This is a genomic window from Micromonospora sp. SCSIO 07396 (genome assembly GCF_053667945.1).
Genome location: NZ_CM132210.1, coordinates 1,804,160 through 1,919,502, shown reverse-complemented (window position 1 = coordinate 1,919,502; position 115,343 = coordinate 1,804,160). Strand labels below are relative to the sequence as shown.

Sequence of the window (115,343 nt, the reverse complement as noted above, 5' to 3'; positions counted from 1 at the left end):
GCGCGGACGTCCCGGCGTCGACCAGCGCCGCCGGATCGACGGTGCCCTCGGGATCCACCAGGACCGCACGGGCGGCGACCTCGGGGCCGAGGGCGTTGAGCCGGGGCAGCCGGTTGTCCGCCGCGGCCCCGGGCAGCAGCACCGCGCCCCGGTCACCGCCGAACTGCACCCACCGCACCGGATCGGTCTCCCGGTCCAACCGGTACCCCGCGAAGGCGTGTCCGGGGGCGCTGCCCGGACGCTCCAGCAGGACGAAGACGGCGGTCCCGGGCACGGCGGCGACGAGCGCCCGCTCGACCTGCGTCCAGGAATCCACCACCGCCCAGTCGGACCGGTCACCGGCGAAGTCGCCGGCCCACCGGGTGCCGATCGCGGCGTCGTCCCGGGTCCGACCGACCCGCAGGCCCGGCCGCACGAACCCGTCGATGCCCGGATGCAGGACGGCCGCGAACCGACGGGCCAGAGCCAGGCACGACAACGGATCCTCGGGTGTACGCCAATCCGTCACCGAGCCGGCCGGACGGACGGCAGCCTGCACGTCCTGGGTCTCCTGCACGGCCGTCTCCAACCCCGCCAGCGTCAACGGGTGCCGTCCCCGGCCGGTCGGCCGGGGCACGCCGGGATGGCCGAGGACGGCACCGTCGGACCCGGCACCGCTCTCGGCGTCACTGAGCACGGAGTCACTGTCCGTGTCACTGAGCACGGCGTCGCTCAGCACGGCGTCGCTGTCCGCAGCGTCGTACCCGGGATCGCTCCCGGTCGTCGTGGGTCGGAGGGTCGCCGGATCGGTGCTCTCGCGCCAGCGGCCGGCCGTCGGGCGGGGCAGGTCGAGCGCCTCCTCCCGGGTGCGGGCCAGATCGAGCACGTCCGGTTCCGGGAGCCACGCCCGGTAGTGGCCGTTCGCCAGGTAGAGCAGCACCGGTCCCTCGCTGATCCGGGCCTCGGCACCGTCGAAGCGCGGGTTGTAGACCGTCCGGATCGACCAGCTGCCGACGTTCGCCTGCGCGTCGTCGGCGGTCTGATCACCGACCGCCGCCGGTGCGTCGTCGGCGGACCGGGAGCCGGCGGTAGGGTCGCCCGGACGGGCCGACGGAACGGGGGTGGCCAGCACCACCGGCCGGCGCAGCGCCGCTCCGACCAACAGGACGAGGTAGTCGCCGGTGTCGGCCGCCCAGTCCGCCTGCCACCTGTTGACGGTCCGCGCGAGTTGGACGCGTACCCGCCGCTGTCCCCTGACACCCCGGCCCAGCAGTCCGCCGTCGGCGATCACCTGTTCCACCTCGGCGAGCCGGCCGTCGACGAGCAGGGTATGGATCTGGGCGCGCAGGCCGTCGGCGACCCGCAGGACCAGGGGGCGCAGGCGGGAGGGCAGGGTCACGTCGAGCGGCCCTCGGGCGTCCCGCCAGGCCTGGATCTCGTCGAGCTGCCCGTGGTACCCGTCGGGCAGCAGGCCGCGCACCTCGGGCAACGCGCTGACGACCACGGATTCGAGCAGGCAGAGGCCGTTGCGGTTGACGTCGACGACCTCCCCGACGGCGGGGGGAGGAAGGGCGGTGAACTGGTTGTCGACGGCCTCACGGACCATCGACGGTGACGGTGACGGTGACGGTGACGGCCCGGCCGGGGCGACGGCTGCGACCGAGGTGGCCGACGCACGGTCGTCGACGACCGGGTCGACGGGGGCAGCCGGCTCGACCGGGTCAACCGGCTCGACCGGGTCAACCGGGTCACGCCGCTCGGCCGCCGACGGGGCGGGTCGTCCACCGGGCGGCGTCGGATCGGTGCCGTCGGTCGGGGGAAGCAGGACCGGGTCGGCTGCGGAACCCCGGCCGAGGTGGCCGGCGGCCAGCGCCACCAGCCGTTCGACCTCGGCCCGGGCCTCCCACCAGCGGCGACGGGCGGACGCCTCCGCCTCGGCCCGCTCCGCCGCGTTCGCGGCGGCAGCCCTGGCGACCGTGTCGGCGGCGGTGCCGGCGGCACCCGGGAACTCGGCGACCAGGGCGATCCGTTCCAGCTCCCGCCAGGACTTCAGCGCCTTCTGCGCCTGCTTCGCGGCGTGGACCGCCTGCTCCAGGAGCCCGGCCACGACCACCCGGTCGACGGGCGCGCTCCCGGGTGCGTCACCGGCCAGCAGGTGGTCCAGGGCTTCGGCCTGGTCGACCAGCACCGGTTGCGAGTCGGGCAGGGTCACCTGTAGGGCGGTACGGCGGGTGCCGGTGAGGTCGGTGTGCTCGGCGACGACGATCGTCTCGGTGGTCCACCACACCTTCGCCCGCGCACCCTCGTCGTCCAGCCCCAGCCGCAGCACGTCGGTCCGGTGCCCGGCGGCCTCCTGGTGGCTGGAGTTGCCCGGCACGGAGACCCCGAGCGCCGGCACGACCCCGACCGAGGTGCCGAGGGTGTCCGGCAGGGCGGCGTCGGCGCGGGCCACCAGGCGGGCGTCGCCGTGCCGGCCGGCCCCGCCGACACCGGAGCTTCCCTCGGCGGGCACGAGCACGGTGTCCAGCCGTACCGCGGTGACCCGGGTGTGCAGGACGAGCCGGTACCCGTCGGCGAGGGTGATCTCGTAGGGGCCGGCCATCCGGTGTGGGGTGGCGGCCCACAGGTGGGTCCGCCCCAGCAGGGTCATCAGCTGGTAGTTGAGTGTCGTTCCGGGCATCCCGATCGTCGCTGCGGTGCCGACGATCCGCAGCGCCCGCAGCGCGGTGGCCTGGAGGGCGGCGGCTCCGTTGAAGCCGAGCGCCGCATACCCGGCGGGCACCGGCACGGCGTCGCCCCGCCAGGCCAGCCAGTTGTCGGCCGGAATCGGCACCAACCGCAGCGGCCCGTCCGTTCCCCCCAGGGTCAACGGGGCCGCAGTCACCGCGGCCGGGTCGGGCAGCACGGTGGCCGGGCCGTTCGGTCGGTAGGTGAGGTTGAGGTGCTCAGCGGCGGTCTCGGTGCGCAGCGGCACGGTGATCTCGTGCCGGCCGATCTCCTGCCGGCGACGGTGGGCGGTGAAGACCAGCCGTTGTGGCCCGTAGTCGACAGACAGCCAGGGGCCGGGGGTCTCGACGGCGGTGACCGCCCGGCCGAGGGTGACGTCGCCGGAGCGGCCGGCGGCGGTACGCCCCAGCGCCCCGAGCGCGTTGAGCGCCGCCCGCTCTCCGACGTGCGCCACCGGGACCACCTCGTCGGTGACGGCCTCGCCGGACTGGCGTCCGCCGCCGACCTCGCTGACGGTGCTCAACTCCAGGTTGCTGGCGCCCGCCCGCAGCTCACCCACCTGTGGCGGGTCGGTGGCAGGTACCGCCCGGACGATGATCTGCACGGCCGGACGGCTGAGCAGCCCCGGGTAGCGCAGCACGAAGCTCAGGCCACCGTCGAAGAGGTCGCCCAGGTGCGCGGCCACGGTGACCGGGTCGGTGTGGTGCAGGACGGTGCTGATGTTCATGCCGGTGTTCCGGTCGTGGCCGACCAGTTCCATTCCCTCGTCGCCGCCGAGGCGCAGCGAACGCAGCCAGCCCAGCATCGCCTGACCGATGGCCGGGACGTCCACCAGCCGGCTGGTCTGGTGCATCACCTGTGCCGGCGGCGGGGTGACCTCGCGCGGCAGCCGCCAGCCACCGGAGGTCAGGCCGAGGGCCCGCCGGTACTCGTCGGCCGACATCTGACCCAGCAGGGACACGTCACCCACCTGCCGGTAGCGGGTGAATGACCGGTCGGGCAGCACCCACTTCGGTTCGGTGAGCACCACGGCGAGGTGGACCCGCAGTCGACCGTGCACACCCAGCAGGACGGTCCGGGACTCGGAGTGCTTGATGGTCCGTTCGACCTCGGCGACGGCGAGAACCGTCTCGCCGTTGGTCCACTCGATCTGCCGCCGGCCGAACAGCCGCAGCGCCAGGGTCGCGGGCGGCTGGGTGGGGGTGCGGGCGGCCGGCTGGGTGGGGTTCGGGGCGGGTGCCTGACCGCCAGGCGTTCCCCCACCCGCGTCACCGGGCTGGGCGGGGGCGCCGGGCTCGTCCGCCCGCCACGCCGCGCCGCCCCCGCCGACCTCCAGCCGGAACTGTCCACCCCGGTCCGTGGCCGAGCGGCGGACCGCGTACCCGGCGACCGCGCTCTCGTACCCGTCGCCGGTGACCGCGCCGGACGGTGTCTGGTCGTGCCCGGTCACCTCGGCGAAGACGAACACCGTGACCGGCACGTCGTCGCCGACGACCACGCTGGGGGCGTGCACCGGCTGGGGTTGCTGGGTCGCCGGGGCCAGCAGCGCCGCCAGCTGGCCCTGGTCGACGAAGGCGTTGAGCCACTGGTGCAGGGGGGTGCCGGGGATGTCGCCGCTGAACGCCGTGCCCCGCCGACGACCGCCGGTGCCGGACGGCAGGTGCCCGGCGTCCATGTAGTCCGCGGTGGCGCCCCGCAACGCGTCCAGCAGTTGCTCACGCAGCTCGGGCAGGCCGTGGACGTGGTGGGTGACGGTGTGCTGGGCCAGTGCCGCGCCGAAGCTGCGTAGCCGCTGCCGCGGCGGGGTCATGGTCGCGGGCAGCAGTTCACCGAGCGCCTCACGCAGCACGATGCCCGCACCCGGTGCGCCGACCGGCGTGGGCAGCACGACCGGCTGCGGCTGCCCGACCGCGATGGTCTGAGTGAACGGCACCGAGAAGCCGAGTTCGAGGTCGATGGTGGCGTCGCCGGCGAAGCGTAGTGGCTGCGCCTGCACGGGGTGGTCGGCCAGCCACCGCCAGGCGTCGACGAGGAACCCGCGGTACTCGACGATGACCGACGCCGACAGTTCCAACCGGACGTCGTCGGCGAACACGGCGACCGCGCCGCCGCCGATGCCGACGACGCCGGCCTGGCTGCCCTGGGTCACCTCGATGACGTCCCGCCAGATGCCCTGGAGCCGCAACCCGATCCCGGCGGCGCCGCCGATCGCGTCGCTGCCCACCGACGCGCCTGCCTGTACGCCCGACGCGACGCTGCGGACCGCCCGGTTCGTCGCCGCCTGCGCCCGACCCTGGCTGGTACGCAGTTTCACCGTCGGCTCGTCGTCCTCCGACTCGCTCGTCTCGCTGTCGCTGTCGCTGGATTCGGGGAGGTCGGCGGTGACCGGGTCCGGGTGGGTGCCCCGCCGGCCGAGGTACCGGGGTGCGGTGTCCGGGTGGCGACGCCGGACCCCGATCCGCACCTCCAGCGTACGGCCGGAGAAGATGTCCCGTACCCGCAGTTCGATCAGCAGTTCCCCGTCGGCGGCGGCCAGCAGGCGTGCCGAGTAACGGCTCGGGCCGTTCTGCGCCGCGAGGCGTTCCTCGTTGCCGAGCCGGTCCAGGGCCCGCCGGATCCGGTCGGTCTGCACCCGCGGGTTGTCCCAGTCGGGCAGGTACTGCCGGTACACCGCGTTGCGGTCGTCGTCGAGCAGTCGCCGCAAGCGGTCGGCGACCAGGCCGGCGACCAGGTCCCCGCCGTGCAGGAAGCCGCGTCCGATCCGCAGCCGGTCGCCCTGCCACAGGTAGTCGGGCAGCGTACGCGGGTCGTCCGGGTCGTTCTCGACGGTGCCGGCGAGCAGGGCCACCAGGTCGCGGTCGGGCCGCGCCGACGGGGTCACCCCGGCGAGCGCCGCCACGTGCTGTTGCGGCACGACCAGCAGCGTCCGCACCGACACCTGCTGCGACCCGCGCCGCAGCCCCCGGTACGCCAGCGACCTGGTGACCGACCGGTGCATGCTCCACTGCACCGTGCCGGTGTACTCGGCCAGGTAGAGCCTCAGGACGTGGTCGCCGGTCTCCTGCCCGGCGGTGGTCTCGACCTGCGGTGCGACGGCTTGCGCCCGGCGGTCGACGACCGAGACGGTCGGTCCGGCGGAGAGCCGGAGCAGGCCGAAGGCTCGACCGATCAGCACCGCGAGGAAGCCGCCCCGGTCCGAGGCGGACTGCACCGACTGGCCGGTGGTGACCGCCGCCGCCGCGCGCAGCAGCGCCGATTCGGGCAGCTCACCGATCGGGGTCAGCCGGGTGAGCCGCAGGGCGGGCCGGACCCCCTGGGCGTAGGCGGGCCGGCGCAGCCACGACGAGCTGGTCGCGGTCAGGGCGGTCGCGCCGGGCTGTACCGCGTCGAGTGCCCGCTGGCCGCCCCAGAGCCGCCAGACCCTGAGGTTGCTCCCCCGGCGGACCACGTCGGGGATGCCGGACTGCACGGCGGTCGGCAGGGCGCCGTCGTCGACGACCTCCACCGGGTAGCTCGCGTCCCGCAGGAACGCCGCCCCGGCGCGAGTCACCGTCAGCGCGGTGCCGTCGCTGATCGGCCGCATCGTGGCCAGCACCTCGGGGGTACGGAACCAGAGGCGGTCGCCGTCGCCGGGCACCCAGGTGGCCGGGACCTCGGCCCAGGCCGGCGGGGCGGGCCGCTCGGTGATCTCGACCTGGACGAACACCGCGCTGCGGGTGAGGAACGAGTCGGGCACCCCGATCACCATGCCGTTGTCACCTGTGGTCAGGGACTGCCCGATCGTACGGACGGCCCGGCTGCTCAGCACGCCACCCAGGACGGTCACCCCGACACCTCCGGCGGGGACCGGCACCACGACCCGGGCGGTGGTGGCCTGTGGCTGCGCCCACGTCGACGCCGACACACCTGCGGTCCGCCGGTCCTCGATACCACCCAGGCCGGGGGCGAGCCGCACCTCGTCGGTGTCGCTCGGCCGGGGTACGAGGCGCACCCAGGCGAACCGCTTGTCCCGGCCCACCCGGACCGGGTGGCCGGTGCCGTGGTGCAGGAACCCGGTGGGGTCGGTGGCCAGCGCGTGCAGCAGGGGCCGGGCGCTGGCCATGGTCACGCCCAGTGTGCCCAGTCGCCGGGTCACCCGGGCGGTGAGCCTGTCGCTCCAGGCCGGGTGGCCGGTGTGCGGCACCCCGATCAGCAGCGGCTGGGCGGTGACCGCGGTCCGTACCGCGCTGACCTGCTCCGCCGTGGGTTCCCGACCCGGCACCTGGCGGGCCTCGCCGGTCGCGTCGAGCAGCAGCACCTGGGCCCGCCCGGTGGACAGCGCCCGGGTCAGGTCGGCGTCGCTGAGCCCGACGGCGTCGACCCCGACGACCATGAGCTGGGCCGGCACCGTCGCCAACCCGGGCTCGACGACGAACATGAGCAGATGTCCGGGTGCCTCAGCCCGGGGCAGGTACGCCAGCGCCACCGAGCCCGGGGCGGCACGCAGCGCGGTGACGGTGGCCTCGACGTCGTGCAGCGGTTCGAACTGCCCGCCCAGCGCGGCGGCCAGGGTGCCGGGGATGGCCTCCGGGGTCACCGTGAGTTGCCCGCCGAGAGTGCGGGGTGTCCGCCCGAAGTACCCGTCGACCAGCCGCACCATGGCCTGGACCAGGTCGGTGGCGTCGGCCACGACCAGCGCCGGGTCACCGGTGGCCCGGGTGAGGCCGGCCGGCGACGGGGTGAGGAAGTCGGCCAGATCCATCGCGTCGCCGTTGGCGTCCACCGCCAGCACGGTGGTGCCGGCGCGGGTCAGCGCCGCGGCGGTGACCGGGTCGTCGGTGGCGGACCGGGCGAACACCCCCGGCCGGGCGGGGTCGACCACCCGGGGCACCACGGCACCGTCCCGGTCGTCGGCGACCAGCCAGAACACCCGGCCGGGCGCGCCCGGCGGCTGCTCGTGGACCAGGAGCATCGCCCCCGGCCGGCGGGTCAACGCCTGGACGAGCGAACCGGGACGGCCGGCGTCGGTTGCCACCGGCCGCCCACCCAGTGCCCGGTGGAACCCGTCCAGGCTGAGCGTGGTCACCGCCGGTTCGGTCACCGGGAGGTCGCCGATCCGCCCGTGCAGGACGAGGTGGGCACCGACCGCCCGGACCCGGGAGCTGTCCTCGGTGGCACCGGCCTCGTCGGTCTGCACCGCGTCGACCCACCCGGCGAGCCGGGGCAGGGACGGTCTGCCCCGGCGGACCTGCCGACCGGCCGCGAGGCGGGCCGCCGGCAGCCGGCGCAGCGCCTCCCCCACGGCGTGCAGCGCCGCCGGGGACGGGCCGGCCGCGGCAGATGTGGTCCCTTCCGTCGAGCCGGTCGACACCGACGCGGTGTCGACCGAGCCGGACTCCGTCCCCGCCGCGCCGGTCGATGCGGAATCCGAGTCCCGGTCCGACGACGAGGCGTCCTGCTCCGGCTCCGACGGCGGGTCCTGGTCGGGCTCCGACGACCGGTCCTGGTCGGGCTCCGACGACGCATCCTGGTCAGCATCCGACGGCGGATCCTGGTCGGAGTCCGACGACGGGTCCGGGTCGGAGTCCGACGGCGGATCCTGGTCGGAGTCCGGGGGCAGGTCCGGGTCGGAGTCCGCCGGCAGCTCCCGGGCGGGATACGAGGGCGGATCGGACACGACGTCGCCGCCGAGCACCCGATGGCCGCTCGCGACACGCACCGCCACCAGCCGTCCCCGCGCCAGCAGCATCCACGGCGGTTCGGTCAGCCCGTCGGGGTCGAGCGCGGTCAGCCGGTCGGCCGACTCGGCCTGCGGCCGCACGAGCGTCAGTGTGCCGTCGGGGGCGCGATGGACGAGGACCACGGCGTCACCCAGCCAGACCAGGGCGACCGCGTTGTCCGGCAGCAGCCCCAGGGCGGTGACCGGCACCGGGGCGAACTGCAGCGCGTGCAGCCGTCGGGCCAGCAATGCCGGGTGCTGCCCCGCCGCGCCGGGCAGACCGAGGTGGGTGAGCACGCGGCCCACCGACTGTTCGCCGGAGGGGCCGTCGACAGCGGCCCGCAGCCGGTCCATCCCGAACAGGGCCGAGGCGAGCCGGGCGGCCCGGTCCGCCAGGGTGCCGGTGGGCAGCCCGGACAGCCGGCCCCACAGGTTGACCCCGTCGGGCGGGACGGTCCCGCCCCACTCCTGGCCCAGGTCGTTGACCGCACCCGCCAGCTCGGCCAGGTCGGCGGCGACCGCCGCGACCGCCCGGTGGAACAGCGGGTAAGCCTGAGGTCCCGTCATGACGTCGGGAACGCCGGTGCCCGGCCGGGGACGGTGGGCCTGCCACTGTTCGTCCCCGGTGCGGACCAGCACCACGGCCGACCGCGCGGCGAGCGCCCCGGCGAACTCCTGGGCCGCCGAACCGGTGTCGAGCAGCACGACGACGGGGAGGCCGGCGGCGGTGTCCGGCAGAATCGCCCGGTAGACATCGGCGGGCAGCGCGCCGCGCCTGTCGGGACGTCCGGTGGTCACCCCGTCGTCGCTCACCACGCCGGGTTCGACGAGGACGCCCCGTTCGCCCAGCAGCGGGCCCAGCCCCCACGCCCAGACCTGGTCGGGCATGACTCCCAGCAGCGGTCCGTCCCGGTAGGGGACCGCCACCAGCTGCGGCGGTGGCACGTCGTCGGACGGTTGCCCGCTGTCGGGGGGTGTCACCTCCCACGCCAGCACCCGCCGGGCGGGGAGCCGGCCGGTGGGGGTCGACGTGATCTCGATGACCGACACGTCCGCGCCGACCCACCAGGCAGGTCCGACCGGCGGACCGACCGGCACCGTCCAATCGGGCACGAAGGTCCGGTCGGCCAGGCGGATCCCGTGCTGACGCAGCGGATTCTCGGTCACGGGCTGGCCGACCCCGACGAGACGGGCCAGTTCGAGCAGCGCGAGCCGTCGGTCGTAGGACAGGTCTCCGGTGAGTTGGGTCGGCAGGGCCGTCGCCAGCGTTCCGTCCTCCTCGCCCAGGATGTCGTGCCCTGTTTCGGCCAGTTGATCCCCGTCGATGAACCAGCCGTGCAGGACGTGCTCCCCGTCCGGACCCGGTGCCATGACGCGCATCACCGAACCCTCCGGCAGGGTGTACACGTGGTCGTCGGCGCTGATCTCCTCGACGGCGACGAAGGCTACGTCGGTGACGGCGGAGCCGTCAGGCTGCTCGACGTCCCGGGCGGCCACCGTGTCGGCCAGGAACCGCACGGCGGCCCGGGGCAGCGCCAGCATCGTCGGGGCCGGCACGATCTGCTCCCGGAGCATCGGGTCCGTGGCGGCCAACCCGGCGATGACGTAGGACAGGTCCGCGCCGGTCAGCACACCGATCCGTCGTTCCTCGTCGGACCACGCATACGCCGTCCACGTTCCGGGGTCGCCGATGGTGGAGCGGGTCACCACCGCGAACACCACGTCGAAGATCTCGGGGATCTCCGCGATCGACTCGACCTCGCCGGGCACCACGATGATCCGGGTCCCCTCGGGTAGCCGCTCCTTCAGGACCGCGACCGCGTCGACCGCGGGGAAACCCGCCCGTACACCGTCGACGATGTCGTCCAGCTCGGACAGTGGCACCACTGCCACCCGGGACGCGGCACGCAGGGAGTCCGGCAGGCCGGAGCGACCGGCCGACCAGAGCACCACGCCGTTGCCGTACCGGTCGGCGGCGGGCACGGCCGACGCCGGCATGCCCACGGCGAGCAGGGATTCACCGGCGTCGACCGGGAACTCCACGGCGGCCATCTCCGGGCCCAGCCACACCAGGGCATCGTCGTCCGCGTCCGGGTCCACCGCCCAGCCCAGGCCGCGCCATGACGGGTTGTCGCGGATCGTCCGGATCAGGTCGTCGACGTGGGCGGCCGGGATCGGCAGCCCGCCCCGCGTGACGTGGTCCGCATAGGGCTGGCCCACGTCCGCCGCCCGCGCCGCCCGGCCCAGGTCGGGCGTCCAGCGGACGACGGGACCGGTCGCGGTCCGGTCGCGGAGGAAGTCGCTGACGGGCGCGATCGTGGCCTGGTCCACCGTGACCAGGTGAAGCTCTTCGCCGGACCAGCGTTGGAACACCCGGACCTGATCGACGGGGACCCGCAGGGTCAGGTCGTGCCGGTGCTGGTCGGAGCCGCCGACGAGGACCAGCCCGTCGTGGCCGGCCTCGGCCGCGAACGCCTCGGCCGAGGCCCACCGGTCCAGGTGGAGGTGGAGGTGACCGTCGACGATCTCCTGCCCGTACGGCCGACCGAGCAGGTCGAAGACCGCGCGGACCAGCGCGGTCTGGGTCGGGGTCCGGCGGCGGGCCTCGGCCGCGCTGAGCACCACCGCGTCGAACTCGTGCCGGAGTTCGCGCAGCAGGTCCGCGCTGTCCGGGCCGGTCAACTCCAACTGCCAGCCGGGAAGCTGGTAGACGGCGGTCCAGCCGGCCAGGTCGGCGTCGGGCGCGAGCACGCCGACGCCCCGCTCCAGCAGCCGCTCGACGAACGGGCTTCCCTCCGGAGGCGACCGGTCGAGCAGGACGACCCGGGGATGCGCCCGTAACGCCTCGCTCGCGATCACCTCGTCGGCGGTCACCTCCCAGCCGTCGCCGATCAGCCGGTCGCCGTCGAGCTGCCCGGCGGCGACGACCAACCCCCGGCCGCTCAGGTCCTCGCGCTGCGGGATGGTGACCACCGCCCGGGCCTCCGGCGGCTGCGGGACGAAGTAGACCATCGGATGATCGACGATTCTCCGGGCGGCCGCGTCGACCAGCAACAACGTCGGGCTCGACGACTCGGCGGACTCGGTCCAGATCACCCCCTCCCGGGTGGACCGACCGGCGAACATTTCCTGCACCTGCGCCAGTGCGGCGGGCGACACCCGGGCGAAGCGGTGACCGGTTCCCGGCCAGGCACCGGGGGTCTCACCGATGCGCCGGGCGACCCGGTCCCGGTGCGCGAGGGCCAGCAGGAACTGGTCCCAGGGATAGGTCCGGCCCGGGTCGATCACCGCCAGCCAGGAGTGGATGCTCACCCAGGGCTCGTTCATCACCCGCCAGGTGTCGGGATGATCAGCGGCGTACCTGCCGTCGAGGAGGAACTGCGCCCGGCGCGTCCCACCACTGGTGGTCTGGAAGGACTGCACCAGCTCCGGACGGGGATCGGTGATCTCGATCAGCACGCGGTGCCTCGGCAGCGCGGCCGGGTCGACCAGCAGGACTCCTGCCTCCCGCAGTTCCCCCCGGATGCTCTCGGTGTCGCTGCTGTCCGCCCGAGCGAGCAGCAGCCGCACGGGTTCGGTGGGCGTGGCCAGCAGCTCGCTGTCGAAGATCTCGGCGAGCCAGTCGTCGTCCTCATAGATCCGCAGGGCGGGGTCGGCGAGCAGCGCCTGGGCCAGCTCACGGCCCTCGACCAGGTCCGCGGCGTGCAGGGTGGCCCGGGCGAGCGCGTCGTCGAGTTGGGTGACGAGCTGGCTCACCTCGGCGCCGGTGACGGCACTGGTGCCGAGCACGATCCAGTTCACGTCGGCGGGCAGCAGCGTCGGCAGGACGACGATGGCGGAGGCCCGTACCGCCTGGATGAAGCCGGAATCCACCACGGCGGCGTGGTCGAGGTCCGGGAAGAACAGCACCCGGGTGCCCCCGGTGGTCGGCAGCCGGGCCAGGTAGTCGGCCGCGGTGTAGCGGGTGCCGTCCGGGGTGACCAGCGCGTCGGTCGACTCCGCGTCCAGCCGGCCGGGCTGTACGACGATCCGGTGTGCGCCCCGCCAGCCGTACCGGTCCACGTAGGTCACCAGCACCCCGGCGAGTAGCTGCCATGGACGCCGCATGATCAGCTCTCGGACCGGTTCGTGCTGCCAGTAGTCGACGAGGGGGGTGTCCTCGGGCATCGCGAGGAACGCGGCCAGCCCGGCGGCGTACGCCGGGGTCTCCCCGAACGTCTCCCAGAAGGATTCCCGGACCACGGCGAGGACGCGGGCCTGCAGCATCCGGCGCTCGATCCCGTCGAGCGGGCTGTCGTCGTGCTGGTCGGGCCGCTCGGCCAGGATCCCGGCGGCCTCGGTCTGCTCCGTGTCCTCGATCAGGTACTGCCAGGCCCGGCGGATCATCTCGGGCGGGTCCGTGACCGGCTGGGCCACCGGGCCGTCGACGAAGTCGTTGCGCCACAGCGGGACTACGGTGATCAGGCGTGGGTCGACGTCGAGCGACGCCCCGGCCGGCGGTTCCACCAGCGCGTCCACCTCCAGCGCCGGTTGGTCCTCGATCGCGGGCAGCGACAGCCGGACCAACCGGGTGGTGTCGGCCGGGGCCGCCACGGTCAGCTCCACCGGAGCCGCCCCGGTGGTGTCGGTCACCGTCGACGGCCATCCGCCGCGCAGCAACCAGCCCCGGTGCCCGCCGAGACCGTCGGCCAGACCGGTGTCCGCGACGGTCACCCGCCGCACCGGGCCGGGCGGGGTGGACTCCACGCGCAGCGGCGTCGCCTGCTGTGCCACCGCCCCCGACTCCGCCGTACCCTCGTGCCGCCGATCCGGCGACGGCGGCTCGTACGCCGGGGACGGGTCACCGGCCGTGTAGTCGGGTGGCGCGACGTACGCCTGCCGGACCCGCTCGGGCAGGCCGGCGAGGTGGGCACGGGACAGCTGCCCGGCGGGGGGTACGGGGAGCCGGAAGCGGAGCCGGGGTAGCCGTACCGGCTCGACGGGCACCTGCGACTCCTGCATGACCACCACGCTCAGGTGGGCCGGTGCCGCCTGGCCCGCGTCCAGGCGGCGGCGTAGTTCCCGCTCGACGGAGCGACCGAACAACACTGCGTTCACGTCGTCGTCGCTGACCACGGTGAGCACCAGCGGCGCCCGCGGGTCGACGTCGAGGGGCGACGTCCACGGCCCGCCGGTCCGCCCGCCGGCGAAGAAGGCGTCCAGCATCGCCTCGGGCAGCACCCGCCCACCGAGCAGCAACGCGCGTTCGGCGTCGGCGAGCAGGACGAGCAGGTGCTGGCCGGGCAGGTCCACCGCGTCGACCTGCCGGATGAGCGTGGTCATCGTCGTGGCCAGGTCCTCGCCGTCCCAGGGCCACAGCACCCCCCGCCGCTTCGGGCTGCCGGCCACCCCTCGCCAGTCGGGCTCCTTGCCGCCGTCGCCGGTGTCGACGGTCCGGCCGGTGTCGTCGGGGATGCCGACCGGGGCGGCCGGGGTGACCAGGGCGTCGGGGACCCAGGCGTCGTAGTGGTCGCGCCCGTTGTAGAGCAGCCGCACCGGCGTCCCGTCGCCGTCCGGCCAGAGCACCGTCACCGACGGCGGGTCGAGCCGCCCCTGCCACACCGGCCGGCCGAGCGCCGCACCAATCACCAGGGGCAGCACGTCACCGACCCGGCCGCCCTCGTCCGGATCGTCCTGGCCGGGCAGCAGCCGCTGCCAGTCCCAGGTGTCGATCGCGTCGAGCAGGGTGGTCTGCACGTCGTACCCCACCGGGAACAGCCAGGTCGCGGCCACCTGGTCGAACAGCTCGGCCATCGCCGGGGAGGGGTCGGCCACCCGTCGCCGGATCTCGTCCCGCAGCGCCGTGTCGATGTCGGTCAGGTCGGTGTCGTGGACGCCCGCGCGGCGTACCCGCAGCAGCCGGTCCACCGCGTCCGACGGCATGCCGGGGATGTCGGCCATCGCCTCGGGCGTCGCGACGGCGACCGCACTGAGCAGGCAGAGCCCGTCCCCGATGATGCGGAGCCTGTCCCACCCGGTCGGCGGCGGCGGGGTGTTGGTCAGCCGTACGCCGTCCGGGTCGGCGTCACCGGCCCGGCTGGCGTACCCGGCGAACGGCACGGCGAACGGCGTGTCCGACCGGTCGGGGTCGACGATCTCGTCGTTGACCACGTCCCACGCCCCGGTGCCCTCGGGCACGAACAGTGCCCACGGCCGACCGTCGACCGACACCGGCAGGTGCCCCGTCGGCCCGGTCACCACCAGGTCGCCCTCGGGCGCGTACACGTCGGTGTCGCGCAGGTCGGCCAGGCGCTGCACGGACCGCGCGCCGATCCGGCCCGCCGCGCAGGACAGCAGCGCCAGTCGCCGGCCGTCCCGCTCGGGCGACTCCAGCATCGTGTGCAGCTCGTCGACGGTCAGGGTCACCTCGCCGGTACGGCCGTCGGGGTGCCGCAGTGGCACCCGGAACCGGTCGCCGGCCCCGTGCACCAGCACCGTCACCCCGTCGGTCGCGGCGGGCAGCCGGGGGTCGCGGGCCATCCGCCGCCACTCCCGGTCCGACAGCAGAGCGATGCTCCCCGGTCGGCCGGGGAGGTCGTGGGTCACGACCTGGGCGCTACCGAACCACCAGGTCCCGTCCGGGTCCTTGCGCAGTTGTCCCGGAGCGGACCGGTCCACCCGACCGGCCGGGGTGGATCTGCGCAACCGTCGCCCATCCTGGCCGGTGCGGTCCTGGCCGGCACGGTCGGCCGGTGCGGGCCCCCGGCGGCGGATCCGGTTGGCGTGGGCGGCCCCCGGCTCGGTCCAGAGCACCGCCCGGCGGCGTTGCCCCGGTGTCGCCGGACGCTGCGGGCCGCCGGGTGCCTTCGACCGGCCGGCACCGCGGCTGCTCTGGTCGACCCGCACCATCCGTGGCGGAATCCCCTCGGCCCGCAGTCGCGCCGCCACCATCGTGCCGACCAACTCCGCCAGCGAGGCGGCCCGCCGCCGGCCGGTGCGGGCGGCCCCCCGCCGCAGCAGCCGGGCGCCGTTGCCGCCGCCCTCGATCCGGACCCGCACCACCCGGGGCCGGTCGGATTCCCACGCCCGACGGACCTGGGCGACGACCTGATCGACGAACAGGTCCAGCTCGGGCAACTGCCCGTCCTCGGCCGCCCGCTGGCCGGGGGTGAAGTCGACGGTGACGGTGGCCATCGGGTCGGCGTCGTCGGGGGTGTGCCGGACCGCCGTGACGTCCCGGTCGAACCGGTCGCCGAGCGCCGTCGCGACGGTGCCCAACCAGCCCTGCACCTCGTCGGGGCCCACCGCCGGGCGGGTCGTCCCCATGTACTGGGCCGACCGGTCGTCGACCTGCCAGCGCCGGGCCGACTCGTTCCAGGTCAGCTCGCCACCCACCCGGGCGTGCCGCTCGATCGCCCGGCCCCGCGCGTCGAAGCCCACCGCCAGCCCCACATGACCCTGCCCGCCGAGCTGTTCCCGCAACCGCTCGGCGGTCAGCTCCGGATCATGCTGCCGCATCCCCGCCAGCAGGGCGCGGAAGTCCCGGGGCCGCAGCGCCGTGGCGGCGTCGGCCGCACCGAGGTAGATCTCGCCGTCCTCGGCCACCACGTAACGCCAGGACCGCGCCCGCGCCGGGTCGAGCAGGTGGGCGGGGAAGTCGGCCAACCGGTACCAGAGCGGATTGAGGCGTACGTCCCCGGTGTCGTCGCGTTCCCCGGGCGTGATCCGGGCGGCCCGTACCGCCGGCCCGTAGGTCTCGTCGAGATCCGCGCCTACCGGCGACTCGTCCGCGACGTCGGCGACGGCCGGGGGGTCGTCAGTGACGTCGGCGACGGCCGGGGGGTTGTCAGTGACGTCGGCGACGGCCGGGGGGTTGTCAGTGGCCGGCGTCTCCCGGGCAGCCTGTTGGTCAGTAGTGGCGGTGGCGGGGGTGTCCGACCCGGCGGACGAGGCGTCGAAGTGGTCACGGTCGTTGTGGTAGACCGACACCGCTGCGGCGTCCGCCGGCCCGTACACCGCGCGCACCTGGCCGTCGGCGCGGCTGCGGACACTCAACGACACGTCGAGCGCGAAGGCCAGCAGCGGGAGCAGGGCCACGCCCACCGGTTCCGACCAGGATCGGGACCAGTCGCGCACGGCGGCCAGGAGCACGTCGAACTCCTGGTCGGTCAGCGGCCCGGCCTGGAAGGTGTACCAGTCGAGGTAGGTGGTGCGCAGGTCGTCGTCGGTCGACTCCGCCAGGTCGGTGAACCCGTTGCGCTCCAGCAGGGCGATCCGGTCGGCGCGGGAGACCAGGTCGGGTTCCACCCGTTCCCGGTCGGCCAGCGCCTGACGGAGTTCGGGGATCACCGACGGCAGGGCGTCGCGGTGCATGGTCAGATATCCGGCGACGAGATCGATCAGGGCGTCGGCGGTACGGTCCATCGGCGTGCCGTCGGGCACGGACGCCGCGCCGATGGAGAGCTGCTCGGCATGCCAAGTCACCGCCGCGCGGACGTCGTCGGGCTCCGCCAGCCAGCGCTCGACCTCCGGCGTCAGCGGACCGGCGTCGGCCAACCGGCGCGACACCAGCCCCGGCGCGGACGTCAGGACCGCGTAGGGCAGGCACCGTCCGTTGGCCGGCACCCGCACCAGGTCCGCCGGCAGCCCCTGCGCCGGCAGGGTGGACCGCCCGGCCGTCGGCACGGTCACCGGCTCGACGGGCCGGCTTGTCGTGACGGGGGCCGGGAGTGTCCGGTCCGGCCGGTACATGCCGTACCGGCTGGTGCTGGCGGGGTCCACCAGGGCGCGGACGGTCGCCGTGCCACCCGGCGGCACCGGCACCGGGTTGCCCTGCCCGTCGCGCATGATGACCCGCGCGCCCACCGGCAGCTCCGGCGGATCGCCGGCCGGCCGGACCCGTCGGCCCTCGGTCGCCTGCGTCTCCACCCAGTACAGCTCACCGCCGTCGTTGAGCAGGGCGAAGGCGTGCCGCGGGGCGTTCGGTGGCTCCACCAGCACCGCCGCGAACGCGTTCGGGCCGGCGGCACTGACCGGGCCGAGCACCTGCGTCCAGTCCGAGACCGGTTGCCACTCGGTGCCGAGTTGCGTGGCGAGGTCCCGCTCCGGACGCGTGGAGTCGACCGCAGCCTCGTCCCGGGTCACCCGGGGCATGGTCGAGAACTCGCCGACCACCGCCGTCAGCCGGATCACACAGTCCAGCGCCGTACCGTCGTACGGCGGCAGCACGGCGGCCAGGCGCTGTTCCAGCGCGGCCCGGCCTTCGACGGAGGTGCCGGTGACCTCACCCGGTGACACCGGGTCGACCACCGACGCCGCACCGGGCACGGCGGTGGTCACCGGTTGCCCTCCGGTGCCCGGCCCACCCGCCGGGGACGCGTCGACCGGCTGCGGTCCGCCCGCCCAGGAACCGGACACCGGCCGTCCGGGGGCGGGGCCGTTCGCCCGCCCGCCGTTCGCCGGCCCGGCGGCTTCGGGTTGTGCCACGGCGGCCGGGACCGGCCCGGACCCGGCGGACCGGACGCCGGAGGGCGCACCGCCCGCAGCCGCACCACCCGGCTGGCCGGCCGTCGACCCGGGCAGACCGGCCGTCGAGGTCGGGCCCGCCGGGGCAGCCGCGTCCGGTGCGGTGGACGGGTCCGGCCCGGTGGACGCATCCAGCCCGGTGGACAGGTTCGGCCCGGTGGACGCATCCGGACCGGTCAGCAGGTCCGACAGGCCCGCCAGGTCGGGGCGGTCGGTGGCGGTGAGGCTGTCCGGGTCCACCGGCCCCGGCCCGGCCAGCTCCCCCGGCGACGTCGACTCACCGTCGGCCGGCCGGGACCCGGCGACGCCGGAACCGCCACCGGCACCGGGACGGGGCGTCGGCCCGGTCCCGCCGGCCCCGGAGCCCGCACCACCCCGGCCCGCACCACCCGGGGTCGCACCACCGGTGCCGGCACCCGCGCCGGGCACGGCGGCCACCGCCTCGGTGTACGACGGTGGTCCGTCGTACGCCGGCAGGCGGACCGGATCGTACGCGGGCAGCGGCTCGTCGGGCAGCGCAGCGGGCAACCCCGACGGATCCTGCTCGGGCAGCTTCACCGACGTCGACTTCCGGTCCCGGTCACCGCCGGTGGCCTTGTTCAGCTGCTGGCCGATGGCGGTGCCGGCGACACTCGCCATCCCCGACGCCGCGCCCGCGATGACGGCCGCCCCGTCGGCGTCCCACTCGCCGGTGGTCATGCCGTTGTAGAGGAACTCGGTGAGCCACTCGCTGACGCCCTCGTTGGCGATCTCCTGGACCGCCTCGCCGGGCCGGAACCCGTGCGGTTCGGGGGTGTTCGACGCAGCAGTCAGCCCGACCCGCCGGCCGATGTTCGTCGACCTGACCAGCCGCTCCAGCCCCTGCATGAGCCCGCCGAGGCCGAGGCCGACCGCGCCGCCGAGCGAGCCGACCTCGGCGGCGGCCCGGGTCAGCTCGTTGTTCCAGCCGTCGCGGGTGTGGTTGCGGATCTGGTAGAGCTGCACCAGCCGGTCCATCACCGTCTGGAGGCCGATCCCGACGGCCTGTGCCATCGCCACCTGGAACAGGACCCGGGTGGTGACGTTCTGGAAGATGATCCGCATGATCACCCGGCCGACCGCGAGCCGGGCCAGCGCGGCGCCCGGGTTGATCCAGGCGATCGCCAGCGCGGCCAGCAGTTCCAGCATCAACGCCAGCAGCGACGCGATGATCATCAGCTTGGCGTACTGCACCTCGGTGGCGGTGCCCCGGTAGCTGTCCCCCATCCGGTTGGTGTACTTCGACACCAGGCCGAGGTAGCCGGGGCTGTGCAGGACGTAGCGCTCCATCGTGTCGACGAAGGAGTCCTCGGCCTGCCCGTTCACCCCGGCCCGGTACGCCCGTACCCCGTCGCCGAACGTCTCGCTCGACGCGACCACCTGCTCGGCGGCCCGCCGCAACGCCTCGGCGGTGGCGAAGAGGTTGGTCTCGTCGGCCTTCGGGAACTTCTCCCCGATCAGGAACCGCAGGAAGTTGGCCAGTTCGGCCGAAACCTCGATCGCCACCGGAGACCACCCCTCGTCGTCACGTCGTTGTCAGATGTCACGCACACCGCCGTCCGCCTGGCGGCGGAGCAGTACCGGCCGCCGCCCGCCTGCGGCGGAGCCACCGCCGGCCGCTAGGTGTGCCGCCCGGTGTTGACCCCGCCGGAGATGTCGGCGTTGGTCGCCTCCATGTCCGCCAGGAGTCGGCCCAGCTCCCGCAGGTCCTCCTGGTAGCCCTGGGGCACCGCGCCCAGCACCTTGATGAGGTCCGCGCCGACCGACGCCTTCGGCAGGTTCGCCACGATCTCGTCGATGTCCGCGTACGGTTCCCCGACGAGCCCGGGATGGTCGGTGTCGCTGCGGCGCAGCGCCTGTTGGACCCGGTCCAGTTCCGCGGTGAACGGGTCGAAGTTCGGGTTGGTCAGCCGGCCGGTGTCGGCACCGATCGGCCCCTCGGCCGGGGGCATCAGTGGGCCCCGGCCGGGGGTGCCGGCGTCGGGTCGTCGTCCGGCCCGGCCGTCCGGAGCATCTCGGCGAGCAGCTTGTCCATCGGCAGCGGGCCGTGTTCCGGGTCGGCCCCGCCGGTCAGCAGGTCCACCATGGGCAGGCCGGCGGGGAGCAGCGACTCGAACGCGGCGACGGTACGGGCCATCGCCTCGCCCCGGGCCGCCTCGATCGTGTCGACCAGCAGCTCCCCCAGCTCCGGGCCGGCCATCGTCCGGTACGCCGAGGTCGGAAACTTGATCGCGGTGACCGCACCCCGACTGTCGACGGTCACCGCCACCGCCCGGTTCTTCGCGGTCACCGTGCTGTAGACGGTGTGCAGGCCACCCTGGATCTCGTCGATCGCGGCCTTCTGCCGTTCGAGTTCGGCGAGCGCCTGCTCGACCTGGTTGGACAACGGACTCGACATCTGTCCTCACCTCCGGTTGTCGCTACGGTTCGTCTGCTGCCGGGCACCGCGACGGTCGACCCGTCGGGCGGCGTCGACGGCGGTCAACCCCGGCCGCGCGCCTGGTCCCGGCCGTGCACCACCGGGCCGGCGGTGGGGGTCTGCTCCACCTGCACCGGCGTCGCCGCCGGCCGCCGCCTCGGCGGATCGGTCCGGCCGACCACGGCCGCCGTACACGTCGGGTCGGCTCCCCAGGCCTGCTCGTCCTCGGTCAACCGGGTGGTGCGGCGGGTGTCGTCGCCCGCCCGGCCCGGTGCGCCGATCGACGGCAGGACCGGCGGCCCGAACGGCCGGCCGCCGAGCTGTCCGGGTGCCGGGGCACCGCTGCCCGCCGCGCCCGACAACCCCGGGCCGCCGGCCGCGCCTGACGCCCCGGCACCGCCGGGCAGCCCCGCGCCTGCGGGCAACCCCCCGCCACCGGCACCGCCGAGCGGGCCGGCGAGCAGGGCGGCGAGTTCCCGACCGACGGCGGAGCCGCCGACGGCCCCCCGCGACGGCGGGGCGACCGGCCCGTCCGCCAGGTCACCGATGTCGACGCCGCCGCCGGCCCAGTCGCCCAGCGCGCCGCCGGAGCGGCGGTCGCCGTCCGGGACGCCACCGCCGGCCCGTCCGCCGATCACCGGGCCGACGCCACCGGCCAGACCACCCACCCCGGCCAGCGCACCGCCGCCCCAGCCGCCCACGCCGCCACGCCCCAGGACACCGAGCGCGGCGACGCCGTCGCCGGCCGTCCCGGAGGTGCCGAGGACGCTGCGGTCCGCGGACCCGCCGGCCAGGCTCGTCGCGCCGAGCGCCGACAGACCTGCCCCGCCGAACCCGACGCCGCCCGAGGCGCCGATCGCGCCGATGGCCGCCGGGCCGCCGCCGAGCGCGGCACCCGTCCCGCCGGCCCCCGAGGAGGAAGACGACGAGAACGACAGGTCCGGCCCACCGCCGCCGGCCCCGTCGAAGCCGGCACCCCCGCCGCCGGTCCCGTCGAAGCCACCGCCGCCGGACTGGATGGTGGACCGCACCTCCTCGGGGGGTGGAGCGCCGGTGGGGCCGTCCGAGGTGCCAGGCGGTGGCGGCGGAAGGTCACCGCCGCCGGGCGGGCCGGCGAACCGGTTGACGATCCCGCTGGTCTCCCGCAACGCGGTGACGAGCTGCGCCAACGCGTCGCGCATCGCCAGGTCGAGCCGGACGAGCTGACGCAGCCAGGCGGTGCGCAGCAGCACGTCGAGGGCGGTCCAGCCGGCCGCGGTGGTCAGGTCGAAGGTGCCGCTGACCGGCCCGGTGCCGTAGGTGTCCGGGATGGTGACTCCGACCGCGTTCAGGCTGCCCTGGTCAACCTGCGCGAGGATGCTGCGGACCGCGCCGAACAGCGCGCTCGGGTGGTACGTGTTGAACCACTGGTGGGTGTGGTCGCTGAACTCCCGCCACGCGTCGTTGATCCGCTCGCGGAACATCAGCAGGTCGTTGGACTGCCGGAAGACCCGGTCCGACCAGGCGTTGGCCTCGTCGGTGGCGTTCATGTCGCGGGTGAGCCGGTCGATGTCGGCGTGCAGGGTGTTCAGGGCCGCCACGAAGACCGCCGACGCCGAGCCCTCGAACCCGGATCCGGCCCCGCTGATCCCGTCGCGCAGCACCCGCAGCTCGGCGGCGGTGGTGAGCAACGTCTGCTCGACCCGCCACAGCAGGTTGCCGGCGTCGGTGAAGCTACGTTCGCTGAACCAGCCGTTGGTGCCGGCGTACAGGCGGGTGAGGGCGTTGACGCTCGCCCGGTAGAAGCTGTCGAACGCGGTGGCCGGTGGGGGGCCGCCGCTGCCCTCCCAGAAGGTGACGTGGCCCCGCACGATCTCCCAGAGGTCCCGCTGCGGGTCGTCCACCCCGGGACCGACCCGACGGTAGCCCATCAGCTCCCGGTCACCCGGGTCGATGGTGGGACGGGTGCCCCGGTCCAGTTCCTGGGTGCGCCGTTCGACGAACCGGACCCAGGTGACCCCGTGGCCGGCGACCAGGTTGCGGTCGATCAGTGTGCCGCCGCCCTGGTCGGTGCCGTCGCGGCCCTCGTTGAGAACGTCCTGGAGCATTCGTTCCCAGGTCCAGCCGAGGTACTCCGGGTTCGGGGCGGTCACCGTGCGGCCCGCCCGGGTCGACGGTCAGCCACGGCGACGTCCCGTGGTGCGGGTGGGGCCTGGCGTCTGGCCGGGTCGGCGCGGCGCGACCGGCATCGTGGTGGCCGGTTCCTCGGCGTGCTCGGACCGGCCGATGACGGCCATCCCGCACTCGGGGTCGGTGCCCCAGACGTCCTCTTCCTCTTCCAGCCAGGTCTTGCGTTCACGGTCCTTCTCCCCCTGCTGGCCGCCCCCGCCCATGCCGCCCATGCCACCCATCGGCGGCATCATCGGGAACCCGCCGGCCGCCGAGGAGGCGGAGTCCGTGCTGCCTGCCCCGGTGCCGCCGGGGCCGAGACCGGCCGGTTCGCCGAGCAGCGCGGCCAGTTCACTGCCGAGCGCCACCCCGCTGGTCGAGGACTGGCCAGGCGAGCCGCCGCCCAGGTTGCCGACGTCGACCCCGTCCACGTCGGTCGGGAACTGCGCCGACGGGTTGGTCGTGTCGTCGCCGAGGCCAGCCGCCCCGCCGCCCCTAACTCCGCCCACGCCGCCCGCACCCAGGCTGCCCGACCCGCCCAGCACGGGGGGCAGGCCGGGTACGACGACACCGCCGCCCAGACCGGGGCCGCCGATCCCACCACCGAGCCCACCACCGCTGCCGCCACCTGCCGAGCCGGAGCCCGTGCCACCGCCGAGCAGGTCGTCCCAGTCGGTGCCGGGCCCGCCGGTCGACCCACCGGCACCGAGGTCACCGCCACCGAGCCCCAGTCCGCCCGTCCCGCCCCCGACGCCGGACCCACCGCCAAGGCCCAGATCGCCACCGAGACCCAGGCCGGACCCACCGCCGAGGTCGCCACCGCCACCCATGCCGAGGTCGCCGCCACCGCCTACGCCCAGGTCGCCGCCACCGCCCATACCCAGGTCACCGCCGCCACCCATACCGAGATCGCCGCCACCGCCTACGCCCAGGTCACCGCCACCGCCCATACCCAGGTCACCGCCGCCACCGATGCCCAGGTCACCGCCACCGCCGATGCCGGGGCCACCACCGCCGTTCAGGTCCGGACCGTTGAGGTCGGGGGTGCCGCCCGGCGGCGGGGTGGCGCCGGTGGTGGTCGGTGGGGGTGAGATGACGCTCACCAGGTGGGTGACGGAGCGCAGCCGGGTGGTCAGCCGCGCCAGCTCGGTACGCATCGTGGCGTCCAGCTCCCGCAGCTGACCCAGCCAGGCCCCCTTGATCATGTTGTCGACGCTCTGCCAGCCGGCCTCGGTCATCAGGTTGAAGGTGCCGCTGTTCACCGTGCCGTTGCCGTACGCGTCCGGCAGGGTGATCGTGACCTGGCTGAAGTTGCCCGTCCTGACCTCGGTGACGATCTTCTTCAACGAGTCGATCAGCGTGGTCGGGTTGTAGCCGTTGAACCACTGGAACGTGTGGTCGCTGAACTCCCGGAACGAGCTGGCGATCTTGTTGCGGAAGGTGGTCATGTCGTCGACCACGTCGTCGACCTGGTCGGACCAGGCCCGGTCGGTGCTGTTGGCGTTCATGTCGACCGCGAGCCGGTGGACGTCGCGCCGCAGGTTCGCCATCGTCCCGATGAACACCCCGGAGGCGTTGCCCTGGAACCCGGAGGCGTCGTCGCCGACCCGGTCCAGGATGGTCTTCAGCTCCCGCTCCGTGCTGACCAGGCTGGTCTCCACGTCGTGCAGCATCTTGGCGGCGTCGGTGAAGCTCTTCCAGCTGAACACCGGGTTGGCGCCGCTGGTCAGCCGCTGCAACGCCCCCTCGCTGGACTTGTAGAAGGTCTCGAACGCGCCGCGCGGCGAGGGCGCCCCCTCGGTCTGCGAGTCACTGAAGACGATCTTCACCTGGATGAACTGGGTCCGGGTGGTGTAGTGGGGTTTCCCGTCGCGCAGCGAGCCGACCGAGCTGATCCGGTAGAGGAAGAACTCGTTGCCGTCGAGCGAGTCGATCCGGTTGGTCACGTCACCGTCGCTGGGTGGGTCCGACGACTCGGTGACCGCATCGGTGTGGTCGACCAGGCGCAGCCACCGCACGTCCGGACCGGCCACCAGTTTGCGGTCCAGCACGGTGCCGCTGGTGCCGTCGGGACCGTCCCGGCCCTCCCCCAGCACGTTCTGGAGCATCGATTCCCAGGTCCACTGGGACATGTCCTGGTACGGAGCGGTCACCGGATCACGCCGTCGGGGTGGGGGTGGGGGTGGGGGTGCCGCCGGTGCCGGTGCCCGGCAGGAACTCCAGGAACCGTTCGGCGGTGACCGCGTTGAGCGACTCGATGTACTCCGAGTTCGCCAGCAGTTCGGTCAGCCCGACGGCGAGGCTGTTCATCGTGGTCCGGTGGCTGGTCATCCGGGCCAGCAGCGTGTCACCGGTCTTGTTGAGCTGGTCGCGGATGGTCTTGCCCGGCTCGAAGTTGCTCGTCCCGGCCGAGACGACCAGGTCGCGCAGCGTCTGCGAGACGTACTGGCCCTGCCCGGAGGTGGCGGTGTCGACCGCGTCCCGCAGGCTGTTGAGCTTCGCGATGAGCTGGTTGATGTACGGCTCGTCGATGACGATCGGCATCGGTTCCTCCGTTGGGTGAGGGTGGGGCGGGCGGCCCGGGACCGCCCGCCGCACCGGGGGTCAGACGTTGCCCTGGAACAGCGCGGCACCCCGCGCGTCGCCCAGCCGGTAGTTGTCGTGGATCTGGTCCAGCCGGGACGAGGCGTCGGCGATCGCCCGGCGCATCTCCTCGATCCCGGCGTTCCACTTGGCCTGCGCCGCCGTGAACGCCTCCCGGGTGTCACCGGAGTTGGCGTTGACGTACGTCTGGACGACGGTGTTGAGTTCGTCGATCGCGTTCTGGATGCTGGTGGTCACGCCCTGCAACTCGGCCGAGCTGTCCAGCAGACCGTTGGGGTTGAGTCCGTACGACGGCATGGGTCGTCCTTCGTGAGGGGTCGGTCGGTGGTCAGGTCCAGCTCGCGGAGAGGGCGTTGTCCTGCTCCACCTGCGCGCTGGTCTGGTAGTGCGAGGTCATCGCGGTGTTCAGGTCGAGCAGCCCCTGCTTGACCTTGCTCAGCCCCTCCAGCCACTGCTGGATGGAGGTGGTGAAGGCGGTCTTGGCCTCCCCGCGCCACTGGGTGTCCAGGAAGCTGGACGTGTTGTCGACGGCGCGCTGCGCCGCGTCGCACTGGGCGTCGGTCTGGTTCATCGCCGAGATGGTGCTGCGGATCGTCTGCTCGTCTACCTCGTTGCCGAGTGGCATCGGCGCTCCTTCCGGTTGGGGCGGCCGCGGCGGTTCCGCGTCGCCGGTTCCGCTGCCCGGCGGTCATCCGACGACCCGGGCGGGGTCGAGGGCGGGACCGGTCGGCAGCAGGTCGATCAGGTCCGGTGACACCACGGTCGCGGTCGCGGGGGCGTAACCCAGCCGCTCCGCCACCGCCGCACCGGCGAGCGGGTACTTCACCCCGGCGTCGGTCACCAGGTGGTAGGTGGTGCCGGGCTGCCCGGCGCGGCCGGCGACCACCAGCCCGCCGTATCCGGGCGCGACCGTCACCGCGTCGGCGGTGTGCGTCGTGCGGGTCACCCCGACACCGCCGCGCACGATGGCGGACGCCGGTGCCGGGCGGGCCGCGACGACCCGGGGCCGGCCGTCGGCCCCGAAGCGCAGGCACCAGGCGAGCCCGGGGCTCCGGATGGCCGCCGCCGGCGCCACCGCCGGCAGTTCCTCGGCCACGGGTGGCCGGGCCGCCAGGGGCAGCCGGGCCAGCGCCGCCGGGCTCAGCACGGTCGGCACCACCGCCCGGCCGCCGTAGCCGGCGACGGTCGCCGGGTCGGCGGCCAGCAGCGCGTACGCCAGCGGGGTCAGCCGGGCCAGCCCGTCGCGGCGCAGCAGGTAGTGACGTTGCTCGCCGTCGGCCGGTCGGGCGGTGAACAGTTGACCGATCCGGGTCGGCTGCCCGTCCACCGTCGGCCCGGCCTCACCGCGCCCGGGCACCGGCACCGGCCCCAGGTCCACCCCGGCGGGGACCAGGTCCAACCAGGCCGCCGGTACGGTGACCGGTGGCCCGTCGTGGCCCAGCACCGCCGGCAGCCACGGCGCGGTGAGCCGGAACCGGTGACCGTTCCAGATCAGATAGCCGGCGGTCGGGTCGCCGGTGGGCCGGACCAGCACCGCCCGGTCGGCGGCCAGCGGGGTCCCGTCGGCCGCCGGGGCGACCGACAGGGTCAGAGCCGTCGTCTCGGTGCCGGCCAGGTCCGTGACGCCGGGCGCGCACGCGGTCCACCCGACACCGGCCAGGCCACCGGCAGGCAGCACGTCGGGGGCGCCGACGATGCCCAGCGGCTGCCCGTGCGCCACCCCGCGCAGCGACTTCGCCGACACGGTGACCACGGCGAGTTCCTCGCCGAGCAGCAGCCGGGCCGAGGCGTAGTTGAGCACCGGACGCAGCCGCCCGTCCAGGTAGAGGTAGCGCGAGCCGGTCTCCTTCTCCACCACCAGCGCCCCGGCCCTGCGCCACGCGGTCGCCCCACCGGGGGCGAAGAAGCCGTACAGGGTGAAACCGCCGACCACCAGCGCGGCGACCAGGACCCCGGCGAGCAACCCCACCGTGGTACGCCGGTGCGGTGTCTCCAGGCCGTCCGGCTCGCCGGCCACCAGCGCGGCGCTCAACCGGCCCAGCAGGTGCGACTGCGCCTGCACCTGGTCACGTCGGGACTGCACGACCTCAGCCCCCGATCGCCCGGAAGTAGTCGTACACGTGCAGGACGGCGAGCCCGATCGGCAGCAGCGCCACCGCCGCCGCGGTCAGCGTGAGATCACCGACCCGCCCCCAGTACGGCGTCACCCGTCGCCCGGCGAGGCTGCGCCCGGCCAGCAGCAACGCCGGCACGGCGACCGGCAGCACCGCCAACGCCAGCACCCGCGCCAGCGGTCCCGCCCCGGCCAGGGCGTCCACGGCGACCGCGACGAGCCCGACCAGCGCCGGCACCGCCTGGGTCAGCCGGTGCCAGGCGCTGGTCATCGGTCGGGCGTTGAGCGACCAGACCAGTGCGGCCAGCAGCACCAGGGTCACCTCCGCCCACCCCGCCCGGTGGGCCACCGGCAGCAGCGCCACGGCGGTGGCCGCCGCCAGGCCGGCATACAGGGCGGTCATCAGCCGGTCGACGGCCCGCGCCCGGTCCATCAGCGGGCCGGCGGGTTCCGGGTCGATGTCCTCCTGGAGGTGCTCGGGTCGGGTCGGCAGCGGGGCGAGGCACATCCCGGCCAGCCGGAACGCGACCAGGGGCACGGTCAGCACCAGGGCGGTCGCGGCCAGCGCGACCACCGCCCCGGCCTGCGGCCCGGTCAGCCCGCCGAGAGTGGCGGCGGCCCCGCCGAGCACCCCCAGCAGCAGCGCGACGGAGCCGGCGACGAACAGCGGGGTGGCCGCGCCGAGCAGGCCGGCGGCGAGCACCGCCACCGCCGCCCCGGTGGCGGTCCCACCGAGCACCTGCGGCCCGGTCATCCCCGCGCCGAGCGCCCCGCCGTCGCCGGGCAGCACCAGCCCGGCCAGGCCGGCATAGCCGGTCGCGGCGACGGCCAGCAGCACGCCGGACGCCCGCTCGGCGGCGGCCCGGACCACGGCGGCCCCGCCGCCCAGCGCCACCGCCGCCACCGCCAGCGCCGCCACCGCCCGCAGCGGCACCGGGCCGGGCAGCGCCAGGGCCACCAGCCCGACGGCGAACAGCAGCCCGGCCAGCCCCAGCACCACCGGGCGGACCAGCTCGGGACGCCACCGGCCGGGGCGGTCCCGCACCCCGGTCGCCATCCCGTCGACGAGGTCGTCGAAGTCGACCTCGGGCAACTGGTCGGCGCGCGGACGCAGGTACACCAGGTCGCCGTCGTGCAGGTCGAGCGCTGCGACGCTGCTCTCCTCGTCCAGCGGGGCCGAACCGGCCCGTTGCAGGACCCAACCGCCGTGGCTCAGCCCGGTGTCGGCCAACCCGTCGCCGAGGTGGTGCAGCAGCGCCGGCAGCAGGTCGGCCACGACCACCCCGACCGGCACGGCGACTTCGATCTGCCGGCTCGGTCCGCGTACGACCAGCCGGCACATCTGCTCGGTCTCGGTGCCTGTCACGGCCCCTTCAACGGCAACCGGCCGAGAACGTTCAACGGCCCGGGGGAATTTTCTCCGCCCGCCGACGGACCCCGGCCGGAAACCGGGATCGACCCGGATCGGCCCGTGCTCCGTTGTGGAGGGGGGCCGACGGTCCTGGAGGGGGGCCGACGGCCCGGGTGGAGGGAGACGACCATGGGGACGGTGCTGTTCCGGCGGCCGGCACGGCGCAACGGGCCGGAGATGCCCACCGGGGAGCTGACCCTCCAGGAGCCGCCGGAGCTGAGCGAGCCGCAGCACAACGGCGCCCGGCAGGCGATGATGGTGCTGCCGATGGCGCTGATGACCGGCGTGATGATGCTGATGTTCATGGGCCCGTCGCGGGGCCCGTTGACCTGGGTGATGGCCGGCATGATGGCGGTGGCCATGGGCGGGGTGATGATCGGCTCGGTCATCGCCAGCAGCGGGGAACGCAAGCAGCGTCACGGCGGTGACCGCCGCGACTACCTGCGCTACCTCGCCCAGCACCGCCGTCGGGCCCGCCGGTTCGCCCAGGACCAGCGCGACTCCAGCCTGTGGCGGCACCCCGACCCGGCGTCGCTGTGGTCGCTGGCGATGACCACCCGTCGCTGGGAGCGCCGCCCCACCCACCCGGACTTCCTGGAGATCCGGGTCGGCACCGGCGAGCAGCGGTTGGCGGTCCGGATCGCGCCGATGCAGACCAAACCGGTGGAGGATCTCGAACCGGTCGCCGCGAAGGCACTGCGCCGGTTCATCCGGGCGTACAGCACCCTGCCGGACCAACCGGTGGCGCTGTTCCTGCCGGGCTTCGCCGAGATCCGGGTGACCGGGGACCGGACGGCGGCGCGGGCGCTGCTGCGGGCCCTGCTCACCCAGCTCGGCGCGTTGCACGCGCCGGAGGAGGTGCGGGTGGCGCTCTGTGTCGACCCGGCCGGGTCGGCGGCCTGGGAGTGGGTCAAGTGGCTGCCGCACGCCCAGCACCCCACCGAGCAGGACGCCGCCGGCGCGTCACGGCTGGCCGCCGACGGGATCGAACGCCTCGAACGGCTGCTCGGCGCGGAGTTCACCGGCCGTCCCCGCTATGAGCCGGGCGTCACCCCCGACCGGGAGGAGCCGTACGTGGTGGTGGTCCGCGACGGCGGCCGGGTGCCGGCCGGCCACCGGCTCACCGCCGGCGGCTACCGCAACGCGGTCTTCGTCGACCTGGACGACCCGCCGGTGGCCACCGGCAAGGGCATCCTCAACCTGGAGGTCGCCGACGGCACGCTGACCATGCTCGGGCGGGACCGGGTGGGCCAGGAGACCCGACAGGTGCTCGCCACCCCCGACCTGCTCGGCCCGGCGGCGGCCCGCACCGTCGCCCGGCTGCTGTCGCCCTACCGGCTGGCGGTCAGCACCGAACTGGCCCCCGAACCGATGAAGGCCGACTTCGACCTCGGCACCCTGCTGCGCATCCCCGACCTGGAACGGTTGGAGCTGGCCGCGTTGCGTGACCGGCGCGGGCCGGACGAGCGGCTGCGGGTGCCGATCGGGGTGGACGCCACCGGCGCCCCGGTCGAGCTGGACATCAAGGAGTCCGCGCTGGGCGGCATGGGCCCGCACGGGATGCTGATCGGCGCGACCGGCTCCGGCAAGAGCGAGCTGCTGCGGACGCTGGTGCTGGCGTTGGCCGTCACGCACTCCTCGGAGACGCTCAACCTGGTGCTCGTCGACTTCAAGGGCGGGGCGACCTTCCTCGGCCTGGACCGGCTGCCGCACACCTCGGCGGTGATCACCAACCTGGCCGACGAGGCGTCGCTGGTCGGCCGGATGCGCGACGCCCTGCACGGCGAGCTGGTCCGCCGGCAGGAGCTGCTGCGGGCCGCCGGTGGCTACAGCTCGGTGCTGGAGTACGAGAAGGCCCGGGCCGGCGGCGCCCCGCTCGACCCGCTGCCCACCCTCTTCGTGGTCGTCGACGAGTTCTCCGAGCTGCTCGCCGCACACCGGGACTTCATCGACCTGTTCGTCATGATCGGGCGGCTCGGCCGATCGCTGGCCGTGCACCTGCTGCTGGCCAGCCAACGCGTCGACGACGGCCGGATCGGGCAGTTGGAGTCGCACCTGTCGTACCGGATCGGGTTGCGGACCTTCTCGGCGATGGAGTCCCGCTCGGTGATCGGGGTGCCCGACGCCTACGAGTTGCCGGCCGCCCCGGGCAACGGCTACCTGCGGATGGACGTGTCGACGCTGCTGCGGTTCAAGGCCGCGTACGTCTCCGGGGAGTACCGTCCCCGCCGGGCCCGGGTCCGGCAGGACGTGGTCCAGCGGCAGGTGGTGCCCTACCGGCTGGACCCGGTGGCGGCGGAGCAGCCGACCCCGGCGGTACGGCCCGCCGACGGCCCACCCGCGACCGACCCGGCCGGAGCCGGTACACCGAGCGCCGCAGCGGACACCACGGCGGCCGGGGCCGACACGCCGCCGGTGGACGGGGCGGAGCCGGCCGCGCGCAGCGTGTTCGCGATCGTCGCCGACCAGCTCGTCGACTCCGGCCCGCCGGCCCACCAGGTCTGGCTGCCGCCGCTGGCCGAATCCCCCACCCTGGACAGTCTGCTGCCGGCGCTGACCCCCGACCCCGACCTCGGGCTGGTCGCCGCGGACTGGCCCGGCAACGGCCGGCTGGTCGTCCCGCTCGGGTTCATCGACAAGCCCTACGAGCAGCTGCGCGACCTGCTCACCGTGGACCTGTCCGGGGTGGGTGGGCACATCGGGGTCGCGGGCGGCACCCGCAGCGGCAAAAGCACCCTGATCCGCACCCTGATCTGCGCGCTGGCGCTCACCCACCGTCCCACCGAGGTGCAGTTCTACTGCCTGGACTTCGGCGGCGGCACCCTGGGCACCGTCGCCGGGCTGCCCCACGTGGGCAGCGTCGCCGGCCGGCTCGACACCGACCGGGTCGGCCGGACCGTCGCCGAGGTGACCGGCCTGATCAACCAGCGGGAGCGGCGCTTCACCGAGCAGGGCATCGACAGCATCCAGACCTACCGGCAGTTGCGGGCCGACGGTCGGGTCGCCGACGACCCGTACGGCGACGTGTTCCTGGTGGTCGACGGCTGGTTCACGCTGCGACAGGAGTTCGAGGCGCTGGAGGTGGCGCTGCGGCAGATCGCCGCCCGGGGGCTCAACTTCGGCGTCCACCTGATCGTCAGCGCGGCCCGCTGGTCGGAGGTGCACCACAGCATGCGCGACCAGCTCGGCATCAAACTGGAGCTGCGCCTCGGCGACGCCGTCGACTCCGCCATCGACCTGCGGTTGGCGGCGACCGTGCCACGTGCGCCGGGGCACGGCCTCACCCCGGAGAAGCTGCACTTCCTGGGGGCGCTGCCGCGCATCGACGGGGTGCCCGACCCGGCGAGCACCGCCGAGGGGGCGCGTGAGCTGGCCGGCACGGTCGCCGAGTTCTGGGCCGGGCCGGTGGCGACGCCGGTGCGTACCCTACCGGCGGTGCTGCCCGCCGCCGACCTGCCGCCGGCCGAGGGCGACCTGTGGGTGCCGCTCGGTCTGGACGAGACCGACCTGAAGCCGTACTGGCACGACTTCTCAGAGCTGCCGCACCTGACCGGGCTCGGCGACAGCCAGAGCGGCAAGACCAACCTGCTGCGCCACCTGGCCCGCCTGATCGTCGGCAGGTTCACCCCGGCCGAGGCGCGCATCCTGATCGTCGACTACCGGCGGCAGCTGTTCGACTCGGTGCCGGCCGAGTACCGCCTCGGCTACTCGGTCTCGACCGACTCCACCCGGGAGACGGTCGCCGACGCGGTGGTCGGCCTCAAGGGGCGGCTGCCGGGCAAGGAGATCAGCCCCGAGCAGTTGCGCCGTCGCGACTGGTGGACCGGGCCCCGGTTGTTCGTCCTGGTCGACGACTTCGAGATGCTCGCCGGGCAGGACAACCCCCTGCAACCCCTCATCCCGTACGTTCCGCACGGCGTCGACATCGGGCTGCACATGGTGGTCGTACGGGGCACCGCGAACCTGATGCGGATGTCGATGGATCCGCTGCTGCGTCGCCTTCAGGAGGCCAGCAGCCCGGATCTCGCCCTGTCCTGCCCGCCGACGGAGGGGCCGCTGCTGGGCGGGGTGAAGGGACGGCACCTGCCGCCCGGCCGGGCGATGGTGCTGACCCGGCGCGGACACCGGATGATCCAGACCGGGTACGTCGAGCCCGACCCCGTGCCCGTCGGCTGAGCGTCCGCCCGGCGGCGGGGACGGGCGGGACGGGTCAGCGCCGACGCCGACGCCGCAGGCCGACGGTGAGGGTGACCAGGGTGAGGATCGCCGCCAGCGCGGCGATCGCGCCGGCCGGGCTCCGCTGTTCCACGGTGGTGGCGACACCGGCCGGGGTGGCGTTCACCGCCGCCGCCGGATTGATCATGCCCCAGCCGTGCCACGGGTCGGGTCCGGCCGCCGGTGACGCCGCCCCGTCGGCCGTGGCCGTGATCCGGGCCGCCGCCTCGACCGCGTCCAACCGGGGTGTGCTGGAGCGGACCAGGGCGACCAGCCCGGCGACGAACGCCACGGCGTAGTCCGTGCCGGTGCCCTGCACCTCGCCCGAGCCGACCCCGAGGCCCACCACGTCCACGCCCGGCGCCACCACGTCGACCTCGCCGGGGCGGTGCACCTCGGCCAACCGGTCGTCCGGGCCCACCGCGCCGACCCGCAGCACCCCCGGCGGCAGGGCGGCACCCTGCGCGGCCGTCGCCGGGCGGGCCGCCACCACCACGGTGGTGCCCCGGGTCACCGCCGCGCGCAGCGCCGCGACCACCCGCTTGTCGGTGGTGTCCACCGAACCGCCGACCACGGCCACCCCGGCCCCGGCCGTGCTCGCCATCCGCAGCGCGGTCACCAGCTCGGTCGACTCCGCTGTGCCGGCGGCCATGCCGACGCGGACCGGCAGGACGGTGGCCTCGGGGGCGAGACCCACGAAGTCGGTGCCCCGCTGCCGGGCGGCGGCGGCGATCCCGGCCAGCGCGGTGCCGTGGCCGGTGCAGTCCCGGTCCCCCCGGGCGTCGCCGCCGGCCCCGGCGTCCGCACCGGGACGGACCCGGCCGGCGAGGGCCGGCACGGTGGCGTCCACCCCGGAGTCGATGACCGCGACCGTGACCCCCGCGCCCCGGCCCCGGGTCCAGGCCACCTCCGGGGTCAGCCGCAGCTGCGCCCACGGCACCCCGCCGATCCGCCGGTTCGGGGCCACCGTGCAGACCAGGGCGCTGGCCGGCGGGGTGCTCGGCCGGGGGCGGGGCGTCGCCGTCGGACGGGCCGGGGTGAACGCCGGCAACGGGCCGTAGCTGACGCCCACGCCGACGGCGTCCCAGGGCAGCACCAGGACCCAGCCCCGGCGCAGCACGGCGGGGTCGGTGACCGCGGTGCCGTCCGGTTGGACCCGGCCCTTGTTCAGGGCGAAGATCTCCGGGTACCGCTGCGCGTCGCCGAGGACCCGTAACGCGACCTCCCAGAGGTGGTCGACCCGGCCCTGTTCCGCGCCGACCACCAGGTACTTCACGAAGCCGTTCGGCGCGCTGCCCGGCCGGGCCGGCGCGCCGGTCGGGGGCGAGGGGGCGGGGGCGGCCGTCGCCGACGTCGCCACGGCCGTCGCCGACACCGGGACGGCGAGCCCACCGAGCAGCAGGGCGACCAGTGGACGGGACCAGCGGGTCCGGTGGCGTCCGGTCACCGGAAGCGGGCGGGACAGCGCTACCTCCCAGCGTCGTCGTGGCCCGCCCAGGCTACGGCCTCCTGCGTGGCGGGCCCGGGTCCGGTCGATTGCGATTCGGCCAACCGGACGGGCGGCCGGGCGGACGGCGAAGCCGTACTGAACAGATCGCCGGTCGCCGCCGTTGTAGGCAGCGGCCGGGGAAGGGCTACGCCCCGGTGGAGGATCAAGGAGGCTGACCGTGCGATTCCCGACCACCACCGGCGGGCGACAGGTGATCCGACGGGTCGCCCTCCGGTCCGGGCGGAGCGGCGTCGTCGTCACGACGGCGGCGGTCCTGGCCGCGCTTCTGCTCGCCGCCGCCCACGCCGCGGGTACGGTGCCCGCCGGGGCGACGCCAACCGGCCCGGGGTCCGTCCACCCGGCACCGTCACACGTGGGGTCGGTCGGGACGGGGTCCGCCACCGCGACGCCGCCCGCCACGCACTCCGCCGAGGCGACGCCGGCCGGACGGTACTACGTGGTGGGGCCGCCGGTGGGCGGGCAGCGGGAGTACCTCTACCAGATCGCGGCCACCACCCTCGGCGACGGCAACCGGTACCGGGAGGTCTTCGAGCTGAACCGGGGCCGCCGCCAGCCCGACGGCGGACGGTTGACCGACCCGGCCGAACTACGCCCCGGCTGGGTGCTGGCGCTGCCCCCGGACGCTCGGGGGCCGGGCGTGCGCATCGGGCCGCTGCCCCCGACCGGCGGGAACGACGCCCCACCGGCCACGGCCGACCCGGGGCACACAGGTCGACTGGTCGTCCTGGCCGGACTCGCCGCCGTCGCCCTGCTCGTCGCCACCCTGCTGCGCCGGACGCCCCGACGCCGGCGCACCCGGCGCGGCCGGCCCGCCCGCCCGGCAGACGACGCGGTGTCCCCCGCCCCGCACCAGGCCGCCGGGGCCGACCCGACAGCCGAGATCCCCCCGACGGCCGAGGCCGACCCGACAGCCGACGGGGCCTGCGCCGCCGTGCCGGCCGGCGTCCCGGACCCGGCACGACCCGACCCACCGCGCCGACCGTCCCCCGTGGACCGTCCCGCCCCGGCGGCAGAAGCCGGGGTACGCGCCGACGCGGCGGTACGGCCCGCTGCGGGCCGTACCGTGAATGGTCCCGACGCCGGCCCGGTGCCGCCGGGCGTCGACGGCGACCTCGACACCGAGGTGACCTCGCCGGCCGGCACCCTGGTGGTCCGGGTGCCGGGGGCGGCGGCCGGCGACGGGCCGCCGCACCACGCCTGGCAGATCCCGGCGCAACCCCGACCGTCGATGCGGCTCCCGGTCCGGCTCGGCCACCGGCGGGGCTGGGCGCTCTGGGTCGACCTGGCCGGCACCTCGGACGTGTTCACGGTCACCGGCCCGGTCGAGGCCGCCCGGCACCGGGCCCGGACGATCGCCGAGCAGGTGCACACCGCCGGGCACTCGGTCACCGTGATCGGTGACCTGTTCGGCCCCGACCTGCCCGACGGCTGGGTCCGCCGGGCGGCCTTCCCCACCGGGGAGGCGGACCTGCCCGACGGCACCGGGGTGCTGTGCAGCGCCGCCCTGACCGGCCCCGAGCTGGCCTTCGCCCGCCGGATAACCGCCCTCACCGGGCACCGGCTGGTGCCTGTCGTCGTCGGCCGGGCGTTGCGGGCCCGCTGGTCGGTGACGGTCCGGCCGGGCGTCCCCGCCCGACCCGACCCCGTCGCCGCCGTGGCCCCGACCGGCATGGGCTCGGGTGCCGTCGCACCGGGCGGTGTGGCCCACGGCGACGGGTCCCCTGCGGACAGTGGGACACCGTGACCGGCGGCCGGTTTCCCGACGGCCGGGGTGAACCGTGACCGGCGGCGCGCCGTTGTGGTCCCGGGGTGCCACGTCGGACGGCCCCGCCGGGCCGGGGCGTCCCACCGGCCGATGCCCGCAGGTGACGAGGAGACGGTGGATGAGCCGGTTGCTGGTGTCCTGGACCCGGTCGCTGGGTTGCCTCATGGCGACCTGCGCGCTGCTGCTCGCCCCGCCCGGTGTGGCCCGGGCGGCCCCGGCACCGCCCCCGACGTACGTGAAGTACTACACGGTCTCCGGCGGGTCCGAGGAGGCGGTGACGGACCTGACCGGGGTGGCCGCCCGGTTCCTGGCCGACCCCGACCGGGCCGACGAGGTCTACCGGCTCAACGAGGGACGCCGGCAGCCCGACGGCCGGGCCCTCACCGCCGTCGGGCAGCGGCTGTCCCCCGGTTGGCTGCTGGTGCTGCCCTGGGACGCGTCCGGCGACGAGGTCCGCTACGGTCTGCTGCCGGCGGACACCCCGACGGCGAAGCCCGGCCGGTCCCCCGCCGGTGCGCGCGTTGCGGGCTGTGTCGACGTCGCCTCCGGGGACAGCGCCGGGTCCCCGTGGGTCGACCCGGAGCTGTCCCCGGCGCGCGCCTGGCCGCACAGCACCGGTGCCGGCGCGCTGGTGGCGGTGGTCGACTCCGGCGTCGACGGGGAACTGGCCGCCCTCTCCGGGCGGGTCGCGCCGGGTTCGGACGTCATCACCGGCAAGGCCCGCGCCGACACCGACTGCCTGGGCACCGGCACCGCGATGGCGAGTGTGATCGCGGCGTCCGCCGGCACCGGCTCACCCGGGCCGTCGGTGGTCGGCGTCGCCCCCGAGGCGGCGGTCCTGCCGGTACGGGTCGTCGCCGACGCCACCGACGCCGATCCGCGGCGGACGGCCCTCGGCATCGAGGTCGCCGTGTCGGCGGGCGCGACGGTGGTGGCCCTGGGCGGGTACGCGAAACTCACCGATCCGGCCGTGAGCGAGGCGGTCCGGTCGGCCGTGGCGCATGACGTGGTGGTGGTCGCCCCCGCCACCACCGCCGACGGCACCCCGGCGGCGGCCCAGGAGGGGCTGCTCCGGGTCGCCGGGGTCGGCCCCGACCGTCGGCCCGTCCTGGCGTATCCGGCCGGCGGGGTCGACGTGACCGCGCCGGGCCTGGACGTGCCGACCCTCGGCGTCGGCGCGACCACGCCGCGGTCCCGCACCGGCACCGAGTACGCCGTCGCCTACGTCGCCGGGGTCGCCGCGCTGGTCCGCACGGCGCTGCCCGGGGCGGACGCCGTCCAGGTGGCCCGCCGGATCACCGCCACCGCCGACCCGGGCGTCCGGTCGAGCCCGAGCCCGGAGCACGGCTGGGGCATGGTCGACCCGCTGGCGGCGGTCAGCACCGGCCCGGACGCGGCGGCGGAGCCGGACCACGCCGGCTCCGGCACCTGGCCGGCGCTGCTGGCCGCCGGGCTGGGGCTCCTCCTGCTCACCGCAGTGGGGGTGTTCGTCCGCCGGGCCCGCCGGCTCACCCGCCGGGCGGCCGACGCCGCCGTCCTGCCGGAACCGGTGGAGCCGGCGGTGGCCCGGGGTGTGCTGCCGTGACGGGTGCGGCCGGTCGTCGGCGGGCCGGGGTCGTCGGGACGCTGGTCGCCGTCGCGGTGCTGGTGGGGTCGCCGGCCGGGGCCGCCGACGGGGAACCGCCACCGCTGCCGGCGACGGCGGGGAGCTGCGTCGGGCCGTCCCCGGTGACGGTCCGGGAGACGCCGTGGGCGCTGCGCCTGCTCGCCCCGCAGAGCAGCTGGCCGTTGACCCGGGGGGCCGGGGTGGTGGTCGCCGTCGTGGACAGCGGGGTGAGCGCCGCCGCGCCCGCCCTGGCCGGGGCGGTACGCGCGGGTGCCGACGTCACCGGCGGGCGGGCCGACAGCGACTGCGTCGGTCGGGGCACCGCCCTGGCCGGCATCGTCGCGGCCCGGCCTACCGCCGGCGGGGGCCCCGGCGGGATCGCCCCGGACGCCGAGATCCTGCCGGTGCGGATCACCGATGCGAATCGGCGGATCAGCCCGGCCCGGCTCGCCACCGGCATCCGGCTCGCCACCACCGCCGGGGCGGACGTCATCCTGGTCGCCACCGGGGTCACCACGGCGACCCCCGAGCTGGCCGACGCGGTACGGGCCGCGGTCGACCGGGACGTCCTGGTGGTCGCCGCCGTCACCGACCGGGGCGGGGACGGTGGCGGGGACCCGCCGGTGGGCTACCCGGCCGGGTTTCCGACCGTGCTGGCGGTCAACGCGGTGGGTGCCGACGGTACGGCCGGGCCGGTGGCCGCCGACGCGGGCACCGACCTGGCCGCCCCCGGGGCCGGGCTGGGGATCGCCCCGCGCGGGTCCGGCCACTACCGGGTGGGTGGCGCGGCGGTCGCCGCCGCGTACGTCGCCGGGGTCGCCGCGCTGGTCCGCGCGTACCACCCGGGGTTGTCCCAGGCCGAGGTGCGCGCCCGGCTGGAGCGCACCGCGGTCCCGGGCGGCGGGTCGACCCGGGAGGTCGGCGGCGGGATGCTCGACGCGTACGCGGCGGTCGCCGCGCTCGCGCCCCGGCAGGGCGACCCGCCGGTGCCGGTCGCGGCCGGACCGGTCGTCGTGCCGGTCGCGCCGGGCCCGTCGCGGGCCGTCCGGGTGGCCGGCCTGACCGTCCTCGGCGCGTTCGTGGTGACCCTGCTCGTCGCCGCCGCCACGCTCACCCGTCGGGGCTCCCGCCGGCCCGGGTGAGCTGACGGTGGGCGGGGATCAGTCGGTGCTCTCCGGGGACGCCTGCCGGGTGGCGAAGGCGGTGCGGTGCCAGGCCCGCAGCGCGTCGGCGAACTCGACAGGCGCGTCGGACTGGAGGAAGTGGCCGGCACCGGGAATCTCGACGACCGTCGCGTCGGGCAGTTCCTGCCGCCAGCGGTCCAGTTCCGTCCGCCGGAACGCGATGTCGCGGTCGGCCCAGAGCAGCAGTGCGGGCCGGTCCCGGAGCAGGTGCAGGCAGGACGCGACGTCGGCGAGGAAGGGAACACTGTGGACGATCTCCCGGGGCAGCACCGCTGATGCCTGCCGACGCTCGGGGGTCGCCAGCGCCGCCCGGTAGTGCCGCATCTCGGCGCTGCCGAGGGACCGTCGCCGGTGGCCGGCCGGGATCAGGACGTTGACGAAGAGGTTCGCGCGTCGGATCAACCACCCACCTACCGGTCCGCCCATCAGCGTCGAGAACCGTTCGAAGTGGCGGTCGCCGGTGACCGGCCAGGCCCAGGTGTTGCCGAGCACCGTGCCGGCGAAGCGTTCGGGCAGAAGTTCGCCGACCCGCAGCCCGATCGGGCCGCCCCAGTCCTGAGCGACGAGCACGACGTCGGTCAGGTCGAGGTCGACGACGAACCGCTCGATCACCGCCGCGAGGGATGCGGGACGGCCGTCGAAACCGGCGGGTGCCACGGAGAGCCCGAATCCGGGTAGGTCGGGGGCGACGCAGCGGAAGTCGGCGGCGAGCCGGGTGATGACGTCCCGCCAGACGAACGACCAGGTGGGGTTTCCGTGCAGGAACAGCAGGGTCGGGCCGCTGCCCTCGTCGACGTGGTGGAGGCGGTGGCCGGCGACTCATCGCCGACCGACATCACTACGAACTCCGGGCGGCCCTGCCGGGTATCGCCACGAACCTGCTCAGCACCCGGCTCCAGCACCTCGCCGCCGCCGGCATCGTGCAGCGCTGCGACGAGGCGGGCCGCAAGGCCGTCCGCTACCGGCTCACCGACCTCGGGCAGGGGCTCCGGGGGCCGGTGCACGAACTGGTGCGGTGGGGGGCGACCTTCATGGCGGCCGGCCCCCGGCCCGACGACGTCGTCCAGCCGCAGTGGCTGGGCCTGGCCGTCGAGGCGCTGCTCCCCGCAACCGGGCTGCCCACCGGGGGCGGCATCGGCGTGCACGCGGACGGGCTGGACCTCACCGTCCGGCTGACGCCGGACGGCGTCCACGTGACGCCGGGCCGCGACGACGGGGTCGACGCCACCGTCACCGGGCCCACCGCCGCCGTCCTCGGTCTCTTCGCCGGCGCGCTCCCCCCACGCTCATCCGCTGCCCGAATCGTCGAGATCCACGACCCGCACGGGCTGCTCGCCCGGGTGCTGACCGTCGCGGCGACCGGGACCGCCCGCCCGGGACGACCCGTGCAGACGGGCGCACCCGTCAGGCACGCTCCAGCGGGGTGAGGAACAGTCCCAGCTGGTGCGACGGCGGCTGCCCGTCCGTCGGCACCCGGGCCACCCACCGCGCCAGCACGGCCATCAGCTCACCCTGCAACCGCTTGGCGTCGGCGGCGGTCAGCGACAGCGGGACCCAGTTGAACATCACCGCCGGGTGGCCCGGCGTCAGCAACATCGACGGGTCCCAGTCACCGCCCTGCGCGGCAAGGTCGACCCGGACCCGGTCCTCGTCGTCGCGGTAGAGCCGGACCGCCCAGTCGCCGATGCCGGCCCGCCCGGCCAGCCGGGTCAGCGCCGTCAGGAACGTCTCCCGCATCGGCTCGTCGACCAGGCGGAAGAAGTCCCGCGCGTCACCGTCCGGCAGCACCATCAGCGGCGCCCGGATCTCTGCCGGCGCCCGGTAGACGGTCACCGCCCGGCCGGCGCGGGCCCGGGTGTCGACGGCCCGCAGCAGCCCGGCCCGCAGCATCGCCTGCACCCGGTACGCCGCCTGTTCCACCGGCAGCCCGATCTCCCGGGCGGCCTCGGCCACGCTGCGGCTGCGTCCCAGGAACGGTTCGAGGAACCGCCGCTTCGCCGGCTGGAGCACGATCCGCGCCGCCCGGACGTCAGCCACCGTGACCGTGTCGGGGCTACTCGAAAAAGGGCCTGTCATCTCGAGGAGGGTATACGCGAGCGTGACGGCCATGACCCCTTCCCTGTCCTGGCCCCGCGTCGTCGCCCTGCACCTGGTGCCGGGACTGGCCGGCCTGGCGGTCTTCGTCGCCGTCGCCCCGGTCCTGGCGGCGGCCGACCTGCCGCCGGTCTGGGCGATGTACGCGGCGGTGCTGCTGGTGCTCGCCCCGCTGGAGCTGTATCTCGTACACCGGTTGCGACGTGACCGTGACGAGCCCGACACCCGCTGGCCACGGCCGGGTCGGCTGGCCCGGCTGCTGGCCCCGACGCTCGCCGTCGCGGCGCTGGCACCGGGTCTGGTGCAGTGGCTGGAGCCGCAACTGCACGACCTGGTCCCCCTGCCGTCCTGGTGGCGACTGGACCCGGTGGTGGCCGGTGCCGGTCGCCCGGGTTGGCAGACCGCCGTCACGGTCACCGGCTGGCTGGTCTGCTTCGTCGTGGTCGGTCCGGTCGTCGAGGAGCTGTACTTCCGGGGCGTGCTCCTGCACCGCCTGCCCACCAGCCGGCCGGCGCTCGCCGGTGCGGTGCTGTTCGCGCTCTACCACCTGTGGCAGCCGTACGCCTGGCTGACGGTGGCGGTCTTCGCGCTGCCGCTCGCGGTCGTCGCCCGACGCCCGCGCGGCCTGGTCGTCGCGATGTCCACCCACGTGCTGGTCAACCTGGTGGCCTTCGTGGTGCTCGCCGTGGGGGCGCTGCACCGTTGACCGGCGGCCGGGGTCACGCCGGGCCGTGGGGTGGGGCGGTGGCCGGTAGGATCGGCCGGTGGACCTGGATGCCGTGGCCGCCCGGCTCGGGGTGCCCGTCGAGGAGGTCGAGCGGGTGCACCGGCTCGCCGGTGACCGGCCGTCGGCCCCGTTACCCACCCGCGCCGACGCACCCGCCCTCCTCGACCGGCTGGCGGTACCGCCGGACGACGCCGCCGAGATCATGGCCGGCTGGCCGGACCGCGACTCTCCCCTGTGGACGTCGGAGCTGCGCTGGCTGCTCGACCGCTCGACCGCCCTGGTCCGCGCCGACCTCGGCGGGCACGAGTGGCTGTCGCCCGGCCCGGAGCTGCCCCGCGACCGGGGTCCCGCCTGGCGTCACCTCTACGTGTGCGCCTACCTGGCCCTGGTCGACGTGGTCCGCGGATACCACCGCGAGCACGGCATCGCCGCCGGCGTCTCCTGGGCGACCCTCGCCGACCTGGGTCGTAACCTGGCGATCGACCGGCGGATGCGCGGCGAGGGCTGGCCGGTCATGCAGAGCTGGCTGACCCTGCACGTCCGGGGCGGCCTCTACGAGCTGGGCCGGCTCCAGCACGAGCGGTCCGGCACCGCCATCGGCCTGCACGTCCCCGACGCCGGGCCGCTGAGCCCGGAGGCGGTCGACGCGTCCCTCGACGAGGCCCGCGAGTTCTTCCCCCGGCACTTCCCCGACGAGCACCACACCGCGTTCTCCTGCGGCTCCTGGCTGCTCGACCCCCAGCTGCGCGAATATCTCCCCGAGGATTCCAACATCATCCGGTTCCAGCGCCGGTTCGAACTGCTCCCGTACGTGCCGGCCGACGGGCCCGACGCCGACGTCGAGGTGCGCCGGTTCGCCTTCCGTACACTCAGCACGCCGCTCGACCGGCTGCCCCGGCGGACCGTGCTGCAACGCGCGATCATCGACCACTTGGCGGCCGGCGGTCACTGGCACTGGCGACACGGGCGGTTCCCGCTCTAGGGTCGGCTCGCCCCTGCCGGCGGTGGCCCGTCGGGTTCGTCGTCGGGCCGGGGCCGCGCCAGCCGGCCGGCGATCCGTTCCAGGGCGGCGAGGTCCTGCGGGGCAAGCCGGTCGACGAGGTGCCGCCGTACCGACTCGACGTGCACCGGCGCGGCGTCGCGCAGGGCGGCCATCCCCGGCGCGGTCAGCACGAGCAGGCAGCCCCGCCCGTCGGCCGGGTCGGGGGAGCGGCGCAGCAGTCCGCGTGCCTCCATTCGGCTGGCGTGCCGGGACAGCCGGCTGCGGGACCAGCCCATCTTGTCGGCCTGCACGCCGAGGGTGCTGGTCTGCGCGGGCTGTTCCGACAGGGTGCTCAGCACCTCGTAGTCGGCCTCGGACAGGCCGATCGCCGCCAGGTCGTGCGCGGTGCCGGTCTGGACGGCGACCATCACGCGTCGCAGGGCCCGCCAGGCCCGTTCCTCGGCGGGCGTCAGCCACCGCACCGACCCCGACTTTGTTGACATGTAATCAATCTAGCACCTAGCCTTCGTTTCCATGTCAACGAAACCGCTCCGCGTCCTGGCACTGACCTGCGCCACCCGTCCCGGCGCGCTCGGTCCCGCCGTGAGCCGGTGGCTGCTCGACGCGGTCACCGGCCGGGCGGCGGCACTCGACGTCGAGGTGGTGCCGGTGGCGCTCGGCGACCTGGACCTGCCGTTCCTCGACGAGGAGGAGTCCCCGTCGTCGGGCGTCCACCGGCACGACCACACCCGCCGATGGAGCGCGACAGTCGACGCGGCCGACGGCTTCATCGCCGTCACCCCGGAGTACAACCACGGGATGCCGGCGACGCTGAAGAACGCGCTGGACTACCTCGGCGGCGAGTGGGCGTGGAAGCCGATCGGTTTCGTCAGCTACGGCCACACCTCGGCCGGCACCCGGGCCGTCGAGCACGCCAAGCAGGTGGTGACCGCCCTGCGCATGGTCCCGACGGGCAGCACGGTCGCCGTGCGCATCGGCGACGCCGTCCACGACGGCCGGCTGCGGCCCGACGCCGACCGCGACGCGGCCGGTGCCGCCCTGCTGGACGAGGTGGTCCGGCTCGCCCACGCCCTGCGGCCGATGCGCGAGCGCGACCGGGCCACCCCCGGCCCGCTGCCCGGGTCCTACGCCCGGCGGCTGACCGGCGACGACGCGCCCGAGGTGACCATGCTGCAACGGTGCTGCTGGACGGAGGAGGCGCTGGTCAACGAGACACTGGCCATCCCGCCGCTGCACGAGTCGGTGCAGGAGGTGGGCCAGTGGCTGGCGGACTGGCACACCACCGGCCTCTGGCGCGACGGACGGCTGCTGGGCATGGTGCGGACCCGCACCGACGGCACCGAATGCCACCTGGGACGGCTCGCCGTCGTACCCGACCTGCGCGGGCGGGGGGTGGGCCGGTGGCTGTTGCGGGCCGCCGAGGTCGCCGCCGGACCGGGGTGCCGCCGCATCGAACTGTTCACCGGGGCCAGGAGCCTGCGCAACATCGCGCTCTACCGGAGCGTCGGCTACCGGCCGTTGTCACCGGCCGGCCCGGATGGCACCATCCACCTGGCGAAGCACCTGCCCGACACCGCACGCTGACCGGCCCGCCGACCCACGCCGGGCTCAGGTCGGCGTGCCGGCCGGCTCGGAGACGTGCGCGGTGACGATCCGCCAGCCGACGGGCAGGCGTACCCAGGTCTGGGTCTGCCGACCGGTGGCGGCGGCGCCGGGGTAGCCGAACCGGGTGGTCACCACCGCGAGGTCCGGGCCGAACGTGGTGACCACCGGATCGACCAGCCGGCGGCCGGGCGGCAACGCCGGTTGGGCGGCCCGCCACGTGCGCTGTTCGTCCCAGCCGTACTGGTGGTCGGCGAGGCCGAACCGCACGGTCCGGTCGGACTGCCAGAAGTAGCCGCAGATCCGGTCCGCGTCGCCGTCGACCAGCGCCTGTTCGTAGCCGGCGAAGGCCGCCGTGACCTCGGCGACCACCTCCGCCCGGTCGATCTCCATGTGGTGCGTCCCTTTCCACCGTCGGATGGGCGGCCTGTTGACCCGGTCGGTGGTCGGGGTGGGGGGTCACCGACCACCGACCGGGCCGGTCGGTTCAGCCGTTGACCGCCGACGTCGGCCGGGTGCCGTCGGCCGGACCGCCCGGGGCGGGCGGGGCGGTGGCGGTGGCCGGGGCGGTGGAGACGGCCGGGGCGGGCGGCTCGTGCCGGCGGTCCAGTTCGGCCTCGTCCGGGTCGGGGACGCGGGGCGCGGGCCGACCCAACGCGAAGACCGCACAGATCGCCGCGACGAAGAGGTAGCCGAGCGCCACCGGGCCGTTGGCGTTCCACTCGATCTTCTCACCGTGGATCAGCCCGACGAACGACAGCAGCGCACCGACCCCGGCGAAGACCGCCGCCCGGACGAACCGTTTGTCGATGATGAAGACCACCACCGCGCCGAGCACCAGGCCGGCGAGGATCGCCCCCTGGCCGAGCACGAGCAACCCGTCGTAGACCACCCCGGCGCCGTTGAGCGCCTCGTCGCCCACCGTGGCGGCGGTGGTGCCGGCCGCCGCCAGGGTGTTGTCGATCTGGCTGGTGGCCCAGGCCGCGATGTTCGGGATGAGCGCGGCGACCACGGCGGCGGCGTGCGCCCTCGGCGTCGCCTGGAACGCCTGCGCGCCGATCAGCAGCCCGATGTAGAGCAGGATCGGCACGATGGCCGCCGTCGGGAAGATCGTCGCGAGCAGGCCGAACATGCCCAGGAAGCACAGCACCGCGATCACCACGCCGGTCGCCATCGAGTAGCCGGTGCGGCCACCGGCCGCCTTCCAGCCCGGGTGTCCGACGTAGACGGCGGGCGGGAACGGCGAACCGAGAGCCGCGCCGATCACCGCGCCCGCCCCGTCGGCGAGCAGGACGCTGCGCAGGTTGTAGTGGTCACCGGCGGTCGCCGCGCTCTCCACGTTGGACATGCCCTCGGTGAAGTTGTAGACCCCGAGCGGGATCGCCGTGGCCAGCAGCGGCGCCATGTCGCCCAGACCGGTGAGCAGCAGGTCCAGCTTGAACGAGGGTACGGCGACCGCGACATCCCGGGCGGCGGCGGTGACGTCCGGCACCGACATCGCCCCACCGGCCCAGCCGATCGCCGTGCCGACCAGCAGCGCGGCGAGCCCGATCGGAAACTGGAAGGGCAGCTTCACGTCGGTGAGCAGACCGATCAGCAGCAGCGCGAACACCGGCAACGCCACCCACGCCGTGCGCCACATCTGCCCAGCCGGATTCATCGAGATGAAGGTGACGGAGATCCCGGCCAGGGTGCCGAGCAGGGCGGCCCGGGGCGCGTACCGGCGGATGTACGGGCCGACGAACGCGCCGATCAGCACGATCACGCCGATGATGAAGGCCCACGCCAGGCCGGCCTCCCAGGCCCGCACCGGGTCCCTGGTACGCAGGTAGATCGGCAGCATGATGACGAAGATGACGATGAACATGTGCGGCACGCTCGGCCCGTACGGCAGGGCGGTCACGTCGGTGCGCTGTTCCCGGCGGGCCAGCCGCCGCGCCAGCAGGGTGTAGTAGACGTTCCCGGCCACCAGGGCGATGCCCAGCGCCGGCAGGATCGTGCCGAACACCTCCCCCTCGGGGAGGTTCACCACGGCGACGCAGAGCCCGGTCAGGGTGAGCACGTTGACCAGGACGTTGACGCCGAAACCGAAGAACGCGTTGGTATCGCCGCGGACCCAGAACGGCAGGGCGACGGCGGGGGGCTTGGTGGGGACCATGGCTGCTCCCGGTCAGGAGGAGGGGTGCGACACGGAGGTGGTGGCGAGCGCGGCGCGTACCTGTGGGGAGTCGGCGACCCACCCGAAGATCCCGCCCTGGGCGGCGATCATGTCGAGTCCGACCCGGTGGAACTCGGGGAAGTACGACCCGACGCAGTCGGCGAGCACGAGGCACTCGTACCCGCGGTCGTTGGCCTCCCGGACGGTGGTGTGCACGCACACCTCGGTGGTGACCCCGGTGACCAGGAGGCTGCGGATGCCCCGCGCGTGCAGCAGGGCGTCCAGGTCGGTGGCGTGGAAGGCACCCTTGCCGGGCTTGTCGACGACCGGCTCGCCGGGCAGCGGCGTCAGCTCGTCGATGATGTCGTGGCCGTACTCGCCCCGGACGAGGATGCGGCCGTTGGGGCCGGGGTCGCCGATGCGCCGGCTCGGCGCGCCCCGGTGCAGCTTGGCCGGCGGGCAGTCGGACAGGTCGGGCAGGTGCCCCTCACGGGTGTGCACGACGGTGAGGCCGGCGGCGCGGACGTCGGCCAGCAGCGCCGCGAGCGGCGCGATGGTCCGGCGGAGCTGACCGACGTCGTTGCCCAGGCTCTCCCCGAAGCCGCCGGGCTCCAGGAAGTCGCGCTGCATGTCGATGACCAGCAGCGCCGTGCTGGCCGGCTCGAAGGAGTACGGGGTGGGCCGCGCCGCGGCGACTGTCGACATGGGGATTCCTCACCTCACCGTGGCGGCGATGACGTCGTCGGCGGTGGCGACGCAGCCGAAGACGCCGCCCTGCATGGTCACCATGTGCAGGGCCGCCTCGTGGTTGCCCTTGTCGGTCGCGCCCGTGCAGTCGGACAGGATCAGGCACTCGAAGCCCCGGTCGTTGGCCTCCCGCATGGTGGTGTGCACGCAGACGTCGGTGGTGATGCCGGTGAGGATCAGGTGGGTGATGCCCCGGGTCCGCAGCACCAGGTCAAGGTTGGTGGCGTAGAACGCGCCCTTGCCCGGCTTGTCGACAATCACCTCGCCGGCCACCGGGGCGACCTCCGGGACGATCTCCCAGCCGGGTTCGCCCCGGACCAGGATCCGCCCGGCCGGTCCGGCGGCGCCGATCTCGGCACCGATGCGGGCCGAGCGCCAACGCTTGTTCGCCGGCAGGTCGGACAGGTCCGGTTGGTGGCCCTCCCGGGTATGCACGACCAGCATCCCCAGCGACCGGGCGTGCGCCAGCAGCCGGGCGGTGGCCGGCAGTCCGGCCCGGGTCAGTCCGATGTCGTAGCCCATCGCGTCGACGTAGCCGCCCGGCCCGCAGAAGTCGGTCTGCCAGTCGATGCAGAGCAACGCGGTCCGCGTGGTGTCCACCGTGCCGTCGTACGGCCACGGGTAGGGGTTGGCCGGTACCGGCCCGATGCTGCCCATCCTCGCTCCCTGTCGTCGTCGGAGGTGGTGTCCGGATCACCGTCGGGCGGCGGTCCGCCAGGCCCGCCAGCCACCGGTGGCGCTGATGTCCTCGACCTGCGGCCCCACCGCGTACGCCTCGCAGAGGAAACCGAGCACGTCCCGCCCGTCGTGCAGCCGGACCCAGCCGAGGGAGAGCGGTGCCGGCACCCCGGCCAGCAACGCGCCGACCGCGGACGTGGGCAGCCGCCACAGCTCGACGTCGATCGGTAGGCCCGGCGGGCCGGTCGGGGCGGCCCGGACCAGGCCGGGCAGTCCCTCGTCGTCGGGGGTGTCCATCCGGTAGAGCCGGTAGAGCGGCGCGGTCCGGTCCGCGCCGACCAGGGTGGCCCCGTGCCCGGTCAGCTCACCGTTGCGGGACTCGCCGGCCAGGTGCCGCCCCACCACGGCGATCAGCAGTTCCGCCGGGGCGGGAGCCGCCGCCACGCCATCGTGCGGCACCGTCGCCGCAGCGGTGCCCGTCCCGGCCGGGTGGGCGTCCACCGGGGTGGGCTCGGTGAGGGCGGCGGCGAGCCGGGCCAGGGTGAGGTCGCTGAACGCCGGGCCGAGCAGGGTCAGGCTGGCCGGCCGCCCGCCCTCGGTGAACCCGTTGGGCACGGTCACCGCGGCCAGGTCGAGCAGGTTGGCGAACTGGGTGTAGCGGCCGAGCACGGCGTTGCGGCCGATGGGGTCCTCGGCGATCTCGTCGAGGGTGAACGTGGTGCCGACGGTGGGCACCACCAGCACGTCGATCTCCTGCCACCGCCGGTCCACCCGGGCCCGCAGCTCGCGGAGCCGGTGTTGGCCCCGGAAGGCGTCGACCGCGTCGTAGCGTCGACCGGTCTCCAGCACGGCCTGGGTGACCGGGAGGACCGACCCGGGATGCGCCCGCAGGAAGTCGCCCAGCGCGACGAGCCGCTCGGCCACCCAGGGCCCCTGGTAGAGCAGGTCCCCCGCCGCGAGGTAGTCGTCCAGCGGCACCGGCAGCGCGTCGGCGACCAGCGCGCTCAACCGCCGTACGCCGACCGCGAACCGGTCGGCCTGCCCGTCGTCGCCGAAGAAGTCGAGGTCCTCCGGCCGGGGCACCCCGAGACGCAGCGTCGCCCGCACGTCCGCGCTCGCCCGTCGCGCCGGCAGGGCACGGCCCCACGGGTCGGCCGGCGAGACGCCCCGGGCGGCGTGCAGCACGTCGACCGCGCCCGCGACGTCGGTGGTGAACACCGACACGCAGTCCAGCGAGCGGCAGGCCGGCACCACCCCGGCGGTGCTGAGCAGACCCCGGGTGGGTTTGAGCCCGACGATGCCGTTCAGCGCCGCCGGGACCCGGCCGGAGCCGGCGGTGTCCGTACCCAGGGCGAAGCTGACCTGGCCGGCGGCGACCGCGACGGCCGATCCGGAGCTGGAGCCGCCGGAGACGAGCCCGCCGCCGAAGACGCTCTCACCGCTGCCGTACGGCGAGCGGGAGCCGGTCAGGCCGGTGGCGAACTGGTCGAGGTTGGTCTTGCCGACGAGCAGCGCGCCGGCGTCGCGCAACCGGCGCACCACGGGCGCGTCCTGCGCGGCCCGGTAACCGAAGTCGGGGCAGCCGGCCGTGGTGACCATCCCGGCGACGTCGATGTTGTCCTTGACCGCGAAGGGGATGCCGTACAGCGGCAGCGCGGCGGGGTCGTGGTGGCGGGTCAGTTCCTCGGCGCGGGCGCGCAGTTCGGCCGCCGGGACGGTGCTGATCCAGACCGGTCCGCCGTCCCGCCCGTCGAGCCCAGCCAGGACGCGTTCGACCTGGTCGACGGGGCTGGTCGCACCGTCTCGATAGGCCGACCGTAGTTCCGCGACGGTGCCGATGCGCTCTGACATACTGTCGATTGTCGACTGTCTTGTTACGAGCGACGGTCCGCCTCGTAACGACGCCATGACGGCCCGCAGGCCGGGCCGCCACCACCCCGGACCGGCCACGTGCCGTACCCGACCAATCAGGACGACGGAAACCTAGCCGAGGTACGAGCGCGCGCCGTGCGCGGAGAGCACGGCGCGCACCTCCTCCGGGTCTCCCCCGGCGACCGCCTCGAACAGCCGCTCGTGCCGGTGCACGCCGTCGAGCGGCTGAGCCAGCTCCGCCTCACGGCGCAGGTTGATCGCCATGTAGAGCTGCAACTTCACCAGGATCGAGTCGTACACGTCGGACAGCTTCCGGTTGCCGGCGAGCGCCACCAGCGCGACGTGGAACGCCCGGTGCGCCTGCGCGACCAGCATCCGGTCGCCGCGCCGCACCGCCTCGCGCATCTGCTCCAGCGCCGCCCGCAGGCCGGCCAGGTCGTCGTCGCGGGCCACCGGGATGCCGGCCCGCACCGCGAACCGCTCCAGCACGTCGCGCAGCTCGTAGAGTTCCCGCACGTCGCGGTCGGAGAGGGTGGCGACCCGGACGCCCCGCCGGGGCACGTGCTCGACCAGCCCCTGTTGGGCGAGCAACCGCAGCGCCTCCCGCAGCGGCGCCCGGCTGATCCCCAACCGCCTGGTCAGTTGCTCCTCCACCAGGCGTTCACCCGGGTCGCTCCGGCCGCTGAGGATCTCCTGGGTGAGCCGGGTGACGGCCAACTCCACCAGGCTGACACTCTCCAGCTCACCATCCATCGGCGATGCGGCCACGTCGTTCACTCCGCCGAGTCTGCCATCTGTCACCTGACGGGCGGCGCGGCGCATCCCCACCCGGGGGGACGCCGCGCCGCCCGCTCCGGCACCGCCGCCCGCGACCGGCGGGGGCACCGGCTCCGGCCCGCTCAGCGTCCCTGCCAGTCCCCGGCCGGGGTGAGCGGCACCGGCGCGGGTCGCCGCACCGTCGTGTCCAGTGCGATCCGCCGGCCCTCGGCCGCCGACCGCAGCAGCCCGGTCATCGTGTCGAGCACGTGCAGCGCCAGGTCACCGCCCGCCCGGGGGGCCCGGGTGTCGTCGGCCCGGACCGCGTCGACCAGCCCGAGACCCCGGGCGCCGTCCCGGTAGCCCGCCGTCGGCGCGAGCACCTGCCAGCCATCGCCGCCGAGCGGGCACAGCCGGACCTCGCCGGCGAAGTAGTTCGGGTCGGGCACGGCGAGGGTGCCGGTCTCGCCGTGCACCTCGATCGGCGCGGCCGTCGTGGTCACCCCGTCGAAACTGGTGGTGATGGTGGACAGCACCCCACTGTCGTGTTCGAGCACGCCCGACACGTGGGTGTCCACCAGGACGGGGACGCGCTGGCCGAGGCGCGGGCCGTTGCCGATCGTCCGTTCCGGGCGCAGCCGGCTGGCCGCCCCGGTCACCGCGCGTACCGGACCGAGCAGGTGGATCAGCGCCGACAGGTAGTAGGGGCCCATGTCCAGCAACGGGCCGCCGCCCGGGGCGTAGTAGAAGTCGGGGTGGGGATGCCAGCGCTCGTGCCCGGGGGTGACCATGACGGCCGAGGCGGCCAGCGGACGCCCGATCAGCCCGCCGTCGATCGCCGCGCGGGCCGTCTGGGTGCCGGTGCCCAGGACGGTGTCCGGCGCGCAACCCACCCGCACCCCGGCCGAGGCGGCCCGGTCGAGGACCGTGCGCCCCTGCGGCAGCTCCACGGCGAGCGGCTTCTCGACGTACACGTGCTTGCCGGCGTCGATCGCGGCGAGTGAGACCTCCACGTGGGCGGCGGGGATGGTGAGGTTGAGCACCGTCTGCACGTCGGGGTGGTCGAGCAGGCGGGCGACGCCCATCGCCTCGGCGTCGGGGAGGGTCGCGGCTGCGGCGGCCGACCGGTCGGCGTCGAGGTCGGCCACCGCGACGATACGCAGCTCGGGGTGGTCGGCAAGGGTGTCCAGGTAGGCGCGGGAGATGACCCCGAGCCCTACGATGCCGACGCGGTGCGGGTCGCCCACAGCATGCCCCTCTCGATGACGGTCCGCACGGACGGGTGCTCCAGCACGTCGAGGCTGTGCCCGGGGGTGGTCACCACGACCCGCCCGGCCCCCCACTGCCGGGTCCAGACCGCAGGCGAGGTGACCGGCCGGTGCCAGGGGTGCCAGTCGCGGGTGGGGTGGACGGTGGTGGCGAGGACGTCGACCAGGTCGTCGTGCAGCACCCAGTACTGCTCGGTGAGCAGGTCGAAGTCGGCGATCCCGGCGGTGATCGGATGCTGGCGGCCGAGGTCGGTGACCGTCACCGTGTGCGGCAGGAAATTGTCCTGCTCCCCGCCCTGCCGCTCGCAGGGTTCCCGGCCGGGGTGGGTCGCGAACTGGCCGCCCACCAGGTGCAGGTAGTCCGACGAGGCGCGGAACGCGTCCACGATGCCGCCGTGCCAGCCGGTCAGGCCCGTCCCGGCGACGACCGCCGCCCGCAGGCCGGCCACCTCGTCGGCGGTGATCTCGGCCATCGTCATGCACTGCACGACGAGGTCGGTGCCGGCCATCGCGTCGGCGTCGGCGTAGACCGCCGTGGACTCCTCGACCCGTACGGTGTAGCCGTTGTCCTCAAGGAACGGCAGGAACAGCTCGGTCGCCCGGACCGGCTGGTGCCCCTCCCATCCGCCCCGTACCACGAGTGCCGTACGCATCGTCATCCTCGCTCCCTCCACGGGCCGTCACCGCCGGGCCGGCCGCGTGCGCCGCGACGAGCCGACGAGGAGACCTGTTTCTTCACCTGTCGGGCACCAGAACCGTACTCGCGGTTGCCGTCGCGGGCCGCCCGGCACGGATCGCGACGGCACCGCAAGGGTCGACCTGGACCTGACGGGCGGGCCTGCCCCGTGCCGCTCCCCGGCCGACGGAAAACGCCACGATCAGCGAAAACAGGAAACGGTGGAAGATTCATCCGAGTGCATCCGCGCAGTCGCCGCGCCCGTGGGCGAAGCCCGCTTCACTTTGTTGATTTAGGCGGGCCGCACTGCTGTCGCGTGCCCGGCAGCCCGGTGTCCGGAAAGCAGCACGTATTGCTAAGCTCGCCACGGCCTGAACGATTCCACTGAGGCCCGAAAGTGCTTGGAGGACATGTGAGCAGGACATCGGTTCTCATGATCGGCGCCGACCCGTATGCACTGCGTGCGTGCGAGGTGCACGACATCGAACCGGTCCTGTTGTGCAACTCCGGCGCATACGACTCGGGGCGGATTCGCATGCCGGCCGGGGGCACGATGATTCGCGTCGACGACGTGACCAGCCCGGAGGATCTGCTGGGCGGGTTGTACCGGGCCGGCATGGGCGGTCGCACCTTCGACGCGATCCAGACCACCTGGGAGTTCTCGGTCGTCAACGCCGCCGTGCTGGCCCAGGCGCTCGGCGTTCGGGGCATCGCGCCCGAGGTCGCGCTGCACTTCCGCGACAAGTCACTGCAGAAGGCCCGGCTGGCCGAGGCCGGCGTCCCGGTGGCCCGTACGGAGGTCGTCCACGACCTGTACGACGTCAGCACCGTGAAGTTCGAGTTCGACAGCGCGGTGATCAAGCCGATCGCCGGCGGGGGCACCACCTCGACCAGCGTCGTGCACAGCCGCGCCGAGCTGGAGAAGCTCAGCCGCGAGTGCCGCGACAACAAGGAGACCAGCCGCACCTTCCTGTTGGAGGAGTTCGTCGAGGGGGACGAGTGGATGGCCGAGGGGGTCGTCTACAACGGCGAGATCCTCTTCTTCGGCCTGGGTGTCTACACCGAGCCGTGCCTGACGGCGATCACCGGGCAGAAGCCGTTGTCGCTGCGCCGGATCGACCCGACCGACGAGGCGGACGCGTACGCCGCCGCCGAGCCGATCGTGCGGAGCGCCATCGCCGCGCTGGGTCTGCGCGACAGCGTGTTCCACATGGAGCTGTTCCGTGAGCGGGCGACCGGCCGGATCGTGTTCAGCGAGTGCGCGGCCCGGCGAGGTGGGGCGCTCACCCAGGAGCAGGTCATGGCCAAGTTCAACGTCGACCTCGGCGAGGCCGCCCTGCTCTGCGCGGTCGGGCGTAAGCCCCAGCTCGACGTGAAGGTCAACCCCGGCGTGGTGGGCTGCGCAGGGCTGTACGGGCCGGCCGGCACCATCCTCGGCTATCCCGACGTCGATGCGCTGATGGCCCGGCCCGACGTCGCCTTCGTCCAGTTCTGGGTGCCGCCCGGTGCGACGCTGAACACCAAGTTCTCCGCCTCCGCCGACATGCTCGGCGCGGTCCTGCTGATCAGTGACTCCGTCGCCGGGTTCGACAAGCGGGTGGTCGAGACGCGGGAGTGGTTCGACAGCCGGCTGGCGGTCGCCGAGCCGGTGCTCACCGGCGGGCAGCGCTGGGAGTGGGTCCGTCGGCAGTGGCCGGACCGGAACTACTCCGACAGCCTGTTCGCGCTGGCATGACGGCTGCCTCGACGGCGGCCAGTTCGATGCGTGTCCTGGTCAGCCGCATGCTGCCGCCCACCGGGCCGCAGCGTGCGCTGGCCGGTTCCGTCTTCGCCGTGACCATCGGTGGCGGCATGATGTTCAGCAGTTCGCTGTACCTGACCCGGATCGTCGGCATGTCCGCCGGGACGGTGGGCGCGGGTCTGACGGTCGGTGCGGCGGTCGGGCTCGTCGCCGGCCCGCTGGCGGGGCATGCCGCCGACCGGCTGGGGCCACGGGCGGTGCACATCGCCACGTTGCTGCTCGGCGCCGTGGCCACCGCCGGGTTCGTGCTGGTTCGCTCGTTCTGGTCACTGGTCCTGGTCTCGCTGCTGGTCACGCTGGTCGGCACGGCCGCCGCCGCCAGCCGGGCCCCGATGGTCAGGGCGCTCGCCGGAGACCGGCTCACCTGGTTCCTGTCGTACCAACGGGCGATCACCAACGTCGGCGTGATGGCGGGCGTCCTCATCGCCAGCATCGCCATCCAACTCGACTCGGGCCCGGTGTACGTGGGGCTCATTCTGCTGGGGGCCTCGACGTTCCTGGTGGCGGCGGCCGTGTTGACCCGGGTGCCGTACGTGGCACCGCTGCCCCCGACGGACACGAAGCGCCGCTGGGTGGCCTTCGCCGACCGCCCGTACCTGGCGGTGACCCTGATCAACGGCGGGGTGTCGCTGCACCTGGCCATCCCCGCCTTCGCCCTGCCGCTGTGGATCGCCGACCACACCACCCTCCCGCGCGCGACGATCACCGGGTTCATGCTGCTCAACGGCATTCTCGTGGTCGCCCTACAGGTCCGGGTCAGCCGTGGCGTGGTGAACCCGCGGGCCGCGGCACAACGAATGGTCTGGGCGGGTGTGGCGCTGCTGGGGTCGTTGGCCATGATGGGGGCGATGCCGCAGGTGTCGCTGTGGCCGGCGCTCGCCCTGCTCGTCACCGCCACCGTCGTCTACACGTTCGGCGAGTTGTGGCACGCCGCGGCATCGTTCGAGCTGGCGTTCGGGTTGGCCCAGCCGTACGCCCAGGGGCAGTACGCCGGTGCCTTCGGTCTGGGGCAGGGCGCCGCCAACGCGGCGTCACCGGCGGTCCTCGCCGCCACCTGCCTGGCCCACGGGTTGGTGGGCTGGCTCGGGCTGGGTGTGGCGCTGCTGTTGTTGACGTTGCTGACCGGCCCGGCTGTCCGCTTCGCCGAGCGGGCCCGCCCGGTGGTCTCCTCGACGCCCGCACCGGTCGCCGCGCCCGGATGACCGGTGCGGGTGGGACGTCGGGTGTCCACGGCACCGGCCCGACAGTTCCCACCTGGACAATGTGCGTGAGTGCGGTTCGTCGCGCGGTCGACATCGCGATCATTCGGGGTCCGGCTGGACGTCAGGGTGAGTCTCTGGCGCATCGGGACGGCGTGGTGTGACATGATTTTCGGCTGAACGCGCCGACCGGAAGAATGGAGGAGCGATGGCAGACGACATTTACCAGAAACTTGTCAACCTGCTGGACGAACGTGGTGCGACCTATCGGGTGATCGAGCATGACCCGGAGGGTGAGACGGCCGCGGTGAGCGCGTTGCGGGGACACGATCCGGCACAGGCCGCCAAATGCATCATCGTCATGGTGAAAATCGGCAAGAAGGTCACCAGGTTCGTCGCCGCGGTGCTGCCCGGCGACAGGCGGGTGAGCTTCGACAAGCTCAAGGCACTTACCGGCGGCACGTTCGCGAGGTTCGCCGAGCGTGACGTCGCCGAGAAGCTCGCGGGGACCCCGGTGGGCACCATCCCGCCGTTCGCTTTCGACGAGCGGCTGGAGCTGATCTTCGACCCGGAGCTGTTGCAGTACGACGAGGTCTTCTTCAACGCGGGTCGGCTGGACCGCACCATCGGCGTGGCCACCAAGGACTACCTGGCCATCGCCGAACCCCGGATCGAGTCGATCATGGAGGCGTGAGCAGGGACCGGGTCAGCGTGTGCAGGGAGCGGTCGCCGGCCGCCAGTACCACACCCCGGCTGTCGAAGCCCAGGTCGGCGCCGGCCCAGTCGGTCATGAGGCCGCCGGCGCCACCGATCACCGCGGCGGGGGCGAAGACGTCGTACGGTTTGAGGCCACAGTCCACCGACAGATCGGTACGGCCACCGGCCAGCAGGCCGAAGGCGTAGGAGCTGGCACCGTAGAGGGTGTAACGGACCCGGCGGCGGACCCGGTCCAGGGCCTGCCGCTCGGCCGGGGGAAAGAAGTCCGGGTTCGAGCACGTCAGCAGTGCCTCCCCGGGATCGGGGCACCGGCGGGTGCGGACCGGGGAACCGTTGCGTGAGGCGAAACCGTCGACCACGCCCACCCACCGGTCGTCGGTGGCCGGATAGTCGAGGACGCCGATCCAGGGACGGCCACCCCGGGCGAGGGCGACCAGGGTGCCGTACACGGGAATCCCGGCGATGAAGGCGGCGGTGCCGTCCACCGGGTCGAGTACCCACACCAGGTCCGCGTCCAGATCGCAGGGGCCGTACTCCTCGCCCAGGACACCGTGTCCCGGGAACTCGTCGGCTATCAGCTCCCGCAGCCGGACCTCGATCGCCCGGTCGACCTCGGTGACGAGGCTGCGGTCGGCCTTCGCCTCCACCGCCGTGACCGTCAGCGCCGCTGCGGCCAGCATCCGCCGGCTCTCCGCAGCCAACCGCACCGCGAACGCCGTCAGGGTGTCCGTCCCGACCCTCATGAGCCCTCCGCGAGGGTCGCGGCGAACGCCCAGTCGAGCCAGGGCAGCAGCGCCTCGATGTCGTCGGCCTCGACGGTCGGGCCACCCCAGATCCGCAGCCCCGGCGGTGCCTCCCGGTGCCCGGCGAGGTCGTAGCCGGCCCCGTGCTCCTCGATCGACGCACACATCCGGTCCACGAACGCCCGCTGCGCCTGCGGGCTCAACGTGTCGAACGCGGGGTGTCGCAGCCGCAGGCAGATGCTCGTCGACGAGACCGTCGCCGGATCCGAGGCGAGGAACTCCACCCAGGAACGTCCGGCCACCCACCGGGACACCACGGCGAGGTTGCGCCGCGAGCGGGCGAGCAGTTCGGGCAGCCCGCCCGCCCGGACGCACCAGTCGAGAGCGACAAGCGCGTCCTCGACGGCCAGCATCGACGGCGAGTTGATGGTGAAGCCGTCGAACACCTCGTCGAGCAGCTGCCCGTCGCGGGTCAGCCGGAACACCTTCGGCAGCGGCCGGTCCGGCTGGTACGTCTGCAGCCGGTGCACGGCCGCCGGTGACAACGCGATCATCCCGTGCGCGCCCTCGCCGCCCAGCGACTTCTGCCACGACCAGGTCACCACGTCGAGCTTGGCGACGTCGACGTCGAGGCCGAACACGGCGGACGTCGCGTCGCAGATCGTGAGCCCCGACCGGTCGGCCGGGATCCAGTCCGAGCCCGGCACACACACCCCGGACGTGGTGCCGTTCCAGGTGAACACCACGTCCCGGCGGAAGTCCACCGCGGTGAGGTCGGGCAGCTCACCGTAGGCGTCCGCCCGGTGCACCCGTACCCCCGGCACGCGCAGCTGGGACACCACGTCCGCCAGCCAGGTGTAGCCGAAGTTCTCCCAACAGCACACCTCCGCCCCGAGCGGACCCAACAGGTTCCACATCGCCAGCTCGATCGCGCCGGTGTCGGAGCCGGGAACGATCGCCACCCGGTAGCCGTCCGGAACACCGAGCAACCGCGCCGAGGTGCGGATGACCTCGCGGAGCCGCTGCTGCCCGGCCGGGTGCCGGTGCGACCTGCCGACGAACGCCTCCGCGAGCACGCCGGGCGTCCAGCCGGGGATCTTCGCGCAGGGCCCCGACGAGAACCACGGCCGGGCCGGACGCCGCGCCGGACGTCCGAGCGGCGGCACCGGCAGGGGTGCGGGCTGCGGCCGGCCCGGCGCGGCGGAGGACCTGGTCACGAGGTCAGGCTGACGAAGTGCCGGCGGGTGCCCTCGTACGCGAACCGCCCGTGCTGCACCACCTGGTTGTTCAGGACCAGCACGTCACCCGCCCGCATCCGGACCGCGACGGTCGTCCGCCAGAGCATGCCGCGCAGGTACGACACCAGCTCCGGCGGGATCGGCCCGCCGTCGCCGTACGTGGTGGTCGCCGGATAGTCACCGTCCGGCAGGTCGGCGGGAAAACCTGGATGCGCCCGCCAGTACGAGCAGTGCAGCTCGGTCACCTGGTTGAACCACAGTTCGTGACCCGTCACCCGGTCGGTGACGAACGCGTCCCGCCGATAGTGGTAGCGCAACCGGCCGTCGGCGTCCCAGGTGCACTCGTAACCGCAGGCGCGCAGGTGTTCCTCGACCGTGCCCGGGTCGTCGGTGCCGAACGTGTCGACCCAGCCGGTCTCGCCCGCCGTCGAGGCACGCGGCAGGTTGCGGTGGTAGCGCACGCCCCGGGCGCGGAACTCGTCGAGGACGGCGGCGGGGATCAGCGCGGCGGTCTGCCGGATGTCGTTGACGGGCACCTCACCGCCGCGCTCGGCCGGCTTCTCGCAGAAAAAGAGGATCTTGCGGGGATACCCGGGCAGGTACGCCATCTCGTGGTGTGGCGACAGCGTCACCCGGGCATCCTCGTCGCTCGCGTGCAACGCCACGTCCGAGTCGTTGCGACGCACGGCGATGCCACCCCGGTAGCCGACGAGGTCGTAGCCGAGGCCCGCGACGAGCGCCTCGAAACCCCTACGGTCGGTCAGCGGCATCCCCCGCAGGAGCAGTCCGCCGTGCGTCGGCAGTTGCCGGTCGACGGCGTCCCGGACCGCCGCGTAGAGCTGCGGTCCCGGCGCGACGTCGGCGTCGAGGGCCAGGGTCGGGATCAGGTCACCGCTGTCCGGCACGCTCTCGGGGAAACTGTCGTGCGCCGAGCCGGCCAGATAGGCACGCCCGCGCACCGGCACGCGGAACGGGGCGTCGGGCGGTACCCGCCGGAACGTCGGTGTACAGGTCTCGGTCATCGCCGCCTACCTCTCGGGGTGTCCGCGCAGGACACAGATTTCGTGGTGGACCGGCTCGCCGGCGGCGAGCCGGTCCCTCGCCTCGTGCGCGGAGATCGGTTCGCGGCCCAGCGGGTCGCGGTAGAACTCGCAGACGAAGTCCCGCTCGAAGCCGGTGCCACCGATGGCGGCCTCCAGCGCGACGAAGAACGAGATGTCGGTGCCGGGGTGTTGACGCACGATCCGGGAGGCGAGTTCCTCGGGTCGGTAGCCGTTGGCGCGCAGCAACCGCAGCAGCACCTCCCGCCCGGTGCGGCAGCTGAGGTTGAGGACCACCTGGGCGTTCGGCACACCGGCCCGGACCTGCCGCAGCAGCGCCTCAATGAGGCCGAGCCCGACCGCGTTGTACGGGTACCCGTGGAAGACCGTCCACGGGTAGTAGTGGGCGAGGTGGTCGGCCGCCTCGGGCGCCTGCCCGGCCGGGGCCCGCAACGACGCGACGTGGAACCGCGCGCACATCGCGTCGTGGGGATCGGGAACCTGCGGCAGGCAGGCCACGACCACGTCGACCCCGGCCGCCCCGGCGGCCGGCAGGTCGATGAGGTTGACCGCCCCGTGGATCGGGCGGAACCGGTCGCGCAGTTCCGGCGCGGCCTCCCCGACGCAGCGCTCCGCGAGCTGTACCAGACGCGGATCCAGGTCACTCGCCAGCACCAGTTCGGCGTCGCAGTCCCGCAGCATGAACACCACGTTCGTGCCGCTGCCGACGCCGACCTCGTAGACGCGGCACCCGCGCAGACCCGCGCGGGCCAGACCGCTCTGCATCGTCGTCGTCCACGGATCGGACGGATCGAACGCGTAGCTCGGCACGGCTGGCCGTACCCCTGACGCGGCGTCAACCGACATGTCTCAGCCTCCTGTGACGGCGGGTGGCCGGCGGGATGCACCAACGGTTTCCTCGATCAGCAGCACCGAGCCGGCCTGACCCCGCAGGCAGTGGTCGGAACTCATCGACGCGGCGTACCCGCCGGAGTTGAGCAGCGCGACGGGGTCGCCGGCCCGCAGTTTCGGCATCCGGTGGCCGGTCGCCCACACGTCGAGCGCCTCGTTGATGTTGCCGACCACGGTGTACGTCTCGGTCCCCTCGTCCCAGCGCGGCGCGATCGCGGCCGGCTCGCAGGGCAGGCCGTAGAAGGCGGGTTCCATCGCGAGGTTGAAGCCCGCGTCGAGGCCCGCGAAGAGCACGTCACGGCGACGCTCCACGTACGTGACCGTGGTGAGCAGCACCCCGGCGTCCTTGACGAGGTAGTCACCAGGTTCCACGGCGACGGTCAGCCCACGGCCGCCGAAGTGCCGGGCCACGACGCCCGCCCAGCGGTCCAGGTCGAGCAGCCGGTCCTCGGCGGTGTGCGGCACACCCAGACCACCACCGAGGTTGACCTCGGTGACGTCGGGGAACAAGGGCAGGAACCCCGCCGCCGTGGCGAGCGCCCGGTCGAGCTGGTCGAGCTGTGCGTCGAGGTAGCCGCAGCCGACGTGCAGGTGCAGCCGGGTGACCCGCAGGTCCCGCCGGGCGGCCACCGCCAACGCCTCGGCGACGTGCTCGGCGTAGATGCCGAACTTGGTGGTCGCGGCGCCGGAGTACCGCAGCCGGTCGTCGTCCTGGTAGCCGACGCCGACCCCGGGGTTCACCCGCAGTCCGACGTCACGGCCCGGACCGGCCCGGCCGAGCGCGTCCAGCGACGCGACGGAGTCGAGGTTGACCCGCACCCGTGGGGACCTGGCGAGAACCTCGATGTCCCTCGTCGACAGCGAGGTGCCGGTGAACGAGACCGCCTCGGCCGGGAAGCCGCAGGCGAGGACGTGTGCCAACTCGCCCGTGGAACACACGTCGACCCCGGGCAGGCCGGCCGCGCGCAGGTACGTCAACAGGGCCGGCGTCCGGTTGGCCTTGACCGCGTAGTGGACCCGGTGGTCGATCCCCGCCCCGTCCAGTGCGGCGCTCACCCGGTCGAGGTTGTCCCGTACCCGGTCGGCCCGCAGGACGTAGCTCGGCGTGCCGACCTGCGCTGCCAACTCGACCAGGTCCGTGCCGCCGAGGTGCAGCCGACCGGCACGGTACCTGAGGTCGTCGCGCTGCCACCACGGCGCCGTGGTCAGGTACCGCACCCGCTCGGCGGCCCCGGCCAACGCACCGGTGATGTGTTCGCGGCTGCATCCGTCGCCGAGGATCACCTCCAGCGGCTCGGCCTCCCCGTGCCCGGCGGTGACCGCCTGCTTGATCCGCATGACCGTCAGGACCGGGCTCAGTCCACGGCAGTCGAGGACGGTCGGCTGTCCCTCCATGCTCACTCCCACCTCCACCGGTTCCGGACCTAACCGATCCGACCCGCGTCGAGATCGGCCTGCGCGGCCGCGAGCGCCCCGGCGACGATGTCCACCATGCGGTCGATCTCGGCGCGCGTCACGACCAGCGGCGGCGACATGATGCAGAGGTTCTCGTACGGACGGACCAGCAGGCCGGCCCGTTCGCAGTACGCGTCGACCCGCCCGGCGAGGGCCATGTTGCGCGGGGTCGGACCCGTCTCGCCGGGTACCTGGCACTCCACGCACGCCATCAGGTGGTCGCCGCGTACGGCGTAGACGATCGGCGAGGACCGCAACGCCCGTAACCGCTCGACGAAGTACGGTCCGACGTCGCGGACGTGGCCGCAGATGTCCTCCCGCCGCATCACCTCGATGTTGGCGATGGCAGCCGCACACGCCACCGGGTGCCCGGAGTAGGTGAACCCGTTGGAGAACACCGGCTTCGCCGGATCGGCCGTCTCGGCCAGGGTCTCGGCGATCGGGTCGGCGATCAGCACCGCGCCGAGCGGCTGGTAGCCCGAGGTCAACCCCTTCGCGGTGACGAGCAGGTCCGGCACGATCCCGAAGTGCGGCTCGGAGGCGAAGAAGTGGCCGAGCCGACCGAAACCGGTGACGGTCTCGTCGCTGACGTACAGGATGTCGTGACGGCGGCACAGTTCACGGGTGGCGGCGTGGTAGCCCGGTGGCGGGATGAGCACCCCGCCGGAGGCGAGGATCGGCTCGGCGACGAAGCAGGCGATGTTCTCCGGGCCGATCTCGTCGATCGCCGCCGTCATCCCGTCGAGGAGTTCGTCGAGCCGCCGGTCCGCCGGTACGTCCGAGGTGTCGGGGTCGTGACCCGGGCTGTCCAGATGGTGCACCCAGCCGGATTCGTAGTGGAAGCGGGTACGGTCGGCGGCCTTCCCGGACAACGACGCCGCCAGGTAGGTGCTGCCGTGGTAGGCGTCCACCCTGGACAGCACGTGGAACTTGTCCGGACGACCGACGCTGGCCCAGTAGAACTGCGCCGTCCGCACCGCCGACTCGACCGCGGTCGACCCACCCGTGGTGAAGTGCACCCGGTTCAGGTCCCCCGGCGCGAGTCCGGCCAGCAGCCCGGCCAGTCGCACGGCTGGCTCGTTGGCCACGTCCCCGAACGGGGTGAAGTACGGCATCCGCGCCGCCTGGTCACGCACCGCGTCGATGATCTCCTGCCGGCCGTAGCCGACCGTGACGCACCACATGCCGCCGATCGCGTCGAGATAGGACCTGCCGTGGCTGTCGACGATCTCCACCCCATGCGCCCGGCTGACGACGAGCGGCTGCTGCTTGCCCAGCACCGACAGGTCGGCCCACGGGTGCACGACGTGCCGCGCGTCCAACGCCTCAAGGTCGTTCATGCTCTCCCCCATCTCAGGCCGACCTCAGCACGGCGCGGTACTCCTCGTGTGCCCTGGTCAGCGGGGCGGACCGGTAGTCCTCGCGGTACCGCTCCAGGCTGGGGTAGTCCGCTGCGGCCTCCCGTTCGAGGGCCGTCAGGAAGCTCCCGTCGCGGATGCCGGCGAGAATCGCCCGCCCCCGCTCCCGGACGTCCTCACCGAGCAGCGTGCCGAGCTGACGCTGGACGCCGAACCGGCACGTCGGCGAGCCCTGCTGTTCGATGACCTCGTAGAGGCCGATCGTGGCCGCCTCGACCATCATCTCCGCCATCTCGCCCGAGGCGTGCATGTCCAGCAACGCCGCGACCGGGTCGCACCCCTGCTCGACCAGGACCTCGAACGCGACCCGGACGGAGTCGAGCAGCAACGGGGTGAGGAACTGCTCCTGGAACAGGTCGAGTTCGGTCTCGGTGGCGGTCGACACGGGTAGCACCCCGTAGCGGGTGAACCCGACCGCCGCCGCGACGCCGAGGGTACGGGCCAACGCCCGGCCGGTGGCGTCACGGACCACGTCGACGAACGCGAGCACGCCGCTGCCGTCGAGATAGCGCCGCCGGATCGGCCGACCGAACATCTTCGGGGCGAGCAGCGCGACGTCGAGGCCCGGCGCGGGATCGACCCGGTCGAACCGGAGCGAGAAGCCGTGCGCGAGCAGGAACAGGTCCCCGTCGCGCAGGTTCGGCGCGAGGTCGGCGGAGAACACCGCCGGGTGCGCCTCGTCGGGGATGAGCAGGATGACGATCGACGCGGCGGCGGCCGCCTCCGCGATCGACCTGGTGTCGAATCCGTCGGCGACGGCGTCCGGGCGGTACTCGTCGTCGCGGTTGCCGATGACGACAGGCACCCCGCTGTCGCGCAGGTTCGCCGCGAACGCCCTGCCCTGGATGCCGTAGCCGATGACGGCGACGGTCTCGCCCGCGATGTCGGTGACGCTCGCGTCCTTGTCGAAGTACATGGTGGGTCCCTTCGCCATCGGCCGGTACCGGGGTCGCCGGATGCCGGCCAGCTGGTCAGTCGACCCCGCCGGCCATCAGTCGATCGACCTTCACGGGTTCGTGGTCACGTACGCGCGCGCCGAGGTCGGCGTACGCCATGTTGCGGGTGTAGATCTCCTGGAACGCCGTCCACTCGGCACGCCGGCGTGCCTCGTCCCAGCCCAGCCGTTCGGCGAGTTCGGCGAGCACCAGGTCCAGGACGGACAGGTCGAGATCGGCCCTGCCGTCCGCGTCGAATACCACCGCGTCGCGGACCGCTCCCGTGTTGAGCAGGTAGTCCGAGTAGCTGCCGACCATCTGGTAGGTGACGTGATGGGCCGCCTTGGCCCGGATGAACTCGCGGTCGCCGCGGGTGGCGGGGTGGTCGGGGGCGTACCGTTGCTCGTCGACGACGGGCAGGAACGGCAGCCGCTTCGTCGTGGAGCGCCCGATCCGCCGGCCGTGCCGGTCGCGGAGTTCCCGGGCCAGTATCCCGGAGACCACCTGGCCGGCCCAGCGGATGTCGGTCAGCTTCACGTTGACCAGGTCGAGTAGCAGGCCGTCACCGACGACGCGCCGGTGGATCCGGAACATCCGCGAGATGTCCTTGACCGAGATCTCGCCGCCGTCGGTGGAGGCGAGCGGCCGGATGCCGCAGAAGACGTTGAAGATGTCCCGCCTGTCGATCTTCCAGCGGTCGTCCACCAGGTCGTTGTACGAGTGCAGCAGTTCCTCGTACTCGTCGGCCTCGGGCACCGTGCGGTAGGGATCCTGCTGGCCTCGGTCGGTGGTGGTGCACTGCACGTACCACAGGCCGTGCTGGTAGAACGGGCGCAGGTAGTGCTGCCGCTCGGCGTTGAGCGGCACCAGACCGACCTGTAGCCGGGGGTCGGCCGCGATCGTCTCGTGGATGAACCGGTTGGTGGCCTCCAGATGGGTGCCCCGGGAGTACGCCACCGACCTACGGCCGTCGGGCTCCGCGGTACGGTGCCGGGCCTCGTCGATCCACGGGCCGGCCGCGTTGGTGATGGTGCGCGCCCGCACCACCACCGTCTCGGGCAGGCTGTCGTCGGCGAACCGGCGGGCGAGGGTGACCCGGAAGTAGCCGGCCGGGTCCCACTCGTAGCCGTCGACCTCGACGTGGCACAGGGCGCGGATCGGGTGCTCCGGGCCACCGCGCAGGTACGCGTCCCGAATGGTCTTGACCACCAGGATCTTGTCGTTGTTGGCCTTGCCGTCCCAGTAGCGGATGCCGCCCACCACGTCGGACGCCGCGAGGTGGGGCAGTTCACGGTGCAGCGCCGCCCGGTCACGGAACACCTTGACCCGGCTGAACCGCGGCACCAGCCCGCACCAGGCCCACAGCGTGGTGAAGAGATCGTAGAGGGAGATCCCGAAGAAGACCGACCACTTCTTCTCCGGACTGTCGGGAAGGACGAACACGATGTTCGGGATCTCCTCGACGGTGCCGCCGGTGGTCTCCAACAGGATCTTGCGCTCGCGGGTGCCGTACCAGACCAGTTGCAGGTCGAGCCAGGCGCTGCGCAGGTGTTGCAGGCTGCTCTGCCTGATCTTCGGGTCGCGCCGCAGGTGGGCGGCGAGCAACATGCGGTGGAACGCCATCCGCAGGTAGCGGATGCCGGGGTGGATGGCCTTGCCGGTCTTGCTCGACGTCTCGCCGCCGAACGGCCCCCGGTCGACGAGCAACGCGCTGACGTCCCCCCGGGAGGCCAGGTCACGCAGCACCCCGGCGCCCGCCGCGCCGCCACCGACGATCAGCGTGTCGTGCACCCTCGCCGGGTCGGCGGCGTCTTCCTCGACCAGTTCGCGGTACTGCCGCACCACGTCCGTCATGGCGAACGTCCGGGTGACCGGCGGACGTAGGGACGACGACTTCACCATGCACGACCTCCTCGTTGAACAGCGATGATCCGGTGGTTCGCAGCGCGTTTCGCGTGGAAGGTGACGGCGTGGTCCGGAGGCACCGGGGACGTCGTCCGCCAGTCCCAGGTCCGTTCGATCATGTACGTCATGAACGCGCGGATCTGCTCGGGACTCATCCCCCGGGCGCCACGTCGACGCGCGACGAGCACCTCCTGTGCCTCCCGGTCGCTGACCATCTGCGCGAACGACGGCCATTCGAAGCTCCACAACGCGTCCATCCGGTCGAAGACCGGACGCCACCGGCGGAGTTGCTCGGCGACCCGGCGGCGCAGGCCGTCCGGCACCAGCGCGGGATCGACGTCGGTCTCGGCACCGGCGAACCACAGGTCGAACAGGAACACCCCGACCCGCCCCCGCACCTCGAAGTACCGGTCCGGGCCGGTGGGCTGGTCGTCGGCCTTCTTGTCGAAGTTGCCCATCCGGATGACGCTGCCCGCACGGCTGCTGTCCGCCAGCTCCGCCAGGTTGCGGCGCAACCAGGCCAGATCGTGGGTGCCGGGACCGGACCGGTTGGTGACGCCGGGGATACCGGGGTCGTAGCCCAGCGCCCGCAACGGCTCACGCTCGGCGCGCGACAGATACCAGTCGTCGCCGCTGCGGGCCACCGCCCGCCCCTCGGTCTCCGGGTCCAGCAACACGTCGAGCAGGACGGCCAGCGCGGTCGACAGGACCGTCTTGCCCGAACCCGGGCTGCCGTTGAACCCCATCACGAACAGCCCGTCGGGCCGGCGTCGCCGCTTCTCGGCCGCTATCCAGCAGGCGAGCGGCAGGTACAGCCGCCACAGGTCGGCAAGCGGCACCGGATCGTCGCCGTGACCGGCGAAGTACCCCCGCCACCAGTCGGCGAACGGCCCGTACGCCCGGCGCAGCACGTCGATCCGCTCGGCCACGGTGCCGGGGACGACGCCGGTCGGGGCGTCGACGGTGAACGGCTCGGTGAGCGGGTCGGGCGCGGTCAACGCGTCGAGGTCCGCGGCGTCGAGGTGCGCGCCCGCGATGACCCGGTCCAGCACCGGGGTGAGGTGCCGGTCCACCGTCGACCGCAGTAGCTGCGGCTCCGGTCCGCCGTCCACCGCCGACGCCTCGGCCGACAGCAGGAACCGCACCGCCGCCGCGTCCGGCGCGCTCCGGCTCCACCTGACGATCTGCTCGGCTGTCGCTGACCCGGGCATGGTCACCGGCCCGTCAGGAGTTCGTACAGTTCGCCCAGGCGCTGCCCCTGGCGTGCGATGTCGGCGAGGGGAACGTCCCGGCCGAACCGGCGGGCGAAGTCGCCGCGCAGCCGGGCGAAGTCGAGCGAGTCGAGGCCGAGATCGCTGAGCCGCTGCGACTCGTCCCAGCGGTGCACGTACGCACCGAGGAAGTCGCGGATGTGGTCGGCGGTCGGCAGTCCACCCGCCGCTGCGGCCCCTGGCCCGGCCCGGTCCGGGGGGCGGTCCTGCGGTGCCTGCTCCCCCAGGTCGTAGGCGGCCAGGTGCAGACCGGTGGCGGTGCCGGCCAGCAACCCGCCGACCACCTGACCGAACAGCCGCAGCGCGGCCCCGGTGGGCAGCGGTGTCTCGCCCGCCGACCGGGCCGCCGCGAGCGCCCGCGCGTGGCCCGCCGCCATTCCCACCTCACCCCAGGTGCCCCAGGCGACGGACGCCACGGCCGGTCCTGCGGCGGGCGTCGCCCACGTCACCGCCGCGTCGAGCCACCCGTTCGCCGCCGCGTAGTTCGCCTGGCCGGCCGCGCCGAACAGCGCGCTCGTGGACGAGAAGGCGACCATCCAGCGGGTGCCGGCCACCCGTGCCCACTCGACGAGGCGGTCCCAGGCGAGTTTGGGCGCGAGCACCGCCGGGAGTCGACCGGGGTCGAGATGGCGCACCAGGCCGTCGTCGAGCGCCCCGGCGAGGTGCACCACGCCGGCGAAGCCGCCGAGACGTCCGAGGTCGGCCAGGCCGTCACCGGTGGTGAGGTCCACCCGCGCGAACCGTACGCCGGGCCGCAGTGTGCCCGGGTCCGTCCGGCCGGTGACCACCACCCGGCCGGGGGTGACCCGCTGGTGGTGCAGCAGCCAGTCGGTGACGGCCCGGCCGATGCCACCGGTGCCGCCGACCAGCAGGACGTTGCCGCCCGTGGCGCCCAACGTGCCGGCCGGTAGGTCGGGCTGGTCGATCGGGATACGGCGCGGTGCGAGCAGAACGCCGTCGTGGGCACGCAGATCGGGCTCGGTGAGGCCGGCCGGCAGCTCGGGTGTCGCCTCGTCCGTGTGGTAGCGCAGCACGGTGAGCCCCGTCTCCTCGTGCGGAAGACAGCGGCTCATCGCCGCGGCCAACCCGCCGTACCGGTCGACGGGCAGCACCAGGACCAGCCGACCCCGGGCCTCGACGCCGGCGAGGTGACGCAGCACCGACAGCAGGGCGGCACCACCGTCGTGCGTCGTCGGGCAGTGCAGGACGGCGACAGCCTCCGGGCCGGTCAGCGCCGCCGTCAGCAGTGCGGCGGTCTCCGGCCTGCCGAGTTCAGCCCGCGGCAGGTCCGGGACGGTCGCCGGCCGGACGGCCCCGACCGGCAGCCAGCGGATGTCGTACAGCCGGCCGCCGCTGCTCGACGGTACGAGCCGGTCGAGGAACGCGACCAGGCCGGCGAGGACGTCGGCGCGGTGCCGCACCATGAAGTCGTGACCGCCCTCGTGCCCCCTGGTCTCGACGATCGGGCTCGTCGTGATGTCGGCCCAGCCGTCGGCCGCCCCGGCCGGGAACGACACGTCGGTGCTGCCGTGGTGCACCTGCACGGGGCAGTCGAGGCGTCGACCCCGGACGGCGACCCGGGCGGCGTGCCGGGCGTCGCGGGCCAGGTCCTCGTGCAGCCGGGGCAGCACCTCCGCCTGCCAGCGTGGATCGGCACGCAGCTCGTCCGGCGCCAGGAGGTAGCCCTCGACCGGCAATTCGTCACCGGGCTGCGGTGCGGTGAGCGGAGCCCGGCCGACCACACACACGGCGTCGACCCGGCCGTCCGCCGCCCAGTGGGCCAGGTCACCGGTGAGCAGGTCGACGACGTGGGAGGCGCCGGAGCTCAGGCCGCAGAACGCGACAGGCGCGTCCCCGGCGTCGGCTTCGATCCGCGCCGCCAGGTCGGCTGCGGTGGGGTCCACGGCGACGACGTCGAGCCAGTCGGGTGCCGTGTGGGCCCAGGAGCGGAACATGTCGGGGGTGCCACCGGCGTACGGGAAGCAGTACAGCCGCACCCGGCCGGCCGGCCGGTCGGCGAACCGGGTCAGCGGGCCCGCGCCGGCTCCGGTCGGGGTCGGCAGGGGGTCGACGTACACCGACGCCTCGGGCCGTGTCCAGTGACTCGTGGGCGCGAACCGGTACGTCGGCAGCGCCCGGCGCACCGCCGGCGGCACGGCGGGAGCGCCGTCGTGGAGCGCGGCGAAGTCGAGGTCGACGCCGTGACACCACAGCTGCCCGAGCGCGCTGAGCAGGCCCGTCTCGTCGTCGGCGGGGTCGGCGAGCGTCGCCAGCGTGCGGGCGGCGCTGTCGGGGTGGGCCGCCAGGCACTTGGCCGACAGCGTGGTCAGCACCGTGCCGGGCCCGATCTCGACGAGGATGTCGGGCTCCCAGCGCAGCAGCGTGTCGACGGACCCGCGCCACCGCACCGGCGCGAGGGCGTGCTCCGCCCAGTACTCGCCGGGCCGGTAGCCGGCGTCGAACCAGGCGCCGGTCACGTTGCTGACGACGGGGACGGCGGGAACCCGTGGTGCGAACCGGCCGGCGGCCTCGGCGAGGCGGTCGGCGACCGGTGCCATCAGCCCGCTGTGGAAGGCGTGCGAGACGGGCAGGGCCCGGCAGGAGAACCCGATGTCGGACAGTTCCGCCGCGGCGGCACGCAACACGGTGGACGGGCCGGAGAGCACCGTCCGGCCGGGGGCGTTCTCGGCGGCCAGCCAGAGGTCGGTACGGCCGGACAGCCAGTGGGCGAGCCGCTGCTCGTCGCCGTGCACACCGAGCATGCCGCCGGCCCCCTGCGGCCCCGGGGCCAGCCGCTCGGTCGCCGTTGCCCGCACCGCCACCAACTCGGCGGCCTCGTCGAGGTCGAGCAGCCCGGACACGGCCGCGGCGGCGTACTCGCCGATGCTGTGTCCGGCCACCGCGACCGGGACGACGCCGACGTCGACGAGGGTGCGCGCGAGGGCGTACCCGACGGCGAAGAGCCCGCACTGGGTCGTCAGCGGGCGGCGCACGGACCTCTCGTCGGCACCGAGGATCAGCTCGCCCGGGTCGACGTCCAGGTGCCCGGCGAGGTGCGCACACGCCTCGTCGAACAGGCGGCGGAACCGGCCGCCGTCGACCCGGCCCCGACCCAGCGAGCGCGCGGTGGCGGCCCGCTGGGATCCCTGTCCGGAGAAGCAGAACGCGACGGTGGCCGGCCGTCCACCGTGGCGCGGCACGGCGGTGCCGAGCGCGGCGGCGGCGGTGGGCCGGTCGATGACGACCGCGGCGCGCCACGGGTGGGACTCCCGGGTGAGGTGCAGCGCCCGGGTCGCGGCGGCGAGGTCACCGTCGGACACCTCGGCCAGGTGGGCGGCGACGGCCGCCGCCTGACGCGGAAACGACTCCTCGTCGCGCGCGGACACGGTCGCCAGCTGCGGTGCGTACCGGAGGACGTCGTCGCCGGACGCCCGCTCCGCGGTGGGGCCCACGGCGTCGGCACCGACGAACTCCTCCAGGATCACGTGGGCGTTCGTGCCGCCGATGCCGAAGCTGGAGACCCCGGCCCGGCGGGGCAGTTGCCGCTCCGGATCGACCACGGTCCAGGGCCCCAGTGTGGTCCGCACGGTGAACGGCGAACCGTGCGTGTCGACCAGGTCGACCAGCTTCGGATTGAGCGTGTCGTGGTGCACGGTGGGTACCAGGGTGCGGTGGTGCAGGCTGAGCACCGTCTTGATCAGGCCGGTGATGCCGGCGGCGCAGTTGGCGTGCCCGATGTTGCCCTTCACGCTGCCGATCGCGCAGCTCCCGGTGACCGGCTCCGCGCCGTCGCGGTGTTCCTCGAACGCGGCACGCAGCCCGGCGAGTTCGATCGCGTCACCGACGTGCGTGGCGGTGGCGTGGCACTCCACGTACGAGATCTGGTCGGAGGTGACGCCGGCCATGGCGATGGCGTCGGAGATGCACCGTGCCTGCGCCTGCGCGCTCGGCGCGGTGTAGCCGGCCTTCATCCGCCCGTCGTTGGAGACGCCGTATCCGGTGAGCACCGCCCACACCGGGTCGCCGTCGGCCAGCGCGACATCCAGCCGCTTCAGCACCACCGCACCGACCGCGTCGCCGAACAGGGTGCCGCTCGCCGCCGCGTCGAACGGGCGGACCACGCCGTCGACGCTGCCGACGAGACCTTCCTCGTAGCGGTAGCCGAAGTTCGGGAAGGTGAGCGCCGAGGCACCGGCCACCGCCATGTCGCACTGGCCGGTGGCGATGGACTGCGCGGCCTGGGCCACGGCGACCAGCGCGCTGCTGCACGCCGACGTCACGGTGACCGCGGGGCCACCGAGGTCGAGCAGGTACGCCACCCGGGTGGCGATGTAGTCCTTCTCGTTGCCGATCTCGGTGAGGAACACCCCGACCGGGTCCAACGGCTCGGTCAGGCCACCGCCACGCAGGTGGTGGATCAGGTAGCCGTCGATGCCGCAGGCCGCGAAGACACCTGTCCGTTCCCGGTAGGGGTTGTCCCGGCGGGCGTAGCCGGCCTGTTCGAGGGCGGTCCACGCGGTCTCGATGAAGACCCGGTGCTGCGGGTCCATCAGGACCGCTTCCCGCTGTCCGATGCCCCAGAACGCGGCGTCGAAGGTGTCCGCGCCGTCGACGAGCTGGGCGGCGGGCACCCATCCGGGGTGGCCCAGGACCTCCTCCGCGACGCCCTTGTGCCGCAGCTGTTGTGGGGTGAGCACGGTGAGCGAGTCGGTGGCGGCGCACAGGTTCGCCCAGAACGTGTCGATGTCGTCCGCCCCGGGGAACCGGCCGGCCATCCCGACGACGGCTATCCGGGTTTCCCCACTGCCCGTGGTCCGGGCCCGCCGGGTCCGCTCGGCGACGCCGGTCCCGCCCGCGCAGCGGGCGGCCATCATCCGCAGCGTCGGGGCCTGGAAGATGTCGACGACCGGGAGCGCGATCCCGAACCGGCTGGCGAGCACCCCCGAGAGGCGGGCGGCGCTGAGGGAGTCGCCGCCCACGGCGAAGAAGCTGTCGTCGATGCCGGGTGTGCTGCCGAGCACCTCCCGCCAGGCGGCGGCGATCCGCCGCTCGACGGAGTTGAGCGGGTCGGCGGCCGTCTCCTCGGGCACCGGCGCGGCGGGCGGGGGCGGCAGCGCGGTCAGGTCCAGCTTGCGGGCGTCGCCGCCGCTGACCGGCATCGCGGCGAGGCCGACGAGGTGTCGCGGCCGGGCGTATTCGGGCAGTTCGCGGGCGGCCCGGCGGCGCAGTCGGGCGAGCACGGTCGGCGTCGGTTCACCGGTGGCCCCCTGCACGTAGGCGACGAGTTCGGCGGGTTGACCGGTGCGCCGGTCGGGCACGGGCCGCACCACGACGCGGGCGACGCCGTCCTCCTCGGCGAGCACGTGTTCGACCGTGCGCAGCGAGACCTTGAAGCCCCGCACCTTCACCACGTCACCGGTCCGACCCAGCACCTCCCACTCGCCGTCGGGGCGCAGCCGGGCGCGGTCGCCGGTGCGGTAGAACGTGGACGTGGCGAACGGGGTGCCGGCGAACACGTCGGGGGCGGCCACGAACCGCTCGGCCGTCTTCGCGGGATCGTCGAGGTAGCCGGTGGCCACCCCGGGCCCGGCGACGAGCAGTTCACCGACGCCGCCGCGGGGCACCGGTCGACCGGTGTCGTCCAGCAGCACCGCCGCGCTGCCGTCGAGCAGCCGCCCGACGGGCGCGAAGGGGGAGACCGGTCCGTCGCGGGCGGGCACCAGGTCGGCGTACGAGACGTCGAGGCTCTCCCAGGTGCTGTACGCGTTGACCAGCCGGACCCCGGGCGGCATGAGCGCGACCGCCTTGTCGACGATCCGGGTGGGCACCACCTCGCCCATCAGGAACACGATCTCCATGTGGGCCAGGTCGCGGGCCACGGCCGGTCCGGTGAGCGGGTGGTCGAGCAGACCCTCGAACAGGGAGGGCGTCACCACGATCCGGGTGATCCGCTGCTCGTGCAGGGTGGCCAGGAGGCGTACCGGGTCGACGATGTGGTCGTCCGGGATGATGACGGCCGGGCGGCCACTGAGCAGGGGACGTAGGCATTCCCATGCGAGAAAGACGTGGAGTCCGTCGCGCGACCCTGCGGTGTACGGGTAGCGGGCCTCCCGCGCGTCGAAGCAGTACAGGCAACCGAGATGGGTGTTGAGGACGGCCTTCGGTGTGCCGGACGTGCCGCTGGTCATCGAGATCAGGGCGATGTCGTCCGGAGCGGCCCGGCCGAGGACGGGTACGGGGCCCGGGGCCGGCGTCGCGTCCAGCACCAGGGTGGGGTATTCCGTCGGCACCGTCGCGGCGAGCTGCGGCGTGGTGACGACCATCTGGACCTGGGCGCTGGCCAGGAACTGGGCGAGCAGGGTGCCGGGCCAGTTCTGCTCCAGCAGGCAGGCCGGCGAGCCGAGACCGAAGCAGGCGAGCAGGGCCACCGGGTACTCGGCGGTGTGGGGCAGCAGCAGGCCGACGACGTCGCCCGCCCCGACACCGCGTGCGGCCAGCGCGCCGGCGACCGCGGTGGCGTGGTCGCGCAGCTCCCGGTAGGTCCACCGGCGCGGGGTCTGCAGCAGCGCGAGAGCGTCCGGGGTCGCGTCGACGCGCGCCTCGAAACGCTGCCAGACGCTCTCGGCGGGCGGGGGGTACGGCGGCCCGGCGAGTACGACGCTGGGGCCGACCGCGGCCCGCACCGCGTCGAGGCGGTCGGTGATGTCGGCGAGGAGGGCGGCGCGCTCACCCAGGGTGAAGAAGTGCCCGCCGGCGAACGTCCGGAGGTCGGGTGTCCTGCCGAGATCGGTGCTCCAGCCGGCGAGTTCGGCGGCGGTGACCGTCGGGTCGTCGGTGCCGGCGTAGACGACGCAGGAGATCTCCTCCGGCAGCGCGCCTGCCGGGGCGACGGCGGCCTCGTCGAGGGCCAGGTCGGCGCGGAGCGGGGGCAGCATCAGGGCGAGCAGGTCCGGATCGGCCAGCAGGTCGGCGGGGACCAGCCCCCACTGTCGTACCAGGTGGACGAGGTCGTCGTCAGGGAGGTCGGCTGTCGGTCGCGCCGGCGGCAGGTGCGGTGCGCGGTGCGCGGACAGCATCAACAGCCGGGGCACGCGCAGTCCGCGCTCCGCGAGCCTGCGGCACACCTCGAACGCGACGAGCGCCCCGAAGCTGTGCCCGAAGAACGCGAACGGGGCGCCGTCGTCCAGTCGGTCGACGAGGGTGACGAGGTCGTCGACCAACCGGGCGCGGTCGGTGTAGGAACGGTGGTCGGTGACGCCGGCCGGGTGCCGTTGGTCGGCGGGGGTGCGTCGCTGACCCCGGTCCGGCAGCGCGAAGCTGACGACCTCGACGTCGGCGGGCAGGCCGGCCGGCCATTCGGCGAAGCTCTGCGGACCGCCGCCGGCGTGGGGGAAGGCGAACAACCGCAGTGCCACGTCGTCGCGCCGCACGAAGACAATGGGCTCGACGTCAATGTTTACCGAAGAGCCCCCACTGACGACTGACACCCAACGGTCCCCGTTTTCATCGACGCCAAGCTATACCGAGCCACAGTAGACGGAGCCGACTACGGCCGCAAGATGCACCACGCAATACCGGATCGGAACAGCTTTCGGCATTCACATGTCACGGGTCACAGTTCACCTGCCGGAAACACAGGAATATCTATTCAACCTATCGGCATAATAGATATTGAAGCCTTGTTTGCACTGCTCATCAACCTTGACACCGATGTCATGCCGCCGTTGACAGTCGCCTTCCACCAGCGTGGAAGCAAATTCCGTTCCGTGGAATTCCCGCGCCCAGGACGGATACCCGCGTGCCGCCGCAGCCCGGCCGCAGATCGGCTCGACACGCGACCGGCATCCGGACCAGGCGCAGTCCACACCGGAATCGACATTTCGGAGGGATGGCCGGTAATGGGCGCACCCAAACGCCGGCAGCGACCCCAGCCGGGTAAAACGGACGTTATTCCCGCACTGTTCCGGCCCAGCGGAATTCACCCATCCGACACCGGTCGGCGGCAGGTCGGGGCACCGGGACGGCACCGCACGGCTGATCGGCGTCGGTCCCACCCCGGCCCTGCTGCGGCGCCGCTCGCGGTCGTGGCCGGCTGCGCCGGCGGGAACGGGCCCGGCGACGGAGGGTCGAGACGGAGGCGATTCAGGCCCTGGCCGGGATGCGACTCAGGGCCGGGGCGTCCACGGGCGCAGGGCGACCTCGGTGGCCTGCTGGAGGGACGCCCGGATCGTGGCCGGGTCGGCGCGGCGGCGCGGGTCCTCCAGGAGCGTGGTCAGGGCGGCGGTGGCCGCGCCGACGAACGCGCCGACCAGGGCGGCGGCGCTGACCTCGTCGAGGCGGTCGGGATAGGCGGCGGCGAGGTGCCGGGCGATCTCGCGTTGACTCTCCCACTGCAGCTGCAGGGCCCGACCCCGGACGGCGGGCACCTCCATGGTCAGCCGGATCCGCAGCGCGGCGAGCGGACCGGTCATGTCCCCGCTCTCGTCGTTGGCCTGCCGCAGCGCACGCAACAGCACCTCGGCCGGTTCCTCGTCCGGCGACCGGCCGGCGATGGCCTCGACCGCGACGCGCACCCGACGATCGGCCTCCGGGAAGAGCAGATCCTCCTTGCTCGGGAAGTAACTGAAGAAGGTACGGGTGCCGATGTCGGCGGCGGCGGCGATCTCGGCGATGGTGGTCGCCTCGTAGCCCTGGCGTCCGAACAGGTCGACGGCGGCGTCGACAAGCGCTTGGCGGGTGCGGGCCCGCTTGCGGTCGCGGAGGGACATCGGCACACCGTACCGCACCGAACGCAAATCTGCACTCATTGCATTTCTGCACTGAGTGCGGAAAAGTTCGGGCATGCGTACCGTACTCATCTCCGGGGCCGGCGTGGCCGGCCCGACCCTCGCCTACTGGCTGGCCCGCGCGGGATGGCGGCCCACGGTGGTCGAACGCGCGGCCGGGCAGCGCTCCAGCGGCAACCCGGTCGACGTCCGCGGACCGGCCCTGCCGGTGGTCGAACAGATGGGCCTGGTGGACGCTCTGCGGGCGGCGGCCACCCACGCCACCGGCCTGCGGATCGTCGACCCGGCGGGTCGGCCCGGTCGCCGCATCGCGATGCCCGCCACCCGCAGCCCGACCGGCACCACGGAGATCGAGGTGCCCCGCGCCGACCTCGCCCGCATCCTGCACGACGCGGCCCGCGACGACGCCGAGTTCCGGTACGACGACACCGTCACCCGACTCGACCAGGACCCCGACGGGGTGGACGTCACCTTCGCCACCGGCCCGCCCCGCCGGTTCGACCTGGTCGTCGGCGCGGACGGGCTGCACTCGACGGTCCGCCGGCTCGCCTTCGGCCCGGAGCGCGACGTCGTCCGCCACCTCGGCCTCTACGTGGCCACCACACCGCTCGGCGAGGCACCGGAGCACCCCTACGACGTCCTGCTGCACAACACACCGGGCCGGCTCGTCGCGATCCACCCGGTCCGGGGCGAGGCGGGGGTCGCCTTCATCTTCCGGCACCCCGCCGTCGCCGACTTCGACCACACCGACACGGCCCGGCACCGGCAGCTCCTCACCGACGCGTACGCCCGGGAACGTGGCTGGCGGATCCCCGAGCTGCTGGCCCGGGCCCGACAGGCGGACGACCTCTACTTCGACGCGGTCACCCGGGTGGTGCTGCCGTGCTGGTCCAGCGGGCGGGTGACGCTGCTCGGCGACGCGGCGGCCTCGGTGTCGTTGTTCGGCGACGGGTCGAGCCTGGCCATCGCCGGGGCCCGTACCCTGGCCGCCGCCCTCGCCGGGAACGAACCCGCCGCCGCCCTGCGCCGCTACGAGGCCGAGCACCGACGCCGCACCGACCGGCGCGGGCGGACCACCGGCCTCGTGGCGTCGGTGCTGGTCCCGAGGAGTCGCCCGGGTGTCGCCGTCCGCAACGCGCTCGCCCGGTTGCTGCCGGCCGGCTGACCCCGGGAGGGCACCCCGACGACGCTGCCCACCCGCGCCGCCGGGGCACCGGACGGATGCCCGCCGCCCGTACGATTTCCCCGTGCGCGAGCTGCTGCGGTCCTGGTGGCGTGAGCCCCGCCCGGCGCGTCCGGAACCACCCGGGTGGCGTGACGGGACACTGGTCGCCCTGCTGGTGGCGGCGGCGCTGGTGGAGGGGCTCATCCGGTGGGGCAGCCTGCCGCAGCCGGCGGCCGTGCCGGTCCTGATCGGCGTCGGTCTCGCCCCGGTCCTGCTGTGGCGGCGGAGCCGGCCGCTGCTCGTGACGCTTGTCGCCTTCCCGGTCTGCGCCGTGGGCGAGATCCTCGTCGGTGGCGACCTCGGCCTGCACACGCTTGCCTACCTGCTGCTGGCGGTGTTCGCGCTGACCCGCTGGGGGTCGGGGCGGGAGGCCGGATTCGGCGTGGCCCTCGTCGCCGCGAAGATCACCTGGTCGACCGTGGTCGGTCACCTCGGCCCGGACGACGCCCTCGCGGGGGCCGGGGTGGTCGCGGCGGCCCTCGCGGTCGGGGCCGCGCTGCGGTGGCGGGAACGGGCCCGGCGACGGGAGGTCGAGCAGGTGACGCTGCGCGAGCGGGAACGGCTGGCCCGCGACCTGCACGACACGGTCGCCCACCACGTGTCCGCGATAGCCGTCCGGGCCCAGGCCGGGCTCGCCCTGATGCAGACCCATCCCCCGGCCGCCGCTGAGGCGTTGCGGCTGATCGAGACGGAGGCGAGCCAGGCGCTGACCGAGATGCGCGCCCTGGTCCGGGCCCTGCGCCGCGACGAGCCGGCCGACCGGCTGCCGAGCCCCCGCATCGCCGACCTGCGGCAGTTGGCGGGTCGGACCGGTGACGGGCCGGCCGTCGAGGTGGACCTGGTCGGCGACCTGGACGGCCTGCCGGCCCCGGTGGCGGCCACGATCTGCCGGCTGGCCCAGGAGTCGGTCACCAACGCCCGCCGGCACGCCCGGGACGCGACCCGGATCACCGTCCGGGTGGTGGCCGACGGGGAGACGGTGCGGCTGCGGGTCAACGACGACGGTGTCGGCCCCCCGACACCCGGACGCGACGGCTACGGGCTGGTCGGGATGCGGGAACGGGCCCACCTGCTCGGCGGCTCGCTCGACGCCGGCCCCGAGGAGGACCACGGGTGGACGGTCACCGCCGCACTGCCCCGGGCCGTGGCATGAACGGCGGGACCCGGGTACGGGTGCTCGTGGCCGACGACCAGGAGATCGTGCGGACCGGGCTGGCGATGATCCTCGCCGCCCAACCCGACGTCGAGGTGATCGGCGAGGCGGCCACCGGGCAGCGGGCGGTCGAGCTGGCCCGGCGGCTGCGCCCCGACGTGTGCCTGTTCGACATCAGGATGCCCGGCGTGGACGGGATCGAGGCGACCCGGCTGCTGGCCGGGCCGGGGGTCGCGGACCCGATGGCGGTGGTGGTCATCACGACCTTCGACCTGGACGAGTACGTCTACGCCGCGCTGCGCGCCGGCGCCCGGGGCTTCCTGCTCAAGGACTGCGGCCCGGCCCTGCTCGCCCAGGCCGTCCACGCGGCGGCCGCCGGGGACGCGCTGATCGCGCCGCAGGTCACCACCCGGCTGCTCCGGGCGTTCGCCGACGCCGGCCCGGCCACCCCGCCCCGCCAGCCGGTCGAGCGGCTGACCGACCGGGAGGAGCAGGTGTTGGGCGCGGTGGCCCGGGGACGCACCAACACCGAGATCTCCGCCGAGCTGCACATCACGCTGAGCACGGTCAAGACGCACGTCGCCAGCCTGATGGCGAAGCTGGGTGCCCGTAACCGGGTCGAGGTCGCGATGTGGGCGTACGAGACCGACCGGCTGCGCGGCGGCTGAGGCCGACCTCCGCCGATTCCCTCCATGGTGGATGGCCACCGAAAGTACGGTCGACGAACCCGACCATCGGCCGGCACGACGGCGGCCCGTGGACCGATGAGCCGGCCGGGTCAGGTCGCCATGCTCGGATCATGACGACGCGACGACGGGACTGGCCCCTCCTCACCGGGCTCATCGCGCTCAGCGCGCTGCCCACCCTCGGCAGCGCGCTGCGGGTGGCCGCCCTCGCCGGTGGGGCCGAGGTGACCGCCGCCAACGAACGTTTCTTCGCCGCGCCGGTCCCGGTGCTGCTGCACATCGCCGCCGCCGTCACGTTCAGCCTGCTGGGGGCGTTCCAGTTCGCCCCAGGGTTCCGGCAGCGTCACCGGGCCTGGCACCGCCGGGCGGGCCGGGCGCTTGTCGTTTGTGGACTGGTGGTGGCCGCGACCGGGTGGTGGATGAACGCCACCTATCCGCTGCCAGCCGGCGACGGCCCGCTGCTCATGGTGCTGCGCTACCTGTTCGCCGCCGGCATGTTCGTCGCCGTCGCCGCCGGGTTCGTGGCCGTCCGGCGGCGACGGCTGCCCCAGCACCGGGCCTGGATGATGCGGGGCTACGCGGTCGCGCAGGGCGCGGGCACCCAGGGCGTGCTGCTGTCGACCTGGGCGCTGGCGGTGGGGCCGACGACCGAGCTGTCCCGGGCGCTGCTCATGGGGGCGGCCTGGACGCTCAACCTGCTCGTCGCCGAGTGGCTGATCCGCAGGCGGCGGCCCGGCACGGTCCCGGCGACCCGCCCGACGACGCTCGCCGCCACCGGCTGAGCGCAGACGGGACGGGACCGTCCCCTCCGGGGTTGGCCGGTCGGCGGGTCAGGCGAACCGGTCGGCGAGCGCGGTCAGCTTGGCGACGTACGCCGGCCACTGCTGGTCGTCGATGACCTGCGGGCTCTCCCGCCGCCAGCCGACCGTCGCGTCGTGCTGCTCGCGCATGATGTCGGCGTGGCCGGCATGCCGGGCGAGATCGCAGGTCACGTGGATGATGATCTGGTGCAGGGTCACGTCCTGGTGCCCCGGCCGCCACCACGGCACCCGCCCCGGCGCGTCGAGCGGCAACTCGGCGATCGTCTGGTCGGCGAACCCGGCCACCCGGCGGTACAGGTCGATCAGGCCGTCCTTCGTCTCGTCCGCCCGCGCGTACCAGTCCGCCTGCGGTTCCTCGTCGTACGCGGCCATGGGGACCAGTTCGTCGGGCGACGGGAACTCCCGGCCGAAGGTGGGGCCGAAGTAGCCGGCCTCGACGTTCAGGCAGTGCTTGAGCAGACCCAGCAGGTTGTTGCCAGTGGCGGTGCGGGGCAGCCGGGCCTCGCGTTCGTCGAGCCCCTCCAGCTTCCACACCAGGTCGTCGCGGGTGGCCTGGAGGTAGTGCCGCAGTGCCGCCTTCGGATCGTCCCGTTCCGTCATGCCCGGCAGTCTCCCCCACCGGTACGACACGAGGGCGGGCCCGTCGCGGCAAACAGCTTCCTGACAGTCGACGGTGATGCTGGGCCCCGGCGGGATCGCCGCAGAGCTGACCGGAGGCGGGACGATGAGGAAGCAACTGATGGCTGCGCTGTGCAGCGGCGTACTGCTGGTCGGCGGGTGCTCGACCGCCGAGAAGGCTCCACCCGCCGCCGGCAGCACCGGTGGGGCGGAGGTGGCCACCCTCCAGACCGGCGCGCCCACCCCCACCGTGTCGGCGACGCCGGCACAGGCCGAGCGGCCACGGGAACGCCTCGACGACACCCCGGAGGACAAGAAGGAACGCCTCAAACCGTACATGAAGTGCCTGAGCGAGCACGGCGTCGACGTCACCAGACGGCGCAGCGACGGCACCGGCGCGGACGGGACCAGCAAGGCGGGCAAGGCGTGTGAGCATCTGATGCCACTGCCGCCGTGGGAGTTCGACCCGGCCAACCCGGAGGCGAAGGACTTCGCCCGGGACGTGGTGAAGTGCCTCAAGGACAAGGGCGTCCGGTACGTCGAGGTGGGCGCCGACGGCACGGGCTGGGCCTTCGGCGGCAAGAACAACGACTCCGAGTCGATCTCCAAGGGGTTGAAGTACTCCCCGGCGTGTGAACGCGAGGTCGCCGCGAAGCGCAAGTAGCCGTACCACCAGGCGGCGTCGCCCTCCCCCGGGCGACGTCGCCGACGGTCGTCCGCTGGCGATCGTGCCAGCGGTTTGTCAGGAACCGGTCAGGACCGGACATGACCTTTTTCTCACGATCGTCGGTTCTCCCCGCCACCCGCCCGCCGAGCTGCGCACCGACCGGGAGGTGCCCGGTGTCACCGCCTTCCGCCCGATCCTCGACCCCCCTGACCTGCTCTATATTCCCCAGCATGTGCGCACACGTGATGCTCGCGGAGGACGATCCGCGGCAGGCCGAGGCGCTGCGCCGCTACCTCACCGCAGCGGGCCACCGGGCGACCGTCGTGGCCGACGGCGAGACCGCGCTGCGCCAGGCCCGGGAGCAGGCGTTCGACCTTCTCCTGCTCGACGTGATGCTGCCGAAACTGGACGGCATGCAGGTCTGCCGGATCCTGCGGCAGGAGTCGGACGTGCCGGTGCTGATGCTGACCGCGCGGTCCGCCGAGGACGACCTGCTGCGCGGGCTGGACCTGGGCGCCGACGACTACATGACCAAGCCGTACAGCCCGCGTGAGTTGGTGGCCCGGGTGCGCACCCTGCTGCGGCGGGTGCGTACGACGCCCCAGGAGTCACCGGTGCACCGGCTCGGACGGCTCACCGTCGACGAGTCCCGACGCCTGGTCACCGCCGGGGACACCACGGTCGACTGCACCGCCGGTGAGTTCGCCATCCTCGCCGCGATGATCCGGCAGCCCGGCCGGGTGTTCAGCCGGGTACAACTGCTCGAACACACCCGGGGCGTCGACCGGGAGTCGACCGGACGCACCATCGACGTCCACGTGATGAACCTGCGCCGCAAGATCGAGGCGAATCCGCGCCGGCCGCAGCAGCTGCTGACCGTCTACGGCGTCGGCTACAAGCTCAGCGCCGGCACGCCGTGACCCGGCAGCCACGGGTCCCCCTGCACCGCAGCCTGGTGGTGCGGCTGCTGGCCACCTCGCTGCTGGTGGCGGTCTGCGCGATCCTGGCGACGACCTGGCTGGCCGTGCAGTCGACCACGCGGGCGATCCGGCAGGAACAGGGCCGCTCGCTCGCCGACGACAAGAGCATCTACGACACGCTGCTGGACCACGCGGCGACCCACCGGGACTGGGCCGGGGTCGACGCGGTGCTCGCCGAGCGGGCCGACCGGCTGGAACGGCGGATCACCCTGATGACCCCGGACCGGCAGGTGATCGCCGACTCCGCACCGGACGGCCCGTCGTTGCAGACCGCCCGGCCGTCGGCGACCGTCGACCCGTTGCAGGTCGACCTGGGGCTGACCGGCGGGACCGAGCGGGTCGATCCGCGCGCGGTCGGGCCGTACCGGCTGACCAAGCGGGAGAGCAACACCACCCGGGAGATGGCCGAGCGGCAGCTCGGCTGCGTACGCGCCGAGTCCCGGGCGGACGCGCGGGTCGTGGTGGATCCGGCCGGCCGCGCCTCGGTACAGGTGAGCGACCCGAAGGACCGGGGCATCGTCGGGTTCTGTCTGCCCGACGAGCTGACGAGCCCGATGCCGAGCGAGGTCGCCGGGATCGCCCAGTTGGAGACCCTGACCAAGACCTGCCTGCGGGAGCTGGGCGCACCGACCCGGGTCGAGATCCGGGCCGACCGGACCGCGGTACCGAGCCGCGACGCCAGCTTCGACCGGCAGATCGACGGCTGCCTGCGGCAGGCCCGGACGGCCCAGCTCCGGGCGTACGTGGCACCCCCGGCGCTGCTGTTCGTCACCGACGAGACACAGGGCGGCGCCGAGCCGGTGTTCAACCTGTCCCGGGCCAACGTGGTCCGCATCGCCCAGGTGACCGGCGCGGTGCTGGTGGCCACCGTGCTGATCACCGTGCTGGTCGGGCGGCGGCTGGTCCGGCCGCTGCGGGCGCTCACCGACGCGACCCGCCAGCCGATGGACGAACCGGCCCGGGTGCCGGTGACCACCCGCGACGAGATCGGCATGCTGGCCACCGCGCTCAACGATCTCGCCGCCCGGCGGGAGCAGACCGAGGCGTTGCGCCGGAGCATGGTCAGCGACGTGGCACACGAGTTGCGGACGCCGCTGACCAACATGCGCAGCTGGCTGGAGGCGGCGCAGGACGGTCTGGCGCAGCTCGACACGCAGCTGCTCACCCTGCTGCTCGACGAGGCGCTGCTGCTGCAGCACATCATCGACGACCTGCGGGACCTGGCCGCCGCCGACGCCGGTGACCTGCGGATCCACCGCGAACCGTACTTCGTGGCCGATCTGCTGGAGCAGGTCGTTGAGGCGCACCGGGGCGCGGCCGAGGCGGCCGGGGTCCGGCTGGGCACCTCGGTGGGCACCGATCTGGAGATGGCGGTCGACGGGGCCCGGCTGCGCCAGATCGTCGGCAACATCGTCGCCAACGCGGTGCGGCACACCCCGGCGGGTGGGTCGGTCGTCGTGCGCCTGGAGGTGCGCGACGACCAGCTCGCCATCGCCGTGTCCGACACCGGCACCGGCATCGCCCCCGCCGACCAGGCGAAGATCTTCGACCGGTTCTGGCGGGCGGACGACTCGCGTACCCGCAGCACCGGCGGCAGCGGGCTCGGGCTGTCGATCGCCCGCAAGCTCGCCGAGGCGCACGGCGGCACGATCGGCGTCGAGAGCGTCCCCGGTCGGGGCAGCACGTTCACCGTCCGGCTGCCGATCGTCGTGCCGGCCCGGGGCTGAGGCCACGCCGCCGTCCGTCCCTTCCGACTGAGGCCGGGTGCAGGTGCCGCCGACTTTTACGTTGCAGTTGCACTGCAACCCGCGTACCTTCTTGGCAATGCAGTCGTATTGCAAACGGGAGGCGCAGGTGTCGGTGATCCCCCTGGCGGAGGCACATGCCGGCCTGGTCCCGCTGGTCGGCGGCAAGGCGGCCGGTCTCGGCGAGCTGATCCGCGCCGGCGAACGGGTGCCCGAGGGGTTCTGCGTGACCACCGAGGCGTACCGGGCCGGGGTGGTGCCGCGCGACGAGGTCCGGGCGGCGTACGCGCGGCTGGGCGACGGCCCGGTGGCGGTGCGGTCGAGCGCGACCGACGAGGACCTGCCGGACGCCAGCTTCGCGGGCCAGCACGACACGGTGCTGGACGTCGAGGGCGAGGCGGACCTGGTGGCGGCGATCGGCACGTGCTGGAAATCGCTGCACGGCAGCCGGGCGGCGGCCTACCGCCAGGCACACGGGACCGACCCCGCCGACGTGCAGATGGCGGTGGTGGTGCAACGGATGGTCGCCCCGGTCCGGGCCGGCGTGCTCCACACGGCGAACCCGGTCACCGGCAACCGCACCGAGATGCTCGTCGAGGTCGCGCCGGGCCCGGGTACGACGGTCGTCGACGGCCGCACCGACGTGACCCGCCTCGTCCTGACCGATCCGGCCCACCGTCCGACCGGCGACGCCGAGGGGCGGCCGGAGCCCGGCTGGCACGACGACCTGTGGGCCGTCGGCAGGCGGCTCCAGGCGCACTTCGGCGCGCCCCAGGACGTCGAGTGGGCCCTCGACCGGGACGGGACCCTGTGGGTGCTCCAGTCGCGTCCGGTCAGCACCCTGTTCCCGCTGCCGCCGCAGACCGACGACCTGCGGGTGTACGTCGAGTTCGGCAACGTGCAGGGGATGTTGCGACCGGTCACCCCGATGGGCATGGCCACGCTCCGCCAGCTGATCGCCGCCATGGTCGCCTCGCTCGGCATGCGGGTGGAGATCGTGGACATCGGCGGGCGGCTCTACGGCGACCTGACCGAGCTGGTCCGCCGACCGGCCAGCCGCCGGCGGCTCGTCCGGCTGATGGCCGTCGATTTCGGGCCGCGCGCCCAGGCGGTGATGGAACACGTCCTGCGCGACCCCCGGTTCGCGCCGTCCGGGCACAACTCCCGCCGCCGCCCGGCCGACGCCTCGCTGGGCACGGCGCTGCGGGCCCTGCGGGGCATCCTGCGGGCGCTGGCGCGACCGGACGCGGCACGGCGGCGGCTGGTCGCGGCCGTCGACCGGCTACGGGACGAGGCGACGGCCCCGCCACAGCTGCGGACGGCCCACGAACGGCTGCGCTTCGTCCGCGACCACGGCGACGGCGGTGCCGCCGACGACATCACCTGGCCGATCGTGGCCGGGATGCTCGCCTCGGCCCTGCCCACCCACCTGCTCAAGGGCGTCGCCACCGAGGACGAGATACACGCCGTGCTGCGCGGCGTCCCGCACAACGTGACCATCGAGATGGACCTCGCGCTGTGGGCGCTGGCCAGCGCCGCCCGCGAGCACCGCGAACTGCTCCTCGACACGCCACCGGCCGAGCTTTCGGCCCGCTACCTGCGGGGTGCGCTCCCCGAGATCGGCCTGTCCGGGTTCCTGTCCCGCTACGGCCACCGCGCGGCGGCCGAGGCCGACGTCGGGGTGCCTCGCTGGGCCGAGGACCCCACCCCGGTCTTCGCGGCGATCGCCAACTACCTACGGCTCACCGACCCCGCGCAGGCACCCGACAGGCGCTTCGCCGAGGCCGCCGCAGCAGCCGGGGCCGCGCTCGACGAACTGGCCGCCCGGGTCCACCGACGTCGCCCGGTCCGGGGCCGGATCGCGGTCCTCCTGCTGCGGCGGGCACGACGGCTGGCAGGGCTGCGGGAGGCCGGGAAGTTCGCCGGGCTGTACCGGCTCCGGACCGTACGCGAGCAGTTGCTGCTCATCGGGGCGACGCTGTTCCCGACGGCGGACGACGTCATGTTCCTCACCCTCGACGAGGTCGAGGCGGCCCTCGACGGTGCCGACCTGACCGGGCTGGTCGCCCGACGCCGGGCGACACACCGGCGTGAGCTGCGCCGTCGGGTGGTGCCGGTGGCGCTGCTGTCCGACGGGACCGACGTGGAGAGCACCCTGCCGGCCCCCGCCGACGGGGCCGGTGTGCTGCGGGGGGTGGGAGCGGCGACGGGTAGGGTGACCGGCCCGGCCCGGGTGGTCACCGACCCGGCCACCGCGCACCTCGAACCCGGGGAGATCCTCGTGACGGCCACCACCGATCCGGGCTGGACGCCGCTGTTCCTGACCGCCGGGGCGCTGGTCACCGAGACCGGCGCGATCATGGCGCACGGCCCCACGGTGGCCCGCGAGTACGGCATCCCGGCCGTGATCAGCGTGCCGGGCGCCACCGCACGGATCGTCACCGGTCAGCTGGTCACCGTGGACGGCGCGGCCGGCACCGTGACCACGGCACGGTAGGCCCCCGGTGCCCAGGAAGGTCGATCCCCGTCAACGCCGCACGCTGATCGCGGACGCGCTCATGCGGGTCGCCGCCGACCGGGGTCTGGAGGCGGTGAGTCTGCGGCACGTGGCCGCCGAGGCGGGGGTCTCCGCCGGCATGGTGCAGCACTACTTCACCACCAAGGAGGAGATGATGGCCTTCGCGCTGTCCGTCGTCCGTGACCGGGGTCGGGCCCGGGTCGAGGCGGCGGTCGCGGCGCTCGGGCCGGACCCGCAGCCCCGGCTGCTGCTGCGCACCCTGCTTGCGGCGTTGCTGCCGCTGGACGAGGCGGCACGCGCGGACGGGCGGGTGGCGTTGGCGTTTCTCTCCTGGACCGCCCTGCACCCGGCGGCGACCCCCGGCCTGCGGTCGGACACCGCGCAACTGGTGGAGTTCATCGCCGGGCTGCTGCCGCGTCCACCGGCGTCGGACGCCGCGGCGGGACTGCTGGCGCTGGTGGAGGGGCTGGGGGTGTACCTGCTCGGCGGGCAGTACACCCCGGCGCGGGCGACCGCGGTCCTCGACCACCAGTTGGACCTGCTCTTCGCCTGACCCGACGCCGGTCGGGAGCGGGGTGGACGCCGACGGCGTCCACCCCGGGTGACGTCAGGTGAGCAGGGCCGGGCGCAGCTCGCCGCCCACGTTGATCGTGCCGACCACCCGGTCACCGGTGAGGTCGAAGACGTCGACCGTCCGGTTGGTGCGCATGAGTTCCCGCACCGACGGCGGCAGCGACGGGGGTTCCTTCATCGCCGCCCGGACGTCCCGGGTGGTCGAGATCAGTCGACCCACCAGCGACGCCCCGTCGTGGTCCACCCGCACCCGGCCGTACTCCCAACCGCAGGTGGTGAGGTCGAGGACCTCGAACAGGCGGGCGAGCAGCGGATGCGGGTCGGTCGCCCGGACGAACTGCGCCGCCCGGGTGCCGACCACCGTGGTGGCGGCGGCGACGTGCACGTACGGGTGCAGGCCGCCGGGCAACGCGAACAGCGGCCAGTGCAGCCGGCCGCCTGCCGCACGCCACAGCGGCCGGTAGTTGCGCCGGTCCACCGGGAACCGCTGACCGGTACGCCGGTACAGCTCCGCCGTCTGGGCCGACAGGTCCGCGTGGGCCGCGTCGGCGAACTCACCGACGATCGCCGCCGCCACTGCCAGGCCGTCGCCGTCGTCGAGCAGCCGGACCATCCCCGCCACCTGGTCGGACGGTCGGACGGCCAGGTGCGCGCCGAAGCGTTGCCGCACCTCGGCCGACAGCGCCGCCTGCCGGACCGGATCGTCCTGGACCTGCCGGCCCCCGCCGCCGAGCACCCGCCCGAGCCATCCCATGTCGCCTCGTCTCCGCCGCCGTCACCGACCGCAGCCATGCTAGTGCGCCCTGCGTCAGGGATAGCTCACGCCGGTCAGTTCCTCGGCCGTCGTCCACAGCCGACGGCCGACGGCCGGGTCGGTGGCCTCCCGGCTGGCCCGTACCTCGGTGGCCGGCCCCCAGGTCTGGAAGAGGCGGGCCGGGCCGAAGAACTGGCCACCGCGCACCGCCGGGTCGGTGGCGGCGCGCAGCTGGGGCAACGCACCCTGCTCGACCGACTGGGTGGCCAGCAGGCTGAGCCGGGCCAACACCCGGCCGGACCGGCCCTGGTGGGACCAGGCCCGGGGGGTCAGGTTGGTGCGGGTGACGCCGGGATGCGCCAGCACGCTGAGCACCGGTGATCCGGCGTCGCGCAGCCGGCGGTCCAGTTCGATGCCGAAGACGGTGGTGGCGAGCTTGGATCGGCCGTACGCGGTGGAACCCCGGTAGCCACGCTCGACCATCAGATCGGTGAAGTCCAGGTGTGCGTTGCGGTGGGTGATCGAGCTGAGGCTGACCACCCGGGCCGCCCGCGCGGCGGCCAGGTTGCCCAGCAGCAGGCCGGTCAGCGCGAAGTGCCCCAGCAGGTTGGTGGCCAGATGCAGCTCGTGGCCGTCGACGGTGGTGCGGCGCGGGCCGAGCAGCACCGCACCGGCGTTGTTGACCAGCAGGTCGATCCTCGGATGGTCGGCGGCCAGGGCCGCCGCGAACTCCCGTACCGAGGCCAGCGAGGCGAGGTCCAGCTCGCGTACCTCGACGTCGCCGCCCATGCTGCGGGCGGCCCGCCGGCCGGCGGCGGTGTCGCGGACGGCGAGCACGACCTGCGCGCCCCGGTGGGCCAGCGCGGTGGCGGTGACCAGACCGAGGCCCGAGTTCGCGCCGGTCACCACGACGGTGCGGCCACGCTGGTCGGGAATGTGGTCGGCGGTCCAGGTCATCTGCTGCTCCTGAGCGGTCGGGGGTGGGAGCACCGACGCTACGGACCGGCCGGGCGGACTCCGTCGTAGCCGGTTGCCTAGGTCCCGCAGACCTACCCGCGCCGGTCCGGGCCGCGTCACACTGGCGACATGACCCATCCGTACGCCCGTGAACTCGGTGACTTCCTGCGCGCCCGGCGCGGCCGGCTGCACCCCCGGGACGTCGGCCTGGAGCCGGGCGGCCGACGCCGGGTCACCGGGCTGCGCCGCGAGGAACTGGCGCTGCTGGCCGGGTTGAGCACCGACTACTACCAGCGGATGGAACAGGGCCGGGAGGTTCGCCCGTCCGACGACGTGCTGGACGGGCTCGCCGCCGCGCTCGGCCTCGACGACGACGAACGCCGGCACCTGTTCACCCTGGCCCGCGCCGCCCGCCGGCCGGTGCCCGCCCGGGTCGACCACGGCCCGGAGCGGGTGCCGGAGAGCACCAGGCGGTTGCTGCGCGTGATGGACACCCCGGCGGTGGTACTCGGCCGTCACCTGGACCTGCTCGCCTGGAACGCGTGGGCGGTGGCGCTGCTCGGTGACCCGGCGGACCACCCGCCGGACCGGCTCAACATGCTGCTGCTGATGTTCGACGAGGCGGCGGCCCCGGTGCGGCGCTGCGCGGCCTGGGAGCAGCAGGCCATGGACTACATCGGCATGATGCGCGCCGCCGTCGCCACGGACCCCACCCATCCCCGGGCCACCGCCGTCGTCGGTGAGCTGAGCATCCGCAGCGCCGAGTTCCGGCGGCTGTGGTCCCGGCACGACGTGCGCGGTTCGGTCAGCGGCACCAAGACCTTCCAGGTCCCCGAGGTCGGCGACATCGTCCTGGACTGGGACACCTACCCGCTGCCCGGCAACCCCGGCCCGGTCATGCTGGTCTTCACCGCCGAGCCGGGCAGCGCCGACGCCGACGCGCTGCGGCTGCTGGCGTCACTGCGGGCCACCGGCCGCTCGGGTGAGAGTTATCTGACACGCCGACGCGACATCTAGTGTTGCCTCTCCCCCATCTACGCCATATATGGTGTGCCACGCAGCTGGTTCGGCCGGGCCCGGTGGTCCGGTCGAGGCAACAGGGAACCCGGTGGGAATCCGGGACTGCCCCGCAGCGGTAAGTGGGAACGACCGCCGTCATCGAGCACTGGACCGCGAGGTCTGGGAAGCGACGGCCAGTAGGCGACCGACCCCGGTCACGCCCGCGAGTCCGAAGACCTGCCAGTGCGCCGTGCGCTGCTGCGCGCGGCGGTCGGAGGTCGCGCGGGACGACCGACGCCAGCACCCGGGCCGGCCGTCGCGCCGCGCCCGTTGGCGTTCTCCCGCGTCCCGATGGCCATCGGTGACAGCGAGGAGAGGTCATGACGAGCACAGCGCAGAGCCCACCGTCCGACGTCGACGGCGCGCAGCCACGCCGGCCCGCGATGCGGGTCCGCAAGCGCGACGGCGACACCGAACCGGTGGACGTCAACCGGATCGTCACGGCCGTCGCCAGGTGGGCCACCGACCTGGACGAGGTCGACCCGCTGCGGGTGGCCACCCGGACGATCAGTGGCCTCTACGACGGGGCGACAACGGCCGAGCTGGACAAACTGTCGATCCAGACGGCGGCCGAGCTGATCGGCACGGAACCGCAGTACTCCCGGCTGGCGGCCCGGCTGCTGGCCGCCTACGTGGACGAGGAGGTCCGCGGGCAGGAGGTGACCTCCTTCAGCGAGTCCATCCGGTACGCCCACGGCCTCGGCCTGATCGCCGACGACACCGCCGCGTTCGTGGCCCGGCACGCCAGTCAACTCGACGACGCCGTCGACCCGGCCGGTGACCTGCGGTTCGAGTACTTCGGACTGCGTACGGTGGCCGACCGCTACCTGCTGCGGCACCCGCGGTCACGGCTGGTGGTGGAGACCCCGCAGTACTGGCTGCTGCGGGTGGCCTGCGGGCTGTCCGGCACGCCCGACGAGGCGGTCGGGTTCTACCGGCTGATGTCGTCGCTGGCCTACCTGCCGAGTTCCCCGACGTTGTTCAACTCGGGCACCCGGCACACCCAGATGTCGTCGTGTTTCCTGGTCGACTCGCCGCGCGACGAACTGGACTCGATCTACGAGCGCTACCACCAGGTGGCGAAGCTGTCGAAGTTCTCCGGCGGCATCGGCATCTCCTTCACGCGGGTACGTGGCCGGGGGGCGCTGATCCGAGGCACCAACGGCCGGTCCAACGGGATCGTGCCGTTCCTCAAAACCCTCGACGCCGGGGTCGCGGCGGTCAACCAGGGCGGCCGGCGCAAGGGGGCGGCCTGCGTCTATCTGGAACCGTGGCACCCGGACGTCGAGGAGTTCCTGGAGCTGCGGGACAACACCGGTGAGGAGGCCCGGCGCACCCACAACCTCAACCTGGCCAACTGGATCCCCGACGAGTTCATGCGCCGGGTCGAGGCCGACGGCGACTGGTCGCTGATCGACCCGTCGGATGCCCCGGAGCTGCCCGACCTGTACGGCGAGGAGTTCGACGCCGCGTACCGGGTCGCCGAGAAGAAGGCGGTCCGCACGGTCAAGGCCCGGGACCTGTACGGGCGGATGATGCGCACCCTGGCGCAGACCGGCAACGGGTGGATGACGTTCAAGGACCGGTCGAACCGGTTGTCCAACCAGACCGGCGTGCCGGGCAACACGATCCACCTGTCCAACCTGTGCACCGAGATCCTGGAGGTCAACAGCGACACCGAGACGGCGGTGTGCAACCTGGGGTCGGTCAACCTCGGCGCGCACCTCACCGGCGACGGTGTCGACTGGGAGAAGCTGCGCGCCACGGTCCGCACGGCGGTGGTGTTCCTGGACCGGGTGATCGACATCAACTACTACCCGGCCGAACAGGCGGCGGCGTCGAACCCGCGCTGGCGGCCCGTCGGGCTGGGGCTGATGGGTTTGCAGGACGCGTTGTTCGCGCTGCGCCTGCCGTTCGACTCGGCCGGGGCCCGGGAGTTGTCCACCCGGGTCCAGGAGGAGATCTTCCTGACCGCCCTGGAGACGTCGACCGGTCTGGCCGAACGGTTCGGCGCGCACCCGGCGTACCCGCAGACCCGGGCGGCCCGGGGCGACCTGCACCCGGACCTGTGGGGGGTGGAGCCCACCCAGACCGCGCGCTGGGCGGCGTTGCGCACCCGGATCGCGGCGCACGGCCTGCGCAACTCGCTGCTGGTGGCGATCGCCCCGACCGCCACGATCGCGTCGATCGCCGGCTGCTACGAGTGCATCGAGCCACAGGTGTCCAACCTGTTCAAGCGGGAGACCATGTCCGGGGAGTTCCTCCAGATCAACACCTATCTGGTACGCGAGCTGAAGGCACGCGGCCTGTGGACGCCGGAGATCCGCGACCAGATCAAGCGGGCCGAGGGGTCGGTGCAGGGGATCGTCGACCTGCCCGCCGAGGTGCGGGAGCTGTTCCGTACCGCGTGGGAGCTGCCGCAGCGGGCGCTGATCGACCTGGCCGCCGCGCGGGCACCCTACATCGACCAGTCGCAGTCGCTGAATCTGTTCCTCAGCGCGCCGACCATCGGCAAGTTGTCCTCGATGTACCTGCACGCCTGGAAGTCCGGGCTGAAGACCACATACTACCTGCGGTCGCGTCCGGCGACCCGGATCCAGCAGGCCACCGTCACCGTCGCCCCGGTCGTCGCGGCCGACGCCGAGGCGCTGGCCTGTTCCCTGGAGAACCCCGAGAGCTGCGAGGCGTGCCAGTGACCACCGTCGACGAAACCCGCACCGGCGGGCGGCACCTGCTGCTCGACCCCGGCATGGACCTCACCCTGCGGCCGATGCGCTACCCGCACTTCTTCGACCGGTTCAAGGACGCCATCCGCAACACCTGGACGGTGGAGGAGGTCGACCTGCACTCCGACCTGGCCGACCTGGAACGGCTGTCGCCCGCCGAGCGGCACCTGGTGTCCCGGCTGGTGGCGTTCTTCGCCACCGGTGACACGATCGTCGCCAACAACCTGGTGCTCAACCTCTACCAGCACGTCAACTCTCCCGAAGGCCGGCTCTACCTGTCCCGGCAGCTGTTCGAGGAAGCCGTGCACGTGCAGTTCTATCTGAACCTGCTCGACACGTACGTCCCCGACGAGCAGGAACGGTTCGCCGCGTTCGCCGCCATCGAGAACATCCCGTCGATCCGGCGTAAGGCCGAGTTCTGCTTCCGCTGGATCGACTCGGTGTTCGAGCTGCGGGAGCTGCGGACCCGGGCGGACCGGCGGGCGTTCCTGCTCAACCTGATCTGCTTCGCCGCCTGCATCGAGGGGCTGTTCTTCTACGGCGCGTTCGCCTACGTCTACTTCCTGCGCTCGCGGGGCCTGCTCAACGGGTTGGCGTCGGGCACCAACTGGGTGTTCCGCGACGAGTCGATGCACATGGCGTTCGCCTTCGACGTGGTGGAGACCGCCCGGCGGGAGGAGCCGGACCTGTTCGACGCCGAGCTGGAACGACAGGTCACCGAGATGCTCGCCGAGGCCGTCGAGTGCGAGGTGCAGTTCGCCGAGGACCTGCTCGACCAGGGCGTGTCGGGGCTGTCGCCTGCGGACATGCGGTCCTACCTGGAGCACGTCGCCGACCGGCGGCTCGCCCAGCTCGGCATCGCGCCCCGCTACGGCGCGCAGAACCCGTTCGCGTTCATGGACCTGCAGGACGTGCAGGAGCTGTCGAACTTCTTCGAGCGTCGGGTGTCGGCGTACCAGGTGGGGGTCAGCGGCAGCGTCACCTTCGACGACGACTTCTGACCGGCGCGGCCGGGCCGGGTCACTGCGGAGGCCGGGTCACTGCGGTGGCCCGGCCTCGGTGAGCCGGCCGTCGGCCAGCCGGAGCCAGCGGTCCACCCCGATCCCCGCCAGGAACCGGTCGTCGTGACTGACCACCACGAACGCCCCCCGGTACGCCAGCAGCGCGCTCTCCAACTGCGCCACGCTGACCAGGTCCAGGTTGTTGGTGGGCTCGTCGAGCAGCAGCAGGTGCGGTGCCGGTTCGGCGAACAGCAGGCAGGCCAGGGTGGCGCGGAGCAGCTCACCGCCGGAGAGCACCCCCGCCGGCAGGTGGGCACGGGCGCCCCGGAACAGGAACCGGGCCAACAGGTTCAACCGCTCCGCCTCGGTCCGCGCCGGGGCGGCCCCGGCCAGGTTCTCCGCCACCGTGCGGGCCGGGTCGAGCAGGTCGAGGCGCTGGGACAGGTACGCCACCCGCCCCGACGCCCGCGCGACGGTGCCCAGGTCCGGCTCCTGCCGGCCGCCGACCAGCCGCAGCAGGGTCGACTTGCCGGCCCCGTTGGGCCCGGTCAGGGCGATCCGTTCGGGACCCCTGATGGTCAGGTCGATCCCGTCACCGGCGAAGACCGGCCGGCCCGCGTAGCCGGCCCGCATTCCGTGGCCGGCGAAGACGGTGCGACCGGCGGGCACCGTGGTGTCGGGCAGGTCGAGGACGAGCTGGTCGTCGCGGCGGGCCGCCTCGCCGGCCTGGTCCAGCCGGGCCTGGGCGTCGGCGACCCGGGCGGTGTGCACGTCGTCGGCCCGGCCCGCCGACACCTGCGCGTCCCGTTTGAGGTTGCCGGCGACGATCCGGGGCAGCCCCGCGTCGGACAGGTTCCGGGCGGCGGTCGAGGCCCGGCGGGCCGCCCGCTCGCGGGCCTGCTGGAGTTCCCGCTTCTGCCGCTTGACGTCCTGCTCGGCCTGGCGCAGCTGCCGCTCGGCGACCTCCCGCTCGGCCCGTACCACCTGCTCGTGGTGGGTGAAGTTGCCGCCGTAGAAACGGATCTGACCGTGGTCGAGGGCGGCGATGCGGTCCATCTCGTCCAGCAACGCCCGGTCGTGGCTGACCACGAGTAGCGCGCCCGGCCAGGACCGCAGCACGGCGAGCAGGCGTTCCCGCGCCGACCGGTCGAGGTTGTTGGTGGGCTCGTCGAGCAGCAGCACGTCGGGCCGTTTGAGTAGTTCGGCGGCGAGACCGAGGGAGACCACCTCGCCGCCGCTGAGGGTGCCGAGCCGGCGGTCCAGCGTCACCCCGGTCAGGCCGAGGCGGTCGAGGGCGACGCGGGTGCGCTCCTCGACGTCCCAGTCGTCGCCGACGGTGGCGAAGTGCTCCTCGGCGGCGTCACCGGACTCGATGGCGTGCAGCGCGGCAACGACGCGGTCGACCCCGAGCACCTCGGCGACGGTCTGCCGCATCGCGAACGGCAGGTGCTGTGGCAGATAGCCCGGCACCCCCTCGACGGTGACGCTGCCCCCGGTGGGCCGCAGCTCGCCGGCGATGAGCCGCAGCAGGGTGGACTTGCCGGCCCCGTTCGCCGCGACCAGGCCGGTACGGCCGCCGGGAAGGGAGAACGACAGGTCCTCGACGACCGGGGTGTCATCCGGCCAGGAGAAGGACAGGTGGGAGCAGACGACGAAACTGTCGGACATGGTGAACCTCGGAGACGGGTGATCCGGGCGCGCAGGCGCTGCCCGGGGCGAACAGGGCAAGACGACAGGGGCGACGCGACGGGGCGGTCATCCGCCGTCGGTCACCGCAGCCGGGTGTTCACCCGGAGATGTCGTCGTCACCTGCCACGATCTGCTCCCTGTCCTGGTCGACCGGACCAGGATAACCCGGCCTGGCGCGGGCGGGTCACCGCACGCACCGGCACCGACGGGTCGGCACGCGCCAGGCGCGGGCGGGTCACCGCGCCTCGTAGTCGAACCAGTCGAACGCGACGGTGCCCCGGGCTGCGTACATGCCGATGACCCGGCCGGTGAAGCCGCCGGCCACCTCGGTGGACAGGTACCTGCCGTCGAGTTCGGCAAGCACGTCGAAGGTCCCGTCCGGGCGCTCGACGCCGAGCCGGAGCAGGTCGGGTTCCTTGCCGGGGTGCCAGTCGCCGGGGGCCGGGGCGAGCATCTCGATCCGCAGGTGGACCGGGCCGGCCCCGACCTGCCGGGTGGCGAGCGTCGAGCGCACCGACCCGATCCGGGCCACCACCCGCACCTCACCGTCGCCCGCCTCGATGTCGTAGTGGTGCCGCTCGTCGAGGCGGACCACCAGACCGCCGTGCCCGTCACCCGGGTCGACCACGGTCCGGACCCGGCACGACGGGTGCTGCTGGCGGCGGCCGACGAACGTGACGTCCGGCGCGTCCGGGGACGCGCCCCGGGCCCGCAACGTGAGCCAACCGGGTCGTTCGGCCAACGACCAGACCTCCGCCGGCCGGGACCGCACCGAGACCCAGCGGGGATGCAGCCGGTCGGCGTCGAAGTCGTCGCGTACGGGCGGCGGCGGCACGGGGTGCGCGGCCCACGGCGGGGCGGGCATCTCCGGCGTGACCGCGCCGACCACCGGCCAGCCGTCCACCCAAGTCACCGAGGCGAGGAACGTCTCCCGCCCGAGCACGTGCCAGCCGGGGGTGCCGCCGCCGGGGCGGACCCCGAGCAGCACCAGCCACCACGATCCGTCGGGCCCCTGCACCAGGTCGGCGTGGCCGGTGTTCTGGATCGGCCGGTGGGTGCCCCGGTGGGTGAGGATCGGGTTGGCCGGGCCCGGCTCGAACGGGCCGTCGGGCGCGCCCGCGCGGGCGATTGACACGGCGTGCCCGCGTTCGGTGCCGCCCTCGGCGATCAACAGGTACCAGTGCTCGCCGATCCGGTACAGGTGCGGGGCCTCCGGGGCCTGCGCGCCAGGGGCCCCGGACCACAGCCGCCGGACCGGGCCGACGGTGCGTCCGGTCTCCGGGTCGAGGCGCACCTGCGCGATCCCGGCGTAGGTGCACCAGCAGGTGCCGTCGTCGTCCCAGGCGAGGTCGGGGTCGATGCCGTCCACCCCGGGGGCCCGGACCGGGTCCGACCAGGGGCCGGACGGGTCGGTGGCGGTGCAGATCAGGGTGCCGCCGCCCTCGGCGCAGTTGCTGACGATCAGCCAGAACCGGCCGTCGTGGTGGCGCAGGGTCGGCGCGTACACCCCGCCCGACGACGGCATGTCGACCGGCAGGGTGAGCTGACCGGGCCGGTCGAGCACGTTGCCGATCTGCTCCCAGTGCACCAGGTCCCGGCTGTGGAACAGCGGCACCCCGGGAAAGTACTCGAAGCTGGAACAGGCCAGGTAGTAGTCGTCGCCGACCCGGCAGACGCTCGGGTCCGGGTGGAAGCCGGCCAGCACCGGATTGGCGAAGGTGCCGTCGGGCCAGCCGGCGACACCCCCGGTCACCGCGTCGGCTCCGACCGGACTCATCCGCCAACCCCCCTGGGATCGTGATCGGGATGGATACCCGCCCACGATCCCACGGGGGCGGCACCGCCTGCTGCCCCACCCGACGCCGGCCGCCGGGCCGGCACCGGCCGGGAGGAGCCGTCGGGCCGCCTCCCGGCCGCGCGGTGCCGGGTCAGCCCACCGGCACGGGCCGCCGGGTCGGGCCGAGGTGCCGGGCGTACGCGCCGGTGGTGAAGAACGCGGGCAGGTCCTCGCCGAGGGCGGTGTCCTCGACGATCCGCGCCGCCCAGCCGGCCCGTTCCCGGTCGACGCCGTCGCGTCCGGCGACCAGGGCGGCCAACTCCTCCGCGAGGATCGACCGGACCAGGTCCTCGGTCACGCAGCCGCCGTCGGCCAGCGGGGTGCCGTGGTGCAGCCACTGCCAGACCTGGCAGCGGGCGATCTCGGCGGTGGCCGCGTCCTCCATCAGGTTGCCCAGTGCCACCGCGCCGGTGCCGCCGAGCCACGCGTCGACGTAACGCACGGCGACGGCGATGTTGGCCCGCACCCCGGCGGCGGTGACCCGGCCCGGGGTCTTGTCGACGGCGAGCAGGTCGGCGGCGGTCACGGCCACGTCGTCGCGCAGCCGGTCGAGCTGGTGCGGGCGGTCACCCAGCACCGCGTCGAACTCCCGACGGCAGGTCTCGACCAGGCCCGGGTGGGCCACCCAGGAGCCGTCGAACCCGTCGCCGGCCTCCCGCCGCTTGTCCGCCCGGACCCGGTCGAGGGCCACCTCGTTGACCTGCGGGTCCCGGCTCGGGATGAACGCGGCCATCCCGCCGATCGCGTGCGCCCCGCGCCGGTGGCAGGTCGCCACCAGCAGTTCGGTGTACGCCCGCATGAACGGCACCGTCATGGTGACCTCGGACCGGTCGGGCAGGACGAAGTCGGACCACTGCCCGAAGTTCTTGATCACGCTGAAGATGTAGTCCCACCGTCCGGCGTTCAGCCCCGCCGAGTGTTCCCGCAGCTCGTAGAGGATCTCCTCCATCTCGAAGGCGGCGGTGATCGTCTCGATCAGCGTGGTCGCCCGGATCGTGCCCCGGGGCAGGCCGAGGCGTCGCTGGGCGAAGACGAAGATGTCGTTCCACAGCCGGGCCTCCCGGTGCCCCTCCAGTTTCGGCAGGTAGAAGTACGGTCCGGCGCCCGCGTCGAGCTGCCGCTGGGCGCAGTGGAACAGGTAGAGCCCGAAGTCGACCAGGCTGGCCGAGATGGGCCGGCCGTCCACCACGATGCCCTTCTCCACCAGGTGCCAGCCGCGCGGCCGGACGACGATCGTGGCGAGCTGCGCGCCGAGGGCGTACCGCTTGCCGCGCGGGTCGGTGAAGTCGATCCGCCGGTCCAGGGCGTCGATCAGGTTGAGCTGACCGGAGATGACGTTGTGCCAGGTCGGCGCGGTGGCGTCCTCGAAGTCGGCGAGCCAAACCCGGGCCCCGGAGTTGAGCGCGTTGACCGTCATCTTCCGGTCGGTCGGCCCGGTGATCTCGACCCGCCGGTCCTCAAGGCCCGGTGCGGGCGGGGCCACCCGCCAGTCGGGGTCGGCCCGGATCGCGGCGGTCTCCGGCAGGAAGTCGGGGAACTGGCCGGTGGCGTAGCGGTCCCGACGGGCCCGCCGGGTGTCCAGCAGGGCCACCCGGCGGGCGGCGAACTCGCTGTCCAGCGCGACCAGGAACTCCAGCGCCGCGGGGGTGAGGACCTCGTCGAACCGGTCGGCCAGCGCTCCGATGATCTCGTACCTCATGCGAACTGCTCCTCTTCGGTGGAGCCACGCAGGGCGGTGGTCTCGGCGGCCGGGTTGAGCACGGTGCTGATCAGGTCGAAGTAGCCGGTGCCGACCTCGCGCTGGTGCTTGACGGCGGTGTAGCCGGCCGGCTCGGCGGCGAACTCCCGTTCCTGCAACGCCACGTAGGCGGGCATGCCGTCGGTGGCGTAGCCCCGGGCCAGGTCGAACATCGAGTAGTTGAGGGCGTGGAAGCCGGCCAGGGTGATGAACTGGAACCGGTAGCCGAGGTGGCCGAGTTCGCGTTGGAACTTCGCGATGGTCGAGTCGTCGAGGTGCTTGCGCCAGTTGAACGACGGCGAGCAGTTGTAGGCGAGGAGCTGGTCCGGGTACTCGGCCTTGATCGCCTCGGCGAACCGGCGGGCGACGTCCAGGTCGGGGGTGGAGGTCTCCATCCACAGCAGGTCGGCGTGCGGGGCGTAGGCCAGGCCACGGGCGATGCACGGCTCGATGCCGTTGCGCACCCGGTAGAACCCCTCGGCGGTGCGTTCGCCGGTGACGAACGGCCGGTCCCGCTCGTCGACGTCGGTGGTGAGCAGCGTGGCGGCCTGCGCGTCGGTGCGGGCGATCACCACCGACGGCACCCCGGCCACGTCGGCGGCGAGCCGCGCCGCCTCCAGGGTGCGCACGTGCTGGCCGGTCGGAACGAGCACCTTGCCGCCCAGGTGGCCGCACTTCTTCTCGGCGGCGAGCTGGTCCTCCCAGTGCACCCCGGCGGCACCGGCCCCGATCATGGCGGTCATCAGCTCGTAGGCGTTGAGCGGGCCGCCGAAGCCGGCCTCGGCGTCGGCGACGATCGGCGCGAGCCAGTCGACGCCGTCGTCGTCGCCCTCGGCGGTGGTGATCTGGCCGGCGCGCAGCAGCGCGTTGTTGATCCGGCGCACCACGGCGGGCACCGAGTTGGCGGGGTAGAGGCTCTGGTCGGGGTAGGTGTGCCCGGCGAGGTTGGCGTCGGCGGCCACCTGCCAGCCGGAGAGGTAGATGGCCTTGAGTCCGGCCCGGACCATCTGCACGGCCTGGTTGCCGGTGAGCGCGCCCAGGGCGTGGACGTAGTCCTCGGTGTGCAGCAGCTCCCACAGCCGTTCCGCCCCACGGCGGGCCAGGGTGTGCTCCTCCTGGACGGCCCCGCGCAGGCGGACCACGTCCTCGGCGCGGTAGCTGCGGCGCACCCCCTGCCAGCGGGGGTCGGTCTCCCACTCGGTACGCAACCGCTCCACGGCGTTCTGCATGATCTCGTCTCCTCGGATGTCGTGACGCCGGCACCGGCCGTCGTGCCGTCCGGCGGTGCGGACGCGTCGCCCGGCCGGCGTGTCACCCACGGTCACACGGGGTCCGGGGCGGGGTCGAGGGACGGAAGAAGCCAAGTTCTGAGAAGTTCACACCCGGTTCTGCGAAGTTGCGAACAGGTATATTCGCACTCTGCCAAGGGGCGCTGGGCTGCCGAAAGAGCAGCGGGGAGGTGGGCGTGGTGAGCAAGACCTTCGCGGGTGCCCGGCTGCGCCGGATGCGCGAGGACCGCGCGTTGAGCCAGTCCCGGCTGGCCCGGCTGCTCAACATCTCGCCCAGCTACCTCAACCAGATCGAACACGACACCCGGCCGCTGACCGTGCCGGTGCTGATGCGTATCACCGAGGTGTTCGGCGTCGACCCGACGGTCTTCGCCCCCCGGGACACCCCCCGGCTGGTCGCCGGGCTGCGCGAGGCGCTGCCCGGCCGGCCGGGCGTCGCCGACCTCACCGAACTCGCCACCCGGCTGCCCGAGGTCGCCGAGGCCGTCCTCGACCTGCACCGCCGCTACCGGCAGGCCGACGAGCAGCTCGCCGAACTGCTGGGCGACCGGGAGACGGTCGGACGCAGCCCGCACGACCGGGTGACCGAGTTCTTCTACCGGCGGCAGAACTACGTGCCCGACCTGGACGAGGCGGCGGAGCGGCTGGCCGGCACTATCGACCTGCGTCGCGGCGAGGTCCGGGCCGGGTTGCAGGACCGGCTCGCCCAGCGGCACGGGGTGCGGGTCCGCCACGACGACGCCACCCTGCTCGGCGACGAGCTGCACCGCTACCGGCCGCAGACCCGCACCCTGCACCTGTCGACGTCGCTGCGGGCCGGGCAGGAGGCGATGCGGATGGCCGCGCAGATCGCCCTGCTGGAGTACGCCGACGTGATCGACGAGATCGTGGAGGAGGAACGGTTCGACGACCCGCAGACCCAGATCCTCACCCGGGTCGGGCTGGCCAACTACTTCGCCGCCGCGCTGATCCTGCCGTACGGGCCGTTCCTCGCGGCGGCCGAACAGCACCGGTACGACATCGACCTGCTCACCCAGCACTTCACGATGGGCTGGGAGACCGTCTGTCACCGGCTCAGCACCCTGCAACGGCCCCGGGCGCGCGGGGTGCCGTTCTCGTTCGTCCGGGTCGACCGGGCCGGCAACCTGTCCAAACGCCAGTCCGCCACCGGTTTCCCGTTCTCGCTCACCGGCGGCACCTGTCCGCTGTGGAACGTCTACGAGGCGTTCGGCGCGCCCGGCCGGGTGGTGGTGCAGGTGGCCGCGATGCCCGACGGGCAGCGCTACCTGTGGATCGCCCGCACCATCACCCGGCACCACGGCGGCTACAACCAGCCCGGCAAGGTCTACGCGATCGGGCTCGGCTGCGAGATCAGGCACGCCGACCGGCTGGTCTACTCCCGGGGCATCGACCTGTACGACGCCGACGCCGTCACCGCGATCGGCCCGGGGTGCAAGACCTGCGAACGGATGACCTGCCCGCAGCGGGCCGCCGCGCCGATCAGCGGCCGGCTCGACCTGGACGAGAACCGCAGCACCTTCATCCCGTACCCGTTGAAGGGCTGACCACGGCGGCGGACCGGCACCGACGGCTGTCACCCGGTGCGGCGACCGCGCCCGTCGTGCCCGGCCGGACGGGCGACGGCACCACCGCGATCAGTAGGCGACGGCGAAGTGCGTGCGCGGGTGGGCGCCCTGCTCGGCCTCGTCCACGACGGCGACGGCGAAGTCGCGGTAGGAGATGCGGCTGGCCCCGTCGGCGTCGGTCAGCAGGCGGATGTCGCCGGCACGGTACGTCCCGGTCCGCTCGCCCTGCGGGTCGAACTCCGTCGCCGGCACCACCACCGACCACTCGACCGTCGCCGGGGCCGCCCGCAGCACGTCCAGTGCCGCCGCGTGCGCCCCGGCGAAGCCCCGGAACTGCGCCGGGAACCCGGGGGTGTCCATGACCCGGACGCCGGGCGCGACGTCGAGGTAGGCCGACAGGCCGATGCCGACCAGGCGGCCCCCGCCGGTCCCGGCGACGGCGTCGACAAGCGCGCCCACAGCGGCGGTGAAGAACCTTCCCGGGTCGTCCCCGAGGCCGGGGGCGGCCGCGTTCACCACCGCGCCCGCGCCCTCGACCAGGGCGGCGACCTGCGGCCGGTCGGTGACGTCGCCCGCGACCACCGCGACGCCGGGGCACGCGAGGTCGGCGTGCCGGGCGGTGTCCCGGACGACCGCGACGACGTCGTGCCCACGGCCGGCGGCCTCGGCCACGATCGCCCTGCCCGCCCGGCCGCCCGCGCCGAACACCACGATCCTGGTCACGTTCAGTCCCCTTCCACGATGCCGACGTGCCGGTTCCGCCCCGCGTCTCGCGGCGGACGACGCCGGTGCGCCACCGTAACGGGCACCGGGGTTTCCTGCGGGAAACCTCGTTAGGCTGGGTCGGTGACGGACCCCGACGCGCGCTTCGATCCGGTCTGCCCGTCCGGCATCGCGCCGATCCGCATCGGCGACAGGTGGACGGCGATGGTGATCTCCCTGCTGGCCGAGGAGCCGCTGCGGTTCTCCGCCATCAGGGCGCGGATCGGCCCGGTCACGGCGAAGGTGCTGACGGCGGCGTTGCGCAACCTGGAACGGGACGGGTTCGTCGCCCGGTCGGAGCACCCCGGACCACCCCGGAGTGTCCACTATGGCCTCACCGGGTTGGGCCGGACCCTGCTGCCCGCCGTCGCGTTGGCCGTGACGTGGGCGCACGACCACCTCGGCGCGATGCTCGACGCGCAGGAGGCCTACGACCGCGAGCACGCCCGACCGGGCCGGACAGAACCACGCTGACCGGGCTCTCCGGTCGGGTGGCCGGCACCGGCCCGTCTGTCGGCGGATCAGGTCAGGCTGATCACCGGTCGGGTCAGGGTCTCGTCGGCGTACCCGTCGGCGGAGGCGAGCCACCGGCCGAAGTCCCCGTCGCGGTAGGCGGTGGCGAGGGTCAGCCAGCCCAGGAAGTAGCCGCTGCCGCCGCAGGTGACGACCCCGCCGTCGCCGCCGCAGACCACGGTCGGCTCGGTCGTCACCTCGTACCGGTAGGGGTCCTGGCCGATCGCCAGCCCCCACAGGTTCGGCGTCCGGTGCGCCCCGGTCGGGTGCTCGACCGGATAGCCGTGGTCGGGGGTGTCGTCGCCCCAGCGGAACAGGGTGGTCGCGCCCGCGCCGCAGGCCCACTCCCACTCGTCCGGGCTGGTCGTCCGCAGGCCCAGGGCGGTGAGGGCGGCCATCGCCTCGTCGTGGTCGAACTCCTCGACCAGCACGGCCCGGGTCACCCGGCCGGTCCCGTCCAGCTCGACGGTCAGCCCGTCGGCGGAGCTCACCGTGCCCGCCTGCCCGCCCCGGTGGCCGAGCGACCCGACGAGTTCACCGACCCGGGGATCGTCCGACGGCACCGGCATCTCGCCGGGTTCGAACGCCTCCACCGCGACCAGCGTCGCCGGCAGGTCGACCTCGCGCACCGGCGAGGTCATCGCGTCGACGTACTCGGTCAGCGGGGGCAGGCCGTACTCCTCGGCGCTGTCGGCGTAGCTGGCCTGCTGGGCCGCTGAGGGGTGGAACCGGGAAGCGTCGTAGCCGAGCGTCGGCCGGCCGCCCGGCACCAGCGCGAACCGCAGACCGCCCCGGTCGAAGACCGCCGTGCGGTACGGACGTCCCGCGTAGACGGTGTGCCGCAGGCCCACCAGAGTCAGGTCGTGCCGCGCCGCGATCTCCCGGGCCAGGCGATCGGCGGCCTGCTCCGAGCGGTCGTTCCACTGGTCGACACGGAGCTCGGCGTACGACATCGGGCCAGGATAGGACACCGTCCGACATCGGCGAACCCGGGTAGTCGGCCCGCGGCCGTCCGCACATTTTCCCCTGAAGCTTGACTATTCGCCCAGAAATGCCACTACCGGTGAGCATAATGGAGCAGGCTCCGGCGGACAGGGGCCGAACAACCCACCCCTGTCACGCATTCAACCCTGTGAACGCCGGCTCCTGCCGTCGGGTCGGTGGTGAATTAACTCCACAGACGCACTACGGTAGGCCGTCACTTCTGTTCCCCGGCGCGCTCACGAATACCGAAGGAAGACTCATGACGACCGCACCCATGCGCCAGGATGATCACCCGGTGTCACTGGGCACGGTTCGCGCGGAGCCATTGGACCGCCTCTCCGCTGCGGACATCTCTCCGATCGTGCGCCGGGTGATAGCGGCTCACCTCGACCAGAGCAGAAGCCCCGTGGCGAAGTTCTCGTCGTTCATCTGACCGTCATGCATCCCGTACCGGCCCGTGCGGCGTTGACCGAGTTCGTCCTCAAGGTCCATGCCAGGTGCGATCTGGCCTGCGACCACTGCTACATCTACGAACACGCGGACCAGAGCTGGCGGCGACGTCCGGCGCGAATGACGTCCGAAGTGCTCGCCGCTGCGGCGGGCCGAATCGCCGAACACGCCGCCGCGCATCAGCTTACGGACATATCGGTTATCTTGCACGGCGGTGAGCCGTTACTGCTCGGACCCGTACGGATGCGCGACGTTCTCGCCGAACTACGGCGCGTCATCGGCGCGGTCACCCGGCTCCGGATCGGCATGCAGACCAACGGGGTGCTCCTGTCCGAGCAGTTCTGCGACCTGCTGGCCGAATACGACGTCTCGGTCGGGGTCTCGCTGGACGGCGGGCGTGCCGCGAACGACCTGCACCGACGGTTCCGCAATGGCGACAGCAGCTACGACCAGGCCCTGCGGGCCCTCGCTCTACTGCGACGCCCGGCGTACCGCCGGCTGTGGTCGGGTCTGTTGTGCACCGTGGACATCCGCAACGACCCGGTCGGGGTCTACGAGGCGCTCCTCGCCCAGCAGCCGCCCCGGATCGACTTCCTGCTCCCCCATGCCAACTGGGACGTCCCACCGCCACGGCCCCGTCAGGCCACCATCAGCTACGGCGGCTGGCTGCGTGCCGTCTACGACAGGTGGTGCGCCGACGGACGGCCGGTCCCGGTCCGGCTCTACGACTCGCTGCTGTCCACGGCCACGGGCGGCCCCAGCGGCACGGAGATGCTGGGGCTCGACCCGGTCGACCTCGCCGTCATCGAGACCGACGGCGAGTGGGAGCAGGCGGACTCGCTCAAGACCGCCTACCACGGCGCACCGGCGACCGGCATGACCGTCTTCTCCCACCCGGCCGACGAGGTCGCCGCCAGCCCGCAACTGGCCCGTCGCCGGGCGGGCCGCTCCGGGCTCGCCGACGAGTGCCGCCGGTGCCCGGTGGTCGAACAGTGCGGCGGCGGCCTCTTCGCCCACCGCTACCGTGCGGGACGGTTCGACCACCCGAGCGTCTACTGCACCGACCTGAAAGAACTGATCGTGCACGTACGAGAGAACCCGCCCGCCCCGGTCCGGCTCGACACCGGGTCGACCGACGACCTCATCGATCGCGTGACCACCCCGACAGGTGACCGGCTCGCCATCGAGCACCTCGTCGACGCGCAGACGGCCATCGTCCGTGCGCTGCTGCGGGGGGTGGCCGACGACCTGCCCCCCGGTGGCGCCGCAGCGGACGGCTGGGCGGCGCTGACCGAGCTCGACCGGCGCGCGCCGGGATCCGTCGCCCGCGTCACCGCCCACCCGTACGTGCGCGTGTGGGCGGTCGACTGCCTGGCCGGGATGGCGGCCGGCCATCGACACGGGGTCGACTACCTCGGGTCGATCGCCGCCGCCGCGGCGATCGACGCCGGTGTGCCACTGACCCTGACCGTGCCGGTCCGCAACGACCGCCTGCACCTGCCGACCATCGGCACGGTGCTGCTGCCCGAGGTCGGCGACGGCACGGCCCGGGTCCACGTCGAGAAGGGCGGCCTGCGGGTGACAGGTGACGACGTGGCCGTCGCGATCCGCGCCGGTGCGGGCGGCGACACCGCCCGGTGGCAACCGACGCGCAGGCTGGTCACCTCGGACGTGACGGTGCTGCTGGAGGACGGTGACCCGCACCGCGAATGCCACCGGTTGCCGGCCACCGGACGGCTGGCCGACGCGGATGCCGCCAGGTGGGGCGTCACCTTCGCGACGGCCTGGGAGATCATCACCGACGAGGTCCCCGGCCGCGCCGAGGAGCTGGGGGCGGGTCTGCGCGCCCTGGTGCCCCTGCGGCGCAGCGGCGGCGGGGTGAGCGAAGCCTCGACCGCGCGGCAGGCCTTCGGCGGCGTGGCCGCCACGGAGACCGACCCCGGGTCCCTGGCGGTCCTGCTGGTGCACGAGTTCCAGCACAGCAAGATGAACGCCCTGCTCGACATCGTCGACCTGGTCGACAGCGCGCGGCCGACCAGCGTCGTGGTCGGTTGGCGGCCCGACCCGCGTCCCGCGGAGGCCGTCCTGCACGGCATCTACGCGCATGCGGCGGTGGCGGACATCTGGCGGATCCGGGCCGACCGCCGGGTCGACGGCGCACTGGCCACCTACCGTCGCTACCGCGACTGGACCATCGAGGCGATCACCGCCCTCGACCGCACGGACGCGCTCACTCCGGCGGGTTCGCGGCTCCTGCGGCGCATCGCCCACTGCGTGACGGGCTGGCCCTCCTGACCGTCGCCGCCCGCACGACGCACCGACCTGGCGGCGACCCGGCGGCGACCCGGGCAACGGGGCGTCCGCGCCCGTCGACTCAGGGGCGGCGACCGCGCCCCTGAGGGCCGATGGACGGTCCGTCATGTCGTCAGGTGAAGACCTGGTCACCGCAGGGCAACGTCTTTACTCTGATCGATACACTCCACAACGTGTCGACTGGAGAGCAGAGCGTGATCATTGCCGGTTGGCGGTCGGGACGCTCTGTCCGCGCGCACAGGGTCGTGTCGACGTGAACCATGACCGACCCCTCCCCGCCGGCACCCGTTACTTCTTCCTCAGCTACGTCCCCCCACCGACGCACAACGAGCGCACCCCCGGCGACCACTGGGTGCGTCGCTTCTACCACGACCTCAACCTGGCCATCGACGGGCAGCCGGGAGTTCGGTTACGCCGGCGTGGCTTCGCCGCCTTCACCGTACGTCCACCGGAGGACCGGGCGGAACAGCGGCGGCTGGCGCTCGCGGAGGCCGAGGTGTTCGTTCCGCTCTACTCACCCGACTATCTCAACCGCGACGACACGCGACGGGAGCGGGAGTGGTTCCGGCAACGGCTGCAACGGGCCGGTCGACCGACCGACGGGGACAACATCCTCCCGGTGCTGTGGACCCCGTCGCCCGCAGCCGTCCACGCGCCCGACCAGGCCCGCGCCCTGGCGATGGGCACCGACGTGGACGCCTACGTCGCCGACGGCATGAGCGCGCTCTGCCGGTTGCAGACCCACCAGAAGGCCTACCAGGAACTCCTGGGCCGGCTGGCCCGGCACATCGTCGACACCGCCGAGCGGACACCGTTGCAGCCGGCGGAGCCGCCCTCCGGGCGCACCGACGTGCCCTCGTCCCCCACCAGCGAGGTGCCCTTCCGGTCCGTGGTGATCGCCCCCGACCAGCCGTCGAGCCCAGGCCGGCTCAACGGGCGGTTCCACACCCACGCCGACCGGTGGCGGCCGTTCCCGGGCCAACGACCGGTCGTCGACGACGTGACCGACGCCGCCCAACGGTTACGGCTGCCGATCGATGTCCGGGACTTCGTACCCGACACCGATCTGTTCCGGGACTGTCCCGGCGTGATCATGATCGATCCACTGGTGGTCGAGACCGACGACGGTGCGGAGGCCGTCCGCGCAGCCGTGGACTGCCTCCGCAACTGGGTGGGCGTCGTGGTGATCGTCGACGCCTCGGTGCCGAACCACCGCACACACGCGACGGCGCTACTCGACCGGACGGTGGCGATGATCCCCGCACCGGCCCGGCCCCTCGCGGTGACGACGCACGCCGAGTGGCAGGCCGGCATTCTCGGCCTGGTCGACCGGATGCGACGCCGCTACCTCGACGCGAGGCCGGCCTACCCGCCACCGGGGCCGCCGATCAGCAAACCCCGGCTCTCGGAGCACCCCCTGCCCGACGAAGGAATGGACACATGACCCGACGCGAGGGACAGGTCGTCACCTTCTACTCCTACAAGGGCGGCACCGGCCGGACGATGGCCCTGGCCAACGTCGCCTGGATCCTCGCCGCCAACGGCAAGCGGGTGCTGGCCGTCGACTGGGACCTCGAATCACCCGGGTTGGCGCGCTTCTTCACACCGTTCATCGACCGCAACGCGCTGGAGAGCACCGGCGGGGTGATCGACCTGATCCGCGAGTACGAGTGGGCGACCGCCACCGTGCAGGACAAGGGCGACGAGCGCTGGCACGAGCAGTACGCGCGGGTCCACAAGTACTCCTTCTCGTTGAACTGGTCCAACTTCCCCGGTGACGGCACCCTCGACTTCCTCTCGGCCGGCCAGCAGAACAACGACTACGCCGGCGCGCTCGCCGGCATGAACTGGGACGAGTTCTACGAGCGGCAGGGCGGCGGGCACTTCTTCGACGCGCTGCGGGCCGACATGCGGCGCAACTACGACTACGTCCTCATCGACAGCCGCACCGGCTTCTCCGACGTCGCCGACATCTGCACCATGCAACTGCCCGACATCCTCGTCGCCTGTTTCACGCTCAGCGACCAGGGCATCAGCGGCGCAGCCACGGTGGCCCGCCTGGTCGAGCACCGCTCCGAGGCGCGACAGATCCGGGTGCTGCCCGTGCCGATGCGGATCGATCCCGCGGAGAAGGTCAAGGCGGACACCGGTCGCGCCGTGGCCCAGCAGCGCTTCAGCGGTCTGCCGAGCGGGATGAACGAGGCTGAGCGCGACCGGTACTGGGCCCGGATGCAGGTTCCCTACCAGGCCTTCTACGCCTACGAGGAGTTGCTGGCCACCTTCGCCGACCAGCCAGGCGTCAACGGCTCGCTGTTGTCGGCGTACGAGGTCCTGGCCCGGGAGATCACCCGGGGGGAGGTCGACTCGCTGCCCCCGATGAGCAGCACGGTACGCGACCGGATCAACGTCCGTTTCACCCGTACGGCCACGTCGGTGGAGAACGAGATCCTGCTGCGCCACGCACCCTACGACCGGGTCTGGGCGGAGTGGATCGGCCACCTGCTCGCCTCGGCCGACGTACGGGTGACCGACCCGTGGTTCGTCGACGACGTGGTGCCCGGCACCGCCCGCGAGCTGATCATCGTCTCCGAGGCCAACGCCAACGAGGAGGCGGTGCTCGCGGCGGCGGACCGGTCACCCGACCAGGTCCCGCTGGTGGTCTACGTCGCCGACGTCCGGCGGCTCGCCAACGTGCCGGCCGCGCATGCCGCCTCGGTCGCCGGGTTGGAGGCGCGGACGGCAGCCGCACGGATCCTGCGCCTCGTCGGCCGGGACGGGCTGGCCGCCGACATCGAACTGCCGACCGGACCCCGCTTCCCCGGACGCGACAACACCGTCTTCGAGGTGCCGGGCCGCAACAAGCGGTTCACCGGTCGCGAGGAGGACCTGCGCGAACTGCGTACGCTGCTGCGCAGCAGCCCGAAGGTGGTGTTGGCCGGCACCGGTCCGGTGACGTTGCAGGGCATGGGTGGCATCGGCAAGAGTCAGCTGGCGCTGGAGTACGCCCACCGCTACCGCGCCGCCTACGACATGGTGTGGTGGATCGACGCCGACCAGGTGCCGTTCATCGAGTCCGCCATCGGTGACCTGGCGCCCCACCTGGGCGTGCCGCTGTCGGAGTCGAACCGGGAGAACGCCCGGCTGGTGCTCCAGGCGTTACGGCACACCGATCTGCGGTGGCTGCTCATCATGGACAATGCCGACGAGGTCGAGGGCGTCCTGCCGTACGTGCCGGACGGCAGGGGTCACGTCCTGATCACGTCACGGAACCTCCAGTGGATCGAGCGGGCCGCCACCGTCCAGGTCGACGTGTTCAAACGGCCGGAGAGCATCCAGCACCTCATGGAGCGGGTGCCCAACATGCGGGCCGAGCAGGCCGACCGGGTCGCCTCCCTGCTCGGCGACCTGCCGATCGCGGTGACCGCCGCTGCGGCCTGGCTGGCTGACACCGGCCACTCGGTCGACGACTACCTCGCCGAGATCACCCGTTTCGGTCCGGGTGCGGTGATGGAGCCGAACAGCAACGTCTCGGTGGAGGCCACCTGGGAACTGTCGCTGAGCCACCTGCGGACCGGAAGTCCGGCGGCCTACCGGGTGCTGCAACTGTGTTCGGTGCTCGCGCCGGAGATCTCCGCCGACCTGGTCTACAGCGACGAGTTCGCCGAGGCGTTGGTGCCCTTCCATCCTCAGGCCAAGGAACGGCTGGTCCGTCAACAGCTGGTGCAGCAGGCGAACCGGCTCGCCCTGGTCCGGGTCGACCTGCGCGCCGACACCCAGGCGGGGGGCGAGCGGGGCAGGGGCGGACTGGTGATCATGCACCGCCTGTTGCAGCACGCCGTGCGGTCCCGGATGACCGAGGAGGAACTCGCCGAGGCGCATCGCCAGGTGCACCTCGTGCTGGCCGCCGCCCGCCCGGACGGCGAGGTCGACGATCCGGAGGGATGGCCCCGGTTCCGGGTGATCTGGCCGCACCTGGAGGCCTCCAAGGCGCTGCTCAGCAGCCGGGTCGAGGTACGCTCCCTGATGATCGACCGGGTCCGCTACCTGATGCTGCGGGGTGACCTGGAGAGCGGCCGGCTGCTCGGTCAGGAGGTCGCCGACGCGTGGGAGCGGTTACTGGCGGCGGAGACCGACGAGTCCGCGCGCAACGACCTGCGCCGACAGTTGCTGCACCTACAGTTCAACCTCGCCAACATCCTCGCCTTCCTGGGGCAGTTCACGCAGTCCCGGGCGCTCGACGAGCAGGTGCTCACGGCGCAGCGTGAGCTGCTCGGTGAGGACCACCCGCACACCCTGATGACGGCCGGCGGGCTGGCCCGCGACCTGCGCGGTCTCGGCCTGTACAGCGAGGCCCTGCGGCTGGACGAGGGCACCTTCAACGCCTGGAAGCGCAACTTCACCGAGGAGCATCCCCGGACCCTGGCCGCCCTCAACAACCTCGCCAGCACCCAGCGGTTGATGGGGCGCTTCCGTGAGGCGCGCAGGAACGACGAGGCAGTGGTGGCCGGCCGCCGTGCCATCCTGGGCGAGAACCATCCGGACGCGCTCGCCTCGTCCGCCTACGTCGGCATCGACATGCGCGACGCGGGCGACTACGAGCAATCGGTCACCCGGCTGCGCAGTGTGCACCAGGATCTGCTGCACACGGCGGGCCCCGAGCATCTGATCACCCTGCGGACGCAGACGAACCTGGCAGTCTCGCTGCGCGCCGCCGGCAACGCGGTCGAGGCGGACCCCCTCCTCGAAGCCGCCTACGAACTGCTCACCCAGCGGTTCGGACCCGACAACCCCGAGACCCTGACCTGTCGGCTGAGCCTGTCCATCAATCTGCTCACCCTCGACCTCTTCCAACGCGCCAGCCGGGAACTCACCGAGGTGCACCGCATCTACCAGAGCAATCTCGGCTCCGACCATCCGTTGACCCTGGTCTGTCTGGTCAACCTGGCCATGGTCGCCCGCCGGGCCGGTGACTTCGCGCAGGCGCGGCAGCTCGCCGGCGATTCGGCAGCGGCGCTCGCGACCGTGCTGGGTGCCGACCATCCGTATCCGCTCTCCGGGTGGATGAACCTGGGCATCTGTCTCGCCGACCAGCCGGACCCCCCGGAAGGCCGGGAGGCCGCCGACAGGCAGGCGCTCGACCTGCTGCGGCACGCCTGTGAGGGCCTCGTCGACAGGCTCGGCCCGGATCACCCCAACACGCTGCGGTCACGGGCGAACCTGCTGCTGATGCAGGACCGGACCGGTTCCGGCCGGCGGGGAGAGATCGAAGCGGTCATCCGTGAGCTCGCCTACCGGATGGGTGAGCACCACCCGGCCGTGGACACCGTACGCCAGCGTCGGCTGCAACGCCGCATCATCGACCCCCATCCGATCTGACCCGCGCCCGGTCCCCGGCTAGGTCGCAGGCGGAGTCTGCCCGAGCAGGCGCAGCGCCGCACGGGCGGCGGGCAGGGTGGGCTCCGCCGGTGTCCGGCCGTGCGCCCGCAGATAGTCGAGAAGCAGACGACGCAGTCTCCCCTCGTCGAGGAACTCGTCAGGCAGCCGGTGTGCGAGCAGTTCGGCCATCGTGGTGGGCGGAATCTTGTGCCAGGCGAGATCGGCGTACTCGCCCAACGCCATCAGCAGCCACAGCGCGGTGCGGTTGTCGACCTGCGCGGCGGCGAACTGCTCGGCCATCTCGGCCGAGACCACGCCGTCCTCCAGGGGAAGCTCGGCCAGCCGCGCCTCGATGTCGGCAAGCACGGTCCGCACCCGGGGGACGTGACGCTCCGGGAGCCGGTCGAGCCCGCGCCGAAGGATCAGCGCGTGCAGCACGGCATGGTCCTCGGGAACGCCGATGAGATCGAGCAGGGCGGGAAACTCGTCGATCAGGTAGGGACAGGCGATGATCAGCTCGGGTAGTGCGGTCACGGAGCTGGGCACCCGGGTCAGCGCCACCCGGGTCAGCCCGCAGACCACCTCCCGGGGCAGTTGGGCGGCGTCCTCCGCCAGGCACTCCAGCAGCAGCGTGGCGCTCGTGCTGGACACCGCGTCGGGACGGTCCACGGCCCGTTCCCACAGCCGCCGGTAGCTCAGCTCGTCGTAGAGGATGAGGTGACGCAGGGACGGCACCGGCCACCGCCTGGTGGCCAGCGCCACCAGTTCGGCGTGGAAGCGGGCCGCCTCGAAGCTGTCCGGCTGTCGGTCACGCCAGGCCCGCGCTCCGGCCTGGAGCTGACCGTAGGTGGTGACGTCACCGAGCAGCCGGGCCTCCTCGGCGGCCACCGACATGCCGGCCCGGCGGACCCGCCGTCGTCCGACCCGGCCGTCGACGTCCCGCCCGAACCAGCTGAGCATGGTCACCTGGTCCTTCTCGGCCAGACCTGCCCGCCACAGCCGGACGGTGGACACCCAGGTGTCGTCGTCCATCAGGTCGGTGTACGGCACGCCGTCGGCCGACACCAGCACGGCCAGCGTCACCAGGTTCGCGGTGTAGGCGGCGAGCAGACGTACCGGGTCGAAGGGAGCGGGCCGGTAGCCGTCCACCCCCGCGAGGTTGCCCCGTTGCCGGGCCCCGGCCAGCAGTCCGACGATGGCCGCGGTCATGCCGCTGCGCTCCTCCGGGTGCCGGGAACTGAGTTCCTCGACGAAGGCGACCACCGCCTCCCGCTTGACCAGGGGTTGGTGGGACAGCAGGGCACGGAACTGGCCGGTGTCGAGCTGGTGGCCGAAGCTGGTGGGGGTGCGGGTGCGCCGGTGCAGGTCGGCGAGTTCGCGCAGTGATCCCACCACGTACTCGGCGATCAGGAAGTCACCGATGGTCGCGTGCAGGAACTCGTACGTCCGCCGGGTGTCCTCGCCCTGGAGGTCGTCCGGACCGTACACGACGAAGAAGGCGGCGGTGACGAGTTGTTCCGGCCCGAGCACGTCACCGAGTTCGAAGCGGGAGCCGTCACCGACGCCACCGCCGAAGCAGTCCAGGTCGGCCCGGAGCGTGGCCCGGTTCACCACTTCGCGGTTGCGGTTGAACATGGCGAACGCGGTGACCGCCAGGTCGTGGCGCAGGCGGTGTTCGCGGGCGTCCCGCTCGTGCTGGTCGAGGGTGTCAGGTGACTTCTCGGCGACCTGCCGCCGGATGAAGGCCGTGAGCAGACCGGTGAAGAGGTCGGACCGCGAGATCCCGGCTTCGGGGCGACGGTCGACGCGGTGTTCGTTGTAATGGATGGCCAGCAGGGTGAGCAGCAGCGGTTGGTGGGCGAGTTCACCGTGCGACAGCAGATCCTGGGCCGCCAGCTGGCGGTAGCCCGGCTGTTTCTCGTTGGCGGTGTTGACGGCGGCCACCCACGTGTGCACCTGTGCGTCGGTCAGGTCTTCGAGGCGGACCAGCACGGTGCCCTGGGGGACGCTGACCCGGTCCATCACCAGCATCCGGGACGTGATGATCGGGATGACCGAACAGCCCAGGTCCCACTGGGCCTCCTGGAACTCGGCGACCCGTTCGATGTACTGGGCGTGGGCCGTGCCGCTGACCTGGACGAGTTCGTCGAACCCGTCGAACACCACCACGATGGTCGTGTTGCTCGTGGCCCGGCGCAGGTCCGCCCACCGGATACGCTCGTCCATCACCTGTTCGATCGCGGACTCGATCTGTTCCGTCGGCGACGTGGCACCCGACAGCCGACGCAGTGGCACGGTGATCGCGGTGAACCGGGTCGCCGGCAGCCGCGCCGCGATGACCCGGGTCAACAGCGTCTTTCCCGCCCCCGGCTGGCCCAGCACCAGCAGGGGGCGGTGCAGGCTCGCCGGATCGGTCAGGTAGTCGGAGAGGAAGCCGACGAGGTCACCGCTTCGCGGCTGCTCCGCCCACCACAGGTCCCGCTCCGGCGCGGCGTCCTTGTCCTGGGTGGCGATCCGGAAGTCGGGGCTGATGAAGCCGTGTTCCACAGTCGGCAGGCGCAGGTCGAAGACGATGTCCTTGATTCTCAGCAACGGTTGGCGGAACACCGCGGTCAGTGACGCGGTGAGCCGGTCGAGGGATTCGCGGAGCATGTCGGGCCGGTCGGCCGGTGCCGATCCGACCAGCCCCGACAGGTTCGTCGACAGCTCGGCCAACGCGTCCAACCGGTGCGTCACGTCCAGGGACAGCTGCCGGTTGTCGTTACGGTTGTGTTCGATCTCCTGCCGGAGCATCCGGAATCCGAACTCCGGAAGGTCGGCGGCGAGGCGGTCGAACCGGGCCTCGTAGTACTGCATGCTGCGCTCGACGACCCGGGACCGCAGCGACGTGAGGTCCAGCCCGCGCCGCACCTCGCTCCACGCGGCGAGACCCTCGCAGAAGGCGATGGTGGCATCGTGCAGGAGGACGTACGCCACCTTCATGTCGCGGCGGGTATCGCCCATGCCGTACACCGACGACGGCAGCGGGAAGTGTCCTGCGTCGATCTCCTGCGGCAGGGTGCGCTGACGACGACCGGCCGACGCCATGGCCGTCTTCTCGGCATCGGTCAGTTCCAGCCGGTCGAAGCCCGGCCCCACCTCGTCCCGGAAGCCGTCGAAGAAGGCCGCCAGGGCCAGGACCGTGTGGCTGGCCTCCAGCAGCTCGTAGTAGGACTTCCCCCCGGAGGACCTGATCCGGCCGGCCTGGTTGCCTGTCGCGTCGCGGACGAGTTGCAGAAGCGTGTTCGTCGGACCGAGCAGGGCCAACGCCGCACCGTTGGTGAGCGCTCCGGCTCCCAGGATCCCCACGTTGACGATCTTGCCGGCGTCGGTGATACGGGCGTTGCCGGGAGCCAGGAGCCGTAACGCATCCCGATAGCTG

72 protein-coding genes and 1 riboswitch (2 of these 73 running past the window's edge) are annotated in these 115,343 nt (G+C 73.5%); of the genes, 29 read left to right on the top strand and 43 right to left on the bottom strand.

Features of this window, described 5'->3' with window-relative positions; genetic code table 11:
* The 10 genes from ACWCHM_RS08235 to eccD all read right to left on the bottom strand — a co-directional run.
* Positions 1-19,432, bottom strand: the 5' portion of a protein-coding gene (locus ACWCHM_RS08235; RefSeq protein WP_454221930.1) for a WXG100-like domain-containing protein. Its footprint begins 5,882 nt before the window's first position; 19,432 of the gene's 25,314 nt are visible here — the first part of the coding sequence; the start codon lies at positions 19,430-19,432; the stop codon falls past the left edge of the window.
* Between the two features lie 113 nt (positions 19,433-19,545).
* Complete coding sequence (locus ACWCHM_RS08230) at positions 19,546-19,878, bottom strand: hypothetical protein (RefSeq protein ID WP_454221929.1); 333 nt, start codon at positions 19,876-19,878, stop codon at positions 19,546-19,548.
* On the bottom strand, positions 19,878-20,324 hold the full coding sequence (locus ACWCHM_RS08225; RefSeq protein ID WP_454221928.1) for a YbaB/EbfC family nucleoid-associated protein: 447 nt from the start codon (positions 20,322-20,324) through the stop codon (positions 19,878-19,880). The genes ACWCHM_RS08230 and ACWCHM_RS08225 overlap by 1 nt, the downstream gene beginning before the upstream one ends.
* Positions 20,325-20,407: 83 nt before the next feature.
* The gene (locus tag ACWCHM_RS08220) at positions 20,408-22,477 is read right to left on the bottom strand and encodes a hypothetical protein (RefSeq protein ID WP_454221927.1); all 2,070 of its coding nucleotides are present in this window, start codon (positions 22,475-22,477) and stop codon (positions 20,408-20,410) included.
* A 24-nt stretch (positions 22,478-22,501) separates the two neighbouring features.
* On the bottom strand, positions 22,502-24,646 hold the full coding sequence (locus tag ACWCHM_RS08215; protein WP_454221926.1) for a hypothetical protein: 2,145 nt from the start codon (positions 24,644-24,646) through the stop codon (positions 22,502-22,504).
* A gap of 4 nt (positions 24,647-24,650) precedes the next feature.
* Complete coding sequence (locus tag ACWCHM_RS08210; RefSeq protein WP_421488063.1) at positions 24,651-25,037, bottom strand: hypothetical protein; 387 nt, start codon at positions 25,035-25,037, stop codon at positions 24,651-24,653.
* 60 nt (positions 25,038-25,097) lie between these two features.
* Positions 25,098-25,394 carry a WXG100 family type VII secretion target gene (locus ACWCHM_RS08205; protein ID WP_204961564.1) on the bottom strand — a complete coding sequence of 99 codons (297 nt, stop codon included), beginning with the start codon at positions 25,392-25,394 and terminating at the stop codon, positions 25,098-25,100.
* A gap of 31 nt (positions 25,395-25,425) precedes the next feature.
* Positions 25,426-25,722, bottom strand: coding sequence for a WXG100 family type VII secretion target (locus tag ACWCHM_RS08200; RefSeq protein ID WP_204923310.1), 297 nt, complete (start codon positions 25,720-25,722; stop codon positions 25,426-25,428).
* Between the two features lie 63 nt (positions 25,723-25,785).
* Positions 25,786-27,180 carry a type VII secretion protein EccB gene (gene eccB / locus ACWCHM_RS08195; protein WP_454221925.1) on the bottom strand — a complete coding sequence of 465 codons (1,395 nt, stop codon included), beginning with the start codon at positions 27,178-27,180 and terminating at the stop codon, positions 25,786-25,788.
* A 4-nt stretch (positions 27,181-27,184) separates the two neighbouring features.
* Positions 27,185-28,576: a type VII secretion integral membrane protein EccD gene (eccD, locus tag ACWCHM_RS08190; protein ID WP_454221924.1), complete on the bottom strand. Its 1,392-nt coding sequence runs from the start codon at positions 28,574-28,576 to the stop codon at positions 27,185-27,187.
* Positions 28,577-28,750: 174 nt separating this feature from the next.
* Here eccD and eccCa point away from each other — a divergent pair, with 174 nt between their 5' ends.
* The gene (gene eccCa, locus ACWCHM_RS08185) at positions 28,751-32,797 is read left to right on the top strand and encodes a type VII secretion protein EccCa (protein ID WP_454221923.1); all 4,047 of its coding nucleotides are present in this window, start codon (positions 28,751-28,753) and stop codon (positions 32,795-32,797) included.
* 34 nt (positions 32,798-32,831) lie between these two features.
* Here eccCa and ACWCHM_RS08180 read toward each other — a convergent pair whose 3' ends face one another.
* Positions 32,832-34,283 carry a S8 family serine peptidase gene (locus tag ACWCHM_RS08180; RefSeq protein ID WP_454221922.1) on the bottom strand — a complete coding sequence of 484 codons (1,452 nt, stop codon included), beginning with the start codon at positions 34,281-34,283 and terminating at the stop codon, positions 32,832-32,834.
* Between the two features lie 220 nt (positions 34,284-34,503).
* Between ACWCHM_RS08180 and ACWCHM_RS08175 the strand changes: the two genes are divergently transcribed.
* The 3 genes from ACWCHM_RS08175 (at position 34,504) to ACWCHM_RS08165 (ending at position 38,859) form a co-directional block, all read left to right on the top strand.
* The gene (locus ACWCHM_RS08175; protein WP_454221921.1) at positions 34,504-36,090 is read left to right on the top strand and encodes a hypothetical protein; all 1,587 of its coding nucleotides are present in this window, start codon (positions 34,504-34,506) and stop codon (positions 36,088-36,090) included.
* A 139-nt stretch (positions 36,091-36,229) separates the two neighbouring features.
* On the top strand, positions 36,230-37,696 hold the full coding sequence (locus tag ACWCHM_RS08170; protein WP_454221920.1) for a S8 family serine peptidase: 1,467 nt from the start codon (positions 36,230-36,232) through the stop codon (positions 37,694-37,696).
* A complete protein-coding gene (locus ACWCHM_RS08165; RefSeq protein ID WP_454221919.1) occupies positions 37,693-38,859 on the top strand; it encodes a S8 family serine peptidase in 1,167 nt (388 codons plus the stop codon). The genes ACWCHM_RS08170 and ACWCHM_RS08165 overlap by 4 nt, the downstream gene beginning before the upstream one ends.
* An 18-nt stretch (positions 38,860-38,877) precedes the next feature.
* Here ACWCHM_RS08165 and ACWCHM_RS08160 read toward each other — a convergent pair whose 3' ends face one another.
* Positions 38,878-39,669 carry an alpha/beta fold hydrolase gene (locus ACWCHM_RS08160; RefSeq protein ID WP_454223041.1) on the bottom strand — a complete coding sequence of 264 codons (792 nt, stop codon included), beginning with the start codon at positions 39,667-39,669 and terminating at the stop codon, positions 38,878-38,880.
* A 53-nt stretch (positions 39,670-39,722) separates the two neighbouring features.
* On the opposite strand from ACWCHM_RS08160, the gene ACWCHM_RS08155 reads away from it, so the two are divergent.
* Positions 39,723-40,328, top strand: a complete 606-nt coding sequence (locus tag ACWCHM_RS08155; RefSeq protein ID WP_454223040.1) for a winged helix-turn-helix transcriptional regulator — start codon at positions 39,723-39,725, stop codon at positions 40,326-40,328.
* Here the strand turns inward: ACWCHM_RS08155 and ACWCHM_RS08150 are convergent.
* Complete coding sequence (locus tag ACWCHM_RS08150; protein ID WP_454221918.1) at positions 40,306-40,938, bottom strand: hypothetical protein; 633 nt, start codon at positions 40,936-40,938, stop codon at positions 40,306-40,308. The two genes, ACWCHM_RS08155 and ACWCHM_RS08150, sit on opposite strands and share 23 nt — an antisense overlap.
* A gap of 70 nt (positions 40,939-41,008) precedes the next feature.
* Between ACWCHM_RS08150 and ACWCHM_RS08145 the strand changes: the two genes are divergently transcribed.
* Entirely contained in the window at positions 41,009-41,701 is a 693-nt protein-coding gene (locus ACWCHM_RS08145) for a CPBP family intramembrane glutamic endopeptidase (protein ID WP_454221917.1), read from the top strand.
* Between the two features lie 58 nt (positions 41,702-41,759).
* The gene (locus ACWCHM_RS08140; protein ID WP_454221916.1) at positions 41,760-42,704 is read left to right on the top strand and encodes an acyltransferase domain-containing protein; all 945 of its coding nucleotides are present in this window, start codon (positions 41,760-41,762) and stop codon (positions 42,702-42,704) included.
* Here the strand turns inward: ACWCHM_RS08140 and ACWCHM_RS08135 are convergent.
* On the bottom strand, positions 42,701-43,207 hold the full coding sequence (locus tag ACWCHM_RS08135) for a MarR family winged helix-turn-helix transcriptional regulator (RefSeq protein ID WP_454221915.1): 507 nt from the start codon (positions 43,205-43,207) through the stop codon (positions 42,701-42,703). The genes ACWCHM_RS08140 and ACWCHM_RS08135 overlap by 4 nt on opposite strands.
* A gap of 31 nt (positions 43,208-43,238) precedes the next feature.
* Here ACWCHM_RS08135 and ACWCHM_RS08130 point away from each other — a divergent pair, with 31 nt between their 5' ends.
* The gene (locus tag ACWCHM_RS08130) at positions 43,239-44,309 is read left to right on the top strand and encodes a GNAT family N-acetyltransferase (RefSeq protein ID WP_454221914.1); all 1,071 of its coding nucleotides are present in this window, start codon (positions 43,239-43,241) and stop codon (positions 44,307-44,309) included.
* A 24-nt stretch (positions 44,310-44,333) separates the two neighbouring features.
* On the opposite strand, the gene ACWCHM_RS08125 is transcribed toward ACWCHM_RS08130, so the two are convergent.
* The 8 genes from ACWCHM_RS08125 to ACWCHM_RS08090 all read right to left on the bottom strand — a co-directional run bounded on the left by ACWCHM_RS08125 (position 44,334) and on the right by ACWCHM_RS08090 (position 52,465).
* Entirely contained in the window at positions 44,334-44,720 is a 387-nt protein-coding gene (locus ACWCHM_RS08125) for an AtzH-like domain-containing protein (RefSeq protein WP_088644361.1), read from the bottom strand.
* A gap of 94 nt (positions 44,721-44,814) precedes the next feature.
* Positions 44,815-46,485: a regulator gene (locus ACWCHM_RS08120; protein WP_454221913.1), complete on the bottom strand. Its 1,671-nt coding sequence runs from the start codon at positions 46,483-46,485 to the stop codon at positions 44,815-44,817.
* A gap of 12 nt (positions 46,486-46,497) precedes the next feature.
* Entirely contained in the window at positions 46,498-47,190 is a 693-nt protein-coding gene (locus ACWCHM_RS08115; protein ID WP_281896391.1) for a cysteine hydrolase family protein, read from the bottom strand.
* 9 nt (positions 47,191-47,199) lie between these two features.
* The gene (gene biuH / locus ACWCHM_RS08110; protein ID WP_454221912.1) at positions 47,200-47,889 is read right to left on the bottom strand and encodes a biuret amidohydrolase; all 690 of its coding nucleotides are present in this window, start codon (positions 47,887-47,889) and stop codon (positions 47,200-47,202) included.
* A 36-nt stretch (positions 47,890-47,925) separates the two neighbouring features.
* Complete coding sequence (gene atzF / locus ACWCHM_RS08105; RefSeq protein ID WP_454221911.1) at positions 47,926-49,761, bottom strand: allophanate hydrolase; 1,836 nt, start codon at positions 49,759-49,761, stop codon at positions 47,926-47,928.
* A 132-nt stretch (positions 49,762-49,893) separates the two neighbouring features.
* Positions 49,894-50,559 (bottom strand): GntR family transcriptional regulator, encoded by a 666-nt coding sequence (locus ACWCHM_RS08100; protein WP_454221910.1) that lies wholly within the window; start codon positions 50,557-50,559, stop codon positions 49,894-49,896.
* A 122-nt stretch (positions 50,560-50,681) separates the two neighbouring features.
* Complete coding sequence (locus tag ACWCHM_RS08095) at positions 50,682-51,785, bottom strand: Gfo/Idh/MocA family protein (protein ID WP_454221909.1); 1,104 nt, start codon at positions 51,783-51,785, stop codon at positions 50,682-50,684.
* Positions 51,755-52,465, bottom strand: a complete 711-nt coding sequence (locus tag ACWCHM_RS08090) for a ThuA domain-containing protein (RefSeq protein ID WP_454221908.1) — start codon at positions 52,463-52,465, stop codon at positions 51,755-51,757. The genes ACWCHM_RS08095 and ACWCHM_RS08090 overlap by 31 nt, the downstream gene beginning before the upstream one ends.
* 588 nt (positions 52,466-53,053) lie before the next feature.
* On the opposite strand from ACWCHM_RS08090, the gene ACWCHM_RS08085 reads away from it, so the two are divergent.
* The 3 genes from ACWCHM_RS08085 (at position 53,054) to ACWCHM_RS08075 (ending at position 56,176) form a co-directional block, all read left to right on the top strand.
* On the top strand, positions 53,054-54,217 hold the full coding sequence (locus ACWCHM_RS08085) for an ATP-grasp domain-containing protein (protein ID WP_454221907.1): 1,164 nt from the start codon (positions 53,054-53,056) through the stop codon (positions 54,215-54,217).
* Entirely contained in the window at positions 54,214-55,485 is a 1,272-nt protein-coding gene (locus ACWCHM_RS08080; protein ID WP_454221906.1) for an MFS transporter, read from the top strand. Before ACWCHM_RS08085 ends, ACWCHM_RS08080 begins: the two co-directional genes overlap by 4 nt.
* Before the next feature lie 205 nt (positions 55,486-55,690).
* Positions 55,691-56,176: a YbaK/EbsC family protein gene (locus ACWCHM_RS08075; RefSeq protein ID WP_204961541.1), complete on the top strand. Its 486-nt coding sequence runs from the start codon at positions 55,691-55,693 to the stop codon at positions 56,174-56,176.
* Here ACWCHM_RS08075 and ACWCHM_RS08070 read toward each other — a convergent pair.
* The 11 genes from ACWCHM_RS08070 to ACWCHM_RS08020 form a co-directional block, all read right to left on the bottom strand.
* Positions 56,163-56,942 (bottom strand): inositol monophosphatase family protein, encoded by a 780-nt coding sequence (locus ACWCHM_RS08070; RefSeq protein ID WP_454221905.1) that lies wholly within the window; start codon positions 56,940-56,942, stop codon positions 56,163-56,165. The genes ACWCHM_RS08075 and ACWCHM_RS08070 overlap by 14 nt on opposite strands.
* Entirely contained in the window at positions 56,939-58,159 is a 1,221-nt protein-coding gene (locus ACWCHM_RS08065) for a phosphoserine transaminase (protein WP_454221904.1), read from the bottom strand. Before ACWCHM_RS08065 ends, ACWCHM_RS08070 begins: the two co-directional genes overlap by 4 nt.
* On the bottom strand, positions 58,156-59,202 hold the full coding sequence (locus ACWCHM_RS08060) for a TauD/TfdA family dioxygenase (protein ID WP_454221903.1): 1,047 nt from the start codon (positions 59,200-59,202) through the stop codon (positions 58,156-58,158). Before ACWCHM_RS08060 ends, ACWCHM_RS08065 begins: the two co-directional genes overlap by 4 nt.
* Positions 59,203-59,208: 6 nt before the next feature.
* Entirely contained in the window at positions 59,209-60,087 is an 879-nt protein-coding gene (locus ACWCHM_RS08055; protein WP_204961537.1) for a hypothetical protein, read from the bottom strand.
* Positions 60,088-60,090: 3 nt separating this feature from the next.
* Positions 60,091-61,527 (bottom strand): diaminopimelate decarboxylase, encoded by a 1,437-nt coding sequence (locus tag ACWCHM_RS08050; protein ID WP_204961536.1) that lies wholly within the window; start codon positions 61,525-61,527, stop codon positions 60,091-60,093.
* Positions 61,528-61,556: 29 nt separating this feature from the next.
* On the bottom strand, positions 61,557-62,927 hold the full coding sequence (locus ACWCHM_RS08045; protein WP_454221902.1) for an aminotransferase: 1,371 nt from the start codon (positions 62,925-62,927) through the stop codon (positions 61,557-61,559).
* Positions 62,928-62,940: 13 nt separating this feature from the next.
* Positions 62,941-63,939, bottom strand: a complete 999-nt coding sequence (locus ACWCHM_RS08040) for an NAD(P)-binding domain-containing protein (protein ID WP_204961534.1) — start codon at positions 63,937-63,939, stop codon at positions 62,941-62,943.
* Positions 63,940-63,976: 37 nt separating this feature from the next.
* The gene (locus ACWCHM_RS08035) at positions 63,977-65,842 is read right to left on the bottom strand and encodes an FAD-dependent oxidoreductase (protein WP_454221901.1); all 1,866 of its coding nucleotides are present in this window, start codon (positions 65,840-65,842) and stop codon (positions 63,977-63,979) included.
* Entirely contained in the window at positions 65,836-67,056 is a 1,221-nt protein-coding gene (locus tag ACWCHM_RS08030) for a hypothetical protein (RefSeq protein WP_454221900.1), read from the bottom strand. Before ACWCHM_RS08030 ends, ACWCHM_RS08035 begins: the two co-directional genes overlap by 7 nt.
* 2 nt (positions 67,057-67,058) lie before the next feature.
* The gene (locus ACWCHM_RS08025; RefSeq protein WP_454221899.1) at positions 67,059-74,546 is read right to left on the bottom strand and encodes a beta-ketoacyl synthase N-terminal-like domain-containing protein; all 7,488 of its coding nucleotides are present in this window, start codon (positions 74,544-74,546) and stop codon (positions 67,059-67,061) included.
* A gap of 735 nt (positions 74,547-75,281) precedes the next feature.
* Entirely contained in the window at positions 75,282-75,884 is a 603-nt protein-coding gene (locus ACWCHM_RS08020; RefSeq protein ID WP_204961530.1) for a TetR/AcrR family transcriptional regulator, read from the bottom strand.
* A gap of 73 nt (positions 75,885-75,957) precedes the next feature.
* Here ACWCHM_RS08020 and ACWCHM_RS08015 point away from each other — a divergent pair, with 73 nt between their 5' ends.
* From ACWCHM_RS08015 to ACWCHM_RS08000, 4 genes are all read left to right on the top strand, one after another.
* Entirely contained in the window at positions 75,958-77,067 is a 1,110-nt protein-coding gene (locus ACWCHM_RS08015) for an FAD-dependent monooxygenase (protein WP_454221898.1), read from the top strand.
* Positions 77,068-77,149: 82 nt separating this feature from the next.
* Positions 77,150-78,280 (top strand): sensor histidine kinase, encoded by a 1,131-nt coding sequence (locus tag ACWCHM_RS08010; RefSeq protein WP_454221897.1) that lies wholly within the window; start codon positions 77,150-77,152, stop codon positions 78,278-78,280.
* Positions 78,277-78,948 carry a response regulator gene (locus tag ACWCHM_RS08005; RefSeq protein ID WP_204961527.1) on the top strand — a complete coding sequence of 224 codons (672 nt, stop codon included), beginning with the start codon at positions 78,277-78,279 and terminating at the stop codon, positions 78,946-78,948. Before ACWCHM_RS08010 ends, ACWCHM_RS08005 begins: the two co-directional genes overlap by 4 nt.
* 131 nt (positions 78,949-79,079) lie before the next feature.
* Positions 79,080-79,748: a DUF2306 domain-containing protein gene (locus tag ACWCHM_RS08000; protein WP_454221896.1), complete on the top strand. Its 669-nt coding sequence runs from the start codon at positions 79,080-79,082 to the stop codon at positions 79,746-79,748.
* Between the two features lie 48 nt (positions 79,749-79,796).
* Here ACWCHM_RS08000 and ACWCHM_RS07995 read toward each other — a convergent pair whose 3' ends face one another.
* Entirely contained in the window at positions 79,797-80,387 is a 591-nt protein-coding gene (locus ACWCHM_RS07995) for a DinB family protein (protein WP_454221895.1), read from the bottom strand.
* Between the two features lie 124 nt (positions 80,388-80,511).
* Between ACWCHM_RS07995 and ACWCHM_RS07990 the strand changes: the two genes are divergently transcribed.
* From ACWCHM_RS07990 to ACWCHM_RS07970, 5 genes are all read left to right on the top strand, one after another.
* Positions 80,512-81,069: a hypothetical protein gene (locus ACWCHM_RS07990; protein ID WP_454221894.1), complete on the top strand. Its 558-nt coding sequence runs from the start codon at positions 80,512-80,514 to the stop codon at positions 81,067-81,069.
* Positions 81,070-81,302: 233 nt separating this feature from the next.
* Entirely contained in the window at positions 81,303-81,992 is a 690-nt protein-coding gene (locus ACWCHM_RS07985; protein WP_204961519.1) for a response regulator transcription factor, read from the top strand.
* Complete coding sequence (locus ACWCHM_RS07980) at positions 81,989-83,779, top strand: sensor histidine kinase (protein ID WP_421488038.1); 1,791 nt, start codon at positions 81,989-81,991, stop codon at positions 83,777-83,779. Before ACWCHM_RS07985 ends, ACWCHM_RS07980 begins: the two co-directional genes overlap by 4 nt.
* A 127-nt stretch (positions 83,780-83,906) precedes the next feature.
* Positions 83,907-86,294 (top strand): PEP/pyruvate-binding domain-containing protein, encoded by a 2,388-nt coding sequence (locus ACWCHM_RS07975; RefSeq protein WP_454221893.1) that lies wholly within the window; start codon positions 83,907-83,909, stop codon positions 86,292-86,294.
* Between the two features lie 7 nt (positions 86,295-86,301).
* Entirely contained in the window at positions 86,302-86,868 is a 567-nt protein-coding gene (locus ACWCHM_RS07970; protein ID WP_204961516.1) for a TetR/AcrR family transcriptional regulator, read from the top strand.
* 54 nt (positions 86,869-86,922) lie between these two features.
* Here the strand turns inward: ACWCHM_RS07970 and ACWCHM_RS07965 are convergent, their stop codons facing one another.
* Together ACWCHM_RS07965 and ACWCHM_RS07960 are read right to left on the bottom strand one after the other, a co-directional pair.
* Positions 86,923-87,642: a hypothetical protein gene (locus ACWCHM_RS07965; protein WP_281896346.1), complete on the bottom strand. Its 720-nt coding sequence runs from the start codon at positions 87,640-87,642 to the stop codon at positions 86,923-86,925.
* 54 nt (positions 87,643-87,696) lie between these two features.
* Positions 87,697-88,599, bottom strand: a complete 903-nt coding sequence (locus ACWCHM_RS07960; RefSeq protein WP_454221892.1) for an oxidoreductase — start codon at positions 88,597-88,599, stop codon at positions 87,697-87,699.
* A 129-nt stretch (positions 88,600-88,728) separates the two neighbouring features.
* Between ACWCHM_RS07960 and ACWCHM_RS07955 the strand changes: the two genes are divergently transcribed.
* The 3 genes from ACWCHM_RS07955 (at position 88,729) to ACWCHM_RS07945 (ending at position 93,385) form a co-directional block, all read left to right on the top strand.
* Positions 88,729-89,616, top strand: a complete 888-nt coding sequence (locus ACWCHM_RS07955; protein WP_204961513.1) for a helix-turn-helix transcriptional regulator — start codon at positions 88,729-88,731, stop codon at positions 89,614-89,616.
* Between the two features lie 27 nt (positions 89,617-89,643).
* A riboswitch (cobalamin riboswitch) is annotated at positions 89,644-89,857 on the top strand.
* A gap of 121 nt (positions 89,858-89,978) precedes the next feature.
* Positions 89,979-92,354: a ribonucleoside-diphosphate reductase subunit alpha gene (locus ACWCHM_RS07950; protein ID WP_204961512.1), complete on the top strand. Its 2,376-nt coding sequence runs from the start codon at positions 89,979-89,981 to the stop codon at positions 92,352-92,354.
* Positions 92,355-92,407: 53 nt separating this feature from the next.
* A complete protein-coding gene (locus ACWCHM_RS07945; RefSeq protein WP_281903002.1) occupies positions 92,408-93,385 on the top strand; it encodes a ribonucleotide-diphosphate reductase subunit beta in 978 nt (325 codons plus the stop codon).
* A gap of 36 nt (positions 93,386-93,421) precedes the next feature.
* On the opposite strand, the gene ACWCHM_RS07940 is transcribed toward ACWCHM_RS07945, so the two are convergent.
* The 4 genes from ACWCHM_RS07940 to aceA all read right to left on the bottom strand — a co-directional run bounded on the left by ACWCHM_RS07940 (position 93,422) and on the right by aceA (position 99,878).
* Positions 93,422-95,053 (bottom strand): ABC-F family ATP-binding cassette domain-containing protein, encoded by a 1,632-nt coding sequence (locus ACWCHM_RS07940; protein WP_454221891.1) that lies wholly within the window; start codon positions 95,051-95,053, stop codon positions 93,422-93,424.
* Positions 95,054-95,309: 256 nt separating this feature from the next.
* Complete coding sequence (locus tag ACWCHM_RS07935) at positions 95,310-96,851, bottom strand: glycoside hydrolase family 43 protein (protein WP_454221890.1); 1,542 nt, start codon at positions 96,849-96,851, stop codon at positions 95,310-95,312.
* Positions 96,852-97,002: 151 nt separating this feature from the next.
* Positions 97,003-98,610, bottom strand: a complete 1,608-nt coding sequence (gene aceB / locus ACWCHM_RS07930) for a malate synthase A (RefSeq protein ID WP_454221889.1) — start codon at positions 98,608-98,610, stop codon at positions 97,003-97,005.
* Entirely contained in the window at positions 98,607-99,878 is a 1,272-nt protein-coding gene (gene aceA, locus ACWCHM_RS07925) for an isocitrate lyase (protein WP_204961508.1), read from the bottom strand. The genes aceB and aceA overlap by 4 nt, the downstream gene beginning before the upstream one ends.
* Positions 99,879-100,117: 239 nt before the next feature.
* Here aceA and ACWCHM_RS07920 point away from each other — a divergent pair, with 239 nt between their 5' ends.
* Positions 100,118-101,503, top strand: a complete 1,386-nt coding sequence (locus ACWCHM_RS07920; protein WP_281896331.1) for a short-chain fatty acyl-CoA regulator family protein — start codon at positions 100,118-100,120, stop codon at positions 101,501-101,503.
* 90 nt (positions 101,504-101,593) lie between these two features.
* On the opposite strand, the gene ACWCHM_RS07915 is transcribed toward ACWCHM_RS07920, so the two are convergent.
* Positions 101,594-102,247 carry an NAD(P)-dependent oxidoreductase gene (locus tag ACWCHM_RS07915; RefSeq protein ID WP_454221888.1) on the bottom strand — a complete coding sequence of 218 codons (654 nt, stop codon included), beginning with the start codon at positions 102,245-102,247 and terminating at the stop codon, positions 101,594-101,596.
* A 123-nt stretch (positions 102,248-102,370) separates the two neighbouring features.
* Between ACWCHM_RS07915 and ACWCHM_RS07910 the strand changes: the two genes are divergently transcribed.
* Positions 102,371-102,760, top strand: a complete 390-nt coding sequence (locus tag ACWCHM_RS07910) for a winged helix-turn-helix transcriptional regulator (protein WP_307821459.1) — start codon at positions 102,371-102,373, stop codon at positions 102,758-102,760.
* Positions 102,761-102,807: 47 nt separating this feature from the next.
* Here the strand turns inward: ACWCHM_RS07910 and ACWCHM_RS07905 are convergent, their stop codons facing one another.
* Complete coding sequence (locus ACWCHM_RS07905; protein ID WP_454221887.1) at positions 102,808-103,752, bottom strand: hypothetical protein; 945 nt, start codon at positions 103,750-103,752, stop codon at positions 102,808-102,810.
* Between the two features lie 290 nt (positions 103,753-104,042).
* On the opposite strand from ACWCHM_RS07905, the gene ACWCHM_RS07900 reads away from it, so the two are divergent.
* The 4 genes from ACWCHM_RS07900 to fxsT all read left to right on the top strand — a co-directional run bounded on the left by ACWCHM_RS07900 (position 104,043) and on the right by fxsT (position 111,922).
* Entirely contained in the window at positions 104,043-104,216 is a 174-nt protein-coding gene (locus ACWCHM_RS07900; protein WP_204961504.1) for a hypothetical protein, read from the top strand.
* 5 nt (positions 104,217-104,221) lie between these two features.
* Positions 104,222-106,528 (top strand): FxsB family cyclophane-forming radical SAM/SPASM peptide maturase, encoded by a 2,307-nt coding sequence (locus ACWCHM_RS07895; protein ID WP_454221886.1) that lies wholly within the window; start codon positions 104,222-104,224, stop codon positions 106,526-106,528.
* A gap of 271 nt (positions 106,529-106,799) precedes the next feature.
* Positions 106,800-107,990: a TIR-like protein FxsC gene (locus ACWCHM_RS07890; protein WP_204961502.1), complete on the top strand. Its 1,191-nt coding sequence runs from the start codon at positions 106,800-106,802 to the stop codon at positions 107,988-107,990.
* Positions 107,987-111,922, top strand: a complete 3,936-nt coding sequence (gene fxsT, locus ACWCHM_RS07885) for an FxSxx-COOH system tetratricopeptide repeat protein (protein ID WP_204961501.1) — start codon at positions 107,987-107,989, stop codon at positions 111,920-111,922. Before ACWCHM_RS07890 ends, fxsT begins: the two co-directional genes overlap by 4 nt.
* An 18-nt stretch (positions 111,923-111,940) precedes the next feature.
* Here fxsT and ACWCHM_RS07880 read toward each other — a convergent pair whose 3' ends face one another.
* Positions 111,941-115,343: the 3' portion of an NACHT domain-containing protein gene (locus ACWCHM_RS07880; RefSeq protein WP_454221885.1), read on the bottom strand. Its footprint extends 20 nt past the window's final position; the window shows 3,403 of its 3,423 coding nt (coding positions 21-3,423); its start codon lies off the right edge, out of view; it ends in the stop codon at positions 111,941-111,943.

Coding starts and splice junctions, on each gene's coding strand:
- ACWCHM_RS08230 (WP_454221929.1), bottom strand. CDS start 19,878: ATGCCCCCGGCCGAGGGGCCGATCGGTGCCGACACCGGCCGGCTGACC.
- ACWCHM_RS08225 (WP_454221928.1), bottom strand. CDS start 20,324: ATGTCGAGTCCGTTGTCCAACCAGGTCGAGCAGGCGCTCGCCGAACTC.
- ACWCHM_RS08210 (WP_421488063.1), bottom strand. CDS start 25,037: ATGCCGATCGTCATCGACGAGCCGTACATCAACCAGCTCATCGCGAAG.
- ACWCHM_RS08205 (WP_204961564.1), bottom strand. CDS start 25,394: ATGCCGTCGTACGGACTCAACCCCAACGGTCTGCTGGACAGCTCGGCC.
- ACWCHM_RS08200 (WP_204923310.1), bottom strand. CDS start 25,722: ATGCCACTCGGCAACGAGGTAGACGAGCAGACGATCCGCAGCACCATC.
- eccCa (WP_454221923.1), top strand. CDS start 28,751: ATGGGGACGGTGCTGTTCCGGCGGCCGGCACGGCGCAACGGGCCGGAG.
- ACWCHM_RS08170 (WP_454221920.1), top strand. CDS start 36,230: ATGAGCCGGTTGCTGGTGTCCTGGACCCGGTCGCTGGGTTGCCTCATG.
- ACWCHM_RS08145 (WP_454221917.1), top strand. CDS start 41,009: ATGACCCCTTCCCTGTCCTGGCCCCGCGTCGTCGCCCTGCACCTGGTG.
- ACWCHM_RS08135 (WP_454221915.1), bottom strand. CDS start 43,207: ATGTCAACAAAGTCGGGGTCGGTGCGGTGGCTGACGCCCGCCGAGGAA.
- ACWCHM_RS08130 (WP_454221914.1), top strand. CDS start 43,239: ATGTCAACGAAACCGCTCCGCGTCCTGGCACTGACCTGCGCCACCCGT.
- ACWCHM_RS08125 (WP_088644361.1), bottom strand. CDS start 44,720: ATGGAGATCGACCGGGCGGAGGTGGTCGCCGAGGTCACGGCGGCCTTC.
- ACWCHM_RS08120 (WP_454221913.1), bottom strand. CDS start 46,485: ATGGTCCCCACCAAGCCCCCCGCCGTCGCCCTGCCGTTCTGGGTCCGC.
- ACWCHM_RS08115 (WP_281896391.1), bottom strand. CDS start 47,190: ATGTCGACAGTCGCCGCGGCGCGGCCCACCCCGTACTCCTTCGAGCCG.
- biuH (WP_454221912.1), bottom strand. CDS start 47,889: ATGGGCAGCATCGGGCCGGTACCGGCCAACCCCTACCCGTGGCCGTAC.
- atzF (WP_454221911.1), bottom strand. CDS start 49,761: ATGTCAGAGCGCATCGGCACCGTCGCGGAACTACGGTCGGCCTATCGA.
- ACWCHM_RS08090 (WP_454221908.1), bottom strand. CDS start 52,465: ATGACGATGCGTACGGCACTCGTGGTACGGGGCGGATGGGAGGGGCAC.
- ACWCHM_RS08080 (WP_454221906.1), top strand. CDS start 54,214: ATGACGGCTGCCTCGACGGCGGCCAGTTCGATGCGTGTCCTGGTCAGC.
- ACWCHM_RS08075 (WP_204961541.1), top strand. CDS start 55,691: ATGGCAGACGACATTTACCAGAAACTTGTCAACCTGCTGGACGAACGT.
- ACWCHM_RS08070 (WP_454221905.1), bottom strand. CDS start 56,942: ATGAGGGTCGGGACGGACACCCTGACGGCGTTCGCGGTGCGGTTGGCT.
- ACWCHM_RS08060 (WP_454221903.1), bottom strand. CDS start 59,202: ATGACCGAGACCTGTACACCGACGTTCCGGCGGGTACCGCCCGACGCC.
- ACWCHM_RS08055 (WP_204961537.1), bottom strand. CDS start 60,087: ATGTCGGTTGACGCCGCGTCAGGGGTACGGCCAGCCGTGCCGAGCTAC.
- ACWCHM_RS08050 (WP_204961536.1), bottom strand. CDS start 61,527: ATGGAGGGACAGCCGACCGTCCTCGACTGCCGTGGACTGAGCCCGGTC.
- ACWCHM_RS08045 (WP_454221902.1), bottom strand. CDS start 62,927: ATGAACGACCTTGAGGCGTTGGACGCGCGGCACGTCGTGCACCCGTGG.
- ACWCHM_RS08040 (WP_204961534.1), bottom strand. CDS start 63,939: ATGGCGAAGGGACCCACCATGTACTTCGACAAGGACGCGAGCGTCACC.
- ACWCHM_RS08035 (WP_454221901.1), bottom strand. CDS start 65,842: ATGGTGAAGTCGTCGTCCCTACGTCCGCCGGTCACCCGGACGTTCGCC.
- ACWCHM_RS08030 (WP_454221900.1), bottom strand. CDS start 67,056: ATGCCCGGGTCAGCGACAGCCGAGCAGATCGTCAGGTGGAGCCGGAGC.
- ACWCHM_RS08020 (WP_204961530.1), bottom strand. CDS start 75,884: ATGTCCCTCCGCGACCGCAAGCGGGCCCGCACCCGCCAAGCGCTTGTC.
- ACWCHM_RS08015 (WP_454221898.1), top strand. CDS start 75,958: ATGCGTACCGTACTCATCTCCGGGGCCGGCGTGGCCGGCCCGACCCTC.
- ACWCHM_RS08005 (WP_204961527.1), top strand. CDS start 78,277: ATGAACGGCGGGACCCGGGTACGGGTGCTCGTGGCCGACGACCAGGAG.
- ACWCHM_RS08000 (WP_454221896.1), top strand. CDS start 79,080: ATGACGACGCGACGACGGGACTGGCCCCTCCTCACCGGGCTCATCGCG.
- ACWCHM_RS07995 (WP_454221895.1), bottom strand. CDS start 80,387: ATGACGGAACGGGACGATCCGAAGGCGGCACTGCGGCACTACCTCCAG.
- ACWCHM_RS07990 (WP_454221894.1), top strand. CDS start 80,512: ATGAGGAAGCAACTGATGGCTGCGCTGTGCAGCGGCGTACTGCTGGTC.
- ACWCHM_RS07985 (WP_204961519.1), top strand. CDS start 81,303: ATGTGCGCACACGTGATGCTCGCGGAGGACGATCCGCGGCAGGCCGAG.
- ACWCHM_RS07965 (WP_281896346.1), bottom strand. CDS start 87,642: ATGGGATGGCTCGGGCGGGTGCTCGGCGGCGGGGGCCGGCAGGTCCAG.
- ACWCHM_RS07960 (WP_454221892.1), bottom strand. CDS start 88,599: ATGACCTGGACCGCCGACCACATTCCCGACCAGCGTGGCCGCACCGTC.
- ACWCHM_RS07955 (WP_204961513.1), top strand. CDS start 88,729: ATGACCCATCCGTACGCCCGTGAACTCGGTGACTTCCTGCGCGCCCGG.
- ACWCHM_RS07950 (WP_204961512.1), top strand. CDS start 89,979: ATGACGAGCACAGCGCAGAGCCCACCGTCCGACGTCGACGGCGCGCAG.
- ACWCHM_RS07945 (WP_281903002.1), top strand. CDS start 92,408: ATGGACCTCACCCTGCGGCCGATGCGCTACCCGCACTTCTTCGACCGG.
- ACWCHM_RS07940 (WP_454221891.1), bottom strand. CDS start 95,053: ATGTCCGACAGTTTCGTCGTCTGCTCCCACCTGTCCTTCTCCTGGCCG.
- ACWCHM_RS07935 (WP_454221890.1), bottom strand. CDS start 96,851: ATGAGTCCGGTCGGAGCCGACGCGGTGACCGGGGGTGTCGCCGGCTGG.
- aceB (WP_454221889.1), bottom strand. CDS start 98,610: ATGAGGTACGAGATCATCGGAGCGCTGGCCGACCGGTTCGACGAGGTC.
- aceA (WP_204961508.1), bottom strand. CDS start 99,878: ATGCAGAACGCCGTGGAGCGGTTGCGTACCGAGTGGGAGACCGACCCC.
- ACWCHM_RS07905 (WP_454221887.1), bottom strand. CDS start 103,752: ATGTCGTACGCCGAGCTCCGTGTCGACCAGTGGAACGACCGCTCGGAG.
- ACWCHM_RS07900 (WP_204961504.1), top strand. CDS start 104,043: ATGACGACCGCACCCATGCGCCAGGATGATCACCCGGTGTCACTGGGC.
- ACWCHM_RS07895 (WP_454221886.1), top strand. CDS start 104,222: ATGCATCCCGTACCGGCCCGTGCGGCGTTGACCGAGTTCGTCCTCAAG.
- fxsT (WP_204961501.1), top strand. CDS start 107,987: ATGACCCGACGCGAGGGACAGGTCGTCACCTTCTACTCCTACAAGGGC.